Annotated in this window: 116 protein-coding genes, 2 tRNA genes and 8 pseudogenes (2 of these 126 running past the window's edge); 58 read left to right on the forward strand and 68 right to left on the reverse strand. The window is 43.7% G+C overall.

The window, feature by feature from the left end; genetic code table 11:
• The 4 genes from B5D77_RS14860 to B5D77_RS14875 all read left to right on the forward strand — a co-directional run.
• Positions 1–524, forward strand: partial view of a cell division protein FtsQ/DivIB gene (locus B5D77_RS14860; RefSeq protein ID WP_106909110.1) — the 3' portion only. The gene continues 298 nt to the left of window position 1, outside the view; 524 of the gene's 822 nt are visible here — the last part of the coding sequence; its start codon lies off the left edge, out of view; its stop codon occupies positions 522–524.
• Positions 525–716: 192 nt separating this feature from the next.
• Positions 717–1964, forward strand: coding sequence for a cell division protein FtsZ (gene ftsZ / locus B5D77_RS14865; protein WP_106909111.1), 1248 nt, complete (start codon positions 717–719; stop codon positions 1962–1964).
• A gap of 6 nt (positions 1965–1970) precedes the next feature.
• Positions 1971–2771, forward strand: coding sequence for a bifunctional hydroxymethylpyrimidine kinase/phosphomethylpyrimidine kinase (gene thiD / locus B5D77_RS14870; protein ID WP_106909112.1), 801 nt, complete (start codon positions 1971–1973; stop codon positions 2769–2771).
• 7 nt (positions 2772–2778) lie between these two features.
• Positions 2779–3264, forward strand: a complete 486-nt coding sequence (locus tag B5D77_RS14875; RefSeq protein WP_106909113.1) for a bZIP transcription factor — start codon at positions 2779–2781, stop codon at positions 3262–3264.
• A 271-nt stretch (positions 3265–3535) separates the two neighbouring features.
• On the opposite strand, the gene B5D77_RS14880 is transcribed toward B5D77_RS14875, so the two are convergent.
• Positions 3536–5047, reverse strand: a complete 1512-nt coding sequence (locus tag B5D77_RS14880) for an ABC transporter permease subunit (RefSeq protein ID WP_106909114.1) — start codon at positions 5045–5047, stop codon at positions 3536–3538.
• Between the two features lie 198 nt (positions 5048–5245).
• On the opposite strand from B5D77_RS14880, the gene B5D77_RS14885 reads away from it, so the two are divergent.
• The 5 genes from B5D77_RS14885 (at position 5246) to B5D77_RS14905 (ending at position 9530) form a co-directional block, all read left to right on the forward strand.
• Positions 5246–6001, forward strand: a complete 756-nt coding sequence (locus tag B5D77_RS14885) for an amino acid ABC transporter ATP-binding protein (protein WP_008206739.1) — start codon at positions 5246–5248, stop codon at positions 5999–6001.
• 296 nt (positions 6002–6297) lie between these two features.
• Positions 6298–6693 carry a hypothetical protein gene (locus B5D77_RS14890; protein WP_008206736.1) on the forward strand — a complete coding sequence of 132 codons (396 nt, stop codon included), beginning with the start codon at positions 6298–6300 and terminating at the stop codon, positions 6691–6693.
• 79 nt (positions 6694–6772) lie between these two features.
• Positions 6773–8284 carry an AAA family ATPase gene (locus B5D77_RS14895; protein ID WP_106909115.1) on the forward strand — a complete coding sequence of 504 codons (1512 nt, stop codon included), beginning with the start codon at positions 6773–6775 and terminating at the stop codon, positions 8282–8284.
• A 135-nt stretch (positions 8285–8419) separates the two neighbouring features.
• The gene (locus B5D77_RS14900; protein ID WP_002731874.1) at positions 8420–8773 is read left to right on the forward strand and encodes a DUF1257 domain-containing protein; all 354 of its coding nucleotides are present in this window, start codon (positions 8420–8422) and stop codon (positions 8771–8773) included.
• Positions 8774–8873: 100 nt separating this feature from the next.
• On the forward strand, positions 8874–9530 hold the full coding sequence (locus B5D77_RS14905; protein ID WP_002756909.1) for a class I SAM-dependent methyltransferase: 657 nt from the start codon (positions 8874–8876) through the stop codon (positions 9528–9530).
• Here B5D77_RS14905 and B5D77_RS28140 read toward each other — a convergent pair.
• The 4 genes from B5D77_RS28140 to B5D77_RS14925 form a co-directional block, all read right to left on the reverse strand.
• A complete protein-coding gene (locus B5D77_RS28140; RefSeq protein ID WP_061430124.1) occupies positions 9488–9742 on the reverse strand; it encodes a hypothetical protein in 255 nt (84 codons plus the stop codon). The genes B5D77_RS14905 and B5D77_RS28140 overlap by 43 nt on opposite strands.
• Positions 9739–9966 (reverse strand): hypothetical protein, encoded by a 228-nt coding sequence (locus tag B5D77_RS14915; RefSeq protein ID WP_002756907.1) that lies wholly within the window; start codon positions 9964–9966, stop codon positions 9739–9741. Before B5D77_RS14915 ends, B5D77_RS28140 begins: the two co-directional genes overlap by 4 nt.
• 567 nt (positions 9967–10533) lie before the next feature.
• Positions 10534–10773: a DUF4339 domain-containing protein gene (locus tag B5D77_RS14920; RefSeq protein ID WP_254052968.1), complete on the reverse strand. Its 240-nt coding sequence runs from the start codon at positions 10771–10773 to the stop codon at positions 10534–10536.
• Between the two features lie 784 nt (positions 10774–11557).
• Positions 11558–13039 carry a YdiU family protein gene (locus B5D77_RS14925; protein WP_254052969.1) on the reverse strand — a complete coding sequence of 494 codons (1482 nt, stop codon included), beginning with the start codon at positions 13037–13039 and terminating at the stop codon, positions 11558–11560.
• 31 nt (positions 13040–13070) lie between these two features.
• Here B5D77_RS14925 and B5D77_RS14930 point away from each other — a divergent pair, with 31 nt between their 5' ends.
• Complete coding sequence (locus B5D77_RS14930) at positions 13071–13328, forward strand: chlororespiratory reduction protein 7 (protein ID WP_045358403.1); 258 nt, start codon at positions 13071–13073, stop codon at positions 13326–13328.
• Between the two features lie 173 nt (positions 13329–13501).
• Positions 13502–13912, forward strand: coding sequence for a salt stress protein, Slr1339 family (locus tag B5D77_RS14935; protein ID WP_106909116.1), 411 nt, complete (start codon positions 13502–13504; stop codon positions 13910–13912).
• 6 nt (positions 13913–13918) lie between these two features.
• Here the strand turns inward: B5D77_RS14935 and B5D77_RS14940 are convergent, their stop codons facing one another.
• The 3 genes from B5D77_RS14940 to B5D77_RS14950 all read right to left on the reverse strand — a co-directional run bounded on the left by B5D77_RS14940 (position 13919) and on the right by B5D77_RS14950 (position 18222).
• The gene (locus tag B5D77_RS14940) at positions 13919–15148 is read right to left on the reverse strand and encodes a hypothetical protein (protein WP_106909117.1); all 1230 of its coding nucleotides are present in this window, start codon (positions 15146–15148) and stop codon (positions 13919–13921) included.
• A gap of 142 nt (positions 15149–15290) precedes the next feature.
• Positions 15291–17000: a 2-succinyl-5-enolpyruvyl-6-hydroxy-3-cyclohexene-1-carboxylic-acid synthase gene (gene menD / locus B5D77_RS14945; protein ID WP_106909118.1), complete on the reverse strand. Its 1710-nt coding sequence runs from the start codon at positions 16998–17000 to the stop codon at positions 15291–15293.
• 256 nt (positions 17001–17256) lie between these two features.
• The gene (locus B5D77_RS14950; protein WP_008206713.1) at positions 17257–18222 is read right to left on the reverse strand and encodes a hypothetical protein; all 966 of its coding nucleotides are present in this window, start codon (positions 18220–18222) and stop codon (positions 17257–17259) included.
• Positions 18223–18421: 199 nt separating this feature from the next.
• On the opposite strand from B5D77_RS14950, the gene B5D77_RS14955 reads away from it, so the two are divergent.
• From B5D77_RS14955 to B5D77_RS14970, 4 genes are all read left to right on the forward strand, one after another.
• Positions 18422–18832: a Mov34/MPN/PAD-1 family protein gene (locus B5D77_RS14955; protein WP_008206716.1), complete on the forward strand. Its 411-nt coding sequence runs from the start codon at positions 18422–18424 to the stop codon at positions 18830–18832.
• Between the two features lie 6 nt (positions 18833–18838).
• Positions 18839–19351, forward strand: a complete 513-nt coding sequence (locus B5D77_RS14960; protein WP_106909120.1) for a cobalamin biosynthesis protein — start codon at positions 18839–18841, stop codon at positions 19349–19351.
• 7 nt (positions 19352–19358) lie between these two features.
• Positions 19359–20534: a lipid-A-disaccharide synthase-related protein gene (locus B5D77_RS14965; protein WP_106909121.1), complete on the forward strand. Its 1176-nt coding sequence runs from the start codon at positions 19359–19361 to the stop codon at positions 20532–20534.
• 253 nt (positions 20535–20787) lie between these two features.
• Positions 20788–21129, forward strand: coding sequence for a DUF4164 family protein (locus tag B5D77_RS14970; RefSeq protein WP_106909122.1), 342 nt, complete (start codon positions 20788–20790; stop codon positions 21127–21129).
• Positions 21130–21232: 103 nt separating this feature from the next.
• On the opposite strand, the pseudogene B5D77_RS14975 reads toward B5D77_RS14970, so the two are convergent.
• Positions 21233–23416: pseudogene (locus tag B5D77_RS14975) on the reverse strand (tetratricopeptide repeat protein); the annotation flags it as partial.
• 63 nt (positions 23417–23479) lie between these two features.
• The gene (locus B5D77_RS14980) at positions 23480–23884 is read right to left on the reverse strand and encodes a hypothetical protein (protein WP_106909124.1); all 405 of its coding nucleotides are present in this window, start codon (positions 23882–23884) and stop codon (positions 23480–23482) included.
• A gap of 9 nt (positions 23885–23893) precedes the next feature.
• On the opposite strand from B5D77_RS14980, the gene B5D77_RS27755 reads away from it, so the two are divergent.
• From B5D77_RS27755 to B5D77_RS14990, 3 genes are all read left to right on the forward strand, one after another.
• Positions 23894–24016: a hypothetical protein gene (locus B5D77_RS27755; protein ID WP_256386878.1), complete on the forward strand. Its 123-nt coding sequence runs from the start codon at positions 23894–23896 to the stop codon at positions 24014–24016.
• A gap of 57 nt (positions 24017–24073) precedes the next feature.
• Positions 24074–25137, forward strand: a protein-coding gene (locus tag B5D77_RS14985) for an ISKra4 family transposase (RefSeq protein WP_106908108.1) whose coding sequence is annotated in 2 segments (ribosomal slippage) — positions 24074–24230 and positions 24230–25137 — 1065 coding nt in all. Because the reading frame shifts where the segments join, the coding sequence is not laid out codon by codon here.
• A 47-nt stretch (positions 25138–25184) separates the two neighbouring features.
• Complete coding sequence (locus B5D77_RS14990; protein ID WP_254052970.1) at positions 25185–25613, forward strand: hypothetical protein; 429 nt, start codon at positions 25185–25187, stop codon at positions 25611–25613.
• A gap of 251 nt (positions 25614–25864) precedes the next feature.
• Here the strand turns inward: B5D77_RS14990 and B5D77_RS14995 are convergent, their stop codons facing one another.
• Both B5D77_RS14995 and B5D77_RS15000 read right to left on the reverse strand, forming a co-directional pair.
• Positions 25865–26050 carry a hypothetical protein gene (locus tag B5D77_RS14995; protein ID WP_008206695.1) on the reverse strand — a complete coding sequence of 62 codons (186 nt, stop codon included), beginning with the start codon at positions 26048–26050 and terminating at the stop codon, positions 25865–25867.
• On the reverse strand, positions 26025–26309 hold the full coding sequence (locus B5D77_RS15000; protein ID WP_008206693.1) for a BrnT family toxin: 285 nt from the start codon (positions 26307–26309) through the stop codon (positions 26025–26027). The genes B5D77_RS14995 and B5D77_RS15000 overlap by 26 nt, the downstream gene beginning before the upstream one ends.
• 364 nt (positions 26310–26673) lie before the next feature.
• Between B5D77_RS15000 and B5D77_RS15005 the strand changes: the two genes are divergently transcribed.
• From B5D77_RS15005 to B5D77_RS15055, 9 genes are all read left to right on the forward strand, one after another.
• Positions 26674–26949 carry a hypothetical protein gene (locus tag B5D77_RS15005; protein WP_002737737.1) on the forward strand — a complete coding sequence of 92 codons (276 nt, stop codon included), beginning with the start codon at positions 26674–26676 and terminating at the stop codon, positions 26947–26949.
• Positions 26946–27314, forward strand: a complete 369-nt coding sequence (locus B5D77_RS15010) for a clan AA aspartic protease (RefSeq protein WP_106909125.1) — start codon at positions 26946–26948, stop codon at positions 27312–27314. Before B5D77_RS15005 ends, B5D77_RS15010 begins: the two co-directional genes overlap by 4 nt.
• A gap of 253 nt (positions 27315–27567) precedes the next feature.
• The gene (locus tag B5D77_RS15015; RefSeq protein ID WP_002758634.1) at positions 27568–27780 is read left to right on the forward strand and encodes a type II toxin-antitoxin system VapB family antitoxin; all 213 of its coding nucleotides are present in this window, start codon (positions 27568–27570) and stop codon (positions 27778–27780) included.
• Between the two features lie 13 nt (positions 27781–27793).
• On the forward strand, positions 27794–28183 hold the full coding sequence (locus B5D77_RS15020; RefSeq protein WP_255348765.1) for a PIN domain nuclease: 390 nt from the start codon (positions 27794–27796) through the stop codon (positions 28181–28183).
• A gap of 57 nt (positions 28184–28240) precedes the next feature.
• A complete protein-coding gene (locus B5D77_RS15025) occupies positions 28241–28543 on the forward strand; it encodes a hypothetical protein (RefSeq protein ID WP_002775120.1) in 303 nt (100 codons plus the stop codon).
• Positions 28524–28898 (forward strand): type II toxin-antitoxin system PemK/MazF family toxin, encoded by a 375-nt coding sequence (locus B5D77_RS15030; protein WP_008206686.1) that lies wholly within the window; start codon positions 28524–28526, stop codon positions 28896–28898. Before B5D77_RS15025 ends, B5D77_RS15030 begins: the two co-directional genes overlap by 20 nt.
• A gap of 711 nt (positions 28899–29609) precedes the next feature.
• Positions 29610–29828 (forward strand): hypothetical protein, encoded by a 219-nt coding sequence (locus tag B5D77_RS15040; RefSeq protein WP_039900617.1) that lies wholly within the window; start codon positions 29610–29612, stop codon positions 29826–29828.
• On the forward strand, positions 29825–30094 hold the full coding sequence (locus tag B5D77_RS15045) for a type II toxin-antitoxin system RelE/ParE family toxin (protein WP_008206682.1): 270 nt from the start codon (positions 29825–29827) through the stop codon (positions 30092–30094). Before B5D77_RS15040 ends, B5D77_RS15045 begins: the two co-directional genes overlap by 4 nt.
• A gap of 379 nt (positions 30095–30473) precedes the next feature.
• Complete coding sequence (locus B5D77_RS15055) at positions 30474–31280, forward strand: creatininase family protein (protein ID WP_008206679.1); 807 nt, start codon at positions 30474–30476, stop codon at positions 31278–31280.
• Positions 31281–31287: 7 nt separating this feature from the next.
• Here B5D77_RS15055 and B5D77_RS26275 read toward each other — a convergent pair whose 3' ends face one another.
• The 4 genes from B5D77_RS26275 to hflX all read right to left on the reverse strand — a co-directional run bounded on the left by B5D77_RS26275 (position 31288) and on the right by hflX (position 34005).
• The gene (locus B5D77_RS26275) at positions 31288–31455 is read right to left on the reverse strand and encodes a hypothetical protein (RefSeq protein ID WP_008206677.1); all 168 of its coding nucleotides are present in this window, start codon (positions 31453–31455) and stop codon (positions 31288–31290) included.
• A gap of 169 nt (positions 31456–31624) precedes the next feature.
• Positions 31625–31924, reverse strand: a complete 300-nt coding sequence (locus B5D77_RS27280) for a type II toxin-antitoxin system VapC family toxin (protein WP_008206674.1) — start codon at positions 31922–31924, stop codon at positions 31625–31627.
• A complete protein-coding gene (locus B5D77_RS15065; RefSeq protein ID WP_008206673.1) occupies positions 31921–32148 on the reverse strand; it encodes a DUF2281 domain-containing protein in 228 nt (75 codons plus the stop codon). Before B5D77_RS15065 ends, B5D77_RS27280 begins: the two co-directional genes overlap by 4 nt.
• A 153-nt stretch (positions 32149–32301) precedes the next feature.
• On the reverse strand, positions 32302–34005 hold the full coding sequence (gene hflX, locus B5D77_RS15070; RefSeq protein WP_106909126.1) for a GTPase HflX: 1704 nt from the start codon (positions 34003–34005) through the stop codon (positions 32302–32304).
• A gap of 208 nt (positions 34006–34213) precedes the next feature.
• Here hflX and B5D77_RS27285 point away from each other — a divergent pair, with 208 nt between their 5' ends.
• The 5 genes from B5D77_RS27285 (at position 34214) to brnA (ending at position 37663) form a co-directional block, all read left to right on the forward strand.
• Positions 34214–34381, forward strand: a complete 168-nt coding sequence (locus B5D77_RS27285) for a hypothetical protein (protein WP_157221773.1) — start codon at positions 34214–34216, stop codon at positions 34379–34381.
• Positions 34382–34898: 517 nt separating this feature from the next.
• Positions 34899–36719, forward strand: a complete 1821-nt coding sequence (locus tag B5D77_RS15075) for a peptidoglycan DD-metalloendopeptidase family protein (RefSeq protein ID WP_106909127.1) — start codon at positions 34899–34901, stop codon at positions 36717–36719.
• A gap of 91 nt (positions 36720–36810) precedes the next feature.
• A tRNA-Met gene (locus tag B5D77_RS15080) sits at positions 36811–36884 on the forward strand.
• A gap of 295 nt (positions 36885–37179) precedes the next feature.
• The gene (locus B5D77_RS15085) at positions 37180–37449 is read left to right on the forward strand and encodes a BrnT family toxin (protein ID WP_002759054.1); all 270 of its coding nucleotides are present in this window, start codon (positions 37180–37182) and stop codon (positions 37447–37449) included.
• A complete protein-coding gene (brnA, locus tag B5D77_RS15090; RefSeq protein ID WP_002759052.1) occupies positions 37439–37663 on the forward strand; it encodes a type II toxin-antitoxin system BrnA family antitoxin in 225 nt (74 codons plus the stop codon). Before B5D77_RS15085 ends, brnA begins: the two co-directional genes overlap by 11 nt.
• Before the next feature lie 197 nt (positions 37664–37860).
• On the opposite strand, the gene B5D77_RS15095 is transcribed toward brnA, so the two are convergent.
• Entirely contained in the window at positions 37861–38703 is an 843-nt protein-coding gene (locus B5D77_RS15095) for a methyltransferase domain-containing protein (RefSeq protein ID WP_106909128.1), read from the reverse strand.
• Positions 38704–38872: 169 nt separating this feature from the next.
• Between B5D77_RS15095 and B5D77_RS15100 the strand changes: the two genes are divergently transcribed.
• The 5 genes from B5D77_RS15100 (at position 38873) to B5D77_RS15125 (ending at position 44314) form a co-directional block, all read left to right on the forward strand.
• Complete coding sequence (locus B5D77_RS15100; RefSeq protein WP_008206660.1) at positions 38873–39946, forward strand: poly(3-hydroxybutyrate) depolymerase; 1074 nt, start codon at positions 38873–38875, stop codon at positions 39944–39946.
• A gap of 60 nt (positions 39947–40006) precedes the next feature.
• Positions 40007–40549, forward strand: coding sequence for a phasin family protein (locus tag B5D77_RS15105; protein WP_008206659.1), 543 nt, complete (start codon positions 40007–40009; stop codon positions 40547–40549).
• A gap of 339 nt (positions 40550–40888) precedes the next feature.
• The gene (locus tag B5D77_RS15115) at positions 40889–42094 is read left to right on the forward strand and encodes an FAD-dependent hydroxylase (protein ID WP_039900612.1); all 1206 of its coding nucleotides are present in this window, start codon (positions 40889–40891) and stop codon (positions 42092–42094) included.
• A gap of 92 nt (positions 42095–42186) precedes the next feature.
• Positions 42187–42260 (forward strand) — tRNA-Pro (locus B5D77_RS15120).
• 131 nt (positions 42261–42391) lie between these two features.
• On the forward strand, positions 42392–44314 hold the full coding sequence (locus tag B5D77_RS15125; protein WP_008206656.1) for a S9 family peptidase: 1923 nt from the start codon (positions 42392–42394) through the stop codon (positions 44312–44314).
• Positions 44315–44766: 452 nt separating this feature from the next.
• On the opposite strand, the gene B5D77_RS15130 is transcribed toward B5D77_RS15125, so the two are convergent.
• The 6 genes from B5D77_RS15130 to B5D77_RS15155 all read right to left on the reverse strand — a co-directional run bounded on the left by B5D77_RS15130 (position 44767) and on the right by B5D77_RS15155 (position 52385).
• Positions 44767–45537, reverse strand: a complete 771-nt coding sequence (locus B5D77_RS15130) for a class I SAM-dependent methyltransferase (RefSeq protein ID WP_008206654.1) — start codon at positions 45535–45537, stop codon at positions 44767–44769.
• A 280-nt stretch (positions 45538–45817) separates the two neighbouring features.
• Positions 45818–48217: a BsuBI/PstI family type II restriction endonuclease gene (locus B5D77_RS15135; protein WP_254052971.1), complete on the reverse strand. Its 2400-nt coding sequence runs from the start codon at positions 48215–48217 to the stop codon at positions 45818–45820.
• Between the two features lie 324 nt (positions 48218–48541).
• The gene (locus B5D77_RS15140; protein WP_008206651.1) at positions 48542–49828 is read right to left on the reverse strand and encodes a glutamyl-tRNA reductase; all 1287 of its coding nucleotides are present in this window, start codon (positions 49826–49828) and stop codon (positions 48542–48544) included.
• 184 nt (positions 49829–50012) lie between these two features.
• Entirely contained in the window at positions 50013–51050 is a 1038-nt protein-coding gene (glpX, locus tag B5D77_RS15145) for a class II fructose-bisphosphatase (RefSeq protein WP_008206649.1), read from the reverse strand.
• 130 nt (positions 51051–51180) lie between these two features.
• Complete coding sequence (locus B5D77_RS15150; RefSeq protein ID WP_039900611.1) at positions 51181–51678, reverse strand: VOC family protein; 498 nt, start codon at positions 51676–51678, stop codon at positions 51181–51183.
• A 191-nt stretch (positions 51679–51869) separates the two neighbouring features.
• On the reverse strand, positions 51870–52385 hold the full coding sequence (locus B5D77_RS15155; RefSeq protein WP_039900620.1) for a TIGR02652 family protein: 516 nt from the start codon (positions 52383–52385) through the stop codon (positions 51870–51872).
• A gap of 108 nt (positions 52386–52493) precedes the next feature.
• Between B5D77_RS15155 and B5D77_RS15160 the strand changes: the two genes are divergently transcribed.
• The 6 genes from B5D77_RS15160 to B5D77_RS15185 all read left to right on the forward strand — a co-directional run bounded on the left by B5D77_RS15160 (position 52494) and on the right by B5D77_RS15185 (position 57106).
• The gene (locus B5D77_RS15160) at positions 52494–53045 is read left to right on the forward strand and encodes a gamma carbonic anhydrase family protein (RefSeq protein WP_002757960.1); all 552 of its coding nucleotides are present in this window, start codon (positions 52494–52496) and stop codon (positions 53043–53045) included.
• Between the two features lie 65 nt (positions 53046–53110).
• Entirely contained in the window at positions 53111–53230 is a 120-nt protein-coding gene (locus B5D77_RS15165) for a photosystem II protein Y (RefSeq protein ID WP_039900610.1), read from the forward strand.
• Positions 53231–53443: 213 nt separating this feature from the next.
• Positions 53444–54778 (forward strand): FAD-binding oxidoreductase, encoded by a 1335-nt coding sequence (locus B5D77_RS15170; RefSeq protein ID WP_106909130.1) that lies wholly within the window; start codon positions 53444–53446, stop codon positions 54776–54778.
• 315 nt (positions 54779–55093) lie between these two features.
• Positions 55094–56389: an adenylosuccinate lyase gene (gene purB / locus B5D77_RS15175; protein ID WP_004268608.1), complete on the forward strand. Its 1296-nt coding sequence runs from the start codon at positions 55094–55096 to the stop codon at positions 56387–56389.
• A gap of 74 nt (positions 56390–56463) precedes the next feature.
• Positions 56464–56796: a nucleotidyltransferase family protein gene (locus tag B5D77_RS15180; protein WP_002781634.1), complete on the forward strand. Its 333-nt coding sequence runs from the start codon at positions 56464–56466 to the stop codon at positions 56794–56796.
• 1 nt (position 56797) lies between these two features.
• Complete coding sequence (locus B5D77_RS15185) at positions 56798–57106, forward strand: DUF86 domain-containing protein (protein WP_254062867.1); 309 nt, start codon at positions 56798–56800, stop codon at positions 57104–57106.
• Between the two features lie 217 nt (positions 57107–57323).
• On the opposite strand, the gene B5D77_RS15190 is transcribed toward B5D77_RS15185, so the two are convergent.
• Together B5D77_RS15190 and B5D77_RS15195 are read right to left on the reverse strand one after the other, a co-directional pair.
• Positions 57324–58025, reverse strand: a complete 702-nt coding sequence (locus B5D77_RS15190) for a DUF4276 family protein (protein ID WP_106909131.1) — start codon at positions 58023–58025, stop codon at positions 57324–57326.
• A 19-nt stretch (positions 58026–58044) separates the two neighbouring features.
• Complete coding sequence (locus B5D77_RS15195; RefSeq protein WP_106909132.1) at positions 58045–59463, reverse strand: AAA family ATPase; 1419 nt, start codon at positions 59461–59463, stop codon at positions 58045–58047.
• A 619-nt stretch (positions 59464–60082) separates the two neighbouring features.
• On the opposite strand from B5D77_RS15195, the gene B5D77_RS15200 reads away from it, so the two are divergent.
• The 3 genes from B5D77_RS15200 to B5D77_RS15210 all read left to right on the forward strand — a co-directional run bounded on the left by B5D77_RS15200 (position 60083) and on the right by B5D77_RS15210 (position 61616).
• A complete protein-coding gene (locus B5D77_RS15200) occupies positions 60083–60544 on the forward strand; it encodes a DUF2996 domain-containing protein (protein ID WP_008206630.1) in 462 nt (153 codons plus the stop codon).
• Positions 60545–60623: 79 nt separating this feature from the next.
• Positions 60624–61001: a DUF3110 domain-containing protein gene (locus tag B5D77_RS15205; protein WP_002795498.1), complete on the forward strand. Its 378-nt coding sequence runs from the start codon at positions 60624–60626 to the stop codon at positions 60999–61001.
• A gap of 195 nt (positions 61002–61196) precedes the next feature.
• Positions 61197–61616 carry a YraN family protein gene (locus tag B5D77_RS15210; RefSeq protein WP_008206626.1) on the forward strand — a complete coding sequence of 140 codons (420 nt, stop codon included), beginning with the start codon at positions 61197–61199 and terminating at the stop codon, positions 61614–61616.
• An 884-nt stretch (positions 61617–62500) separates the two neighbouring features.
• On the opposite strand, the gene B5D77_RS15215 is transcribed toward B5D77_RS15210, so the two are convergent.
• A complete protein-coding gene (locus B5D77_RS15215) occupies positions 62501–65965 on the reverse strand; it encodes a type ISP restriction/modification enzyme (protein ID WP_106909133.1) in 3465 nt (1154 codons plus the stop codon).
• 456 nt (positions 65966–66421) lie between these two features.
• Between B5D77_RS15215 and B5D77_RS15220 the strand changes: the two genes are divergently transcribed.
• Together B5D77_RS15220 and B5D77_RS15225 are read left to right on the forward strand one after the other, a co-directional pair.
• Positions 66422–66649, forward strand: a complete 228-nt coding sequence (locus B5D77_RS15220; RefSeq protein ID WP_002781597.1) for a type II toxin-antitoxin system RelE/ParE family toxin — start codon at positions 66422–66424, stop codon at positions 66647–66649.
• Between the two features lie 10 nt (positions 66650–66659).
• The gene (locus tag B5D77_RS15225; protein WP_002778483.1) at positions 66660–66860 is read left to right on the forward strand and encodes a hypothetical protein; all 201 of its coding nucleotides are present in this window, start codon (positions 66660–66662) and stop codon (positions 66858–66860) included.
• Here the strand turns inward: B5D77_RS15225 and B5D77_RS15230 are convergent.
• The 16 genes and pseudogenes from B5D77_RS15230 to B5D77_RS15315 all read right to left on the reverse strand — a co-directional run bounded on the left by B5D77_RS15230 (position 66818) and on the right by B5D77_RS15315 (position 80626).
• A complete protein-coding gene (locus B5D77_RS15230; protein ID WP_106909134.1) occupies positions 66818–67072 on the reverse strand; it encodes a DNA cytosine methyltransferase in 255 nt (84 codons plus the stop codon). The two genes, B5D77_RS15225 and B5D77_RS15230, sit on opposite strands and share 43 nt — an antisense overlap.
• Positions 67073–67343: 271 nt before the next feature.
• Positions 67344–67646 (reverse strand): Txe/YoeB family addiction module toxin, encoded by a 303-nt coding sequence (locus B5D77_RS15240; protein WP_106909135.1) that lies wholly within the window; start codon positions 67644–67646, stop codon positions 67344–67346.
• On the reverse strand, positions 67618–67950 hold the full coding sequence (locus B5D77_RS15245; RefSeq protein WP_002763237.1) for a type II toxin-antitoxin system Phd/YefM family antitoxin: 333 nt from the start codon (positions 67948–67950) through the stop codon (positions 67618–67620). Before B5D77_RS15245 ends, B5D77_RS15240 begins: the two co-directional genes overlap by 29 nt.
• A gap of 68 nt (positions 67951–68018) precedes the next feature.
• Positions 68019–72623 carry a glutamate synthase large subunit gene (gltB, locus tag B5D77_RS15250; RefSeq protein ID WP_106909136.1) on the reverse strand — a complete coding sequence of 1535 codons (4605 nt, stop codon included), beginning with the start codon at positions 72621–72623 and terminating at the stop codon, positions 68019–68021.
• Positions 72624–72929: 306 nt separating this feature from the next.
• Positions 72930–73817, reverse strand: a complete 888-nt coding sequence (locus B5D77_RS15255; protein ID WP_106909137.1) for a CoA-binding protein — start codon at positions 73815–73817, stop codon at positions 72930–72932.
• 729 nt (positions 73818–74546) lie between these two features.
• Positions 74547–74851, reverse strand: a pseudogene (locus B5D77_RS15260) (transposase); the annotation flags it as partial.
• A complete protein-coding gene (locus B5D77_RS15265) occupies positions 74842–75258 on the reverse strand; it encodes a YggT family protein (RefSeq protein ID WP_039900607.1) in 417 nt (138 codons plus the stop codon). The pseudogene B5D77_RS15260 and the gene B5D77_RS15265, both read right to left, overlap by 10 nt.
• Before the next feature lie 333 nt (positions 75259–75591).
• The gene (locus tag B5D77_RS15270; RefSeq protein ID WP_106909138.1) at positions 75592–76455 is read right to left on the reverse strand and encodes a cyanophycinase; all 864 of its coding nucleotides are present in this window, start codon (positions 76453–76455) and stop codon (positions 75592–75594) included.
• Between the two features lie 233 nt (positions 76456–76688).
• A pseudogene (locus B5D77_RS27290) lies at positions 76689–77103 on the reverse strand (zinc ribbon domain-containing protein); the annotation flags it as partial.
• A 416-nt stretch (positions 77104–77519) separates the two neighbouring features.
• Positions 77520–77648, reverse strand: a pseudogene (locus B5D77_RS15285) (transposase); the annotation flags it as partial.
• Between the two features lie 8 nt (positions 77649–77656).
• A complete protein-coding gene (locus B5D77_RS15290) occupies positions 77657–77806 on the reverse strand; it encodes a lmo0937 family membrane protein (protein WP_016515029.1) in 150 nt (49 codons plus the stop codon).
• A 50-nt stretch (positions 77807–77856) separates the two neighbouring features.
• Positions 77857–78333 (reverse strand): CsbD family protein, encoded by a 477-nt coding sequence (locus tag B5D77_RS15295; RefSeq protein ID WP_002803199.1) that lies wholly within the window; start codon positions 78331–78333, stop codon positions 77857–77859.
• A gap of 292 nt (positions 78334–78625) precedes the next feature.
• A complete protein-coding gene (locus B5D77_RS15300; protein WP_002763229.1) occupies positions 78626–78808 on the reverse strand; it encodes a CsbD family protein in 183 nt (60 codons plus the stop codon).
• Positions 78809–79053: 245 nt separating this feature from the next.
• Positions 79054–79383 (reverse strand): helix-turn-helix domain-containing protein, encoded by a 330-nt coding sequence (locus B5D77_RS15305; RefSeq protein WP_008206581.1) that lies wholly within the window; start codon positions 79381–79383, stop codon positions 79054–79056.
• Positions 79380–79760, reverse strand: a complete 381-nt coding sequence (locus tag B5D77_RS15310) for a type II toxin-antitoxin system RelE/ParE family toxin (protein WP_002763221.1) — start codon at positions 79758–79760, stop codon at positions 79380–79382. The genes B5D77_RS15305 and B5D77_RS15310 overlap by 4 nt, the downstream gene beginning before the upstream one ends.
• Before the next feature lie 164 nt (positions 79761–79924).
• A complete protein-coding gene (locus B5D77_RS15315) occupies positions 79925–80626 on the reverse strand; it encodes a hypothetical protein (RefSeq protein ID WP_106909139.1) in 702 nt (233 codons plus the stop codon).
• Positions 80627–81020: 394 nt separating this feature from the next.
• Here B5D77_RS15315 and B5D77_RS27295 point away from each other — a divergent pair.
• From B5D77_RS27295 to B5D77_RS15325, 3 genes and pseudogenes are all read left to right on the forward strand, one after another.
• Positions 81021–81246, forward strand: a pseudogene (locus B5D77_RS27295) (transposase); the annotation flags it as partial.
• A gap of 55 nt (positions 81247–81301) precedes the next feature.
• Positions 81302–81505 carry a type II toxin-antitoxin system Phd/YefM family antitoxin gene (locus B5D77_RS15320; RefSeq protein WP_004159269.1) on the forward strand — a complete coding sequence of 68 codons (204 nt, stop codon included), beginning with the start codon at positions 81302–81304 and terminating at the stop codon, positions 81503–81505.
• A complete protein-coding gene (locus tag B5D77_RS15325) occupies positions 81498–81752 on the forward strand; it encodes a type II toxin-antitoxin system RelE/ParE family toxin (protein ID WP_012265947.1) in 255 nt (84 codons plus the stop codon). The genes B5D77_RS15320 and B5D77_RS15325 overlap by 8 nt, the downstream gene beginning before the upstream one ends.
• Before the next feature lie 69 nt (positions 81753–81821).
• On the opposite strand, the gene B5D77_RS15330 is transcribed toward B5D77_RS15325, so the two are convergent.
• The 11 genes and pseudogenes from B5D77_RS15330 to B5D77_RS15390 form a co-directional block, all read right to left on the reverse strand.
• Positions 81822–82643 (reverse strand): LamG domain-containing protein, encoded by an 822-nt coding sequence (locus tag B5D77_RS15330; RefSeq protein WP_106910010.1) that lies wholly within the window; start codon positions 82641–82643, stop codon positions 81822–81824.
• 170 nt (positions 82644–82813) lie between these two features.
• Entirely contained in the window at positions 82814–83590 is a 777-nt protein-coding gene (locus B5D77_RS15335) for a sterol desaturase family protein (RefSeq protein WP_106909140.1), read from the reverse strand.
• A 1-nt stretch (position 83591) separates the two neighbouring features.
• Positions 83592–85901: an NACHT domain-containing NTPase gene (locus B5D77_RS15340; RefSeq protein ID WP_106909141.1), complete on the reverse strand. Its 2310-nt coding sequence runs from the start codon at positions 85899–85901 to the stop codon at positions 83592–83594.
• 23 nt (positions 85902–85924) lie between these two features.
• Positions 85925–87499 carry a B12-binding domain-containing radical SAM protein gene (locus B5D77_RS15345; RefSeq protein ID WP_106909142.1) on the reverse strand — a complete coding sequence of 525 codons (1575 nt, stop codon included), beginning with the start codon at positions 87497–87499 and terminating at the stop codon, positions 85925–85927.
• A 58-nt stretch (positions 87500–87557) separates the two neighbouring features.
• A pseudogene (locus B5D77_RS27300) lies at positions 87558–87770 on the reverse strand (hypothetical protein); the annotation flags it as partial.
• 270 nt (positions 87771–88040) lie between these two features.
• A pseudogene (locus B5D77_RS15360) lies at positions 88041–88769 on the reverse strand (RRXRR domain-containing protein); the annotation flags it as partial.
• Between the two features lie 217 nt (positions 88770–88986).
• A complete protein-coding gene (locus tag B5D77_RS15365; RefSeq protein ID WP_008206554.1) occupies positions 88987–89307 on the reverse strand; it encodes a P-II family nitrogen regulator in 321 nt (106 codons plus the stop codon).
• Positions 89308–89705: 398 nt separating this feature from the next.
• A complete protein-coding gene (locus B5D77_RS15375; RefSeq protein ID WP_106909144.1) occupies positions 89706–90554 on the reverse strand; it encodes a transglutaminase family protein in 849 nt (282 codons plus the stop codon).
• Positions 90548–91054, reverse strand: a complete 507-nt coding sequence (locus tag B5D77_RS15380) for a hypothetical protein (protein ID WP_002799014.1) — start codon at positions 91052–91054, stop codon at positions 90548–90550. Before B5D77_RS15380 ends, B5D77_RS15375 begins: the two co-directional genes overlap by 7 nt.
• Complete coding sequence (locus tag B5D77_RS15385; protein WP_008206545.1) at positions 91055–92149, reverse strand: glycosyltransferase family 2 protein; 1095 nt, start codon at positions 92147–92149, stop codon at positions 91055–91057.
• Positions 92150–92184: 35 nt separating this feature from the next.
• Complete coding sequence (locus tag B5D77_RS15390; protein WP_039900597.1) at positions 92185–92376, reverse strand: Thivi_2564 family membrane protein; 192 nt, start codon at positions 92374–92376, stop codon at positions 92185–92187.
• A gap of 236 nt (positions 92377–92612) precedes the next feature.
• Between B5D77_RS15390 and B5D77_RS27305 the strand changes: the two are divergent.
• Positions 92613–93265: pseudogene (locus B5D77_RS27305) on the forward strand (ISAs1 family transposase); the annotation flags it as partial.
• Between the two features lie 170 nt (positions 93266–93435).
• On the opposite strand, the gene B5D77_RS27310 reads toward B5D77_RS27305, so the two are convergent.
• The 3 genes from B5D77_RS27310 to B5D77_RS25920 form a co-directional block, all read right to left on the reverse strand.
• The gene (locus tag B5D77_RS27310; protein WP_039900603.1) at positions 93436–93618 is read right to left on the reverse strand and encodes a hypothetical protein; all 183 of its coding nucleotides are present in this window, start codon (positions 93616–93618) and stop codon (positions 93436–93438) included.
• 451 nt (positions 93619–94069) lie between these two features.
• Positions 94070–95254: an ATP-grasp domain-containing protein gene (locus tag B5D77_RS15400; protein ID WP_106909145.1), complete on the reverse strand. Its 1185-nt coding sequence runs from the start codon at positions 95252–95254 to the stop codon at positions 94070–94072.
• Between the two features lie 89 nt (positions 95255–95343).
• Complete coding sequence (locus B5D77_RS25920; protein ID WP_008206542.1) at positions 95344–95499, reverse strand: hypothetical protein; 156 nt, start codon at positions 95497–95499, stop codon at positions 95344–95346.
• A 540-nt stretch (positions 95500–96039) separates the two neighbouring features.
• Between B5D77_RS25920 and B5D77_RS15405 the strand changes: the two genes are divergently transcribed.
• A complete protein-coding gene (locus B5D77_RS15405) occupies positions 96040–96708 on the forward strand; it encodes a hypothetical protein (RefSeq protein WP_106909146.1) in 669 nt (222 codons plus the stop codon).
• Positions 96709–96761: 53 nt separating this feature from the next.
• Here B5D77_RS15405 and B5D77_RS15410 read toward each other — a convergent pair whose 3' ends face one another.
• The 5 genes from B5D77_RS15410 to B5D77_RS15430 form a co-directional block, all read right to left on the reverse strand.
• On the reverse strand, positions 96762–97700 hold the full coding sequence (locus tag B5D77_RS15410; RefSeq protein ID WP_106909147.1) for a GDP-L-fucose synthase: 939 nt from the start codon (positions 97698–97700) through the stop codon (positions 96762–96764).
• A gap of 12 nt (positions 97701–97712) precedes the next feature.
• On the reverse strand, positions 97713–98795 hold the full coding sequence (gene gmd / locus B5D77_RS15415) for a GDP-mannose 4,6-dehydratase (protein ID WP_106909148.1): 1083 nt from the start codon (positions 98793–98795) through the stop codon (positions 97713–97715).
• A 122-nt stretch (positions 98796–98917) separates the two neighbouring features.
• On the reverse strand, positions 98918–99262 hold the full coding sequence (locus B5D77_RS15420) for a TIGR03792 family protein (RefSeq protein ID WP_106909149.1): 345 nt from the start codon (positions 99260–99262) through the stop codon (positions 98918–98920).
• Between the two features lie 12 nt (positions 99263–99274).
• Entirely contained in the window at positions 99275–100162 is an 888-nt protein-coding gene (locus B5D77_RS15425) for a ParA family protein (RefSeq protein WP_008206532.1), read from the reverse strand.
• Positions 100163–100177: 15 nt separating this feature from the next.
• A complete protein-coding gene (locus B5D77_RS15430) occupies positions 100178–101233 on the reverse strand; it encodes a metallophosphoesterase (protein ID WP_008206530.1) in 1056 nt (351 codons plus the stop codon).
• A gap of 108 nt (positions 101234–101341) precedes the next feature.
• Here B5D77_RS15430 and B5D77_RS15435 point away from each other — a divergent pair, with 108 nt between their 5' ends.
• On the forward strand, positions 101342–101812 hold the full coding sequence (locus tag B5D77_RS15435; protein WP_008206527.1) for a pyroglutamyl-peptidase: 471 nt from the start codon (positions 101342–101344) through the stop codon (positions 101810–101812).
• Between the two features lie 89 nt (positions 101813–101901).
• Here the strand turns inward: B5D77_RS15435 and B5D77_RS15440 are convergent, their stop codons facing one another.
• The 3 genes from B5D77_RS15440 to B5D77_RS15450 form a co-directional block, all read right to left on the reverse strand.
• Positions 101902–102363, reverse strand: coding sequence for a hypothetical protein (locus B5D77_RS15440; protein WP_008206526.1), 462 nt, complete (start codon positions 102361–102363; stop codon positions 101902–101904).
• A gap of 509 nt (positions 102364–102872) precedes the next feature.
• Complete coding sequence (fni, locus tag B5D77_RS15445) at positions 102873–103925, reverse strand: type 2 isopentenyl-diphosphate Delta-isomerase (protein WP_008206525.1); 1053 nt, start codon at positions 103923–103925, stop codon at positions 102873–102875.
• Positions 103926–104153: 228 nt separating this feature from the next.
• Entirely contained in the window at positions 104154–104912 is a 759-nt protein-coding gene (locus B5D77_RS15450) for an FkbM family methyltransferase (RefSeq protein WP_008206524.1), read from the reverse strand.
• Positions 104913–105256: 344 nt separating this feature from the next.
• Between B5D77_RS15450 and cobS the strand changes: the two genes are divergently transcribed.
• On the forward strand, positions 105257–105997 hold the full coding sequence (cobS, locus tag B5D77_RS15455; RefSeq protein WP_039900593.1) for an adenosylcobinamide-GDP ribazoletransferase: 741 nt from the start codon (positions 105257–105259) through the stop codon (positions 105995–105997).
• On the opposite strand, the gene B5D77_RS15460 is transcribed toward cobS, so the two are convergent.
• The 3 genes from B5D77_RS15460 to B5D77_RS15470 all read right to left on the reverse strand — a co-directional run bounded on the left by B5D77_RS15460 (position 105994) and on the right by B5D77_RS15470 (position 108106).
• Positions 105994–106455 (reverse strand): PPC domain-containing protein, encoded by a 462-nt coding sequence (locus B5D77_RS15460; protein ID WP_002766150.1) that lies wholly within the window; start codon positions 106453–106455, stop codon positions 105994–105996. The two genes, cobS and B5D77_RS15460, sit on opposite strands and share 4 nt — an antisense overlap.
• A gap of 301 nt (positions 106456–106756) precedes the next feature.
• Positions 106757–106957: a DUF4278 domain-containing protein gene (locus B5D77_RS15465; RefSeq protein ID WP_008206522.1), complete on the reverse strand. Its 201-nt coding sequence runs from the start codon at positions 106955–106957 to the stop codon at positions 106757–106759.
• Positions 106958–107050: 93 nt separating this feature from the next.
• Entirely contained in the window at positions 107051–108106 is a 1056-nt protein-coding gene (locus B5D77_RS15470; RefSeq protein ID WP_008206521.1) for a TrkA family potassium uptake protein, read from the reverse strand.
• A 520-nt stretch (positions 108107–108626) separates the two neighbouring features.
• On the opposite strand from B5D77_RS15470, the gene B5D77_RS15475 reads away from it, so the two are divergent.
• Positions 108627–110834 carry a PhoX family phosphatase gene (locus tag B5D77_RS15475; protein WP_106909150.1) on the forward strand — a complete coding sequence of 736 codons (2208 nt, stop codon included), beginning with the start codon at positions 108627–108629 and terminating at the stop codon, positions 110832–110834.
• A gap of 85 nt (positions 110835–110919) precedes the next feature.
• On the opposite strand, the gene infC is transcribed toward B5D77_RS15475, so the two are convergent.
• Positions 110920–111450 carry a translation initiation factor IF-3 gene (gene infC / locus B5D77_RS15480; protein WP_002797889.1) on the reverse strand — a complete coding sequence of 177 codons (531 nt, stop codon included), beginning with the start codon at positions 111448–111450 and terminating at the stop codon, positions 110920–110922.
• A gap of 470 nt (positions 111451–111920) precedes the next feature.
• Here infC and B5D77_RS15485 point away from each other — a divergent pair, with 470 nt between their 5' ends.
• Positions 111921–113858 carry a phospholipase effector Tle1 domain-containing protein gene (locus tag B5D77_RS15485; RefSeq protein ID WP_106909151.1) on the forward strand — a complete coding sequence of 646 codons (1938 nt, stop codon included), beginning with the start codon at positions 111921–111923 and terminating at the stop codon, positions 113856–113858.
• A gap of 148 nt (positions 113859–114006) precedes the next feature.
• Positions 114007–115343 carry the 5' portion of a type I glutamate--ammonia ligase gene (gene glnA / locus B5D77_RS15490; protein WP_008206517.1) on the forward strand. 85 nt of this gene lie beyond the right edge of the window, so 1337 of the gene's 1422 nt are visible here — the first part of the coding sequence; its start codon is at positions 114007–114009; its stop codon lies beyond the right edge, outside the window.

A 115343-nucleotide genomic window follows, 5' to 3' on the forward strand; every position in this document is an offset into this window, starting at 1 on the left:
TTCCCGCTATTGCCGACGTTAAGATCGAGCGGCAATTATTACCCCCGAAAGTGATTGTTTCCATTCAAGAAAGAAAACCTGTTGCCCGTTGGCGTTCCCATCAACAGCAAGGCTTTTTAGATGCCTCGGGAACGATAATTCCTCAAAACTATTATGGTCGAACTCTACCCAAAAGCCAATTACCTAGCCTAGAAGTGCTTGGTTACGACCGACAATATCAACAACAGTGGCAGAAAATTTATCCTTTAATTGACAACTTATCGATTAAAGTTACCGCCATCGATTGGCGCAATCCTAGTAATCTTGTACTAAAAACTGAACTGGGGCAGGTCTATTTAGGTTTTTATAAGGATAGATTGCCCGAAAAGTTAACCGCTCTCGTACAATCGCGGCCATTGTCATCCAAGATACCCCTAGCGCGAATTCTCTACATTGACCTGAGCAATCCCGATGCTCCCACCGTACAATTAAAACCGCAGCCAGCCCCTCTCGTTGCCAAAGTAACGGCAACTGGTCGAGATTAACTGGAATTGATCAGCAAAAAACCGCAATTATTCCCTTTAGGTATTGGCAAAAACCACAAATTATGATTTTCTGAAAAAGAAACTGATACTGTAGATACTGGAACAGACATAATATTAGTGATAGTGTTAACGGTGCATCTCTGATTCATCAAACCAATAACAGAATCTTGTACTAAGAGTGTTCCAATTCCAATGACATCGATTAATGAAATTGTTTCCATCTATCCCAATCTGAACAGTAACGATTATGCCAGTTCAGCTATGAGCGAAGATAATCATTACTCTCAGAATAATGCTGGAGTATTATTTACTCGTCCCCATGAATCACAGATGACACCCCGAGAAGAAAGTCGTAGCAATCGCATCGTGCCAAGCAATGTCGCCAAGATCAAGGTGATCGGGGTCGGCGGTGGGGGCTGTAACGCCGTTAACCGCATGATCGCCAGTGGCGTGACCGGAATCGAATTTTGGGCAATTAACACCGACGCGCAAGCCCTAGCCCATTCCTCCGCCCCCCAGAGGTTACAAATCGGGACAAAATTAACCCGCGGCCTAGGGGCGGGCGGCAATCCGGCCATCGGACAGAAAGCGGCGGAAGAATCCCGGGATGAAATCGCCCAGGCATTGGAAGGAACCGATCTAGTCTTTATTACCGCCGGCATGGGCGGCGGCACGGGAACGGGGGCCGCTCCAATTGTGGCCGAAATTGCCAAAGAAATCGGCTGTTTGACCGTGGGAGTTGTCACTCGTCCCTTTACCTTCGAGGGTCGTCGTCGCACTAATCAGGCCGATGAAGGGGTGGGCGGTTTACAAAGTCGGGTCGATACCCTGATTATTATCCCCAATAACCAGTTATTACAGGTAATACCCGCCGAAACTCCCCTACAGGAGGCTTTTCGGGTCGCCGATGATGTGCTGCGCCAAGGGGTACAGGGCATCTCGGATATTATCACTATCCCCGGTCTGGTAAATGTGGATTTCGCCGATGTGCGGGCAGTGATGGCCGATGCAGGCTCGGCCCTAATGGGCATCGGCATCGGTTCCGGAAAATCTCGGGCTAAGGAAGGAGCGATCGCTGCTATTTCCTCGCCGTTACTGGAATCCTCGATCGAAGGGGCGAAAGGTGTAGTCTTTAACATCACCGGTGGTCAAGATCTAACCCTACATGAAGTCAATGCCGCCGCAGAAATTATCTATGAAGTGGTGGATCCCAACGCTAATATCATCTTTGGGGCAGTAATTGACGAGAAAATGCAGGGAGAAGTCAGAATTACCGTCATTGCCACCGGTTTTTCCGGCGAATCCCCCTCTCGTCCCACCACTAACAAGGTGGTGATCAATACCCCCGCACCAAGTCCTGTCCCGACTCCCGAACCACCAAAACCGGCGGGATTAGATATCCCCGAATTCTTGCAACGTCGTCGTCCTTTTGATCGCTAACCTCCTATGACTGCCATTGCTCTCACCATCGCCGGTTCCGATAGTGGTGGCGGCGCGGGAATTCAAGCGGATTTGAAAACCTTCGCCTTCCACCGAGTTCACGGCACCAGCGCCCTTACCTGCATTACCGCCCAAAATACCCTGGGAGTCGAGCGCGTCGAGTCCCTAAGTCCAGAAATGGTCAGGGCCCAAATCGATGCCGTGGTCGGGGATCTGGGTGTGCAAGCGGTGAAGACAGGAATGCTGTTCAGCAGCGAGATTATCGAAGTGGTGGCCGAGGCGATCGAGCGCTGGCGTTTAATCAGTTTAGTGGTGGATCCGGTTATGGTTTCGCGGGTAGGAGCCAAATTAATTGATGATCGGGCTATAGATAGTCTTTTTAATAGTTTAATTCCTCTGGCTTCGATTGTTACCCCCAATCGTTACGAAGCACAGCTTTTAAGTGGCATCGAGATCAATGATTTTGAGACGATGAAAGCGGCCGCCGAAATTATTTTCCAGAAGTCGGCCACACCGGTATTAGTGAAAGGGGGAGGCATGAAGGGCCGGCTGCGTGGGGTTGATATCTACTTTGATGGACAGGAATGGGAAACTTTTCAGACCAGAAGCGTCGAAACCAATAACACTCACGGGACTGGTTGTACCCTATCGGCAGCGATCGCAGCCAACCTCGCTTTGGGGGATGACCTGAAAATAGCGGTGAAAAAAGCCAAGGATTACGTTACTAACGCCCTTGAGCATTCCCTCGCCATCGGTAGCGGAACCGGTCCTGTGGGGCATTTTTACCGCTTAAAAGCCCTAAATTAGTCGATTCATGACCACTACGCCCCGTATTTACCCCCAAGTACCCCAGAGTTGCACCGGTCGCCCCTCGGTTCCCCTCTCGGTCTATCGGGAATTAGTCAAAGAATTGCAGGCCACCCAGGCACGGGTGGAATTTCTAGAAGCACAAAACCAGCAACTTGTCAAGAGTAATCGGCAATTACGTCAGGAAATCGAGACAGTAGTTGATCAGGGAAGACGATTAGAAAAAGTGGTAAAGAGTTTTGAGAGGAATCCCGTCGAGGAACCCTCCTTCGTCATCCCGGTTCCTCCCCGTTTGGTTACACCCCCCTCTTCTTCGCTGCGGGTTAAGGAAGAAATCCCGGTCACTCGTCCCATCACCGTTACTGCTTCAAAACAGCCATTTTCTAAAAATAGTTGGTTATTGGTCGGGTCAATTATTGTCGTGGTTCTTACCTCCGGTTTAGGGGCTTTTTGGCTTATTTCTGCCTCTAGAAACCCGGGTTCGACCGACTGATTGACTACCACCTCGGCATTTTAAGCTTAATTTCTTGCCCTTAGTCGGTTTTAACAGTCAGGGAAGTGGCTCTTCTAGGTTCTGTGTGATAAGTTTAACTTACAATATGATCGATCAATCTTTGTGTCCTTTGTGTCTTTGTGGTTCGTTCCACCCCCTCGCTAGAAGGAATGTATCTTAGAATACATTTTACCCACCAAATCCAAGAGAGCCTGGAAGTTACCCCCCTGACAATTCTCTTAAACTCGGTTTCAGTTCCCATCTCTTGCCCCTAGGCTTTCTGTTCCTGTTTAGATTTATGTAGGGGATCCATATAAATCTCTAAGCGCTTAAATACCACGGAGGAAAGGGTAGTTAAAACCAAATAAACCAAAGCAACAGCGATATAAATCTCGAAAGCTTTATAGGTAGTGGCTACCATTAACTGACCTTGCCGGAATAATTCTTCAAAACCGATTACTGCCGCTAAACTGGTATCTTTAATTAGGGTGATAAATTCATTCCCCAAGGGGGGCAACATCCGGCGAAAAGCTTGGGGAAAAATCACCTCGCGCATGGTTTGCACTGGGGACATTCCTAGACTAGAACAAGCTTCCCATTGACCATTATCGATCGATTGAATACCGCCGCGCATAATTTCAGCTAAATAGGCCGCTACATTTAAACTTAGGGCAAATAGGGCCGCCGGTAAACGATCTAAGTCGATATTTAAGCCAATTTCTCGGAACAACCCGGGCAAACCAAAATAGATCAAGAATAATTGCACCAGCATCGGTGTTCCCCGAAAGAAATCCACATAGATGCGGCAAATTGTTTTTAACCATTTGTAGGGAGAAATCAGGGCAATGGCCACTAAAGTTCCACCGATTAAACCGAAAAGAAAAGACAGAACCGTTAACAGAATTGTCCAGGGAACCCCTTTCACAATCAGGTTATAGAATAATTCTCCCCAGTTAAAACTTGATTCCTGTAAATTATTTAAAGCTGGGGCAACTAAGGGTAATTCTGGCGGTTTTTCTCCAAACCATTGCCGAAAAATAGCATCGTACCGACCACTTTCTATGACTCGACCGAGAGCATCATTAATTAACTGGAGATAGGGGGAATTTTTGGGTAAAGCAATCCCGTAGAATTCCTCTGTTAATAATTCTCCGACTACTTTTACTCTCCTTAAACCCGCTTGTTTAATTGCATACAAAGTCACGGGTTTATCGTTAACTACCGCCTCAACTCGACCATTAATTAATTCCTGCAAAGCTAAGGCCGCCGAGTCAAATTGACTAACTGTTGCCCCCGGTATTTTTGTCGCTTCTAAGGCTCCCGTTGTGCCAATTTGGACGGCAATTCTTTTGCCTTTTAAGTCTTCAAAATTTTTAATCGTCTTATTATCTTCCCGAACAGCGATCGCTAAACCAGCCCTAAAATAAGGTCGAGAAAAAGAAATCGCTTGGGCCCGTTCGGCGGTGATGGTCATGCCACTAATAGCGGCTTCCACTGTTCTCGCTTGTAGAGCCGGAATAATGCCATCAAAGGGTAAATTTCTAAAGTCAATATTGAGATCAGCTTCCTCTCCAATCGCTCGCATTAAATCGATATCAAATCCGGTTAATTGTCCCCCTTGTTGAAATTCAAAGGGTGGAAAAGTTGCTTCTGTGGCGACTCGAAAAGGATTAGGAGGAGTCTGGGAAAAAGCGGGAATAACACTTAATCCAAGCACCAAGACTAATCCTAACAAGGCAAAGATAACTCTCTGTACCGCCCGCCCTCGCCAAAATTTAATCATTTTTTAATTTTTTCTCCTTGATTTTTTTACTCAATTAAGTTATGGATTTCGTCCTACTTGCCACCTAAGACAGATGTAGAGAGACTATTTGAGTATTATGATTATTCCTCTTGATAAAATGTCGTCAAGGATACAATCTAGCAGAAACTAATCTGGATACTTTTATACAGAATGTAAAATTTTTTACGAGAGGACATCATGACCACTACCACCCCTGTGATTGTTAGTGAAGGTTTACGCAAAAGTTACGGCTCTTTAGAGGTACTCAAAGGAGTTACAGGCACTCTTTATCAAGGGGACGTGGTATCGGTAATCGGTCCCTCTGGCTGCGGCAAAAGTACCTTTTTACGCTGTCTCAATCGTTTGGAAACAATTAACGGCGGCCGCTTGGAGGTGATGGGAATTGACATCTCTTCCCCGAAGTTAAATCAATCAGTCCTCCGCAAGTTACGCAGCCGGGTAAGTATGGTGTTTCAACACTTTAATCTTTTTCCCCATCTCACCGTTTTGCAAAACTTGATGTTAGCGCCCAAGCAAGTGTTACACCATCCGGAAAATGAGGCTAAGGATACGGCTATTCATTATCTGGAAAAGGTGGGATTAGCACCAAAAGCCGATGTTTATCCCGACCAATTATCGGGAGGACAAAAACAACGGGTGGCGATCGCTCGCAGTCTCTGCATGAAACCAGAGGTGATTTTATTTGATGAACCCACTTCGGCCCTGGATCCGGAATTAGTCGGGGAAGTGTTAAACGTTATGCGTCAATTGGCCGATGAGGGGATGACTATGGTAGTCGTCACCCACGAAATGCAGTTCGCCAAGGAAGTCTCTAACAAGGTTTTGTTCTTTAATCAAGGTGTCATCGAAGAAGCAGGTGATCCCGACACTTTCTTTAATAATCCCCACAGCGAGCGCTTACAAGCCTTTTTAAGTCGCATCAATAGTAATTAGGGTTTGCTCAATTCAGGAGACAGGAGACAGGTTTTAGGTGTTGGGGGTTGGGGTTTTAGGGTTTTAGGGTTTTAGGGTTTTGGGGTTTTGGGGTTTTAGTTCAATTTCCCCACTTCCCCACCCCCCCACCTCCCCACTTCATAATTCATAATTCATAATTCATAATTCCCCCTCCCCACTTCATAATTCATAATTCATAATTCATAATTCCCCCTCCCCACTTCCCCAACAATTGTAAAGAAATATTACAATTATGCCGTTATAACAGCTTACCATCTTGACAGGAGGGAAAGACAGTGGTTATAGTAGGGACACATACCCGGGTAAACCAATTTAGTGATATGCAAGACAAGCAAAAAGTCACACTGTACCTTCCCCCTGGAGTCCATCGTCAACTAAAAATAAGGGCCGCAATCGATGAAGAATCGATGTCAGGGCTGGTGGAGAAAGCGATCGCTTTCTACCTAAAATACCCCGAAAAGGTAGAAGAAATCGAAGCCGCCGCCTATGGCAAAACCTATCAGGTTCATGTCTGTCCCGAGTGTGATGCCGCGTTAGTAATGAAAGAAGATCGGCTAAGGTCGATCAAACGCCAGCCCGCAATAGTGGGCGACGACTTCCCGCTCGAAGTTCCCGAACCCGTTGGCGCTCAAGGAACCGCCGAAGGAGAAGCGGCCTTAGTTCCCTGCTAAACTCTCAGTAGCCGAACAAGGCATCCACAGCCATCAGCCGCCCAAGGTCAAAACCGTTACCACAAATAGGGTCGATGTTATGAAAGAAGAGCTAGGAATTCTCGTCAAGGCTCAGTATCCCCTGATTTACCTCGTCACCTCCGAGGAGGAAAGGGCGGAAGAAGCCATCAGCAAAATAGCCCAACTAAATACACAACATCGACGGGTGTTTGTCTGGACTGTTACCCACGGCATGATCGAACTGGGTCAACCGCGCCAAACCAGTCAACATAATACCGTGTCGCCAGAAGCGGCGATCGAATGGGTAGTGCGTCAACGGGAAGCGGGCATCTACATCTTCAAAGACCTGCATCCGTTCATCACTTCCGCTCCGGTCAATCGCTGGTTAAGAGATGCGATCGCCAGCTTTAAAGGAACCGAAAAAATCATTATTTTAATGTCTCCCCTGCAAGAAGTCCCCATAGAACTAGAGAAAGACGTAGTAGTTATAGATTTTCCCCTGCCGGACATGGGAGAGTTAGATACAGTTCTCTCGCAACACCTAGGCAAAAATCAAAATCGTCGTACCACCACAGAGGTCCGGGAAAAACTCCTGAAAGCGGCCTTAGGCTTAACCAAAGATGAAGCCGAAAAAGTTTACCGCAAAGCCTATGTAAAAGCGAACAAACTCACGGAAGACGAGGTAGAAATCGTCCTTTCCGAGAAAAAACAACTGATTCGCCGCAACGGAATTTTAGAATACGTTGAAGAGGACGAGACCATCAACGCCGTCGGTGGTCTGGAAGAATTAAAAAAATGGTTAAAACAGCGATCGAACGCCTTTACAGAAAGAGCCAGAGGTTACGGACTCCCCCAACCGAAAGGAATGCTAATTTTAGGAGTACCAGGCTGTGGTAAGTCCTTAATCGCTAAAACCACCTCGCGCCTCTGGAGTTTACCGCTCCTGCGCTTAGATATGGGACGGGTTTACGATGGTTCCATGGTGGGACGGTCTGAGGCTAACCTGCGTAATGCCCTAAAAACTGCCGAATCCATCTCTCCGGCCATTCTTTTCATCGATGAATTAGATAAAGCTTTTGCCGGTGGCACGGGATCCGCCGATTCCGATGGGGGAACCTCTAGCCGCATCTTCGGCTCCTTCCTGACTTGGATGCAGGAAAAAACCTCGCCCGTCTTCGTCATGGCCACAGCTAACCGGATTGAACGGCTACCCGGGGAATTTCTCCGCAAGGGGCGCTTCGATGAAATCTTCTTTGTCGATTTACCCAATTCCGAAGAAAGACAAGATATCTTTAATATTCACCTGACTAAACGACGCTCCGACATTTCTCGCTTCGATTTGGAGCAGTTAGCCAAGGTATCCGATGGGTTTTCCGGTGCGGAAATAGAACAGGCGCTGATTGCCGCCATGTATGAGGCCTTCGCCCAAGATCGCGAATTCACGCAATTGGACATTATTGCGGCGATTAAGGCGACTCTGCCCCTATCTCGCACCATGACCGAACAGGTGACGGCCCTGCGTGATTGGGCCAGACAACGCGCCCGACCTGCTTCGGCCTCCGTCGCTGAGTACCAGCGATTGGAGTTCTAACAGACTTTCGCCCGCTCCCAACGGGATGAAAGGCTAGTTCTCAGGGACTAGCAATGCCTCGCAAAGCCGCTTGGCGGCACTCTTTAACTCTCAATCTGTTGTTGTTAATTCTTAATCTACAAAGAGGAAATTCCAATGTCTCATTTTAGCACTCTCCGGACCAAAATCACCGATGCCGAAATCCTCAAAGCTTCTCTCCGCGACCTCGGCATTAGCGTAAAAACCGAAGCTGATGTTCGTGGTTACAACGGTCAACGGGTTCGTTCTGACATCGTTGCTGTTCTCGATGGCGAATATGATCTCGGTTGGTCCCGCAATACCGACGGCAGTTTCGATTTAATCGCTGACCTCTGGGGTGTAGCCAAAAAACACAATCAAACCGAATTGATCAACTCGATCAACCAAAAATACGCTGTGAACAAAACCCTATCCGAAGTGAAACAGCGCGGTCTGCAAAACGCTAACGTTAAGCTAGTCGTTCAAAGCTAAGATTTACAGCGCGTTCCCAAGCCTAGGGGTTGACCAGTTCGGTTAACCCTTTTTTCTGTCTGTGGGGTATGTTAAGAATAGTAAAATTAACTTGACAAAAATGCTCCGACCCGAAGAAAGAACTAAACTCGATCCGACCAAAGACAGCGATTTTTATGCTTTTCCCCGCTTCGTCACCCACGTGGATGAGGGTTTTATCGATCGATTAACCGCTCTCTACCGAGAGATATTATCGCCGAATACACGCATTTTAGACCTGATGAGCAGCTGGGTGTCCCATTTACCGGAGGAGATGGAATTTGAGCATATCGAAGGTCACGGGATGAATGGGGAGGAGTTAGCCAAAAATCCCCGCTTGCATAGTTATTTTGTCCAGGACCTCAATGCACAGCCAAAATTGCCCCTAGGGGATAGTTCTTTTGATGCGGTGTTAATCACAGTATCGGTGCAGTATTTGCAGTATCCAGAGGCGATTTTTGCGGAACTGTATCGTATTTTAAAGCCTAATGGTCTGGTGGTGGTCAGTTTTTCCAATCGGATGTTTTACCAAAAAGCGATCGCTGCTTGGCGCGATAATAGCGATTTAGGCCGGGTAGCGTTAGTGAAATCCTATTTTAAATCGGTGGCGGGATTTAGGGAAGTACAGGCGATCGTTCGTCCTGCTACTACCCCCAGTTTCCTGCAAATGTTAGGAATTATGGTTGCTGATCCCTTCTATGCAGTGATAGGAAAAAAAGAATCCTCTCTAGGATTATAGTCATCGTTTGAATTCTTAATCCCTAATGCTCGCCATCCAATGCCGACTCTGACTGACCAGATTTTTTCTCTTGGTTTCACCTCTTTGAACTCTAGGCTGGGGTGAAATGGATTTTCTTTCCAAATCTGGTAATTTTTCTTGGCTGTTTCTTGTACCCTTTGCGGCAAACTTAGAAAAAGTTGACGAAACCTCTTGGTTCTGGATGACTTCATTCTTCCCCAAAGCCTTTATCTTCTGTTCTCCCCTCTTGTTCTTCTATCAGAGCTTCCTGTGCCATTGTTATTAAAGCTCCCAATTCCAGATCCTCGTTGGAAAGGCTTTTCTGCCATTTTAATTCACCTTCAATATCTTCCAGCAATTGTTGAGCAAGTTCATCTTGAAGATGCTCTGGCAGTTTCTGGATTTCTGTGAATGCTTTTTGCAATAGAGTAGTCATGTTTTGTTCATGTTTTACGGGTATTGAACTATTTTACTACTTTTTCTACTCTTGCAATCTAACGGTTTAAGTTTGTCTAAGTAGGTGGGTGGAATTAAATATAAAATGAACGTAGGTTGGGTTGAAGCATGAAACCCAACGCCCGCATGGGTTACGCTACCGCTAACCCATCCTACAAATAATTGTGCCTACCTACTTATAGCTTTATTGTCAACGACTTTAGGGAATAACGGGCTTCAATAAAAGGGCTTCTGAGGGCTGCTCAAGCATTAATAAGCTGTTCGTAATTTAAATTGCTTGTTGAGACGAGGCAAGAGGCAACAGTAAAGGAATTGGAGGAGATTCGGCTAATCTAAGAATAAGCAGTTTAAATAGGGTTTGCTGAATAAATGTGAAATGTAGGCAAGGTAGGGGTTTTGTGGCGGGAGCATCTCACTTACGCGATAAGTAATTATACTTAGCCTAAAAGCCACTCTTAATCGTGTCTTGGAACGAAATAGAGGCTTTTAAAGACTGCGTACATGGAGAATTAAAACAAGAATTACCCTCGAAAAGCCTATTTTTCCACTAAGTATTTATGCTCATTGCAAAGGTGAGATGCTCCCGAGGTAATTCGCGTGGAATGGGTGGAGGTGCATCCTCTGGTAGAATATCGTTTAATTCAGTTTGGCTCAGGGGTTGCCATTCTTTCATACCTTTTTTCCAAACTAAAGTATTTTCATTAATATCACCTTGATTGGCTAAAGATTCCATCTCTTCAAGACTGAAACTGCCTCTTTTTTGATTGTCTTCTATAAAGTACCACATAACTTTTGAACCTATCTACTAATAGTCTGTTTGGATGATAAAAAAAACAAAATTATTCACTGCATTTTAAAAATGATATTGGGCTTTGTTCTCCTAATAACAGTAAACTTATCGCCATTAATTGCGAAACCTTAATGGATATAGCCTCGTTAAGTTACTCCTGAATTTCTGTCTAACTACATATTATAGGTCAACTCTGTGTATAACACTCTTCAGAGTAACGATATGGGTCAACTTTCTGCATATCACTCCATTTAGGCGCAATCGCAAGAAGTTCTTCGTCTATCACGCCCAAAAGCGTGTTAACCAGATGAGCTTACTGCAAACAATCTCCTTTTAAGGAGACTTATCACAGAAGCCTTCTAGGGTTCTAGCAAAGATTCTTAGATATGGCTGCACTTTGTCACAAAATTTCACTATTATTTTGACACTCTTAATGGTTAGAAGGGAAACATTGATCGCCAAGTCTGGTCAATTTTTTTCCAACGCATTTCAGGACATGACCTGCATAAGTAGCTAGACATAATAGACCTCTTGTAAAAATCAAAAATTGTTGTTAGGGTGAGGAGTCAGTAGCCAGTGGTCAGTAGTCAGGAGAATTAAGAATGAATAATAATTAACTAAATGGTCTATTTACAGATTTTATGTCATTTAATCCTTATTATTGTCGTTTTTAAACCCTCAAAAATTAATTATACAAGAGGTTTAATTAATTACACATATTTAACTACCTCTTGCCTATTTTAACCAAGAAATTAACTTTGCACCACTACTTATTACTTAATTACTGTTTATTTTGTAATTTTATCACTAATTCTTGGAAAGGTTGCCAATCATCTTTATAGGTAATGGCTTCCCAAACCGATTCGATTAGCGGTCTAAGTAAAGCGGTTTTAGGATTATAATGCGTTAAGGTATCGCCAATTTGAGCTAAGGAATCTAGGGGTAATTGATTTAAGACCAAACTATATAACTCTCGCCAACGTTGCCAATCAGCTTTTGGTAAATCCGTATTTTCAAGAATTAGAGAACTATTTTCTCGCCAACCGTAATTAAATTGTTCACTTAATTGATAGAAAAAGTCGTGATAACCGAGGCCTGTTTCTTGGAGAACTTCCACAGTTTTGCTGACCAGTAAAGCGGATTCGGGAGTAAAAATATCCTCAAAACCTAACTTTTTGAGCATCATTTTTTGATAATAAAAATTGTAATGCTGGTCATAGTTAGCCAAAGCCATATCTAACTCTAACAAGGAGACGACCATCGACAGGGGAGATTGCAGTAACTCTAGATTTAAGCGACAGATAAAAGGCTGATTGCCATAACTATAACGGCCGCCGTAGTCGAAATAGGCCGCCGTAAATTGGGGGTTATAGGAAGGAATAAAAGCGTAGGGACCATAATCGAAACTTTCCCCAGTAATTGACATATTATCGGTATTGAGAACCCCATGACAAAAACCTGCGGCCATCCATTGGGCTGCTAATTTAGCGGTTCTTTCGATTAAAGCGGCGTAAAATTTTAAATAGCGATCGCTATCTTGGGGATTGACTTCGGGATAATAATAAATAATCACATGATCGAGGAGTCTTTTAATTAAATCGCTACGTTTAATATGAAATAAACGCTCAAAAGTCCCAAAACGAATATGAGAATTACTAACTCGAATCATCACCGAAGATCGCGTCGGGGAAGGTTCATCGCCGCGCCAGAGGGATTCCCCTGTTTCCACCAAACTCAAACAGCGAGAGGTATTCACCCCTAAACCGCGTAAAGCTTCCGCGGCTAAGACTTCTCTAACTCCACCCTTGAGAGTTAACCTACCGTCAGCATGACGGGAATAGGGGGTCCGTCCCGATCCTTTCGTACCAAAATCGTATAATTTGCCATCAATACCCCTAACTTGACCGTAGAGAAAACCGCGACCATCCCCCAAAAAAGGATTATACTCGCCAAATTGATAACCATGGTAACGCAGGGCCAAAAAGGGGGTCAGGGATTGAAATTTACCAAAAGCCTCGATAAAATGCTCATCTAAGGTTAATTCTGGCTGGATTCCCACCAAAGGTAATAAAGCATCATTGCGAAAACGAAGGATATGACTGGGAAAATCCGCAGCCGCAACTTGATCATAGTATTGGTCCCCCAAGTCCTGCATGGCGCTTTCGTAGGGGAGACTGAGAAAGGGATTGGTGAGATGGTCTTGGTCTGTCATAGTGGTGGTGTCGATCGAGCTTTGAGGCGATAAAGTGATAAAGATAGCCAAAAAATTTTCCTAGTGAGACTATCAAACAGCGATGCCCGATTCTATTATGTATCAAGGGGACTATTTTCTTGTCCTTGAGGCCGATCAACCTGAACAATTCCAGACTCCCGACCAGTTGCGGGATAAGTTAAAAGATTTAATCACCGCAAAACCGGAGATTTGTCCCCGACAATTGGCAAAATTCTCTAGTTTTGAGGAAAAAGCTCTCTATCTGCGCGATAATTACTGTGAGTTAGACCTGGGTGAGGAGGGTTATTTACAATGGTATGTGGTCCGTTTGGAAAAATAAGGAAACCCATTATTAAGTAGTTAGGTGTTAAAAACTGTCAGACACCCCCCTTATCAAGGGGGGATTAAGGGGGGATCCATCTTCAATTTAATTATAACCAGCTACTTAGTTATTAAGGCAGAGGGAATCAGAGCAATTATCTTTTTAACTTTTTACTTTCTAACTTGATCATTATGGGAGAAATAGAAGATTTACTGGCACAAATGAAGGCAGAATACCAGAAACGGGATCAGGAAAAACCGATGCCGTCCCCTTCTTCTCGCCAAGAAAAAGATCGTTCTCCGGCCGAATTTAAGGTTAATTATGCCGGCGATTCTTCTACCGATGCGCTTTTAAAAGCTTTAGCCTTAGAAAACCAAGAAAGGGAACAACAGGAGGCAGCGGAAAAAGAAAAAGCAGCGGCATTAAAACAGCAGCGTAAGCGAGAAGCTTTAACTAGAAAGGCGAAGCAATGGTTAGATAAGTTAGATGCCAAATCGGAGGAAGGACGCTGGTTTGAGGAGTTTTCCTATAGCTACGATTCTCCTTTAGAAGCGGCGATCACCTATCTAGAAGCTTTGGGAGAAGTGGATATTTCTAAATGATCAGGTCTAATTTAAAGTTGTGGGTAAATTGGCCGCATCAAAAACTTGATTATGCCACCAAATATTATCACCGGCTATAATATTTGTGCCGTAACGAGGGACGATGCCATAAACAGTGCCGGGGTCATAATCCAAAGCTTGACTGATGAGATTGTAGAGACGTTGTAGATCAAAACCCCGGGGGTCACAATGGGGATATTTTCCTTGATTAATCAGAAAACTATCCACGGCAAAATGGCTGACAATTTGCGGTAATTGTCCCGTTTGTAAGGCTGCGAGGAGATAATATTTCGCCGTTTGTTGGTATTGAAAATCGCTGTAACCGGGGAGGGGTTGCAAGCGTCCTTTGGTCAAACAGTGGGATCCCGGCGCTTGTACCAGTTCAATGTTAACGCTGGAGATAACCCGACGATTTCTTTCGGCAAAAATTGGTCGCAAGCGATCGCAATTAGGGTGAGATAGCTGCTGACAAATCGCTTCTGTTGCCCATAATGCGGTGCTTTTTGCCCCATCAAAGTAATTTGTGGGATATTCTTTGACTAAACGCCTAAAGACGGCTTCTGAAGGCGTATTTAACCATATTCTCGCTCTTTTTTCTAACTCAGGGGCCGATCGCGTACTCAAAGGAACACCCGCTAAAGCAAGTGCAAAACCCTTGACGCGGATAGTTTCTGGGGTAAGTTGCCACAGTTGACGCACTAATTGATCTCTGGTGTCTGCGGGCAGCATTTCGGCCGCTTGTTCGTAAAAAGTGGCCGTGGGACGGTGACGTTCAAAAAAAGGCCGGGCGATCGAGTCTAAAATATCTCTATCCCTGGAATTCGGTTTGCGGGGGATGTAAACATTCGGACCCAATTTCATCGGACCGCGAGCATATTTTTTCTGTTCTTCGATGTTACCCGCAGTCATACTCCAAGCTGTATCGTGGAGAATAAACAAAGGGGTGCGATCGAGGGTTAATTCGGTTTCTGACGGGGTAATTTGCAAAAATTCGGCGATTTTCTGCTTTTCTAACTCATCTAGACTCTTACCGGCTAAATTCTCCCCCACAGTGGAGGGATTAAAAATATTTATGGTGGCAGTGGAGAGACTAGAGGTATTCAGTTTTAAAATCAGTAGGGACAAGACCAAACTAATCACCAAAGAAGTCACTCCCGATCGCCATTGTTCCCAGGGAAAGATAGAATATCTAGGGAGAGAAAATTGTCTTGATTTTTGCCGTCTTTGTCGATTCATCGAACCTTTTTAACTCGCTTTCCACCCATTGTATTGACTTTCTCGAAAAAGGGAATTAATTCTTGCAATAGGCAGCTTTGTTCTCCCCACACCCCACTTCATAATTCATAATTCATAATTCATAATTCCCACACCCCACACCCTACACATAATTACTGAGGAACCATTGAGTATTAAAAGCTCGATCGCAGGATATTTCTAGTAATCTTAGGCCTGATTCCGGTAAAACTGCGATTTTTTCCTGAAAATCAGTCCAATCGCTGATTAAATGGTAATCGATACCGTAGGTGTGACAGAGTTGGCAAAAGTCGATATTTTGGGGAGTGGCAAAAAATTCTTCAAAGGGAGGGTCAAATTTGGCGATCGGCAACATCTGGAAAATGCCTCCCCCCTTGTTATTGATTAAAATTATGGTCAAGGAGCCAACAAAATATTTTTTGATTAAAAAACCATTTGTGTCGTGTAATAGGGCTAAATCTCCCGTTAATAGCAGACTAGGGACATTTTTATAAGCTATTCCCATCGCAGTGGAGAGGTTGCCGTCGATGCCATTGGCCCCGCGGTTAAAATAGGGACGAATTTGGCGATCGCTAGGCGGGTTAAAAAATTCCGCATAGCGAACAGGCATACTATTAGAGATAAATATCGGGGTGCGGGGGGGGAGGTATTGGGAGAGCAGCCAGGGGATTTTCCCTTCAATCAGTTTAGTTTCTGCTGCCAAAAGGCGATCGATGGTTAATCTGGCTTGCTGGTCGAATTTCTGCCATAATTGCCGATATTCTTGGTTATTCTCGGTTTGCTCTGGGAATAAATCCCCTAATTGCTCGATATTTACCCTGAGATGTCTGGTTTTTCCCTGTAGAGGATCGTAATTATCGGGATGGGGATCGATAATCCAGCGCGGACAGTCGATTTCTTCTAACCAGGTCCGTAATTCTTTGCTGGTGGGTAATTCGCCAATTTGTAGGACAACATCGGGGGTTAATTGGGTTCTAAGGGCAGGATTCCGCAATAATAAATCATAGGTGGTGATGAGATGGGGATTTAACCCTGCATAGTTTCGCAGAGGAGATAAAGCTTCTGCTAAGACGGGATATTGTTGCGATCGGGCTAAATTAGCGATCGCCTGACAGTAACTTTCGGGGTTTTGCGGGGAAGCTAATCCTGCGATGATAATTCCTTGGGGGGGTAAAGAAGGAATTTCGAGAATTGAGCGGTTAATGGGCATATTTTGCCGAGATATGTGGCTAAAAAAAGCCTCTTGGTCAAAATTAGCCTCTAAATTGTTAATTTCTAGATCGGGAGTTGGTGCGAGGGGCTCCCGAAATGGTAAGTTGAGATGCACCACTCCGGGGACAGGATCAAGACAGCGCCACCACGCGTGGATGATAGTTTGACGGAGATAGCGTAAACGCTCGATATTGGCACTAGGACAGCTAATTTCCGCTTGCCAGTTGGGATAATTACCGTAGAGTTTGACTTGATCGATAGTCTGACCGGCGTGAGCATGACGCAATTCTGGGGGGCGATCGGCGGTTAGAATTAATAAGGGGACATGACTTTCTTTTGCTTCAATGACTGCGGGATAAAAATTAGCCGTGGCGGTCCCGGAAGTGCAGACTAAAACCACCGGTTGATATAATTGTTTGGCTAATCCCAGGGCAAAAAAAGCGGCCGAGCGCTCGTCTAAGATGGGAATAGCTTCAATCTGGGGATGTCTTGCCAAGGCTATCGTTAAAGGAGTCGATCGCGATCCGGGAGAAACCACCCCTATCTTCAATCCCAAACGGGCCAATGTTTCGACTAAAATAGAACCCCAAAGTGTATTAAGATTGCGAAAATCGATCGACATTTATCAGTTCAGTCCAAAGGTTAGGGGACAATAAGATAAATTTAACATTGGCTGGAACCGGCCAAGAATAAGTTATTCCTGAGTCAGCGATGCGGGTTAAGTTTACTCTCAATTCCCAGGCCAATTTATCCCTTTTCGGGTTCCCTTCTCGCCAAGTTTTAAGGGGAAAATTTAGATACTGCTGCTCAACCTTCTCTTTAACGGTTTAGGAATCAAACCAAATAGCTGCACCTTAGCCATCATCCCCAATAAATAGCTAGTCTTTCCCAAAATCCACATAGGTTAATCCTGTTTTAGCGTCGGTTAGGGACTTACGATATTTATCATAAATTGCCTCCCCAGGAATATCTTCCGAGAATTGCTTCGGTAGTTTAAAAGAGGTGCGGGGATAGCGTTGGCGGATGTCAAGAATGGCGCGATAGGGAAGATACCATTTACGCATTACTTTCAACAATTCGGCAAATTGAGCGTAGGATTTGCTATGTCTGTAGGTCAGGGCAATGTATTGCAGCATTCGAGCATAGGTTTCCGGTTTGCTCTTATTATTAGGCACACCGATAATATTTTTCAGCTTCTCAAAAACTTCGTACTTACTAATTACCAAAACAACTAAACTAGGATAATCTAGTGTTTGTTTTTCGCGAGAAGTCTCCACGATATCAGAAACAGTTCTGAGGACAGAATAGTCCGCTAGTTGGTAGGCTTTAAATAGGGATAAAAGTTTTAATCCTAATTCGTACTCTGCCAGACGTTCCAATTCAGTTTGATAGGCTTTTAGGGCAACTTTTCCCTCCTCCGTTTTCACATCGGGCAGAGTTTCCAGCAACTTTTCTGCTACTCTAGCTTGAAAAGCCGCCTTATCTTCGTAGTCAGAGGCAAGCAGAGATTCCACATATTGATAAAAATCCTGTTGTTTAGAACTACGATAACGAAATTCTGTTTGATCAAGGCTTAAATAACTATTTTTTGCTTCGATCGCTCCTTGCAGTAGTTTAATACTTTCATCTAGTCCTGCGTATTCTCCAATTCCTCTAGCTAGACAGTATTTAATCTTCACAAACATGAGAAATTCTTGACCGCTAAACTTATCACTATCGATCGATTCTGCTGTCTTGGCAAATCCCCCCAGCGCTGACATTTCCCGGTTGTGGACAATCTGTACCAATTCAGGCACCTCTGGCTTGAAAAGTTTTCTTAAAATCAATTCTATGAATTTTCTCATCTTCAGGCACCTCCGGCTTTTTTTGAAACAATTTTGTTAGAATTAATTCTACGGCGTTGATCCTCAGCATAAAGTATAACCGAATTTGCCATCGACTGCTGAGGAACGACTCGCCAAAAAGAAGACTTTGTACCTCGGAGTCTGGGCAAATAACTGATTTTGAGGGATTGAGATAGATAGGTTTTGAAAATTTTCCCTTATGATCCTGATTACAGAACAAATTTACCAGCGCATTGTCACCCACGCCGAATCCACCTATCCCGAAGAATGTTGTGGGTTACTCGTGGGAAAAATTACCGAAACCGCAGCCCAAGTGATCACCGTGCAAACCACAGAAAATAACTGGTCAGGTAATAGGAAAAACCGCTTTAGTATTGCGCCAGAAGTGCTTTTACAAGCTCAAAAATCGGCGCGGGAAAACCAGCTAGAAATTATTGGTATCTATCATTCCCATCCCGATCATGCCGCCATTCCCTCGGAAATCGATCGCCAATTAGCCTGGTCAGGATATACTTATTTAATTGTCTCCGTAGTTTCAGGACGAGCGATCAATTTACAAGCTTGGCAACTGGACGAAGGCGAACAATTTCAACCGGTAAAAATATTATAGTCTTGTATGACTAGCGCTTCCCCTGCTTTCCACTCACCCGCAATCGATTTAATTGGGATAGGTCCCCTGTGGACAGGTTTTAGCCAACCTGGTTTTTACCCCGATCCTTCCGGGGCAAAAGTGCAGTACCATGGACGATTATTATGGCTAGGAATAGGTTGCATCCGTGGGACGGAGAAAGCGGTCATAGATAGGGCAATTAGGGATGTTTTTAAGCGTTATCACCTCTCTTTAGCCGCTATTGCTGGTATCGCCACCCTTGACATCAAAGCTGATGAACAGGGTTTAATTGCCTACTGTCAGGAGAAAGGATTGCCACTAAAAACCTTTACTGCTGAGGAGTTGAGAGATATTAATGTCCCCAATCCCTCAGCTATTGTCCACAAGAAAGAAGGAACCCCTAGCGTCGCTGAAGCTGCCGCTTTAAAAATGGGCGATACTTTGCTAGTCAGCAAGCAAATAGAAGCCAAATCGGTGACGGTGGCAGTTTCTTTGGCAGCAAGGGAATATAGAGGATAACAAATCGATGCTTAAACAGGTTTTATTTCTTAGTAATGGTCATGGTGAGGATTTAAATGCTAGTTTAATTCTGGGGGAATTACAAAAAATTCAGCCCCAATTATCTATAGCTGCTTTGCCTTTAGTGGGAGAGGGAAAAGCTTATCAAAAATTGTCAGTACCAATTATTGCCCCCACTGCCACTATGCCATCGGGGGGAATTATTTATACCAATCCTTTGAATTGGATTAAGGATATTGGTGCGGGATTAATTAGTCTAACTATTCAGCAAATTCAGGCAGCTTTTAAAGTTAGCAAGGATTGTGATTTATTGATAGCAGTGGGGGATATCGTGCCGATTGCGATCGCTCGTTTAACCGGTCGTCCCTTTGTGGCTTTTATTGTTTCTACTTCCAGTTATTACGAAGGCACAATTAAATTACCTTTACTCACGGAATTATGTTTAAGATCGAAGAATTGTTTAAGAGTTTTTACAAGGGATAAATATACAGCAACAGACCTACAAAATCGGGGTATTAAAAAAGCGATTTTTGCTGGTTATCCGATTATGGATGTCTTAACACCAACGGGTAAAGATTTAGAATTAGATCGTCAAATTCCCATGGTTGCTTTATTAGCGGGGAGTCGTTTACCCGAAGCTTTGAGTAATTTGGCTTTACAGTTACAAGTCTGTGAGGAAATAGTTAAAATTAAACCGATACAGTTTCGGGCTGCTATCATTCCTAGTATCAGAGAAACCGACTTAGAAAATTTAGCTAAACAAGAAGGATGGCATTATTTAGGAGCGGGAAAATTAGAGAAAAATGGGGCTTTATTGTGCTGTTATCGTGATGCTTTTGCCGATATTCTACACCATTGTGACGCTTGTTTAGCCATGGCGGGGACAGCAGTAGAACAAGCGGTGGGATTAGGAAAACCCGTCCTACAAATACCCGGATTTGGTCCCCAATTTACCTACCCTTTTGCCGAGGCACAAATGCGCTTATTAGGGGAATCGGTGATAACTATTGGACAGAAACCCACGGAGGTAAATTTATTTAAAAATGCCGCGGTTAAAATTATTGATATTTTGACAGATTCTCCTTATTTACACAGATGTTTAGAAAATGGCAAAATTAGAGTGGGAGAGTCTGGAGGTAGCAGAAATATTGCCGAGGAAATTTATAGCATTTTTCAAAAGTAATGGCAGAGATAGTTATACTAAATCCGTTGAGTATAGGCTACATATCAGGACAGGCAATAGATAATCAGAACGTAGGTTGGGTTGAAGCATGAAACCCAACACCTGCAAGGGTTACGCTACCGCTAACCCATCCTACAAATAATTGTGCCTCCCTACTTATCAGGACAGGCAATAAATAATCAGTCTTTAATAACCAGATTTAGGATTAAAATAAAATTATTATACTATCATTACTCCCAGGGATGTTACCAAAATGTCTAACGAAACCGTTACTTATAGTCTTGAATCTGTCCTCAAGGAAATCAAAGACAGCATCAAGGAAGTTAACCAAAAAATCGATACCTTCCAACAGGATGTTAACCAGAAATTTGATAGCCTACAGAAGGATTTTAACCAGAAATTTGATAAAATTGACGAACGGTTAACTAAGCTAGAGGTAGGACAGACAAAACTAACTGAGAAAGTCGATGGGATGGATAGAAGACTAGAAAAGGTGGAAGGAACCCAAAAAAATCAAGTTTGGACGTTAATTATCCTTTTAGGAGGAGCGATCGGAACAGCAGCATGGCGCTCTTTCTTTTCTGGTAATCCCTAGAAATATTACTATAATTTCTCACTTTAGGGTAGTTATGAGGGGAAATTAGCAGATGTGAAACTCAGGTTAAAAATAAGGGATATTTAACCCATCCTACCCCTAATTATGCTTTCCTCAACCATCTTTTTAACAATCGCCACAATGCCACTATTATCACCCCAATTAAAACTAAAGGAAACTTAACCACCCCCAGAAAGAAAGCAACGATTAAGGGATATTTTCGGGTTTCTAATTGCCGAATTGCCTGATCGCACTTTTGAACATATCCTGCTAACCCCAATGCTTGATATAATTCCCGCGCTTGAAGAATTGCTTCTTTCGCTTCCGATATACGTTTGAGTTTATAGTAGGTAAGTCCCAGATTAAACCAAGCTTTCGCTTCACCCCCCCGATCACCGATTTCCCGTGTGATTGCTAAGGACTGTTGATAAAACTCGCTCGCTTTTTCGTATTCTCCTAGGGATTGGTAAACATTGCCTAAATTATTGTAGGAATACGCTTCACCCCCCCGATCACCGATTTCGCGTGTGATTGCTAAGGACTGTTGATGAAACTCGATCGCTTTTTGGTATTCTCCTAGGGATTTGTAAACAATGCCTAAATTACCGTAGGAATTCGCTTCACCCCCCCGATCACCGATTTCCCGAAGGATTGCTAAAGACTGTTGATGAAACTCGATCGCTTTTTGGTATTCTCCTAGGGAACCGTAAACATTGCCTAAATTATTGTAGGATGCCGCTTCACCCCCCCGATCACCGATTTCGCGTTTGATTGCTAAGGACTGTTGATGAAACTCGATCGCTTTTTGGTATTCTCCTAGGGAATTGTAAACACTACCTAAATTATTGTAGGAATTCGCTTCACCCCCCCGATCACCGATTTCCCGAAAGATTGCTAAGGACTGTTGATGAAACTCGATCGCTTTTTGGTATTCTCCTAGGGAATAGTAAACATTGCCTAAACTGGTGAGGGATGCGGTATATTTCCAGTTGGTTTGCTCCTCCTGTTGTTGGTAAACAGTGACTAATTCAAGGTAATAATCGGCCCGGGTTTGATAATACCCCCGTCGGGTGAGAAAATCATCGATAGCATGGAGAATATCAAAAGCATTGTCGTACTCGGTTAACTGATAGCAATGATAGAAAATTTCTAGGTAAGGTTGCACATCGTTGAGGATTTCCCAGGAGTCGGGTTGAGCAATAGAAAGATAATAGGCGATCGCTTTTTGGTGTAATTCCCTTTGATCGCCGGCTTTGTATTGTGCATATTCCCAAACTAAAGGCTGAAAACTAAAAATTCGCTGGCGATTTTCCTCTTTTTCTTCTAATAATGATCGTCGCTGCAATTCTCGCAGATCTGCCGTGATCTCGGATAGTGCGATCTCTGGGTAATTATCCATCACCGCTTTGGCTGCCGGAGAATCAAATTCACGGCGATAAATGCTGGTTTTAGTGAATAATTCCTGCTGTCTTTGGCTAAGTCGCTGAAAACTAGCATCTAAAACTAAAGCAATTCCCACTGTCTCTTGACGATGACTCCCCACCACCTGCGAATCGCTCAAAAGTTGCGATAAATTTCCTAATCCTAAATCCGCTAACCTTTCTAAACTGGGGTTTTGCGGAAATTCTGCTAAGATTAAATCCGCCACCAATCGCAGGAGTAATGGATGACCATCCACCCGTCGAGAAAAGTTCTCTAGATCCCCTGTTATTTGCGATTCCGCTAACAATTGCGCCCCTTCAGGAGGTTTCAAACCTTTTAGCTCAATCCAATGGTTAAAACCCCTAGTTTTTGGCTTTTCTCTGGTGGTGACTATAATTTTGCTAGTGTCACCTTTTTCTATCCAAGCAGTGAAAAACTGCTGATAAAATTCATTATTCCAAGAACCATCTTCCCCTAATAAACTCTCTAGATTATCGATAATAATTAGGTGGCGATGGCGTTGCAGTTGTCTGATTAAAGCTTCCTGTAAATCTATTTCTTTTTCGGGGACAGGATAACCAAATTCCGTCAGGAGTTGGCGAGCTAAACCACTAAATCCGCCCAGATTTCCCGCTTCCCACCAAAAGCGTTTTGGGAATAAATCTTCATCGTCCCCTAGGGAAGGATCGAGGGGAATTTCCTCCTCAAAAATTTTACTGGCTAGGGTAGATTTTCCAATTCCTCCAACTCCTTTGATGCCAATCATCGCAACATTTTGATCATTAAACCACTGCTTAATTTGGGTGATTTCCTCCTTCCTTCCCTGCCAATGGACGAGACTTTTTCGAGCATCTCCTCCCTTGAAAGTACTCCTTTGACTACTGCGATTATTTTCTATTGCGTCTGCTTTTGCGTGCAGATCCGCCAGTCATTCAGGAGGGATTCCTAGATTTAAATTACCCTTAACTTCTTGAATGTTCAATTGTTGTTTAATATCTTTGTTAATTTGCATACCAATTTGAGTTTTCGTTTCTGTTTGATTCTGATTAATTGTCATAATTTGTTGTGCTAGGGTTTGGATTTCTTGGGCAAAATTGGGATCTTTGAGCATTTCTACCTGTAAAAAAGGAACCACTTGCTGTTCAATCATCGCCTCGGATTTGGTTTGTTCGGCTGCCGCTAAAACCTGAGCGGCGGTGGGTTCCTTTTGTAACTTTTGCTTAATTTTTTGCCACAATTCTACACCTTTATCCATTGCTCCTTCCGTTAATTTACCGATAACAGCTTCAAAGGCGATTTTAGCGATTTCGGCGGCGGCTAATTCGGCTAACATAATTATCAATTGCGAGAATTTTTCGCCATTCTAGCACAACGGCAACGGGAGCATCTCACTTATGCAATGAGTATTAATACTTATAGCAGTCAAAAACTAGAAAATCTTCAACTTGATCACAAAGAGAAATGAGATTATAATAGTTATAACTTACAATTCAGAATAGCTCTCGATGGGAGGAATAATTCAATGTTATCAGAAAATGAAAAAAGAATTAAAGAGTTATGTCAAGAGTTAGGGCAATGTCTCTATGAGCAATCCCAAATTAAGAAATTTAATAACTTGGGAGAGATAGAGGAGACAGTCAGAGATTTAATGATTCATTATGTTAACCCAGAAATCGGTATTTTTTTGTCAAAACAAGCACAGAAGAAACTGCCGGTCGGACGAGAAAAGTGAAAAGTATTTTGGGGGAATTACCAATTACAGAAAAACAAGCGAAAAAATTAGAAATAAAGTCTCGGACTCAGATGAGTCCAATGTTAGAGAAGAACTGTTTGCTATTAAGTGGCGATGAATCCTACGAAAAATCGGCGCAGAAAATCAAATCATTGACAGGGATTGCTGTTTCTCACAGTACCCAACAACGCCTCGTACATCGATATGCTTTTGAAGAATTACCGTCTAACCCAGAAGTGGAAGTGGAAGAAATGAGCCTAGATGGCGGTAAGGTACGACTAAGAACTGCCAAGGGAAAAGCCTTAATTTGGCGTGATTATAAAGCAGTGAGTTTTCATCAACTGGGGGTAGCGGCTTTTTTTCAAGATAACTCAGCTTTATTAGATTTGGTTAATTCTCAAGTTTTGGCCAAGCCTTTAATTTGTTTAGGAGATGGACATGATGGTATCTGGAATTTATTTCGTGAGATCGGAGAGAAACAGGAAAGAATTGAAATATTGGATTGGTATCATTTAATCGAAAACCTCTATAAAGTTGGCGGGTCATTCCAGCGAATTGAGGAGGTAAAATGTTTTCTATGGAAGGGGGACGTGGACGCCGCTATCTCTTGTTGTGAAGGATGGTCAGAGCCGCAAGTTGAGAATTTTATTACTTATTTAAACAAGCATAAACATCGAATTGTCAATTATGGTTATTTGCAGGCAGAGGGGATTTCCATTGGCTCTGGCTCCGTCGAATCAAAAATTAAACAAATTGCTCATCGTCTTAAAATTACTGGTGCAAGTTGGCAATCTTGTAATGTACCGCAAGTCCTTCGTCATCGCTGTGCTTATCTAAATGGTTGCCTTTTTTAACTTTTTTATTGATCTCATTAAGCATTTCTACTTATTGCAAAGGTGAGATGCTCCCATTACCTCCCCCGTTTCCGACTACTTATAGAAATGTTCAAAAAGAAAGAGTTGAAACAACAAGTCCTTATTCCCCAGCACCGGCCTCTCAAGAGGATGCTAGAATAAAGCTGCTCTATGCTGCGAAAGCTAGAATATGGGCGCACTGGCTATTTTGGCTTTTGATTCCCTTCATTGGAGGTATAATTAGTGTTACAAAAACTAAATTAGAAGGTGATGAACCTCGCAATCAAGCAATTAGTGTACTAATCTTGTCTATAATGAATACTATATTTCCAACCTGGTGGTGGTTCAGTTTAGCATTATTGGCAAATATGATTTTCGGTGCATACAAAACCCAAGAACTTATAGAAAAGGCAAGACATCAATTAAATATAAAAGATCCCTTACAAGCTGAAAAACAACTTTTTAACCATTTTTAGTTGCCGTAGGGTGCGTCCCCTAATCTGGATCCTACTGCTCCACCGATCGATTTTTGGGAACGCACCATGCACATTTATTGAAGCTGTGAGTTTAAGTGCGATGCCGATCTTGTAGGGTGCGAAAACGCGCGTGTAACGTACCTTTTTCAAGTTAGCTATAATGTCGGTTAGACAATACTCTTATGAAGCGTTTAACCATCAGATATACATTCATGAGCATATTGTTCCACCAGTAATTCGATTATTTTTTCCTAAGTAATTTGCTTTCGAGCTGCTTGAGATTTAAAGAAGGTTACACTTTCTTCTGTTGATTCTAATGTTACTTGAGTAGTTTTGGTTTTACCTTTAGGAACTAACTGGTCTGGAGGCGGTAAAAAATCTTTAACGACTTGTCCCAGTTCCATTGGTTCATCAGTATAAGTTATTTTGCTGTTCATATAGTTTACGTCCTTTTCGCCAATAACCAGCTCCAAAAATTCTAACTTTTCCTTCCCGGTAAGTAAAGCGTACCGTGATAATTCCTTCATCGACTTGCCCCATACAGTAAAATCGATTTTCTTCTTGACTGTGAGCCAGATCTTGTACGATAACTCTTTTGGGGTCAAAAAATGCGTATTGGGCTAATTCAAAGGAAACATCGTGTTTCTGTTGGTTTAAACGATTTTTATCTTCATCCCATTCAAAGCTTTCATCCATAGGCGGAGTTGATAAGCCCAACCACTATGATTTTAACATAGGCTTTAAAGAACATGAGTTGAATCAAATTGATAGGCTGGTGATAGAACATCAAACAACATTACTCGATACATGGCATGACTACTTTGACACTTGAGACAGAACCAACCTTAAATCAAGTGCGATCGCCGTTCTTGTAGGGTGCATTCCCTAATCTAACTTCTACCGCTCCACCGATCGATTTTTGGGAACGCACCATGCACATTGATTGAAGTTGTGAGTTTAAGTACGATGCCGCTCTGGTGGAACCAGTTGAGGAATGTTAGGGAAGATTCCCAATGTTTGGTTAAAATAGAGGGGCAAAAGTCGCCACAGGGTCGCTTCAATGACAGTTAGACAACCCCGCTACAGTAAAGAAGAATTTGCTCGACGTGGTAATGAGATTTATCAATCTCAGGTACGTCCCCAAGTCGAGGAGGGAAATCAGGGGAGAATTGTGGCAATTGACATTGAAACAGGGGCTTTTGAAGTAGCGGATGATTTGGTAAGCGCAGCGAAGCAACTTTCTGCACGAGTGCCTGATACTCAGACATGGTTTGTTCGCATTGGGCATTCAGCCGTCGATCACTTTGGCGCAAGGAGCCTGAGAACAAAGCCATGATGCAAGGTCGTGTAAATCAAGGGTGTGAGGCGACGTTGACGATCGCAGTCAGAAACAATGAAACAACGCAGATAGTAGATGCTGTAATTGATACAGGGTTTTCGGGTTTTCTCACCTTGCCGTCTGACATAATTGCTAGGTTAGGGTTTATTTGGGAGGGTCGAGATCTGGCGACATTAGGCGATGGGACTTTCTGCACGTTTGAAGTTTACATCGGGCTTGTGATCTGGGACGGGCAATACCGTGAGATTTACATCAACGAATCAGAGACGGTTCCGTTGATTGGGATGCAGCTCTTAAGAGGATACGATTTGCGAATTCAGGCAATTGAGGGTGGTTTAGTTACGATCGAAGCGTTGAAGTAGCGATCGCCGATCTGGTAGGGTGCGTTCTCTAATGTCAGTCTTACTGCTCCACCGATCGATTTTTGGGAACGCACCATGCACATTGATTGAAAATGTGAGTTTAAGTACGATGCCGAAGGCACTACGCCATTGCCGTATGTAGCTTAAGGCTTGAGGGCCAACTAACAAAGATATGCCCAGAGGTGGGTTAGTCATCTATCGGATTAAAATGTAAAGAGAATAATCACCCATACTTCAATCTAATATCCATCCTATGCAAATTACCCTCAACCTTGATGAATCCCTTCTCAAGGAAGCCTTTCAACTGACCAACCTCACCACCCAAGAGGAACTAATGAATCTTGCTCTACAAGAATTCGTAAGATCCCGCCGGAAGAAAAACCTTCTCGACCTTGCCGGACAAATTCAATTTGCCCCAGATTTTGATTATAAAGCCCTACGGGAAACCGGTCATGTTGCTGATTGACACATCTGTGTGAATCAGCGTCTTCCGCAGTCGTGGTGATCAAGTTCGCCAGCAACTGGAAACGTTAATTGCAAATCGTGAGGTTTTACTCACCCGCTTTACTCAGCTGGAACTGCTTCAAGGGAGCTTAAACGAGCAAGAGTGGACAATCCTCTCTACTTATCTCGAAGTGCAGGATTATGTTGAACTCACACCTTCTTCCTGGCCAGCAGCTGCACGTATTTACTATGATCTGCGTCGTCAAGGATTGACTGTTCGCAGCCCAATTGATTGCTGTATTGCTCAAGCGGCACTAGAAAATGATCTGCTTCTAATTCACAACGACCGTGATTTTGAAACCATTGCTCAAGTGCGATCTCTTCAAAATCTCCGTTTTCAGTGCGATGCCGAAGGCACTGCGTAGCAGTATGCCGATCTTAATAAGCTATATTAACAACAATACTTAAAGAGAAGGCTTAAAATGGTTAAATCAACTTTGTACACGACAGCAAAAGTCCTACCGGGAAATAGAATTGAAATTGAATCTCCAGATCTGACTGTAGGACAAACTGTTGAGGTAGTTATTTTGGTTGAAGAAGTTAGTTCTGATTCTTCTACCAGCGAATATATCTCTCCATCCTTAAAACAGCGTCTTGCTTTTCTGAAGTTACCAATGACTGAACGGAGGAATATTCTCAAAAGTCAAGCCGATATAATGCTCTCTCACTATCAACAAGATTCTGAATGGCAGGAGTTAATGGCAGGTGACATCATTGAGTATTAACCCTGAGCTGCCAAAACGTGGAGAAATTTGGTTAGTCAACTTCGATCCTACTGTTGGTGCAGAAATCAAAAAAGTGCGTCCTGCCGTCGTCATCAGTTCCGATTCAGTAGGAAAGCTTCCTATCAAGCTTATTACTCCTATTACAGACTGGAAAACATATTTTTCAGCAAATTTCTGGCACGTTAAAATTGAACCTAACAGTATCAATGGATTGAATAAAGCTTCTGCAATTGATACTCTTCAACTAAGGGGGGTGGATTTACAAAGGTTTATTCGTAAATTAGGAAGCGTTTCTGAAATTACAATGCTGGAAATTGTAGCCGCCATTGCTACTGTAATCGAATTTGAGGTCTAACAAATCATTGCACCCGACCGTGTGTTAGATAGCTCGTAATCATGTAAACGTAGTATAATATGAGCGATCGCTACCCAAAATTGTCCAGTTTAGCCTTTAACTATTTATTCAGGACATTACCATGAAAAAACTGCATAAATTACTGATGACCACCACCGCCATAGTTTCTACATTTGGGTGGAATATTCACAGCACTCCTGTTGCAGCCAAGCAAAATTATATAGGAAGATGGTAGAATGTGGGACTTAGCAATGAATACATTTCTAAATATAGGGTCTTTCAAAAAGATGGTAAAGTTCATGATTACCAAGATCTGAAAACTGGTTTGGTTGGGGCATCCTATAAATGGGATTATCAAGTCCTTTCCAATGGTTCAATTAGGGTTTTTAGTCTATTAAAAGAGACTTGTGTGCTAACTGAGATGAATAAAATGCAGTGCTACTCTGACGGGGATAGCCTTGGTGATTTGGGACTTTACATAAAAAGGTAGTGCGATGCCGAAGGCACTGCGTAGCAGTACGCTATCGCCCTAGGGTGCGTTCCCTAATCTGGCTCCTACTGCTCCACCGATCGATTTTGGGGAACGCACCATGCCCAGGGATTGAAGCTATGAGTTTAGGTGCGATGCTGAAGGCACTGGGTAACAGTACGCCATCGCTGTAGGAATGTGAAAGCTAGAATATATTAAGCCCTATACGTTAGATGTTGTCTATGACTGAACGACTTGAGCAGGCGATCGCCCAATTAAAAACCTTGTCAACCGATCAACAGGACGCAATCGCAACCATAATTTTGGCAGAACTCGAAGAAGAAAAGCGATGGCATGACTCCTTTACCCGCTCACCAAACTTGCTGGCTAAACTAGCAGCCGAAGCAATGGCAGAACATCGATCGGGCAAGACTCAAGAATTAGACCCAGAAACGTTGTGAAGTCTTGGACCACTGCTGGTTTTCGGGAGATGTTTGCTGATCTTCCAAAACCGATTCAAGATCAGACTCGTAAAGCGTATCGGCAATTCAAAGAAGACCCAAGCTATCCCAGCTTGCGATTCAAGAAAGTCCATCCACAGCTGCCCATCTATTCTGCACGCATCAATAGGGATTATCGTGCTGTCGGTCAATTAGAGGATGATACGGTGATTTGGTTCTGGGTTGGTTCCCATGCAGAGTACGATATGCTGCTTGACCAATTGTAGTGCGATGCCGAAGGCACTGCGTAGCAGTACGCCATCGCCGTGGAGTGTGTTCCCTCATGGGGGTCTTGCTGCTCCACCGATCGATTTTTGGGAACGCACCATGCACATTGATTGAAGCTGTAAGTCTAAGTCCGGTCGCTGATCTTAAAAAGAAAAGGCTTAAAGATGATCAGTAACAAGGGTAAAAAAACAAGTCACCCCTGGTGTTTTTCCCCGACGATATTGCAGATTATAATTCATGAAACCGGTTTTGTTGCTATAGGGATTCGGTTTGACCAGTCATGACCGATAAAGACGATTGGCAACCTTGCCAAGAATTAGTGATAAAATTAGCAAATAAACAGTAATTTTTCCCCTAACCCTAATCCCTAATAAAATTATGATGCACGGTTTTATTCCCCCTCATCGTTATTTTCCCTATCTTACTTGGACTGATATAGATTCAATGCCAGATAAGGAAAATGTGGTAATTATTCAACCTATCGGTGCGATCGAACAACACGGACCCCATCTCCCTATTGCCGTCGATGCTGCCATTAGTTTAGGGGTTTTAGGCAAAGCTTTCGAGAAATTAAATACAAATGTTCCCGCTTTCGCTTTACCCTGTCTCTACTACGGAAAATCTAACGAACATTGGTCTTTCCCCGGCACGATTACCCTCTCGGCAGCCACCTTATTAACTCTCATTCAAGAGATAGCGGAAAGTCTCTATCGTTCGGGTTTTCGCAAGTTAGTATTAATGAACTCCCACGGCGGACAACCGCAAGTTATGGAAATTGCCGCTAGGGATATTCATCAACAATATCCCGATTTTTTAGTATTTCCTTTTTTCACTTGGCGAGTTCCCCACAATGCGGCTGAATTATTCTCGGAATATGAATTAGAATACGGTATTCATGCAGGAGATGTGGAAACTAGCATGATGTTATCATTATTGCCAGAACAGGTCAAAATTGAGCGGGCTGTCCGAGAATATCCCCAAGGTTTGCCAGAAAATAGTTTATTAACTATGGAAGGAAAATTACCCTTTGCTTGGTTAACTAAGGAATTAACTAAAAGTGGAGTGATGGGAGATGCTACTAATGCAAGTAAAGAAAAAGGCGATCGATTATTAGAATCTGTTGCTAATGGTTGGGTACAGGCGATCACTGATGTTTATCAATTCCGTCAACCGAAGTTCTACTAATAGAAGATTAATCAGAATTGTTAATAAGCTGTACTGCCTTTAAACCGGCTGTTGGTAATTTTATTACCAAGGATAAAACTCCATCTCCTTTTTCCTTTAATTCGGGGATTTGATCACTATCTTCTATTAGCATTAGTAGAGAAAATTTTAACCAGATAGGGGTAATTTTTAGCATAATTATTAATCTCAATCAATAGTTTTATACTTGAGTGTTTAGAAATTTTGAACCAGTAACAAAAAGAAAAGAAACGACATTTTTACCATATTTTTTGTACGGGATAAGAATCGAAAACAGAATTAATCTCTAGGATAATTAGGTTTTCTGTAATTGCTTGAGAAATTAATCAACCATCAAAGGGCTCTTTGTGATAATAAGGTAAGGTGTCTAATCTCCAAATATGAGATAATTTCATGGGTAAAATCTGCACATCATTAATTTTAGTTTGATCCTTAACTATTTCCGAGAGAGAAATATCTAAATTTAATTTGCCTAACTGTACCTTGATCTGTATTTCCCAGACGCTGACCAAACTCAAGAAAAGAAGATTATTTCTATCTTCTAGTATCTTAATTGCTGATGAGGAAAGCTGAGGAGAATTCTGGGAAGACCAGATTAAAGTATGACTATCTAAGAGAATATTCATGAGTCAAAATTCCAGAAGTTATCGGGTAAGGGTTGATTGAAATCATCACTGATCCAAATTTTTCTCTGATGCAACCCAAAGACTCGTTTTTTGGGGGAAGATGACGGCTCCTTTTTCTCCGTGAGAGCTTCTAAATATTCTAAGATTTGTTTTTGTTTATCTAGAGGAATTTCCTGTAGCTTGTTAATAATGCTTTCTGTAATTTTATTGCCAGAAATAGTCATGGTTTTCTCAATACCTACTGAAATCTACGATGCAAGCTTCATGATAGCATTTTAAACATAAATAAAGTTAATTTTTGTAGAACCACTTCCCCAACTTGTTTAAGAAAGTTCCTCAGTAGAGTCTGCTGAAAAAGTTTTTGCTGCAAACCCTAATTAAGCGGTTAAATCGATTAACTTTTGTTTTAAAGTTTCCAATCCTAGCCGACGAATAGCCGAGATAAAAACAGCTTGGGGATATTTTTCCTTCGCTATTTCTAAATCATCGCTTTTTACCTGATCCAACTTATTAAACACCATTAACATCGGACCGGTTTGAATCGGCATCTCCGAGAGGATTTTTAATACCGAGGCGATCTGACTTTCCCAAGCTGGATGGGACAGATCTACCAGATGGAGTAATGCGTCTGCTTCCGTTACTTCCTCTAAAGTTGCCCGAAAAGCATCCACCAGCGAGGGGGGTAATTCATGGATAAAACCCACCGTATCGGTTAGTAAAAGGGGGTGAGATGCTTGGGTGAGGGGATCGGTAATAGTTAAACGTCGGGTGGTGGGATCGAGGGTAGCAAACAGTTGATCGGCGGTATAAACTTCGGCAGCGGTGAGCGCATTAATTAAAGTGGATTTTCCCGCATTGGTATAACCGACGATCGCCACACTGGCCACCTCTTGTTTTTGCCGTTGTTTGCGTAAACGGGAACGATGAGCTTGCAGTTGATCCACCTCATCCTGGAGACGGGATAAACGACGTTGAATAGTTCGGCGTTCTGTTTCTAATTTTGTCTCCCCCGGTCCACGAGTGCCAATTCCTCCCCCTAATCTCGACATGGCTAATCCGCGCCCAGTGAGACGGGGTAAAGTGTATTCTAATTGGGCTAATTCTACCTGTAGTTTACCCGCTTGGGATTGGGCCCGTTGGGCGAAAATGTCCAGGATCACCTCGGTGCGATCGACCACTCTCACCCCGATTTGGTTCTCTAGATTGCGAATTTGGGCGGGAGAAAGATCCCGATTGAATACAACTAAATTAGCCCCCGAAGTTTGCACCTGTAGGGCGATTTCTGCCACTTTTCCCGAACCGATCACTGTTTGAGGATGGGGATGATCCCGTTTTTGTCGGGTGACTTGCAAAACTTTGCCCCCGGCGGTATCAACTAAACGTTCTAATTCGCTTAAACCGTCCTCGAACTGGCGATCGCTCATATTGTCGGTCATTAAACCAACCAATAGCACCCGATCTTCGGCTGTATCAACGGTTAGAGCGGTAAATTCTCGCTGAAACTCCGCCTCTAGTCCTTCCACTAACTCTAAAAAGTCCTGTTTGCTTAAATCCTCTAGATTTAAGGGCGGGGAGACATACCAGTATATATTACTATTGACATTTGTTTGACTTTGTGGTATGAGATGCGCCAGATAGACCTGCTCCACATAACCGGTTGCCCCACCACCGCGACGGATCATGCCTGTGCCGGTTAGGGTTAAGACCACCAGTGCGTCTAATCTTTGCAACGCCATGGCGGTTAAACTGGATTCTTTTGGGGGTTCCTGCTTGAGTTCCGTGGCGATGCAACGAATTCCGCAAAGACGTTCGGAACCGTAGCGGGGTAGTTCCAAGAGAGAAAATTGGGTTTGTCGGGGGGTTCCCACTCCCACACGAATTACCTGGCCGCGACGGTTGATATAGGTGCAGAGGGGCTGATGGATATCGCTACTAATAGCCGCCAGTCTTTGGGCGAATTCTGGGGTGGTGAGAGTATCGATGGGCAAGCGTTCATGGTACAGCCTTTGTAGCTGTTTCATCTGACTGGCTTTCAGTCCCTGGGTATTGCCGAAGATGGTATCGATAGGCTTTCCTCGCAATTAGCATTTTATCTATTATTGTAGCGATTATGAGACTCGCTGCTCCTGGACAGCGTTTCTATTTCCTAGATAAAAACCCAATAACTTCTCTGGTACTTGTATCCATAGCCCATCAAATATATACCTTGACTTTTTGAGAGAATACGAAGGACTGGACTACATCTGATCAGCTTCCACCCCACTTGACTATCTTGAGACGGATGACTCATTGTACCAAATCCGTCCATACCCCACTTCCCCATCACCCCACTCTTCTATACTTTTTAAACAGGATTTAGTATTAGGGGTATTTCTAGACCATTTCCCTAGTGTGAGAAGACAACAGGCGATCGCCGCCCTGGAATTAGCCAAGGAAATGCTGACAGCCTTTTCCTGATCAAGATAAAGTTTAACCTCATTGGCTATGGGCGGCCGACACCCTGCCCCCAGAAAAAATTTTTTCGGCAAACCCTAATTATCCGGTATTGACCTTGAATGGCCCTCGTTGCTCCTTGTTTCCCGTCGCCGAACGAATCATTAATAATTTCTTTGTAAAGAGTAAAACAGATAAAAAATTTCTATCGAAAAACTGGACAAAATTGGCAAGACGAAAAATGCCGATCAGCTTGGAACAACTGAGATAGAGCATCGTCAATCTGGACATTCAAAATGTCACTAACTCGCCGTGATCCCGATGCTAATAGTCAGAGGGAGACTTGCATAATTTCAAAATCTGAGTTAGTCTCTCCTAAAAGTCACCTTTAGGTATTTTGACTAAAAAGAAAGTTGCCTAACTTCTACTCTAGCCTCAAGGCTAATGCTGAAAGCTAGAATCATCGGCTCAATCCACTGGCTCTAGCTAACTCTTTACACCACAGGAGGTCTGTTTGAAAGAGACTTTTATCCCCAACCCCATGACATCCGCTATCCCAGAACAGAATTGCACTGCTGAGTCTAACCGAGTCCGTTACTCAGTTGCCCTGCTGGGATTAGCACTCTCTCTGGGAGTACCTAGTATTATCAACTCCACCTCAGAATCAGCCCAGGCCGCCAATTCTGTACCCTTGGAATGGGAAGTGATCGACCTGTCCCCAAAAGCCAAGGATGCGGGTAAAGAACTGAAAGAACCGCAAATAATCCCATCCCAAGCACTTGCTACCGTCAAATTCATCGCCACATCAGTGGTTGAGCATCAGGTAAAACCAGGAGAATCCCTGTGGAGTTTAGCCGACACCTACGAAACTACCCCTACAGCGATCGCTAGTAGCAATAATCTCTCCCCCCAATCCGATTTGATTATCGGACAAACCTTAAAAATTCCCACTCCTGAGCAGTTGCCCCCGGCAGCCCCGGCAGCAACTCCTGAGCAGTTGGATAGTTCCTCTGCTAGTCTGCGTCAAACCCGTCAACGTCTCCAAGAAAGTTTGGCCGCCTTACGGACCGAGGAAACCCCCCATCAGTCCAATTCCGGGGAAACGGTCATCGTCACCGAAACTACCGCTCTCGTTCCCGATAATTCACCAACCGGTGTCGAGATTCCCGTGATTGCTCCCGAAGAATCGCCCCGACCAACCAGCCAGGTGATCCCGATTCCCGTTCCCACCCCTGAAAGCGATCGCCCGATAGCCACAATTCCCCTTAATCCTCCCTTAACCAGCAGACCGGAAATTCCCAGCCTCGCCCGACGAAATCCGGCTCCTTTGACTGAAATTCCCGCCATTCCCAATCCTCGGGTCATAGTTCCCCCAGAAAACCAAGTTTATCGGGTTCGGCCAGGGGATACCCTAAACACGATCGCTCGCGCTCTCGGCATCACCCCCGCCGAATTAGCTAGGGAAAACGGCATTGACAACCCCAACCGGATTAAAGTTAATCAAACCCTAGTGGTTCCCGACCGCTCTGCCAACGCTAGAGTTAATCAAAATCTTACCCCCTTGGTCGGCGATCGCCCTAGATTGTCCTTTAACCCCAGCAATCGGCCAAATTTGCCCGCCGCCACCACGGGGACGGCGGAATTCCCCGAAAATATCACCAGCAGCTATCGGGAAAGATTGCGCCAAGAGGTGGCTAATCTGCGGGAAACTAACCTTTCGGAAACCCAGAAAAGTATCGCTATTCCCGTCGATAATCCCGCAGAAACCAGCGATGATCGGCAAATAACCGCTAATCCCCAATGGACCGCCCTTCGTTCCCGTTCTAACCAAAGCACCCCCCCACAGATTATCGGTTCGGCTCCTACCAATGTGGAAGAATACAATGACCGCCTACGAATCCCCGTCGGCGAAACCGTAGAACCTTCCCTTCCTCCCCTCGCTAATCCCGATGAGCATTTACCCAATCCCACGCCAATTTTTACCGGCTTTATCTGGCCCACTAGGGGGGTGTTAACCTCCGGCTTCGGTTGGCGCTGGGGCAGACCTCATCGCGGCATCGATATCGCCGGTCCAGTGGGTACGCCGATCGTGGCGGCGGCTGCCGGTGAAGTAATCGCCTCCGGTTGGAATTCGGGCGGTTATGGCAATCTGGTCAAACTACGTCACCCCGATGGTAGCACCACTCTCTATGCCCATAACAGCCGTCTGTTAGTCCGTCGCGGCCAAACTGTTCAGCAAGGCGAGCCGATCGCCCAGATGGGCAGCACCGGTTTTAGCACTGGCCCTCACCTACATTTCGAGGTTCACCCCTCCGGCCGGGGAGCAGTCAATCCCATCGCTTTCCTGCCAGGCAGACGTTAAAGATGCCCAGAAAGGGAAGATTTTTTCTTCCCTTTTTTGCTCTTGTGCAATTGGGTGATTGTGTGTTATGATTGATAACTGTGTAAACAACGGCTTAGTAGCTCAGTTGGTCAGAGCAGGGGACTCATAAGCCCAAGGTCGGCAGTTCAAATCTGCCCTGAGCCATCGGACAAGATCCAAGAAAACCAGCAAGATTATGGTCAGGTGATATCTCTTTCCCTTTTACTTGGGGACGCTCCCTTCGGGTTCTACCTGATAACTTTTTACTGATAACAGCAGCAAGGGAATTCCAAAATTTATTAGCCCAATTGTACTATAAATTTTGCCGATACAGTCACTACCATAATATTCTGGTAGGAGTACCTAGTGGTCAGTGAGTTTATCGAACTGCGTGCGCCCAAAATGTCCTATAGATATTTCGACCAAATTGAGATGCAGTCACGGAAACGAAGCCAAGAGAATGAAAAAACCGGAATTTGAATTTGATCCTAATAAAAGCCAAGCTAACAAAAATAAACATGGTCTAGATTTTGTTGAAGCTCAAGTATTATGGTTAGATTCCCAAAAAGTCGAAATTCCAGCCCGAACAGAAAATGAACCACGATTTGTTGTTATTGGTATAATAGCAGGTAAGCATTGGTCAGCCGTAGTTACCTATCGTCAAACCAAAATCCGTATTATTTCAGTCCGACGCTCTAGACCTGAAGAGGTAGAAATTTATGAAAGCTGAAGATTTTGACCGCAAATTTGATGATGGAGAAAATATCATCGAATACTTGGATTTAACTAAAATTAAACGTTCTAATTCCGAGGAACAAACAATTGCGTTTGAGTTTCCCTCATGGATGGTAGAGGCTCTTGAGCAAGAAAGTCAGCGTCGTGATTTACCGTTACAAGCTATTGTCAAAGACTGGATTGGGGAAAAATTGGCGTTGTCAAATTGAAAGATGATCCGAATCAGCACCGGAACTCAAATTACTTTGACTTGCCCTGAGCCAACTTGCCCTGAGCCAACTTGCCCTGAGCCAAGTCGAAGGAGTTGAAGGGGTCGAAGGGTAGCAAGGATTGCATTGCATCTTTCCTATTCTGATCTGACAACGCCTAATTATCAATCGCTGCACTGTAATCATCGCCAAGCTGATTATTTTTTCCCTTGCAGTAAACCAAAACGAATTAAACCCGAATCGTAACCGCGCCGCATTAACCCTAAAGATAAAGCCCCTTGGATAGTAGTGTAACCGCTTGCTAACAAACCAGCGATCGCATCTGTGCTGAGGGCCGAATCAATCACCACATCCCAAAAAGCGGCCACCGATAGGGACCAATCATCGGTTTTTAGGTCTCGAAAGCCAATGTCACGGGCAATATCAGCGTATTCTGGCAAAGAAATCACATAGGGCAGACAATAAACCCGATAAATCTCGTTTAATAGTTTAATCTCCCCTTCCGTTAAATTACTAGCCAGGGAAGTGGTGGGACGATGACACCAAGTCGCCATCAAAAAAGTCCCCCCGGGCTGCAAAACCCGATAACATTCCCGCAGAAATTGCCTTTTATCGGGCATATGTTCGCCACTTTCCAAAGACCAGACCAGATCAAAATTATCGTCAGGAAAGGGGGTTTTTAGGGCATCAGCCACACAAAAACTGACTTGTTCTTCTAAATTGAACTCTTGCGCTCTTTGGCTGGCTCTAGCGGCTTGTACCGGGGAAAGGGTAATCCCCACCGCTTGGCTGTGAAATTTTTCGGCCAGATAAAGAGTACTGCCACCAATACCACAACCTAGATCAAGAATCTGATTAGCGCCAGTGACGCCACCCCAAGTTAATAATTCTTCTATTAAATCAATTTGTGCCTGACGGCGATCGAGTTTAATCTTGCCGCCGCGACCGTAGTAACCATGGTGCATATGTTCGCCCCAAATCCTTTCCCACAGTCCACTAGAGGAGTCATAAAAATCGGCTATTCGTTGATAAAGTTCCATGGTCATTTCCTAGTTAAGAGAGGCACTCTTGCCAGAGATTAGCTGGATATGTTACACCAAATCCTGTTTAAAAAGTACAGCAAAGTGGGAAGAGGGGAGCGGGTTTTTAAATTTCGATCTGTTTTACTTTATCTTAATATCATAGGTTGCGATTTTTGCAAGAGGTCTTATGATTAAGGCAGGATTAAAACTACTGGCTGTTTTGATTTTTAGTATTTTTATCTTCCATGGGGCGGTCTTGGCCGAGGAAGCAGCCAAGCTATCTGGTTATCAGGCAGATTTAAGCCAAACATCTGTTTCTGGCCTTTCATCAGGGGCCTTCATGACAGCCCAATTCCATGTGGCCTACTCAGATAGGCTGGTGGGAGCAGGTATCATTGCCGGCGGCCCTTTTTATTGTGTCGGTTCTTACGAGACGAACCCATATCAATTTCTCCGGCAAGCGACATCCACTTGCATGACTCCTCTGACTGAGTCAGTAGGACCGGATGGGAAAGGATTATTTAAAAAAGCGCAAGAACTGGCCAGTGACAACAAAATTGCCGATCTCAACAACTTAAAAGATGATCGGGTCTATCTATTCAGTGGTTCAAGTGATCGCGTAGTTAAAACTGTCGTCGTTGACAAGGTAAAAGATTTTTATCAAGCTGCCGGCTTGCCCTCAGAGAATATTAAATATGAAAAGAATATCAATGCCGGTCATGGCATAATTGTCGAGGAGGCCAAGGTGTCATGTTCAGATACTAAGTCACCCTTCATAAACGACTGCGATTTCATGCAATCCCATCGGATTTTAGAGCATATTTATGGCAAGTTGAATCCACCAGTTGAATCTAATAGATTAAGTGGCCAGATTATTCGGTTTGACCAGAGCGAGTTTATTGAGGGTAAAAACACGAGTATGAGTCAGGAGGCTTATGTTTATGTACCTGAAGCCTGTAAAAAAGAAAGCTGCAAAGTTCATGTAGCTATTCATGGTTGCAAACAGGGGGCCAAGCAAATTGATAATAATTACTACTCTAAAACCGGTTACAATGAAATAGCTGATAGCAACAGCATAATTGTCCTATATCCCCAGGTTGAACCGTCAGCATCAATCCCTTACAATCCCCGGGGATGCTGGGATTTTTGGGGATATTCTAGTGCAGAGCCAAATAATCCTGTCTTTTATACTAGAGAGTCTCCCCAGATGAGGGCAATTGTCGCTATGTTAGAACGGTTGGGCCAACCGCGCCCTCAATAATTTAATCTTTTTGCTGGCACAGACAGAGAAATACATTAAGCAGTTTACGAGGAAACTACCATGCAAAACGAGCTAGTTAAACAGTGGATTGACTCGAACAAGTTGGCAATAGAGTCCTTCAAGAATATTACGGCCACTAATGTGAACGCGATCGATGCCATGTTAACAGGTTTTGTTAACCCCAGTGCTTTCGCTGAACTAAGCAAGGGTTATCTAAGCTTGACCAAAGAATTGGGGGAAGTTTATACTGATAGTATTAATGAACTATTTAAAAGCCAACTGAAGCTGGTGAATTTGCAGGCAACCTCTGAGTCTTTTAAGGACTTGGGTGAAATTTATGTCAGTTCGATGACCAATATCGGACTAAAGCAAGCAGAATTGATGAGCCTCTATCTAGAAACTACAGCCAAGTATCTAGAGATATTAAAGGGTGCTCAAAAGGTAGATGATCTATTCAATATCCAAACCAGTATTTTTAGCGAACTTCAAGAAAAGTTGCAGGAGAATATGCTCGAAACAATGGGAGTTTTTAACTCTATCAATACTGCTCTGGACAATTGGACTCAAAAAAGCCTTGACGCATTCGCATCTGATCAGAGTTAAAAAAACTTGATCTTGCCAGTTATGTCTTTAGCCAAGTTCTCGGTTTGTTGCCCCAAACATATCCCCAACGGCGGGCAAGTGCCAGCGCCGCTGCCTTGGCCGTCGGGGTATCGGGGAAGACTGGCGCAGCAGGAGCATCAGCTAACAGGGCTTGTAGCAGCTTGTTATCGCCCTTCCGAAAGTCCAGGAAGAGCGATAACCCGAAACTCTCAGCGACGGACAAAACCCTTTAAAGTCTATGGTAGGTGGGGTGAAGACAATCAAACCCGACAGCAACCCCGAAAATCGTGTCAGAATAGATCAGTGTAGTCACTGATGATCTTCGAGAAAAATATTTATATGTTAAGACGGGACAGCTACGATTTAATCATTGTCGGGGGCGGTATAGTCGGAACCACCCTAGCGGTGGCTTTAAAAAATACAGGATTAAATATCGCTATGATCGAGGAACGTCCCCTAGAGGTGGCCGCCTCCCGTCGTCAAGCCTATGCCCTCTCGTTGATGTCCAGCCGGATTTTTACAGGCTTGGGTATCTGGGATAAAATCTCGCCCAGTATCGGTAAATTTCGTCATATTCGCCTTTCTGATGCCGATTACCCGATTTTTGTCCCCTTTGTGGTCGATGAGCTAAAAACCGATTATTTGGGCTATGTGGGCGAACATCAAGTGATTTTAACGGCCCTGCACAAGGCCAGCCAAGATTGCGATCGCATTGACTGGTTATCCCCTGCTAAAGTGTTAGAAGTGGAGTACGGAGCAGAAACAGCCACTGTCACCCTGGAAGAAGCTGGTCAAACCCGAAAAATCACCACAAAATTAGTCATCGGGGCCGATGGAGCCAGATCCGCTATCCGGCAAGGGGCGCAAATTAAAACCAAAGGTTGGAAATATTGGCAATCCTGTGTCGCTTTCACCATTAAACATCAACTCGATCGCAACGATACCGCCTTTGAAAGATTTTGGCCCACCGGTCCGATGGGCATTTTACCGCTCCAGGGTAATCGCTGTCAGATCGTTTGGACAAATCCCCATGGGGAAGCGAAAAAACTGCAAGAAATGCCCGAAGCGGAATTTATCAAGAAATTAGAGGCATATACGGGGGGATTACTGGGAAAACTCGAATTAGTTAGCCCCCGCGCTCTCTTTCCCGTACAGTTAATGCAGAGTGATACTTATGTTAAACCCCGACTGGCTTTAATTGGTGATGCCGCCCACTGTTGTCATCCCGTCGGTGGTCAAGGTTTAAATTTAGGCATTCGCGACGCGGCCGCTTTAGCGCAGGTATTAAAGGAAGCAGTGGAAAAGCAGGGGGATATCGGAGCGCTTTCTACCCTAAAATCCTACGAAAAATGGCGTAGATCGGAGAATTTAGCGATTTTAGGCTTCACAGATTTTCTTGATCGCCTGTTCTCCAATAACTGGCCGCCTATCGTTGTCATCCGTCGTCTCGGATTGGCAATTATGCGCGGTTTCCCCCCGTTGAAATTGTTTGCCCTGCAATTAATGACGGGATTAAAAGGACGTATTCCTCAATTAGCTAGATAGCTGGCCACTAATTCCGGGGATGGGGGAGAAAGGAAGAAAAAAAAAGCTTGCAAAATGCCGCGATTATCGCTATGATGGTTAAGGTTCAATATCGGGGCGTAGCGCAGCTTGGTAGCGCACTACTTTGGGGTAGTAGGGGTCGTGGGTTCGAATCCCGCCGCTCCGATTGCAGAAAAACAGAGAGTCAGGTAGGGATGCAGCCAATCTCTACCTTGTCCTGTTTACTCGGAATTTTCTTAATTTATCAGCCTTTCTGATCAAGTTAGTTCACCATTAGGATCACTGCTCTAGTCGAAAATGTCTCATCAAATATCAGCTTACGGTTCCTGGAAATCGCCGATTACTTCCGATCTAATTGTGGCAGAATCGATTAGTCTTGGCGGTGTAACTCTAGATGGAGAAGATATTTATTGGTTAGAAGGCAGACCACAGGAAAAGGGGCGAAATGTTTTAGTTAAATTAAACCCCGACGGCACAACCACAGAAATCACCCCAGCACCTTTTAATGTGCGAACTCGTGTCCATGAATACGGGGGAGGTTCCTATCTAATTGTTGCCGGAATTATCTATTTTTGTAATTTTGCTGACCAAAGAATTTATCACCAAACTGCTGATAGTTTGCCCCAACCTCTGACCCCAGAAAATTCCTGTCGTTATGCGGATTTAATTCTCGATGAATTTCGCAATCGTTTAATCTGTGTTTGTGAAGATCATAGCCAAAAAGATCGAGAACCAGTTAATAGTATTGTCAGCATCGATGTGGATACGGGAGAAATAAAAACTTTAGTATCTGGCAATGATTTTTATACCTCTCCTCGCTTAAGTGCCGACGGTTCTCGATTAGCTTGGATTAGTTGGAATCATCCTAATATGCCCTGGGATAGTTCTTTTCTTTGGGTGGCCGATATTAATAATCTTTATTTGAGTAATATTCGGGTCATTGCTGGTGGTGAAAATGAGTCGGTGTGTGAACCGCGCTGGTCTGCCGATGAACAGTTATATTTTACCAGCGATCGCAATAATTTCTGGAACTTTTATTGCTTTAACTACGATGAACAAATAGAACCAGTTCTCGAACCGATCGAGGCTGAATTTGCCTATCCTCATTGGGTTTTTGGTTTATCTAACTACGGATTCTCTGGGGAATCACAGATTATTTGTAGCTATACAAAAGATGGCCGTTGGTATTTAGGAAGTATCGATACTGTTAATCGAGAATTCCAAGAAATTATTACTGCTGATACTAACATTTCTTCCCTACAAGTTAGCGATAACAAAATAGTTTTTATTGGCGGTTCTTTTAGGGAAGTAACGGCGGTTATCTCAGTGGATTTAGCCACAGGAACTAGAGAAGTTCTCAAATCTTCCAGTAATTTAACTATTTCTAGCGATTATTTCTCGATTCCAGAAATGCTCGCTTTTCCCACCAGTCAGGGACTAACGGCATTTGCTTGGTATTATCCCCCCAAAAACCCCGATTATACCGCCCCCAATGGCGAATTACCGCCCCTTTTAGTCAAAAGTCACGGTGGACCGACGGCTGCGGCCACCTCTAGTTTAAGTCTGCGGGTGCAATACTGGACCAGTCGCGGTTTTGGCTATCTAGATGTCAATTATGGCGGTAGTACGGGTTATGGTCGTCAATATCGTCAGCGTTTGCAGGGAAATTGGGGAATTGTCGATGTGGAAGACTGCATCAACGGGGCAAAATATTTGGTTAATCAGGGATTAGTCGATGGGGAAAGATTGGCAATTTCTGGGGGCAGCGCCGGTGGTTATACAACTTTAGCAGCCCTAACTTTTCATGATACTTTTAAAGCAGGAGCTAGTTATTACGGAGTTAGTGATTTAGAGGTTTTAGCCACCGATACCCATAAATTCGAGTCGAGATATTTAGATAAATTGGTGGGACGTTATCCCGAAGAAAAGGAAATTTACTATCAGCGATCGCCTATTCATTTTACCGCTCAGTTATCCTGTCCGGTGATCTTTTTCCAAGGTTTAGAAGACCGAGTGGTTCCACCCAATCAAGCGGAAATGATGGTAGAAGCTTTAAAAGCGAAAGGTTTACCCGTTGCTTACGTTCCCTTTGCCGGAGAACAACACGGATTTCGTCAAGCTGAATCGATAAAACGAGCATTAGATGCAGAATTTTATTTTTATTCCTGTCTCTTTGGTTTTACTGCTGCCGATAATTTAGAACCCGTAGAAATTAAGTAGGGTTTGCGGCAAAAAGTTTATTGGTGGGGTTAGGAGTCAGTAGCCGGTCGTCAGTAGTCGGTCGTCAGGAGTTTCAGGCTTTGTTGTCCTCTCTTTTTATACTAATTTATGTACTACAAGAAGAATAATGCAAGGTTTTTGAGGGTTCCAATCCGATTTTCGCAGCATGAACATCGGATTTTAACAGGTCAAAAGCCTTATTTTAAAAGGGTTTTACCATTATTCAGCAAACCCTAAATATACCGCTGCCTGCGGTCTCGCACCCCCATGGGTCTAAAATACCCTAAATGAAACTTAATGGCAGACTGTGCGGTTTAATCACTATCGGTGCAGTGCTTAGGAGCCACATCAGGGAACGCGGCCCACAGCGATGGCCTAATACTAGGCAGTGCCTCCGGCATCGCAATCAACTTATGGAGTAGGATCAGACTGAAGGCGATGTTAGTCCAAAATTATTGATTTTGAATTACCATTGTTGCACAAGTAATTATATTTTCTAGATTGTTATACTCGGCTCTTTGTTTTTCAATATAATTATCAAATAAATATTTTTTCTCTGGATATTTTACCGCTAATTCTTGGCATCTTTGTTTAAGATAATTAAACTGCATTTCATACGCATCATTTTGATTTATTTCAGTTTCTGTATATTCTTTTATTAATTTCATGCCAGCTTTCTCGATTTGTTTTAACAGCATACTTTTTTTGATTATAAATTCATGCTTATAGGGTTGATCATCTTCAAAATATCCATCATCCAAGATAATTAGACCATCTTTTGTCAGATTTTTTTTTAAGATAGTCATAGTTTGAAAATAATTTCCAAATACAGGACCGATCGAGCCGAGAATAATCAGATTGAATTGGTTTAATGTCTTGATTATTTCTCGTGCGTCTCCTGAAATAAATTTACACCTTGAAGTAATTGCTTCTTCTCTAGCTTTTTTATTAGCGATTTCAATAAATTCTGGTATTGCATCGATTCCAAGACAGTAGCAATCCAGTTCAATTGACAATTTTATCGAGACTGCACCTTTGCCGCAGCCTAGATCTAGTACATTTAATTCAGAATAATTATTTGTATGTGCTTTGACAATTTTAAGAATAGAATTGGCAGAAGAGCCTATTTCCCAGAAGTCCTGTAAGATATATGGAAGAAAAGGTAAGATCGACTTATCTTGGCAATCCATAGCCTGTGCAATAGTTTCTTCTAAGGTCTTCATTCTCTCTAAAAATTTCTGGACTAACTATTAATCATATCGCTCCCTGCGGTTCCACACCCTCCTCTATCCTACTTCTAATTGACGTACTGTTAGGCCGTGGTTTCGACATCATACTAACTGTCATTGGCTAACTTATGATTGATTGTTATCAGCTTTGAAAAACAGGATTTATTATCAAAAATAACTTGGAAGCACTGTCCCCATAGAAAACCTAAGCCACCTAACGGTGAAGTTAGGTGTACTTTCACAACTGATATCTTTAAGAACGCTTTTCTGGGTTCTAATATGGACCTAGGAATCTCTCTCCATTGAAGTGAATCCTGTGATCGGGCTGATCAGCTACCCAAACTTCTGTTTCCCAGGAAATTTCAGCAAGATAACGAGTCATTTCCCTACGACTGGGAAAAGCAGTAACAAAGACAAGACCCTTACAGCTTAATTGAAAAAGTTGCTTTAGTTCATTGTGGCGTTTCAAATTCACTGGACCATGACTCGTCACCGCTTCTATAAGGACAAGCCAATCTTGGCATCTATGATAGATAACAAGATCAGGCATTTTCCCGTGAGGATCTAATTCAATCCCCATTTCTCGGAATTTTTGTGTTTCGTTGATTATAAATTTATCACCAGCATCGCCAATATATAGAACTACGCCCCCTGGCGTAAATCTTGGACAAAAGCTTTCTAAGATGTCTTTAATTAAAATATTTTGCCCACCTGATGAAAGCTGAATCGCCCGACCATCGGTTAAGGTTATAGGAATCATGGGCAGATTTCGATTCCTGGCTTGCAACCAATTAGTCACTGAAAGCGCATAATTTCTACGAGCTTCTTCCCACTGCTCAGAGCCATAAACTTGAAGCAGTGATAACGCTTGCCGATCAAGTTGGTAGCACCACCTAGGGCTATTAATTGGTCGGTCTGGTTTGTCTGGATTCTGAACCACCAGTCCCATCTGCACAAATTGATGCATTGTCTGTTTTCGAACAGTTTCCCGTGTGTTTGGTGCATATTGTTTTCCGTAATGATCACGGAACCAATCCATCATTTCTGTAATTCCGCGTTTTGGTGCAGTAGCTTGGCTCCAGGGTTTATCAGGTTGAATATCTGCTAACGCAAGTAAGCATAGTGCAGACCTTTCATTCTGTTGCTCTCTAGGAGCAGAGATAGCCTTGAGAATTGTAAGTGCTTCTTCGATTCGTTTGTTTGCTTGAACTGCGGTGCTTGCTTCATCCATAATTGATAGAACTTCATGTACAACTTGATCGATTTCTTCTTGGTTTAAGTCATTGTCCCCAACTTGAACTCCTATTTGGATTAAGTCATTTTTACATGGATACTTAACCCTACGAAGGTCGGTAGCATTGACTTGTGTATGTCCACTAAATTGACGAAAGTAGCTATCAAATAAAGTTGAATTAAGAAATGCGGCTAACCCTTTAGCTACATCAGGAGGCATTCCTCTGCCTTTAGCATGATAATAATTAAGATGATTTTCGACACCTAGAGATTTTGAACCAATAGGAGAACACACAGCAGCAACAACACGACGCTTTTCTTCTTTGGATGAAAAACGTTTTGTCAAAACATACCAGCCAGGCTCAATTAACCATTTTTCTGTTTCGTTATTTTTTTCTACCGCAATGGGCTTGCGGGGATTATCAGGAGGAAATACTACTTTCCTGACTTTTACAGATTCTGGATAAAGTAGGGGAACAGTTCTATCACTCAAATGGTTTCTTAAAGACGATTTCAGGCGAAAATCAACAACTGGACCTGTGGAAACTTCTAAGCCTATCTCATCTAATGTACAGGGCATTTTATTCATTTGAACTCTCAAGGAATTCTTGAGAGAATTTGTAACAATATGAATAAACTGTTCAGAATCATTCGGCTCAATCACTTCGTCATAGGGGGCATATCTAGATTCTGAAATCTCGTCTAATGCCATCTCAGAATTACTGGTTATTTTTACAGTGCTAGGTTTTTGTTTAGATCTTAGGGCGTGAAAAATAATATTTTCCTGTAATACCTCATCTTCTGAGAAGGTTGCTGATCTACTCTCAAATATATGGATTTTATCTAGTTTCATATATTCTAGGAAGGCTTTTCGGAAAGGGCGAAAATACTTGCCATTGCAAAAACTTCTCGGCGTAATCGCAACCACTTCGCCATCGTCTATAAGTTGTACGATGGCAAGCCAAACAAATGCGCTGTAGAGATTTACAGTATCAATCCCAATACTTGCAAGAACTTTCTTTTCTGCTGATTGGCTGTGAATCTTTTTATAAGGTGGATTCAGAATCGCATGAGTAAAGCCTGGAACTACCTTCTTAAAGAGTGGCAAGTTCATTTCACTACTAGCTTTGATGAAATTCTCCTCCCGCAAGCAATAATCTGCTTGAATTCCTTTTCCGTTCAAAGCGGCACAGCATTCTGTGAGGGTTTGATTTAGCGAGGGGAAGAAGACTGGTTCGACTTCATATGCTGTAATGCTGCAACTACTAACCTGATTGGGGTTTGCCAGTAACCGCTCTACTACAGCAGCAGTTAAAGTTCCAATTCCAGCTCCAGCATCTAGAAGGCGAATATTACCAGACAGGTTGTTGAATTGTCCTGCCATGAAACGCGCAACAGTTGCGGGGGTCAAGAACTGACCCAACTGACTACGCTGTTTCAAGTTCAATCTTGAAGAGTAGTAGACTCTGGCTATATCAGCAGAATCAGTAAGGAACGTTGACATCTGGTCATTTAGTAGCAGTTATGAATCAATACCACAGAACTCCTTCCCGGTACACCTAACTATCAATTATACCGCTCCCTGCTGTCAACTCCGGCACTCATGGACAGCCTTAACGAGTAATTTAGAGAGTCAACAGCTTAGTGGTCTGTCAATCTTGAAATTGTCGATAGGGGAATCGGGCCAAATTATCCGCCCCCAATCCCTCAAAATCATCTTAACAGACCCATAGAATCGCCCTTAATTTTTGTCAATTGTCGGCCCCTAACTATATTCTTCTCCGACACTGAGATTAAAGAGCATTTGCAGGGATTGTAAACAGCGCTTACGCGCTTCGATATCCTGTTGGGCGCGCAGTTGTACCATGGGTTCGTGAAGGATTTTATTAACGATACCGCGGGTCATCGCTTCGATAACTTCTTGGTGTTTTTCGGCGAATTCCGTCCCCAGACGGGAGAGGGCCTTTTCTAATTCCTGTTCGCGAATATCTTCAATTTTGCTTCTTAAACAGCTAATTGTCGGTACAGTGTCCAAAGAACGCCACCAAAGCTCGAAAGCTTCCACTTCCTGCTCTAGGAGTGCCTCTGCTTCCCTGGCCATCTGACGGCGACTTTCCTGATTGGCGGCAACCACCGCTTTGAGATCATCGACGTTAAAAGCTTGCACCTGTGCCAATTCCTTCACGTCGGTGTGGACGTTGCGGGGAACAGAAATATCGATTAACATCAGCGAGTTAGCAGTAATCGTCACTTCTGTCAATAAATTTTTAGTTAAAATTGGTTCCGTGGCTCCGGTACTGGTAAAGACGATATCCGATGCCGCTACGATGGCCATCATCTCTTCTAAGCCATATAGTTGGATTGGTACGTTAGGAAATTCACGGGCCAACTCCTCGGCCCGTCTTTGGGAGCGATTGACGATCGCAATTTGCTGAGAACCCTTAGCCAGAAGGTGAGTAACTAATAATCGGGACATTTTCCCTGCCCCGATAATAGCGATTTTCTGGCTGCTGAGGTCTGCCACCTTAGCATGGGCTAACTCCACCGCCGCCGAACTGATCGATACGGCCCCCGTGCCGATGCTGGTTTCCGTGCGGACGCGCTTACCGGCAGTCATCGCTTGTTTAAACAGGCGATCGAGTAATTGGCTAATACTATTGTACTTCTGGGCTAATTTATGGGTATTTTTAACTTGAGCGAGAATTTGCCCTTCCCCGAGGACAAGACTTTCTAAACCGGCCGACACCCGGAGCAGATGACGGACAGCATCCTGATGCAGTAGGGTAAACAGATAACGACGCAGGACATTAAGGGGAATATGCCCGATTTCAGCGAGAAACTGGGTAATTTCCACCACGCCCTTTTCCGTATCCGTAACCACGGCGTAGATCTCCAAACGGTTACAGGTGCTGATAATCGCCACCTCTTGGATATGGGGATAACCCTTGAGGTGGGTAAGGGCGGACTCGATTTTCGCTTCCGGGATACTCAATTTTTCGCGAATTTCCACAGGGGCTGTCTTGTGACTCAAGCCCACTACAGCAATATTCATTTATGTTCTCCTACAAATGTTGCTCAGGCTACAAAAATTATTGATAAAGATCAGTGCGTTATGTCTCTAATTGTTGCAATTTAGTCCCAATCGGGATGCAAATAAAAGATGTTTGAAAAAAAACTTTATATATTTTTACCAATGGGGGCGAGGTGAGCCATGGCCACCCCACCCGGTCAGAGAATTATCTCAGTTGAATGTATTTGGGTCGGTCGAACAGGTGAACGGTATCGACAAAGCGAGCGGTTTTCGATTGGGTGGAGATAACCAAGCTTTGGGTACGAGCGCCACCGTGGAAGAAGCGTACTCCTTCCATCAGGGTGCCGGGGGTGATCCCACAGGCGGCAAAGAGGACGGTTTCGCCACTGGCTAATTCTTCGCAACCGTAAACGCGATCGGGATCGGTGATGCCCATTTCTTGCAGACGAGCGAGATTACCCTCGCGGCTTTCGCCGATTAAACCGGTTTTGACCACTTCCGGATCATAGATCAATTGTCCCTGGAAGTGACCCCCCAGACAACGCATCGCCGCCGCCGAGATTACCCCTTCCGGAGCCGCACCGATACCCATGAGAGCATGAATATTAGTTCCCGAAAAAGCGCAGGAAATAGCGGCCGATACGTCACCATCGCTGATCAGACGAACTCTGGCCCCAGCGTTGCGGATTTCTTGGATTAATTCCTTGTGACGGGGACGATCCATCACCACTACCACCAGTTCTTCGATCGAACGATTGAGACAATCGGAAAGAACTTTCAGGTTTTCCGTCGCCGATTTATTAATATCCACATGACCTTTAGCTGCCGGGGGAGCCGCTAATTTTTTCATATAAAAGTCAGGAGCGGCGAATAATCCACCTTTTTCGGAGATCGCTAACACGGCCATAGAACCATTTTGACCGTAGGCGACCAAGTTAGTGCCTTCGCAGGGATCGACGGCGATATCGATTTCGACTAATTCGTCGGGATTACAATATTGTTTGGCATCAACTTGGGTACAGATACCCACTTCTTCGCCAATATAAAGCATAGGAGCCTCGTCTCTTTCCCCTTCTCCAATAACGATGCGACCGCGCATATGGATTTTATTCATCCGTTCGCGCATCGCTTCCACCGCCACCTGATCAGCGATATTTTTTTCGCCTTTACCCATCCACTTGGAGGAAGCAATGGCAGCCTGTTCGACTACTTCGATAATTTCTAACCCTAGCGTACTTTCCACTCGATGATCCTCCCTACAGCTGATCTATGATTTATCTAGTGAGTTTGTTTCCTTAACAGTCAAAAGTCTATCACCAGACGGGGATCATTCTTAAGTTTTTATGTAGATCATCTGGAAGAGACCGGTATGCCTAGGGAGTTTTTGCCGGCACTGTCGCCTCCATCTCGGTTATGGAGACCTGGATCGCTGATTTCGGCGTTAAACGACGGATAAATTCCAGGGGTAAACCGTCTGTGTCGGCAATAAAGGTGACTTCATAGACGTGATCGCCGATCATCTGTTGTTGGGGGGGCAAAAGAATTTTTAAAGGTTGATATAAATCGGCATCCTCTTGATGGGCTTGCTGAAAGTTATTTGTTAATTTTTCTAACCATTCTGGTAAATTGCTGACATTTTCTGTTAAGTCAAAAGACAAGTGATAATAACCGACATAATGCTGATCGCTAAAGGCATCGGGGGCGGGTTTCGGTTGAGGAATTTGGATTAATTCGATGCGTCCATTTAACCCCGTTAGCCAACAGGCTAAAGTATAACCCGTGGTGAATCTTTCCTCGAGGGTAAAACCGAGAAGCTGGTAAAAAGCGATCGCTCGATGGATATTAGCGGTACGAATAGAAGCATGGTGCATTTTCAGTGTTGCCAAAGGCACGGCGTAGCCGTCCAGTAATCAGTAATCAGTAATCAGTAATGAGTGAGAATTCGGGGTTGATAAGCAATCCTTCATCGATCTGCCTCCCGATTCAGTTTTGAGGTTATGAGTTTATTAAGTGAGATTATTCACTGATAACTGTTTACTGATAACTGATCACTGATAAATGATTAATCAAAAAGACGAAAATAGGGATAACGTTTGGGAACCCCCGGTTCTTTTTCCAGATCAAAATTAATTACATCCCAACAGGGTTCATCGGGGGCATCGGGACTAAATTCTACCGGTAAACCGTAAAGACGGGGAATAGTGGTCTCAGCCGGTCCATTACCGCGCCAAGTGGTGTTACGTTCTAGGTAGGAACTAACTAGATCGCGATAACGGTTGGCAATAATTACTTTAGTCGCTTTAAATCCTTGAGTATAGAGGCGATCGAGTGCTTCGTGAATCTCAAAACGAATACCATCCGGGTGAGTGTGTTGACGATACCACTCACCATTCCAGAGTCGCCAATGCCGTCCTGACTGCAAGTGAACCAACTCACCCGTTTTGGGATCGGCTTCAAAAGCTCCATGGCGCGGACACAAATAGGTATCCGTCAAAGTGAGGGCGGGGATTAGCTGCCGACAGTGAGGACAATGGATATCGGGGCCAAAAACAGGGTATTGTAAACTTGCATTGATCATGGGAGAACCTAAACTAAAAATTGCTATCTTTGTACCAATAATCCTACCCATATTATACCCAACCAAATTGGACGGGTATTCTCTTCCGACTTTAGTGCAGATCCTTCCATGTCTTTAGATAACTTAAGATCAACTTCTAATTTCTGGCCCCTTGTCGATGTCAGTCAAGCGGCTTTTATCGCCCCCAATGCCACGGTAATGGGCGATATTTCCCTAGCTGTGGGGGTAAGTGTTTGGTATGGGGCGGTATTGCGTGCCGACGTGGAACGCATCGAAATTGGGGCCTATACTAATATCCAAGATGGGGCGATCCTACACGGAGATCCGGGCAAAATTACTATCCTTGAAGATTACGTTACCATCGGACACCGGGCGGTAATTCACGCAGCCCATATTGAACGCGGTTGTTTAATCGGCATTGGGGCAGTGATTCTCGATGGTGTGCGCGTCGGGGCGGGTAGTATTGTCGGGGCGGGTAGTATTGTGACAAAAGATATACCACCGCGATCTTTAGTGGTGGGTATTCCCGCTAAACGCGTCCGGGAAGTTTCCCCACAGGAGGCTCAAGAGTTGATCGAACACGCCGAGCGCTATGCTAAACTTGCCCTCGTTCATGGGGGAAAAGGTACTGATACCGGATTCCCAAAACGGGCGGATTAGGGTATAAATATAAAATGAGAATCAAGTAACAATCTTTTAAGCACTGACCGAGGAGAAGGAAATCTATGGACTGGAGAGTGTTAATCGTTTTAACCCCTTTGTTTATTGCTGGTGGCTGGGCTGTCTTCAATATCGGCGCTGCCGCTATTAGACAAGCTCAACAGTTTCTCAGCAAACAAAGTTAATAAAAGTTTATAATTCTTAGTAAAACCGACCGCCTAGGCGATCGGTTTTTAATTTTTCCTTTTTGAATTATGAATTATGAATTGGGGTATGGGGAGAACAAATAAAAATAATCTCCTGTCTCCTGTCTCCTGTCTCCTGTCTCCTGTCTCCTGTCTCCTGACTCCTGACTCCTAACCCCACCAATACACTTTTTCAGCAATCTCTACCTAACCATGAAATCTAACTATCAAAATCTCATTGAAGAACTTGCCCATCTAGAAATTATCACCGATCCGGGACAAGTGGCGAAACTTTCCTTAGATTATTATCATTTTAGTCCCATTTTAGAGGCACAACTGCAAGATAAACGGGCTGATTTAGTCATTCGTCCCCACAATAGCCAAGAGGTTATTGACATCGCTAAAACCTGCGTTAAATACCAAATTCCTTTAACAGTCAGAGGTGCGGGGACAGGTAATTATGGTCAATGTGTTCCCTTGCAGGGGGGAGTAATTTTAGACACAACCAAACTAACAAAAATTATCTCGATCGAACCGGGTACAGCACGGGTAGAAGCGGGGGTAAAAATGGCCTTTTTTGATAAACAAGCTCGCGCAATTGGTTGGGAATTAAGAATGGCTCCCTCTACCTATCGGACGGCGACAATTGGCGGTTTTATCGGGGGTGGCAGTGTGGGCATGGGTTCAATTAATTATGGACAATTGAAGGATAGAGGCAATTTGCAAGCAGTGCAATTAGTCACCCTAGAAACAGAACCCAAAATTATCGAATTACGGGGGGATGAAGTAGAAAAAGTCAATCATGCCTACGGAACAAATGGCATTATTACCGAGTTAGAAATAGCCCTCGCTCCCTGTTATCCTTGGGCAGAATTTATCGTTACTTTTGCCGATTTTATCACCGCCGCTAAATTTGGTCAAGCTCTCAGTGATAGTGATGGCATTGTCAAGAAAATGGTTAGTGTTCACTCTTGGCCAATTCCCGCTTATTTTATCGCTCTTAAGGATTATTTACCCCCAGGAAAAGCGGCAGTTTTGTTAATAGTATCGGACAGCGATCAAGTGGCATTAGAGTCTTTAATTAAAGAATATAATGGTGAACTTACCTACTATAAAACGCCAGAAGAAACCCAAAAAGGCAACAGTATCTTAGAATTTACTTGGAATCACACCACTCTCCATGCGCGTAGTTGTAACCCCAAGATAACTTATCTACAGGCTTTTTATTTTAATCTAGCCACGGTGGAGAAACTCTATAATTATTTTGGGGAGGAAATAATGATGCACCTAGAATTTTTGAGATTTCAAGGTAAAGTTATTCCCGCCGGTCTTCCCTTGCTAGAATTTACCACAGAAACTCGATTAAATGAGATTATTGCTATCTATGAACAACAGGGGGCAGCCATTGCCAATCCTCACACTTATATCATGGAAGATGGCGGCAGCAGACAGATTAATCCGCTACAACTAGAATTTAAACAACTCGTCGATCCCTACGGATTAAACAATCCGGGTAAAATGCGAGCATGGGTTGAAGCAAGGGGGTAGGGGTTCGATTCAGGCTAAATTAAGCAAGATAGTTCACCGCGGCTCTCTTGGATTTGGTGGGTAAAATGTATTCTAAGATATAATCCTCCTAGAGAGGGGGTGGAACGAACCACAAAGACACAAAGGACACAAAGATCAATCAATCCTATGTAAGTTAAACTTATCACACACAACCTAGAAGAGCCTCACCGCTACTACCGAATTACTAACCGGAAAGAAGGGAGTGGGGAAAACAAAGCTCCCCGCTGCCCCTTGCCTATTCCCAGACTTGCCCCGATCCGATACAATTGAACGGTTGTCTTGGAAGAATTAATAGTGATCGAGCGTTATACTCTCCCTGCGATGGGGAATTTGTGGACGGATAGATATAAATATCAAACATGGCTAGAGGTAGAGATAGCCGTCTGTGAAGCGCAGGCAGAATTAGGCTATATTCCAGGGGATGCAGTAGAAGAAATTAAGGCAAAAGCTAATTTTGATCCCGATCGCATTTTAGAAATAGAAGCAGAAGTGCGCCACGATGTCATCGCCTTTTTAACAAATGTTAACGAATATGTGGGCGAGCCGGGGCGTTATATTCATTTGGGTTTAACCAGTTCTGATGTATTAGATACCGCCCTATCCTTACAATTAGTCGCCAGTTTAAACCTGATTCTAGAACAATTAGAAGATTTTATCCAAGCCCTGCGCTATCGCGCCCAAGAACACCGTTATACAGTCATGGTGGGACGTTCCCACGGCATTCACGCCGAACCGATCACCTTTGGCTTTAAACTAGCGGGATGGTTAGCGGAAGTGCTACGGGGACGCGATCGTTTAATTCGCTTGCGCCAAGACATCGCCATCGGTAAAATATCTGGTGCAGTGGGAACCTATGCCAATATTGACCCGAAAATTGAGGCGTTAACCTGTCAGAAGTTAGGATTAGAACCGGATACCGCTTCCACTCAAGTTATCTCCCGCGATCGACACGCCGATTATGTGCAACAATTAGCCTTATTAGCGGCTTCGATCGAACGTTTTGCCGTGGAGATTCGCAACCTGCAAAGAACCGATGTCCTAGAAGTGGAAGAATACTTTTCCAAAGGACAAAAAGGCTCCTCCGCTATGCCCCATAAACGTAATCCCATCCGTTCAGAACGCTTAACGGGAATGGCGAGAATTATCCGTAGTCATAGCGTTTCCGCTTTAGAAAATATCGCCCTCTGGCACGAAAGAGATATTTCCCATAGTTCCGTAGAACGGGTAATGCTGCCGGATGTTTGCATTTTGACCCACTTTATGCTGAAGGAAATCACCGATTTAGTCAAAAATCTGCTGGTGTATCCCGAAAACATGAAGCGAAATATGAATGTTTACGGTGGCGTGATTTTCAGTCAAAGAGTTCTTTTAACTTTAGTGAGTAAGGGAATTAGCCGGGAATCTGCCTATAAAATCGTCCAAGAAAACGCCCATCGCGCTTGGAACACCGATAACGGCAATTTTAAAGCTTTTATCAGCCAAGATGAGCGAGTTACCGGCATTTTATCCCCCGACGAGATCGAAAGTTGCTTTGATCCCCAGCAGCACTTAAATCATCTTAATAGCATCTACCAAAGGTTAGATATTTAAGGAGCTTTCAGTGATCAGCTATCGGCCACGTTTTCGATTGATCGGCAATTTGAAACCTTGGGAGTAATCATGCCATGACCATTACTGCGAGCGACCTACCGATGGAAAAAATTGCCCAGTTTTGCGATCGCTGGCAAGTGACCGAATTCGCTCTATTCGGCTCCGTCCTGCGCGAAGACTTCCGCCCCGACAGCGACATTGATGTTATGGTGGAATTTCATCCAGAGGCTCATCCCACATTCAGCACCCTAGACCAAATGGAAGCAGAGCTAAAAACCATTTTCCATCGAGATGTTGACCTGATTACCCGCCAAGGCATTGCCACCAGTCGCAACTACCTACGCCGTAATCAAATCCTTTCTTCGGCTCAAGTGATTTATGCAACGGGATCCCCAATTCCTGCTTGATATGCTGCAATCCGCAGAACTGGTCATGATCTACACGGCTCAATGCTCGAAAGCTGAGTTCGTCGCCAATGTGCAGCTTCAAGATTCAGTCATTCGACGGCTCTTGGTGATTGCCGAAGCCGCCGGACGAGTTTCCCAAACAACCCGACAAAACTTGCCCAACATTGCTTGGCAAGAAATCAAGGGAATGCGAAATCGGTTGGTACATGAGTATGATGATGTCAACCTCAACATCGTTTGGGATGTGGTTCAATCGCAGCTCCCATTACTAATTGAGGAGTTAAAGGGGCAAATTCCTCCTGAACGTTGAGGGTTGTTAGGCGGAAGTAGCGATCGCATAGGTAGAACTCAATGATTCTGTCGGGTGCGTTCCCTGCTGCAACGAGGGGGAACGCACCCTATGCCATTTTTCTTTATTCGTGGCAGACATCCTACTCCCCTCTACCTTTCTAGGAGAGGGTTTGAGGTTGGAGGCAATTAACCATCTCTGCCATTACTTTAGAAAAATGGTATTAGCAAGATCCTATTCACGTTTGATCAGGATTATCTTCTATATTGTTGACTTTCGTTAATTGTGGAAAAATATCTCGTACTGCCTCTTCAAATTTTTTGTAGGAAGACAAGGATTCTAATTTCGACAATTCGATTTTTGCACCAAGCGGTGAATATAAATCGTCAATTTTTAGTTTATTTCGATAGCGTTTAGTAATACCTTCTCTGGCTTTATTGATGGCATTTTTAATTGTTTCTTTCGGATTGCTGAAAGATTCGGGTTCTTTATCGATTGCTAACTCACTATCACTTTTATTTGTACACAATTCTTTTTTTAGTAATTCTTTGTCTGCTAATATCCAGGCTTCAGTCATTTGTATTGGAACGATAGCAACTAAATTTTTGCATAAGTCTCGCTCGTCTGATTTAATAGCATTAAAAGCCGGATTAATTCTTTCCTTAAATGCGTTTTCATCTGTTTTATCATCTGCGTCTGCATGGAAGCACAAAACCATTGCTCCCTTCTCCACCGCTTGAATTGCGTATTGTTTAGCTTTTTTTCGGATATTTTCGCCAGAGATTTGTGGAAGACAAATTGGGTCAAAAATTTCTATTTCTTGTTCATCGTCAAAAGCAACTCTCTCGAAAGTGCGCTGAATAATATTCGGTAAAAATCTATGATCGGAACTACCTTCTGTAGCTAAGGCAATAATTATTTGTTTGATTTTTTTTGCCATCTTAATTGATTTACATTAATTAGTTTTGTTGATTTTTAATATTTTTAATCGCACTTTCAGCATCAGCAGTTTTTAGATATTCGACAACTTCCGAGAGAGTTAGCTTGGCCTCATTTTCGGAGAAAAATAAGGTTAATTGTTTTTTATTCTCTTTGATAACAGGGTGAAAATTACTGCTTTTCATCTTAATTCGCTTCCCTTCAATAGTGGATATTATAGTGGTAAGTTGAGAAAGCCAAATGCTGACATTTTTATCATCTTGCCAATTAATTAATTGACTCACCAGAACCGGAGAATGAGTGTTCACTATTACTTGGCGTAAAGGCATTTCAGTATCTTCAAAATCGACAGTTAGCTCTTTTAATAATCTTGCCATTGCTTCAATACGAAAAGGATGAATGCCATTTTCTGGCTCTTCAAAACACAGTAATCCTGTGTGTTGTCGGTCGTATTGCAGGACACATAATGTTAATAAACGTAGGGTTCCTTCGGAAAGCACTCTCGAAGAAAACTCCCGATTATCATCACTTTTTACCTTGATAATAAATTGTCGATTTGCTTTGTCATCATAAACATTAACTTCTGTAAGATTTGGTAGCAGATTATTGAGATCACGGGAAATTGCTGTGAGGGTATATTCATCATCTTGTTTAATGCGAAATAAAGCAGCGGCTAAATTCTTTCCGCTTGCTGTTATTGTATCTCTGATGCCTATATCTTGACGAGTAGGTTCTCGCAAATCTTCGGGATTAAGCTGCATAAACTTCCAACTCAGCATTTCTTGTTTGGCGGCTAATATATGTTTAAAATCTATGGTATTAATGCTGCTTAAAACAGTTTGTGATGCGTTTTTTGCGGGAAATACTTTTTTATTCCCCGCTTGACCGTCTTGAGGTAGAACAATGGTAGCAATACCATTAATATCTTCAGTCTTAATATAAGGAATGGCTCTCCTACCCGTTACTACTTTTGGTCGCCAAGTTTCCAATACTGTCTTAGGAATATAATTTTTTACCCAATTATCTTCATTGTGCTTTAAATTTTCTAAACTTTCATCAACAATATACAAGTTTTCAAAGCCACTTATATTAGACTCTCGTTTAATTTTTAATTGATAGCGTAATCTTGTATATTTAAGATCGACTTCCCCACCCCAATTATCTTTTACCTTGCGATTGACTAACATTTCAACTATAAATTCCATTTCTGTGGCGTAGTCGTCCTCATCATACTGGGTAAAAAGTTCGCTAGGATGTCCTCGTTGCTCGCTAAAAGCCGTCTTCAGATCCACTTCTGCCAGCCGCGTCAACAATTGCAAAGCATCAAATAAATTACTCTTACCAGAAGCATTAACCCCAGCGACTACAGTAAGCGGCGTGAATACCATTTCAAAATTATGAAAGGATTTAAAGCCATGAATTTTAATATAAGTAATCATAGTTTTATGCGATAGGTAATATTAAAACATCAGCGCAATATTTAACCATACTGGAAAATCTTATCAACTTTCGCCCGATACTGTCCTACTATAATCTAGACATTGGCTGACAGAGGGAGAATAATTATGATCTTAACCAAGTCTCTCAGAGATTGATTTTATCAGACTCTGTAGGATTTGACCAAGAACAAGAGGTAACAATCCTCTTCTTTCAAGGGGATGAAAATTAAAATATCTCTTATTTCAGGCTCCCGACGACTGGGGGTAGGCAATGATAACTGATAACTCTCCAGAAACTAAAACCTATTGTTTCTCCTGATGACAAAGATGGAGTCATTTGGGGGGACAGTTGGGTTGACGTAACTTTCAATATTGCTCGCTCCTCTAGTGGGAACGACTGCTAACGAATCTAGTTCAATCTTTGGACTTCTTGACTTCACAGGACTCTGCCAATTCTCCCTACATCCTTCTCATTTTAACTCTCCCAGAGTGATGAAAGAGGGCTAACTAGAAAAATGGCTGATTAATCCCATAAAAGCTGATAGCTAAAAAAAACTGATAACCGATAACCCGGGAGAAAATATAATTGTAACTACCTACCCATTCCAGATTAATTCCTATGGCAGAAGAAACCACCACCCCCGCAACTCCGACAGCAGCAGCAGAAAAACCGGCTCAACCCGCGCCTGCTAAAAAACCCAAGGATCCTACCGTCGAGGAAAAACCCTTTGCTGAATTTATCGAGCAGCATTTTCAACCCGCACTGGCGGCAGCCTTGCAAAAGCTGGGTATAACTGATATGAAGCTGTCCTTTAAACAGGATAAAATTGCCGTGCAGGGCTTTTCTAGCTCTCCCTGTTGGCAGTTAACCGGCAATTGGCTCGGGGGAATGCGTCAATTTAGCATTTATTTTTTGGAAGAAAACATCAATGGCAAAAAAGCTTTTTCCCAGGCTGAGGGCGGCGCTCAACCTAGTACAATTGAATCATTTATGATCGATGAAAAGAAAGTAAGTCTTGATTTACTGTTGTTTTACACCCTGCAACGGCTTAACGGTCAAAAGTGGTTGACGAGAAACTAAAATTGCTGAGGATTAGCGATCGAGAAGGGGGGTAAAATGAGCATAGACGACCACTGCTTATCGATCGCTAATAGTAACTATGCGTGTATTTGTACTACTTTTTAACGCAGGCACAGAAAACGAAGGTATCCACACCATTCAAATGGGAGCTATCAATAAGGTTTTGATGTTTGAATCGGAAGATGATGCCACCCGTTATGCACTGCTGTTAGAGGCACAGGATTTTCCGACTCCCACGGTAGAGAAAATTGATTCGGAGGAAGTGGCAGAATTTTGTCGCGGCGCCGGCTATCAAGCGGAAATGATTGAAGCGGGTATGTTGGTAATTCCCCCCGAAAGCAATGCCTCCGAGTTGGATTGGCAAAAAGAGGAAGTCCCCCCCGCCGAAGAGGAGTTTTCCGAGATTCCCGATGCGGAGTTAGACAGCATCCGTCGTCGTCTAGAAGGACTTTTGTAATAGACCTCTGGTAAAAATCGAAAATTGTCCTGCTTGGTTAGGAGACAGGAGACAGTAGCCAGTAGTCAGGAGTTCGGAGTCAGAAGACAGGATAATAAATCAACGTTGTTCCCTGTTCACTGATAACTGACCACTGATAACTGACCACTGATAACTGACCACTGATAACTGACCACTGATAACTGATAACTGAACATGACAACCGTGGGGGAATTGGGCGAAAATTTGGTGGCGGATTGGTTGCAATTACAGCAATGGCATATCCTCCAGCGTCGTTGGCGTAGTGGCAGCGGTGAAATCGATTTAATCGTCTTGTCTAAGTCTCAGGCGATTCTCGCTTTTGTCGAGGTGAAAACCCGCAGCGCTGGCAATTGGGATTTAGGGGGCAAATTAGCAATCGATGACCGTAAACAGGGGAAAATTTACGAAGCCGCCCAGATATTTCTCTCCTTTTATCCCCAATGGTCCGATTTAACCTGTCGCTTCGATGTGGCTTTAGTTAGTTGTCAAAAAAGTTCTCTATTCGCTTTACCTGAGTTTTCCCTTGATTATCCCTGTCAGCTACGGGCAGGTTATCAATTGCAATTACAGGAATATCTCGTGGCGGTTTTCTAAAAACATAATATGCCCGCCTAGGGAGGCGGGCTTCATCCTGTACAAACGATATGGACTCCTAAAAATTTAACGGACTCAATACAATAGAGGTTTACGGAACTCACAACAGTCTATCTGTCAACTATCAAGATTTCTCAGTTTACCGACTCAGGTGCTGATTACAGCCCACTCCATCTGTCCTATCTTGAGCGACAGAGGCGAAACCATACTTTACTTTACAAACTTTGAGAATCTGCGTCCGATTTAGCTGTTGCGTTGAGCTAGAGCAGGTGGCACAGGCTCTAGGTCTTTTTGCCTGTAAGGAAGTTGAGTCGCTTCCCTTGTGCCTTATGTTTTTAATATAACACCTTTGTCAGGACTAGATCGAGCTTGTGATGAAAGTTTACACTTATTGATTTTTAGCAAAATTTGCCGTTACAAAACTATAGATAGGGTCTGCTGAACAAGTTTGTTGGTGGAGGCAGGGTGTGGCCCCCCCAACCCCCCCGACATCGGGGGGGCAGGTGGGGTGTGGGGTTTTACCGATTTTGAGGTGGCCAATTACCTAATTTTTAGGGAAAAAGTACCTGAATTTTCCCCCTGATCACTCCAATGGTCGGCACTTTTTGATTGACAAAAAGTCTAAAAGCCTTACCCAACAAGGTTTTTAGATTTATTCAGCAAACCCTATTTAGGAATTTTAGGCAATTTAATCCTTATTTTTGCCGTTTTTAAACCCTCAAAAATTAATTAAGTAGGTGGGTGGAATTAAATATAAAATGAACGTAGGTTGGGTTGAAGCATGAAACCCAACGCCCGATTATGTTACGCTACCGCTAACCCATCCTACAAATAATTGTGCCTACCTACTTATGCAAGAACTCTATTTAATCAGCCAACCCTAATTAAAAAGAATACACGGCTGTTTTGATATTTTGGTAGTTATCATCTAGATCTGATTCTAGGAGAATAATCGCAGTAATTCTCCTAGTCATCTCGCTGACTTCCTGCACTTCTGCGATAGTTAATCCCCGTCCTAATAATTTTTCCTCGCGATAACTTAGCCATTTTTTAATAACTTGATAACCCCCGATAGTATATTCCCAAACCCGGGCCGGTATATTTTGCCAATAGGCTCGATCGTTGAGATAAATATCATAGGTTTTGGTTCCTAATAATTTTCGCATTTCTGGACTAATTACGCTCATTTCTGCGGTTGTATATTGTCTGGCGATCGCTTTTCCTTTACCCGGCATTGTCACACCATTTTTACCCCCATGTCCCCAACCGACGTTAATAATTAAATCCCCCTTATCTGGGTTTAAATTTCCCCCATCAGTGCAGGAAATCAAGGCGATTTTTTGCAGTGCAGGGGTCGGTTTTTTGGTGACTCCTATAACGGGGTTTTCTGTGTCTAAAAGAGAGGCGATCGCTTGTCCTAGTTGGGCAGATTTAATTAATAATTCTTGGCTATTGGGAAGGGGAATCCTTGGGAAGTCTTGACGAATCCCGTCGGCATTTTCCCCAAGATACAAGGGAGAGTATCCAATCGCTAACGAGTGCAGCCAAATTAAGGAGGCATTCTCGATATTTTCATCGAGATTATTAATACCCAGTTGATTTAAGTATTGACGAGATTTTTCCGAGAGATTGGCTTTTATTGAAGGACTATTAAAGTTACTGGAATCGAATAATTTTCCTTGAGTATTATCTTCTGTATTCACCTTCTCTGAATTTTGACGTAATCGTATAGGAAAGTGATAAGCATGACCTCTAATAAAGTCAAAGTCTCCTAAACAGTTAGTAAAATAAAATGGTATTCCTTCGGGAGAGGCAACACCAGCAGGACGACTGACTAAAAAGGAATTACCTTGAAATTGATGAATAAATAGCGAAGGTCTAGACTCATTCCAAAGCGGTCTGATTTGAGTATAATAACACCACTTAATCTCATAGGGTCTGAGCAGATAAGGTAAGAGCATTTGAGGATTAAATTTTTCGCGTAACTTTAAGACTTTATCTCTTGCTTTTTTGGCATCAAATCGAGCTGCATCTTTAGTTAAACCTGTATTAAGTGATGCTAATTCTTCCCATGAAATATTTTGATCAAAGTATTTACTTATCCTTTCCGAAAGAATAGTTTTATCACTATCAATAAAACTATAGCCTCGATTCTCTTTATAACCTGTAATTGGAGCTTCATCAGATAAATCTGTTAACTTTGGCCATGCTAAATAGTGAGAGGAAACATCGGAGGGACGGAAAGAATAACGATTAGATTGTTCTGGGTTAGAGACTTGATAAAAAGCATCAAAATCTTGATTATTTAAACTATCTAATAACTGTTCTCGTTTAGCAACTCCCCAGAAATGGCGAAAATAGACATCAACATTTTTATTCCTTACTTCCTTTCTTACCATTAGTCCGATAGTTGTCCCGACTCGAATCCCTTCCTTATTGTATTGAGTAGAAAAAACACTAGGATCGGGATTACCTTCAGGGGTTAACTTTCCTGTTTCGCGACTATCACCATTGAGACAATCAAACCAAAGGCGATCAAATTCTTGTAAAAATCTTTGTCGCATCACCACAAAAGAAGGATCACCGAGATAGGAAAAATTAGAAATATAACAAACAACCCCTTTACCAGTATTTTCTGAAATACATCTTTCCGCTAAACGAAAAAAGCGCACATATAACTCATCCAAATTAAACTTTTTAATCCCCCAATCGGAGATTAAACCCTGTTTATACACTTCCACTAAACCTGCTTCTTCCGCGGGACTTGTTCCAGCAAAAGCATTGTAGGGAGGATTACCGAGAATAACTAAAATCGGTTTACCGCGCTTAACTTCATCGGCTGCCTCTCGTTCCTTATTTAACTCTGGAAAACTCAATTGTAGCTGTTGAATTTTCTGTTTACTTTCCTCATCGGGAGGTTGCCAACCAGTTAAAGCATTAGTCAGATAAATCCCGACTCGTTCACTATCTTCTATTAAAGGTACATCCAAACTTTGCAGGAATAAACCTAATTGTAGATGAGCGACGACAAAAGGAGCGGTTAAAATCTCGAAACCGAAAATTCTTTCTATGGCTGCCTTTTTCACCAAAGCCATGGCTAAAGCACCCGCGCCATTTTCCTGTAAAGTATCGGTAATATAGCGCAAAACCTCGACTAAATAAGCACCAGTTCCACAGCAAGGATCGAGAATATAAACATCGGGATTAGCTAAACCGTCCTCAATATTTAATTCTTCTCGTAAAACTCGATCGACTCGCGCTACCATATAGCGAACAATTTCCGGAGGAGTGTACCAAACTCCCAATTCTTTGCGTAAATCAGGATCAAAAGCTTGCAAAAATGGTTCATAGAAATACTGTACCGCTTGTCCCTCATCGAATTGACGAAAAAATTCCTCTCGTCGCACTCGATTTAAAGCTGCACCGGTCCAGTTCAAAACTTCTACTAATCCCAAAGATTTTAACTTACTCGGTGCGGCGATCTGCTCAAATAGGATCGCTAACATGGGAACATGGAGATGGTGGGCTGCGGATTTCCAATCGAACTTATCCTCTTTATCCTCGCGATTGAGGTTTTGCTTGTGCCATAATACCCAAGCAGAAAATAAACCATAAAAGAGGGTTTGCACGAGGGTAGAACGAAAAAATTTATTTCCCTGTTCCCGTTCAAATTTGATACCTAGGGCATTTTCTAAAGCTTGACGAATATTGGCCAGAGCGGGAAGATCGGAATGACGTTCTAAGCGTGCTTTTGCGTCCCGCGCATAGGAAGCAAGAAACCAAGCAACATCGGCCGGTGAGGTGATAGGAGCCGCCTGTAAAAGCACTCTCTTTAGGTATTCTAAGAGGCTATCACCGTGTTCGGCGGCAAATTTGGATGGATTTGAGGTTTTTAGCCAAAACTCGGCTTCTGACGGGGCTAAACTATAGGCTTCTAATTCTACCGGTTGACCTTGGCTATTGCGACCGATGAGCAGAAAATCGCGATAATTGCTGACTAATACTTGACCGTATTTTTGCCAGTATTTTTGTACTTGTTCGCTGGCGGCGATTTTTTTGACATCTTCTTTGGTTCCCTTAATCTCGATCGCGCCTCTTTCGGGAAAAATCGCCGTAAAAGGTTCTAATTCTTGATTTTTGGGGAATTGATCGACGTTAAAAAGTCCCCCGTCCGGCAATCCCGCACCCTGATTTCTGAGGTTGATAATGCAGCGTACTCGCGGTTTTAGGGTTTTACCGATTTCGTTGAGGAGAGTTTCGAGAGTGCCGTAGTAGGAGGTTTCTTTTACTGCTGCTTGGGATGAGTGGATTTCTTGCAGGTTGCGAAAATAATTAACGAGGGGATTCATGAGACCTCTTGTGAAAACTAAAAATTGTTGTTAGGGTTAGGAGTCGGTCGTCAGGATAATTAGGAATGAATAATAATTAACTAAGTAGTCTATTTACATATTTTATGCTATTTAATCCTTATTTGTGCCGTTTTTGAACCCTCAAAGGCTCTTGTCTGAGTGCATGGGTGTCTGTGCTAACCAAGAAGTTAATTTTGTCCTACTACTGCTTGTTCTAAGGCTCTGCCTTGGAACATAATATCTAAGTAGGGTTTGCCCATCACTAAGTAGGGAGGCACAATTATTTGTAGGATGGGTTAGCGGTAGCGTAACCGATGCAGCCGTTGGGTTTCATGCTTCAACCCAACCTACGTTCATCTGATTATTTATTCCCCTTTTTGCATGAGTGCATGAGTAGAAAACGGGTTTCTCGGAGAAACCCGTTTTCTGTGCGTTACTCAACGGATTTAGTATAATGTGAAATATCAAATTCAATTCAAGCCTAAAGCTATCAAAGACTTAGAAAAACTTTCTTCTCAAGATCGGACTAGAATTATGGCTAAAATTGAAGCAATGAAGGATAATTTACAAGGAGATGTCAAGCAATTAAAGAATTTTACGCCTAATTATCGCTTAAGGGTGGGTAACTATCGAATTCTATTTGAGGTTGAAGAAATCACTTTAAAATATCTACAATTAAATTAAGGAGAAAACAATGATTGAATTACATCCTGAATTCTTAATCAAAAATGGCAAAAAAGAATTTGCTGTTTTAACTTATGAGGAGTTTGTGAAAATTAAAGAAATCTTAGAAGACTTAGAGGATTTGGAAGATTTAATACAGGCAAAAGAAGAAGAAAAAGATAGTCAAACTTATTCTCTAGATGAGGTTAAGAAGATGCTAAATATTGATTGATTGCTTGTATCTTGCTTTAATTCTACTATTTCGCAGATGGGAAAAAATAGAGTTCCCCTTGTATCTCTAAATCCGGCTTGTTTTCCTACTTTTCGACAGTTTTCGTCTATTTCACAAGAATATACACAGTCATAACCAACCCTCTCGAAAGTTAATCTAAATCCTCCAATACCAGCAAAAAGATCGATAAATCTGAGTTTTTCGTTTGTCATTGCCAAATTATGACATCAAAGATAAGTAGGTGGGTGGAATTAAATATAAAATGAACGTAGGTTGGGTTGAAGCATGAAACCCAACGCCCGCATGGGTTACGCTACCGCTAACCCATCCTACAAATAATTGTGCCTACCTACTTAGCCAAAGTGAATATATCCTAAATTTTAGCAAATGTTCCGACTTATGCAGCGATAAAAACTGTAGTCTAGATAATTAAGGTTAATATGTCCCCATATAATCAATTTGGAGATACTAGATTAGGTATAATTATTCGTAATGATAGCGAGCTTGCAGAAATAAAATTCGATTATTCTCGACTTGATAAACTAAACGATGCTCTAAATTAATTCTTCTTGACCATAAATTAGAGCCAAGATGTTTAAGAGGTTCAGGTTTACCAATACCGGAAAAAGGTTCTGCAAGTATTGCTTCAATTAAGTCCCAAAGACGTTCCCAGATTTGGGGGTTATTGCGGGCCCACCACCGTAAATCTTCGCGAAATTGTGGGGCAAATTCAGGACAAACTCGCACAATTTCGGTTTCAGACTTCTGCGGCTTTTTCTTGCTCAATCTCGGTCTCCAATTCTTGACGTAATTCTTCTAGAGAAGTGGTGGCAGCTGTCTGAGATAATCTTTCTTGTGACCAATTTAAGGACTGAAAAAGTCGTTGAGCGTTAGCTGGAGAACGCAAAAGATAAACTTCTTCTAATAAAGCGGATAATTCGTCAGCAGCAATCAAGGCCACATCATGATGACCCTGACGTTGGACAATAACGATCGAGTTTCCCAGTTCTACTTGTTCTAAAACCTGAAGAAAATGTTCCTGTGCTTGGGTATAGCTAGTATAGGTGGTGGGGATGGGCAGCATGGCCATTAATCAACTCCGCAGTCAAAAAATTAATCAATGGGTGCGTTAACCAAGAGTAACGCACCCCGAGGAAATTACACCGAAGTTAAGGTTTTCTCCGCGCTAATTTGCGCTTCGGGACTATCCGCTTCCGAGGGAGGGACCACTTGCCAGAATTGACCGAGATAGCTATCCCAATTAGCTAAAATTAACTTACCTTTGGGGCTATTAGTGCGTTCTACATGGGCCTCAATTAAAGATTTTAACTGTTCCGCACCGGCAGCCGTGCCAACCCGTTGAATCTTGACAATTTCGGGGTTGAGTTTCTCCGGTAGGGACGGATCAAGGATATAAGCTAATCCTCCCGTCATCCCGGCGCCGACGTTGCGACCGACGGAACCAAGCACGACAATTACCCCCCCGGTCATGTATTCACAGAGGTGGTCCCCGGCCCCTTCGATAACCGCTTTTGCGGTGGAATTGCGAACAGCAAAGCGTTCACCAGCGCGACCATTCGCGTATAACACCCCACCGGTGGCCCCGTAGAGACAGGTATTACCGATAATAGCGTTATCTTCGGGCTGATAATTGGCGTTTTGGGGCGGTAAGATGACAATTTCGCCGCCGTAGATGCCTTTACCCACATAATCGTTAGCTTCTCCCTCTAAATGGAGATTGACACCGGGTAAATTAAATGCTCCGAAACTTTGACCGGCCGCACCCTGGAAATTGAGCTTAATTTCGCCTTCAAAGCCATCATTACCGTATTTTTGGGCAATTACCCCCGCAATTCTCGCCCCGACAGAGCGATCGGTATTGACAATCCTGTAGGTTTTGCTGACGGTTTCCTGTTGCTCGATCGCTTGTTTAATCTCGCTATCGGCTAGAATATCGTCATCGAGAACAGCACCGTTACTATGTACTTCCTCGTGCTGCAACCAAGAGCGATCGCCACGTCCATCGGGTAAATTCAATAAACAATCAAGATTGAGGGATTCTGTCTTAGTTAAACGAGCATCGGAGCGCACTTTTAACAGATCTGCTCGGCCAATCACCTCATTTAAACTGTGATAGCCTAATTTCGCCAATAATTGCCGCGTTTCCTCAGCCACTAAAGTAAAGAAATTGACCACATGAGCGGGAATTCCTGGAAAACGAGCGCGCAGACGTTCCTGCTGGGTAGCGACTCCCACAGGGCAATTATTCGTGTGACAGACGCGGGCCATGATGCACCCCTCAGCAATCATGGAAATGGAACCAAAACCGAATTCCTCCGCACCCATCAGAGCAGCCATGAGGATATCCCAACCGGTTTTCAGTCCCCCATCTGCACGCAAAATCACCCGATGACGCAGTTGATTTTCCATTAACATCCGATGCACTTCCGTCACTCCCAATTCCCAGGGACTACCCGCGTGTTTGATCGAACTTAGGGGTGATGCACCTGTACCACCATCGTGACCAGAAATCTGGATAATATCAGCGTTAGCTTTGGCAACTCCGGCCGCAATTGTACCGATACCGATCTCGGCCACTAATTTGACGGAAACTTTGGCCCGGGGGTTAATTTGGTGTAAATCGTAGATTAATTGTGCTAAATCTTCGATCGAGTAGATATCGTGGTGAGGAGGGGGAGAAATCAAGGTAACACCCGGTTTTGATCGCCGTAACATGGCAATATAGGGACTGACTTTTTTCCCCGGTAATTGACCTCCTTCTCCCGGTTTTGCTCCCTGGGCCATTTTAATCTCTAGCTGTTTTCCACTCATTAAGTATTCGGGAGTGACTCCAAAACGACCCGAAGCTATCTGTTTAATGGCAGAATTAGCCGTATCACCGTTTTTTAAGCCGTTTAGGTGAGGCATGGTCACGGAATGTCCCTCGGCATCCACATCGCTTAAGCTGGTGTAACGGATCGGATCTTCTCCCCCTTCTCCGGAATTGGACTTACCTCCGATGCGATTCATGGCGATCGCTAGGGTTTCGTGTGCTTCCCGGCCCAAGGCACCGAGGGACATTCCCCCTGTGCAGAAGCGTTGCAGGATACTTTCGATCGATTCTACTGCTTCGATGGCAATTGAGGCTCGATCGCTGTTAAATTCTAATAGATCGCGCAATGCAGTAGCGGGTCTTTGCTGCAAGATTTGACGATAGGTTTCGTAATGGTCATATCCTTGACCTTGGGAGTGAGCGGCCACGGCTTTATGGAGTGCTTTCGCCATTTCCGGAGAATTCATGTGGTATTCTCCCCCCGGACGGTAGTTGACAAAACCGTAGTTTTCTAGTTTTTTGGCGGTAAGATTGGGGAAAGCTTGACGGTGGAATGCGATCGCTTCTTGGGCCACTTCAGCAATGCTTAAACCCCCAACGCGACTGGTAGTACCGTTAAAAGCTAGTTTAACTAAATCTGCCGATAATCCGATCGCCTCGAAAATTTGCGCCCCATGGTAGGAAGATAGGAGAGAAATACCCATTTTCGAGAGGATTTTCAGTAATCCCGCTTCTACGGATTTGCGGTAGTTAATTAGGGCTTTTTCGAGGCTAATAGCTTCTAATTTGCCGTTTTCCATCAATTTCTGCGTTCTTGGCTCGATCCACCACTGGGCGATCGTTTCTAGGGCCAAATAGGGACAGACTGCGGAAGCTCCATAACCAATTAGACAAGCGAAGTGATGGGTACTCCAACATTGGGCCGTGTCGATCACGATCGAAGCTTTTAAACGCAAGTGTGAGCGAATCAGGTGATGATGGACAGCACCAACAGCTAATAAGGGGGGAATATAGCTAGTTTTTTCGTCAATAGGAGCAGTTCTGTCACTGAGAATTAAAATTTCTGCTCCCGATGCTACTTTCTTGGCGGCCTCAGCGCACAAATTAGCGATCGCATCTTCTAATCCCCCCGGTCCGGTGGTCAGATCATAAAGGGTAGAAAGTTCGGCTGTTTTGTAGCTAGAGGTTTTAACTTTGGCTAATTCCGCATTATTGAGCAGGGGAGAGTCTAATTTCAGTAAATGTGCGTCATCAACCCCTAATTTCAGGATATTACCCCGTCGTCCCAGATACATAGTCAAGGACATGACTAAACTTTCGCGTAAAGGATCGATGGGAGGGTTAGTAACTTGGGCAAAACGTTGTTTAAAGTAATCGTAGAGAAGATGGGGTTTACTGGAGAGGACTGCTAGGGGAGTGTCATCACCCATACAGAAAGTCGGTTCTTTTCCCTGTTCTGCCATGGGGACGATTATCAGATCCACATCTTCGGATGTATAACCGAAAGCGGTTTGCAGGGGAAGGAGATTACTAGGGGTGGGAATGTCTATCGCTGTTTCTTTGTCAATAAAGGTGCGTTGGGATTTCACCCATGCACCGTAGGGATTAGCGCGGGCAATTTCCTGTTTAATCGGCCAATTACGCTTAATTTCGCCTTTTTCTAGGTCAACTGCGATCATTTGACCGGGGCCGAGACGACCTTTTTCCATAATGGTGGTTTCATCGAGGGGAATAGTTCCCGCTTCCGAGGAGACGACGATATAACCGTTGTTAGTAATGCTATAACGGGCCGGTCGCAAACCGTTGCGATCCAAACAAGCGCCGACGATTCCCCCGTCACTGAAGACCAGTAAAGCTGGGCCGTCCCAGGGTTCCTGTAAACCGCTATAGTATTCGTAGAAGTCGATAATTTCGGGATAATTCTGTAAATCCGGCTGATTATTGTAGGCCTCCGGCACTAGGATCATAGCCGCTTCTAGGGGACTGCGACCGGTTCTCACCAATAATTCTAGGGCGCTATCGAGGTTATAGGAGTCGCTGTTAGCGGGGTTAACAATGGGGGTCAGGGATTGTAATTCTTCGTGGGTCCAACCTTGGGTTTCTAAAGCTGGTTCCCGGGCCGACATCCAGTTAATATTGCCCAAAAGGGTGTTAATTTCGCCGTTATGACCCAATAAGCGCATCGGTTGAGCGAGGGGCCATTTTGGTTGGGTATTGGTGCTAAAACGTCGGTGATAAATGGCAAATTGACTGCTATAGGCGGGATTTTGCAGGTCTAGATAGAACTCTCGCAGGATTTCGCCCCTTACCATGCCTTTATAGACTATGGTGCGACAGGAAAAGGAACAGAAATAGAAATCATCGGCCAGTTGCTTACCCACTTCAGAACGGGCAATATAGAGTAGGCGATCGAATTGAGAACCGGCTAAATCGGGGGAAGTCACCAGAATTTGCTCGACGTAGGGTTGATTTTCCCTTGCTTGTCTTCCGAGGACTTGGGGACGGACGGGAACAGCACGCCAACCTAAAATCTTAATATTATATTTATTGACAATTTCTTCGATGTGTGCTTTAGCGTCGGCTCGTTCTTGGGCCGCTTGGGGAAGAAAGACCATACCCACCCCTAGACGCTCAGATTCTGGCATATTTAAGCCATTTTCGGCGAACCAAGGAGCGAGGACATCTCTGGGGATAGCGGTCATCATACCGGAACCGTCCCCGGAATCCTGATCGGCGCTGCAGCCTCCCCGGTGTTCCAAACAACCTAAGGCTAAAAGGGCCTGTTCAATCAGTTGATGGCTGCCGGAACCGCGCACATCGGCAATAAAACCGACTCCGCAAGCGTCCCGTTCCTCTACGAGCCATCGGGGACCCCAATAGGGATCGATTTGGTGTATATTGTCGGTTTTTAGGTTATTTTGTTGCGCCATAGAAGTTATCCTTAGGGTCGTTGTCTAGAAGGGTGGGAGAGTTGGTCTGCTGATAAGGTCAATCTAGAATAGAATTTTTTTTGATCTTGCCGTTTCGATTGTCGCTGATTTTTCCTAATTTTTGCCTGTTGCCATCTTTATCTTGGCCGGTCTGAGGAATCACAGGTGATCTACCATGATATAGTAGCTCTCAGGAATTGTCATCGAAAATCCCCTAGGCAGGATGGGGGTGAAACATCCTGTTAGGTGCTTATTTTCGCAGAATATTGTCAGATTATAAATATTATTGAGGCAATGGGGTCAAATTCAGCACAAGACTTTAGCTAAAGAGGCGGGTAAATCGGCTAATTTTTCCACCACTGTCACCCCAGCTTCTTGAAAATGACGGAGGCTATCTTTTCTGGTATTCTTAGCGGCAACAGAGTAGGAAAGTTGGTTAGAAATAATTGTTTCTGTATCGCCGAAATTGGTTTCAATCGCTGTATTTAACCCGACAAGATAGGCAATCACTGGTTTTTCGATCGCCGAGGCAATATATTTGGCTGCCTCGATTTCGGCCTTTCCTCCCACCTGACTGACGAGGAGAATCGCCTCGGTATTGTCATCTTCCTCGAAAACCTGCAACCATTGGGACAAATTGGAGCCAATAATGCCGTCAGTACCCAAATTTACCGCCATAGATTCACCATACCCCGCTGCTGTTAGAGTTTTCGCTACTTCATCCCCTATGCGATCGCCGCGGGTGATTAGACCGATTGTCCCCGATTGATAAAAACTGGGTTCACAAATACCCAACCAAAGATAATTGGGAATAATTACACCCTGGCTGCCGGGTCCGAGAATTAATGTCCCGGTGGTAGTAGCTATCTTTAATAATTCCACCAGATCCAAGGGGGGAACTCCTGGGGTGACGATAATTAATTGGGGAATGGCTGATGCGATCGCTTCTAAGGCCGCATCTAGGACTTGATTGGGGGGGACTAAAATTAAACTGGTCCTGATTTCCCCGGCTTCAGCAACGGACTCGGCCACTAGATCAAACACTGGTATCTCTGCGATTATCTCACCACCGTGGCCACTAGCCACCCCCGCTACTAAACAGGTTCCCTGAGCTTTCAATCGTGCCGCATAATATTTGCCTAGGGGTCGATCGATCCCTTGCATAATTATCTGATCCTTATCTGTCCATTTCATATATTAAGTGTTGGGAGTTGTTTCAGTAAACAGTAAACAGTAATCAGTAAACAGTAAACAGTAATCAGTGAGACACTGTTGATGGGAGTTTTTTTCAGTGGTCAGTAAACAGTAAACAGTAATCAGGTTCTGAAGGCAAGAGTCACTCATGCAAGAGGCTTCGGCCGTTCGGCGAGCTTTTGTCGAACGCTCGCCGAACGGCAAAAGAAAGAATCTGGCAATTCTCTCACCTAAAAAGAAGGTTAGAAACTAAGCACATCAAAGCTTTTAGCTTAACCAATTAGGTTTTAAGTAGGTGTGTGGAATTAAATATAAAATAAACGTAGGTTGGGTTGAAGCATGAAACCCAACGCCCGCATGGGTTACGCTACCGCTAACCCATCCTACAAATAATTGTGCCTACCTACTTAGATTCGGCCCTTGTGAACTGAAAACTCACATCTGATTACTGATGACTGATAACTGATATACTTTAGACCCGACATTCCGCACATCTTCATATACCTTTATATATTTTTACATTCCCCAAGATGTTTTGACGAAAAAGCTTCATTGTAGAAACTACTATTGAGAACATTTTCAATAATTGATTTTTTCTGAGAAAACAAATTACAATTCTTCACCTTGATGAAAATCGATCATTGTAGCTACAATCTTTACTGGCAAAGGGTTGTAAGCAATGTATTAGTAAAAATTATCAATTGAATGTTAAGAAGTGCGGAAGGTGGGTTAGACGTTCATAATCTGAGATTTATTAAACTTCTGAAATCCTAGAGTGAACAAGGAATCCAGTTCTTTTTTATGTTTCAGATAGGCATCATTCAGACATTCATAAATAGCTGAAGAAAAGTCGGAAACGTTTTCATAATATTTACCATACAAACATTTCTTTTTGACAAATTTCCACAGGCTTTCAATTAAATTTAGATTAGGCAATAAGACGGCAGATAGAGTAATTCTATTGACAAAGAAAGAGCCAATTATTCAACAATTTTACATTTTTGATAGCGGGCATTATCTAATACTAGAGTGATTTGAGGAAAAAATGCAAGTTATAGCCGTGCAAAGTATAGCTCAAGAGAGCATAGGCTACGATCGCAATCACAATATTAACATCAAATATGTTTGCTCCACCAGATGAAGCAGGACTAATGAATAAGGTGGAAAATGGCGCAATGAAAGGTGCAGATAGATGATTAATCAACTGAGCAAATTGATTTTGTGGGTTCGCACCAAACAAACGCAGCAAGAACCTCATTACCAGTAGTATTTGCACTATTCCTGCCAGCCCGAAAATGCTATTAATTATCCAATTTAAGGTATTACTTCGTCTGGCAGATCGCAGGCGTTTCTCTTCTTGATCAAGTCGAAAAGCCTCTTCATCATGTAGCAGTTCTCGTCGCCGCTCAAGATTGGTTTCATCATCCCGATCGTGATTCATTCTTAGACCTCAGAGTCAATATTTTTCTGATTTAAATAGGGTTTGCGGCAAAAAGTTTTTCCTGGGGGCAGGGTGTGCCCCCCCAACCCCCCCGACATCGGGGGGGTGGGGTGTGGGGTGTAGGGTTTTACCGATTTTGAGGGGGTCAATTACCTAATTTTCAGGGAAAAAGTCCAGGAAATTTTCCCCCGATCACTCCCAGAACCATTACTTTTTGATGGCCAAAAGGTCTAAAAGTTTTACCCAACAAGGTTTTTAGATTTATTCAGCAAACCCTAAATAAATTCTCCAATCAGTGGCGGGTACAAGCCACCACTGATTGTTCCCTCCGACCTACTCCCTTTCAACTTCTGCCTCCTTTTTAGGATTGCTATCCTTTAACTCTATTGATCGAGAGAAAACGGGCTTGCGAGTTTTCAAGTTAAAGCGGAATCCTTGAGGTAAGATGTGCAACCTGACTCCACACACTGCCATCGCTTCATCTTTGAGCAGTTCGTCTAAATTATCATAAGTTGCTTCTGATTCATCGACAACTGTTATAGCCCCACGCCCCAGCACTTTAAATTCGTCACCGTCCACAACTACTGCTGTATCTTCGTCAATGCCAAAGCCTAAGTTAGCTGGCTGCTGTAAGAGAGCGGAAATCAGGCGACCTAGCCGTCCGCGCTGGGCAAAATGCTGATCGATCACCACTGAGTGCAGAAATCCCATTCCCGGACCCATCTCTATGGCATCCATGCGTGCGTTGGTTTCGGAGTCTCCTTCAATAATCATCAGATCGGGCATGATGGCAGCACCGGCACTTGTCCCACCGATCACCATTCCCTCCCGATTGCGTTGGTGAAGTAAGGTATCTAGCTGAGTTCCCTTGATGTGTTCAATGATTAGGGCTTGATCTCCCCCGGTAAAAAACGCTCCTGTGGCTTCCTCAATGATTTTCAGGTTTTCTGGATCGTCGGCATCTTCCCTGTGAATGGTATTGAGGACACATACATCCTCGACACCGAGTCGCTCAAACACTCGGGTATAGGCTTCTCCAGCCGAACGAGGCTCACTTGTTGCCGCCGTTAACACGGCAATTTTAGCTTTAGTCCCGCCAGCACAGCGAACAAACTCTCGCAAGATTTGACAATCTCCTTCTTTGTCTTCTGCTCCACCAATGATGATTAATTGCCCGCGCTCTTTTGTGGATTCCATACAAAAACTCCTTGAATAACTAAACAGCACAACAACATAAAATTAAATTATGATCGTTCACACCTCCCCTACCCAATACCGTTCGGTTGAGCAAACCAGCCCCCACCCCCCTCAGTCTCCACTCCTCTCTTATCTCCCCTTTCAGGGGAGACGATAGAATTACCCCTTAAGGGGGATTTAGGGGGTGGGATTGACATCCTCACCGCCCTAAAAGGGACGGTGATTCCTAGACCTCACGATCTAGGTTTCTGCTTCTTAGCAGTTGCCTTCACAGACTTACTCTGTTCGGGTCTGACACTCGCGACCCAGACTGATACCGCAAGCCCTGCGGCCAAAATGTTTTTACTGGCGTTAACATCCCTGTCATGGCAAGTTCCACATTCAGGACACTCCCATTCTCGGACACTTAACGGCATTTTCTCAACGATATGCCCACAATTATTGCACCGTTTTGAACTAGGAAACCATCTATAGCGTTTCTCGCATCTGTGCGGCACAGTTAAACCTTTGCTGATTAAGCTGTTCAGGATCGGGAATGTACCTCTTGTGAATCAGAAATGCTATATCTATTTCCCGATAGTTTCTCCCATACCAACGGCATTTATAGGCTCATTGTCGAGTGATTTCTCCCCAACTAACATCTGATATATAGCGTTTTTCAGTCTGCTGAGGTACAAAAGTGATGGGTTTTAGGCAAAAGGCAAGAGGCAGAAGGCAAAAGGGAAGAAAAATAGGTGTACCTCACTAGCTTAGGAAACGCTATAGCTTGAGCTAGTTTCGGGTTTTTTACAGGGTGAGAGCATCTCAAACGCTATTGACAATTGGCCAATTTTGTCATCCGCGTGGGCATTTCAAGTGATACCAGTCAATCAGAATAGTTACGAAATCGACCAAATAGGTCGATTTTTGCTTAACGATTGAGATGGCAAATTCTCCTCAAATATGCCTGAATCGTGGGCAAGCAACTCACATAAAGTTCATTTTGTCAAGGATTGTTAAGATGCGCTTACCTTGGGGTTTTTTACCAGGTCTTTTACCGCTAAATTTTCAACTACAATCGTTTAGTTTTCACGAACTAATTGAGTGGTTAGCTTATGTAAATGGTCTTTTCTGCTATCGGTGATTCGAGCCTGAATCTTAGCTACTTTGACTCTTGCTTTTTCCCGATTTTTTGACCCTTTCTGTGTTCGAGAATCAACAATTACCGTCGCCTCATAAACAAGTTGTAGACAACGCCAATCAGCACCAAAACCAAAAGCAGGTGGATTAAGCTGCCGCCAATGTTAATGGAGAATCCTAACAACCAGAGGATGAAAAGTATAACAACGGCAGTCCAAACGAGATCAAACATATTTCCCTCCTTGATTTAGAGAAAAGTAATGAAAATTCAGTCATCGATCCTTAATTGAGTATATCTTGAACCGTATCTTTTACGTCTTCTACTGCATTGCGAACTTGGCTTTCGACTTGTTTAGCTTTTCCAGCAACTTGATCTTGGCGGTTGCCAGTAGCTTTACCTATCGCTTCTTGAGCTTTGCCTTCAATGTTTTTTGTGACTGCTTTTGCCCTCCCTTTTAACTTCATCTGGTCTTTTATATCTTCTGCTGCGTTACGAGCCTGACTTTCGACTTGCTTGGCTTTTCCCATCATCTGATCTTTGGGATCGCCTGTCATGTTGCCAATCGCTTCTTGAGCTTTGCCTTCAATATTTTTCGTAACTGCCTTGGCTCGATTCATGCTTGCGATTTGAGTCTGCGATTGGGTGGGTAAAGTTGCAGCCCAACTATTTGTAGTTCCAAAATCAAAAGCTATAGTAATTGCCAGCATTATAGTTAAAATAATGGTGACAAAAAAGCGACGAATCTGTTGAAGTGACATCATTTTAACTCCAAAAAAGAATTTGATGAATCGATGATACATGGATGATGAACAACTACTGTCTAGACCCTTTCAAGAAAGATTTTTCTAGTCTTTGACGGCGTAAGTTTACCGAGGGAGAGATCTTCGACTTCTTTGAGAAGCTAGATATCTGGTAATATTGGGTTTATTTACGCCGCCTTGTCCTAGTGTTTCACCTGTCCCGAAAGAAGCCATTTTTTGAGGAAGAGTTCCGATGAAATCTGGGTTTCAATCATTTGTCTGAATGGCGGTTGCCGTGACAAACGACCTACTAATCAATAATTTTTTTGACTTCATCTTTCACATCTTCGATAGTGTGACGAACTTTTGCCTCTGCCTGTTTTTCCTTGCCCTCTGCTTGAGCTTTGGGATCGCCAGTCAGATCTCCTACTGCTTCTTGAACTTTACCTTCGATATTTTTGGCGGTTGCCTCGGCTCTATCTTTTAAGCTCATGATGCTCTCCTTATTGAATTTGTTGGATTTGAGAACTGCTTACCTAAGTTGAGCTAACAATTCTGCTTCTGGTATTACTGTAACGGGTGGTTGTTTGATTTACTGTATGAATTGATTGAGTCTGTATGAATTGCTTGAATACGACACAAAATGTAACGGGCGATGCACTAGAACTACCTTTTTTTATTAATAAATAGCGCCGCCCTTAACAGACGGTAAGGCCACTCTTTTTGTCTCTGCTGCTCTTATTGCACTGCTAGAACAGAAATATGTCCGACCTCTTTTGTATCGCTACGAGGCCGGATGACGATCTCGACGTCTTGATTCAATGCCGTGAGAAATTCCATCAATCGTTCAACTGAAAATTGATCGAGCCGATAGTTTTTTAGTGCTGAAACCTTGGGCTGCGGGATATTAAGCAGTATGGCAATCTCCCTCTGTTTCAGCTTGCGACTTTTCAGAAGTTCGTTAACGGCCAGGGCTAGGCGTGTTTTCGTTTGCCGTTCGGTTGCGTCTGGATAACCAAGGTCAGCGAAAACGTTTGTGGTGCCACGAGTAATTTCCAAATAGCTCATTTTGTCCCTCTACTTTCATAATCCGCTTGTGCCCGTTTCATCCGTTCAACAATAAGCTTTACATCCTCTTGAGGTGTCTTGATTCCAGACTTCGACTTTTTCTGGAATGCGTGCAGAACGTAAACAACTTCAGCGAAGCGCACAGTATAGACCGCTCGATAAGTGTCGCCTCGATGATCTTCGACGATCTCAAATACTCCTGCCCCTTCACCCTTCCAAGGTTTAGCCTTTGGATGTTTACCCCCCAACTGCGCTAGACCAAGGGCATAGCCCATATCGTCCTGCACCTCGGCAGGGAAAGTCAGGTAGTCCTTTTTCGCAGAGGCCACCCAATACAAGGGTTTTTCCCGCGACATACTTTTAGAAATTCGGATCATTCAACAATATACCAAAACTGGAATAATCAGTCAAGGAATTAACAGAGCGGCGGTATCGCTTGAAGTTGCATCGCATGGTCAATATCAACATTCGATTCAGGCTGAGGCAATAATAAACCCCTTCATTTTCTTATTGAAGGGGCGTTTGTGGGGTTTTCTGATTGTTAGGAATCTTTTTCTAGTTCTTTTCCAGTGGATTTAGATGGTTTAATTTTGCGCGTGAGAATTGCACCTGCTCCTAAAGTGCCGAAGGCGATAATCCCAAGAATAGAGGAGGGTTCAGGAATTGAACTGGAAACAGGGGCAGTCGGGAGTTGTATATTATCTAAAGCAAAAACGAGGCGAACAGATCCTGAAATTTTTATCGAATCGAATGTGATACCACTAAATCCGAAGAAGTCATTTGACAAAGAGTCGGCATTTGTTGCACCGGATGAATCAACAAGATTAGTGCCTAGAAAAGCTTCAAAATATGTTGTTGTACCACTTTGTGTTCCAACAGCAAATGCTGCTTCAGTTTGTGGCTGCGTAAAAGATATGACAACCGGAGCAACAGTACCATCATGGGGTATAAAGTTAGTGACGACAGCACCAACAAAAACAGGGGGGGTGGGTGGTACGATAGAACCACCATTGTTAGAAAAATAAAACATATTTGGGGAAAAGACAACACCTTGATTTTGGTATTGATTGGTGATAGTGGTGCCGTCAGGATAGTCCTGTGACCCAAATGTAATTGTTGAATGAGAGTCGCTCAATCCGAAAGTATTTTGAAAAAAAGCGGCATGAGCTGGAGCAAAAACACCACTTAAAGCAATTCCACTAACCGCTAAACCTGTCACTAAAATAATTTTGTTGAAGTTCATGAAGTCTCCTTATTGAATTTGTAGAATTTGAGAACTGCTTACCTGAGTCGAGTCAACAATTCTGCTTCTGCTATTACCCTGATAGATGGTTGTTTGATTTGATGTGTGAATTGATTAAAACTGTATGAATTGCTTGAATACGACACAAAATGTCACGGGCGATGTACTAGAACTACCTTTTTTTATTAATAAATAGCGCCGCCCCTTGATTCAATGCCGTGATAAATTCGATTTTTGGACTTAGGAAGACGAAAACAACCAAACGCCGATTCAAAAATGAAGTGCACCACTAGGGTAGTCTTCCAATGAGGAGGCTCATCAAGGTAACCTGACTTGTACCACCAAGAGAGGAAAACCAAGACGAAGCTCCTCACATCAATTAGGAGTTAAATGCTACTTTGCTAATCCTTACCATTCTTGGGAGCGAGGACTCAACGAGCATACTAACGGTCTCATGCGGCAGTTTTTCCCGAAAGGGACAAATTTCTCTCATCGTCAAACAAGCTGAGGTAGACCGAGTGACAGACTTAATCAACCATCGACCCCGAAAAGCCCTTGACTATCGCACTCCATCTGAGGTATTCTTCAGTCAGTCAGGTACTGGTGCACTTCAAACTTGAATTGGCCTTTGCTAAAATCTACAATAGAAATAAATACTAACTAAACAGCTAAATTATGACAACTCAGCCTAAAGACCCTGAAATAGTTTTACGCGATGGGAAACCAGTGTCGGTTATTCTCGATATTGAGGTTTATCAAGAGATGTTAGAGCAAATTGAAGCGATTGAAGATTTAAAGGCTTTAGCCGAAATGCGCCAGAAACCCCTTGAGTTTCGTTCTCTAGATGACTTTCTCAAAGATTATTCAACGGATGTATGAAGTTCTTCTAGAAAAACAGGCGGAACGGGATTTAAGAAAATTACCTGCTGATTTATTTGAGCGTATTATTCCGGTCATTAGAGCCTTAAACACTAATCCTAGACCATCTGGATGTCTTAAGTTGAAAAACTCCCTACAAGATTACCGTGTTCGAGTTGGAGAGTATCGAATTATTTACGAAATTGATGATAAAAACCAAGTTGTGAAAGTGATGCGAGTTCGACACAGAAGGGAAAGTTATCGTTAGAATTTGTTTAGATGATCTCTGTAAAAAAGCAAGGTGAGGCATTTATAGGAAATGCCTCTAGCACTATCTTCAAGATTTGCGCTTTAAAGCTGCACCTATTCCTAATACTCCTAAACTCAGTATTCCTAGAATTGATGAGGGTTCGGGGATGGATGAGGATTCTCCAATTGCTACTCCAGGGTTATGATAGAGAAACTGAATATCCGAAGCCGATAAAGCTCCACTATATACTTGTACGTCGTCAATCAACCCTGTATACAATCCTGTTGGTTGAGAGCCTACAGCAACTCCTCCAACTAGGAAAGGAGCCGAGGTTGCCCCAATTGGATCACTGGCAGTGATCGCATCCAAGATACCATCTACATATAATAAAGAATTTCCACCTTGCTCGTACACCACAGCTATTTGATGCCAGTCGCCATCTGTTACTGTAGTGTTGCCATGCAATACGTGCCTGTTAGGAAAAGGTGCGTAGAATCCTGCTTTCGTCAATTGCCGTTCCCCAGGGTTGATACCATTAACAAATACCATATATCCAGACACAATCCCTGCTGTATGCCTTGCCACGACAAAGTTATCGTTAAGTACCGTTGAGTTAATCCAAGCTGAAATGGAAAAGTTGCTATTGGTGAAACCATAGATGTTTCCCATGTTAACAAGGTCATTAGTGGCTTGACTCAAGCTAATTGCATTTCCAGAAATTCCTCCACCCACAAGTGTGGCGTTCCCCTGTAAAATACCGTTTTGTCCCCCTACACTATCGGCAGCGATAGTGCCCCCTGTTTCGTCAAATGTCCAATGGGAAAGAATTGTTGCTGCCTGAACAGGTGCTATAACGAAGGTACTAACAGCAATAGCACCTGTCACTAAAATAATTTTGTTGAAGTTCATGAAGTCTCCTTATTGAATTTGTTGGATTTGAGAACTGCTTACCTGAGTCGAGTCAACAATTCTGCTTCTGCTATTACCCTGATAGATGGTTGTTTGATTTACTGTATGAATTGATTGAGTCTGTATGAATTGCTTGAATACGAGACAAAATGTAACGGGCGATGCACGAGTTAAACTCCATCGACTTTACCCGTCAGACGCTCATCAAACTTCTGCTCATAATCGGGGTCTTGAGTTCCGAGGAGTTTGTCCCAGAACGTGAAATATAGACCGTAATGTACGGTGTACTTGCGATGATGAATGGAATGATGGGCAGGACCAATAAACCACCGACCCAACCAATGATGGGGAAATGAGGAGGGCAAGCGATCGATCCCAAGATGATTTAACACTGCCCAGATCGTCATCGTGGTGAGTGCCGCAATTAACGTGATGAAATGCAGGGGAAGGACAAAGACAATGCCGACCAGGAAGAGAGACTGAACGATCGCCTCTAGTGGGTCAAAGGCAAACGAAGTCCACGGGGTAGGATAGCGCGAGCGATGATGTCCCTGGTGTAACCACCGAAAGAGTGACGGGTGGTGAAACAAGCGATGGGTGAGATAGAAATAGGCATCCTGGAGAACCAACACAGCGCCATAACTAACCCCTAAATAACACAGCCCATACTGTTGAGGGTGGCTGTATAAGCGGGTAATGCCCCAACTGTATCCTGTCATGATGAAAGCCGCCGCCAGCGCAAACACCCCCGCCGAAAGAACCGAGAGCGTGATATCTTGTTGAATCGATCGCCAAGAGGGAGACCAATGCCGCAGGTTGTGATTGACAAAGGACTGACTCAAGGGCGAATAGAAGAACAAATAGGTTCCCCCAGCCACGAGAAAGTATCGCGCCAGGATGATCCCAAAGAAAGCGAACCCGTAAAATCCAAATGAGTGGTCTATCAATTTAATCTCCTTGCCATTCCCGATCTTCCAAGTCCTTTTGAGGTAACAGCAACGTGGCTTCAATTTCTTGCCGGATTGCGGCTGTTATTTCGCAGTTACTATTCAAACAATCGATCAGGAGTTGATTGGCATCATAGTAGCGTTGGAGCATCTGCTGTTGGTCAGTCGTAAACTGCCAGGGATGATGAATATTGCGATAATTGGCGATCGCACCCCGCAACTGTTCCACCCAGGCAGAATAGTTTTTCTGCCACCAGTGCTGAAGCCGTTCCAGGTTTTGACTCGGAGGTGGCAGTTGGTCTCTCAATTGTTGCAAAGACTTATAAAATCCAGCATCCAGAACCATCACCAGAATGTTGTTGAGTGCCTCGCTACAAGCATTGACGTATGCAAAATCCTGACTGTGGTCGATGGCAAACTCTACCAGCAAGTTCTCCAACGCCGCGTCTAACAACATCCCCTGATCGAGCGTGCTGGCTAAGGCAAAGCGATCTGCCGTATGTGGGCTTTGGGCAAGGGCAAGGTAAAATGCGCGTGCGGTCGCCACTTTGGGTTCGTCTGGGAGCTGCTGGGATTTTTGGCTGGCCCAACTCAAAAACTCTTGCAGATAGGAGTCTTGCGCGACTAAGGCATCAATTTGTTGCTTCATCAACTGCACCAGCGCATCTGCACTTCGCAACATGGCAGCCGTTAACAAGAAGACTTCGCGCCAGTGGGAATCGGTGATGTGACTCACCAACCCTCCCAGTGCTTGTTCTAATGCCTGCAAATTATGGCTGGCAACTATTTTTCGAGCCGTGAAGTATTCTTGAAATGCCAGATAAGAAAATGAAAAAATGCCTCGCGCCCGTTCTGTGAGGATTCCATGCTGTGCCTCGATCGCTTTCAGCATGGCTTCGCTTTCGAGTTGGAGTTCCTCTGCTTCTAGGGTTGCACCTGGCAAATTCCGCAAATAGTCGCCAATGTATTGCTCAATCGTGCGTTGCTCAAAAAAATACTGCCCCTGTTCAAAAGTCACTGCTGCAAGCTGGCTCAACAGCCTCAATTTTTGGGGCAATAAAAACCCCCGGTAAACCTGATCGCGTTCGACTCCTCGAGCTTCATCCCATTTACCCAGCAGCAAATCCAGCCCTTGTTTATAAAACTCAGCCCGCTTGCTCGGAAATTTCCCTTGACCCTGAAACACCCAGCAGGCGAGATGCAGAAACAGAGGTGTCACCACCAGTTGCCGAAATTGCCAGTTTTCCGGCAAGTCCAACTTCTGCATAAACTGAGCCGACTGCTCCTGCCCCGCTTGAGCAGTCGTTTTGCTCAGTGCCACAAACCACTTTTGCGCGAAGGTGCTGATTTGTGCCTGGGTAAAGGGGGCAATTTCTACATCAGTGAAACCTCGAATCTGGAGTTTTTGGGCAGCGGTGCGACAGGTTACTACAAATCGATTGCGATGATACTTTTCTGAGAATTGGCGAATTTCTCTCAGAACTGCTGTAATGTCCTGGTTGAGAACTTCATCCATGCCATCGAGCAACAGCAGGACTCTGCCCGCTTGCAGTAAGGTTTCCAGCACAGACGGGTTGGAAATTCCCGAGGTGAGCAATGCCTGACCGATGTAGTTGAACAGGCTAAATTCACCACTGGGCCTGGACTCCTCGGCAAATTCTCTCAATAAGATAAAAATCGGCACTTGATTCGCCGCAAACTCGCCTTGGTTGCACTGAATCGCCAGATGTTGCAAAAAGGTCGTTTTGCCAACCCCCGGTCTCCCCAAAACTCTGAGCTTTGAGTAAGTTTCAACAGCCTGCATTCCGGGTATTTGCTTCTGCTCAACCTCTCCCAAGCCGACGCGATCGAATTCAGCGGGACCCAAGTTTTGCCAATCGGCAATCTCCACCCACTGTTGACTGGCAATTTCCGCCAAAATATTGACATCCACATAGATGTCATCAAGGTTGACCGGATGGCTGATATCTAGTAACTGCAAGATGCCGCACTGGTTTTGGATGGTGTCCAGGCGTTGCGCTCGCACCTCTTGCACCAGAGCATCAATATTAGTTTTCGCCAGTTCTCCTGGTTCAGGAAATTCTGCGGGCGGAGCGAGGGCAATCTCCCGCCAATCCAAATCCAGAATCGAACAAATTTCCAGGAAAACCTGGCGATCAACGGGTTTCCCTGTGAAAAACCGCCAAATCGGCTGGCGGGTCTTTAAGTTCACTTCCCCTGCTAGATTTTCCTGAGTCCACCCCTTGAGCGCAAAGGCTCGTTTAGCCTGTTTAATTCCCGAAGGGGAAGCCTGGAGCGATCTCTTGACCATACAATCCAATCCTCCCTATCGAGTCAGAATGAGTTCTGGTTGGGACGACCAGAAACTTCTAAGGGATCGTAGCCTAGTTGTTGAGTAATCCGTTCTCTGGCTAAGGCCCGGTACTCCCAAAAATGTTCTCCCGCCGCGCACAGACCTAAATACAGATTGAGAACTTGGGGCTTTTTCCGCAAAATCGTCCATAATTGCCGCCAAAACTGTCCCCGAATGTCCGCTCGGCGGATACCCTGATGCCAGATTAACTGGGTAATCAGCTGTAACCCCTTCCCCACGGGAAATTGCATGGTTTGCTTGTGTTTTGACTGCAAACCCAGACCGAGACATTGTTGGAAACAGCGTCGGAGATAGTGGCTGGGTTCGTACAGCGTCCAGAAGCCTTCGACATACTCTCTGGCAATTTCGGCAATCGGGCGGGTGGGGATAAAATTCATCAAGCTATTCTGATCTCCCGTCGGATGGATGCTGTCACCCTCAACTAAACGCTGTTCTTGCTGGAGACGATTCCAGAGCGCCGTGTTGGGCGGAGCCTGGAGGATGCCTAACATGGGCTGAGGAATACTGGTTTCTTCCACAAAGGCTTGAATCCTTTCCCCCGCACCAGAGCGCTCTCCATCAAACCCCAAGATAAATCCAGCATAGATTAGCAAACCGGCTGCATTAATCTTACGACAGGCTTCCACCAGTGGATTGCGAGTATTTTGCAGTTTGCGCGTCACTTGCAGACTATCTTGGTCAGGAGTTTCAATCCCCAGAAAGACAGAATAAAACCCCGCCTCAGCCATCAGGCTTAACAATTCATCATCCTCTGCCAAATTGACCGAGGCTTCAGTAATAAAGGTGAAGGGATAGTCGTGCTGCTTCATCCAGGGAATCAAGTCTCTGAGAAAGCGTTTGACGTTGCGCTGATTGCCAATAAAGTTGTCATCGACGATGAACAGCGAACCCCGCCAGCCTAGGTCGTAGAGAGTCTGCAACTCGGCTAAAGTCTGACTCGGCTCTTTAGTACGAGATTTGCGCCCGTAGAGGGAAATAATGTCGCAAAATTCGCAGTTAAAAGGACAGCCGCGAGAGAATTGCACTGCCATCATTAAGTAATCGTCTCGCTGAAGCAGGTCGAAGCGGGGGATGGGGCTGAGGGTCACGTCTGGCTTGTCCCCAGAGCGGAAAATTCCCTGGCTTTGCCCTTGAGCGATCGCCTCTAAAAACAGGGGAACGGTTAACTCTCCCTCATCCAAAATGAGATAGTCCGCTCCAGAATCCAGGGCATCCTGGGGGACAGAGGTGGGGTAGGGACCGCCAACGGCGACTTTTTTGCCTAACTGCACGGCTTTTTGAATCAGAGCTTGAAAATCTGGCTTCTGGACCAACATGGCAGAGAGGATAACCAACTCACACCACTCCCAATCGGCTTCTGTTTCAGGATTGACGTTGCGATCATAAAATCGAATCTCCCAGTTTTGGGGGAGGAGGGCGGCGACAGTAATGATGCCGAGGGGTGGAATGGTGGCTTTCAGTCCTGCGATTTCCATAAAGCGATCGTAAGACCAGAAAGACTGGGGAAACTCAGGGTAGAGTAACAGGGCTTTCATCGAAAAACTGGGTCTGAAACCCGCCCTTTAGCGATAACGGAGGGCGGCTTTACATAAGTTAGTGAGAAACAATTAAACCGTTAGAACGACGAATTAACTGAATCTTACTAACAGTTATCTGTCCCAATCGTTGACCATTGGCATCGCTTACAGATAGCTGTTTTTCGGTATCTCCACTAACATAATCAATTCCTTTGGGAGAAGAAATTAAATCTCCTTGACGGAACCCATGTCTTGTGGTAGAGCCACCATATTTACGTCGTTTACCACCTTACAACTATGTCTGCTTCTTCATTGGAGGGGAATATACCGATGATCGAGTGAATATTTGTCATGAATTTCCTGTTTTTAGTATATAATTAGATTATATCCAACATTCCGCAGGTCAGATTCCACTTCATAAATATCCCTCTTTGGGAGTATCTGATTTATGCAAGTGAGTAATTATACTTGTCCCTAAAACTGGTTTCTAGCAAGGCTTTCAAAATAGCTTGACATAAAACCTGATTTAGGGGTTACAAAGGTGAGATGCTCCCTCCCTCTTAGCAATGCCATCGTTAGCATGACTTTCTGGTGATTGTTCTGCTTTATTTTTAGACTTTTCTAGTCGCAAATGTTTTCTAAGATTAGAGGTTTGCCAACCAAAGCGAGTATGGACTGTTGCCAATTGAGACAGTTGCTCAATCGCCCATTTTTGTCCAACCATAACTGGTGAGAAACCTTTTCTAGACTTAGCTCCTTTTCTACTGGAAGTTAGATCAATATCGGCTTTGATGTACTCAAAGTAAATATCGGTAATTGGATAGATTTTGGTTAGTTCGGAAACGACTCGAAGTTCAAGTTGACGATTAGCTTTGATTGAGGGAGCTAATTTTCCTTGTTTTCTATTTGAGAATCGTTTTTGTCGATGCGCTCTTAGATTAAAGGGAAGTTGGCGGTTAATCCGTCTTTTTCTACGTCCTTTTCGCATTAACCGTCTATTGTCCATGCACTCTCTTACTCGCTTAAAAGGAAGTTCTAAGTGAGCCTTCCAAAGAGTAAAAAGGGAGGATTGAACGCCAATTCCAGAGAATAATTTACCCCGGTCAATACCAATAGCAATCGGTTGGGTTTTGTTATCGGAAGGTTCATCGGTTAGCTGGACATAGAAAATATCTAAGTCGTTGAATTTACCGATAGCTTTTCCTTCTTTAATCCACCGCCTGGCCCGACTGGGTTTAGTGGGCATCAACGGTTTTCCGTCTTTTGAGATAACAGGAACTCTTGCTATGGAGATAATCCTTAAGAGTAAAGTTAAAGTCCCTTACCGCAACACAATCCAGATGTCTTGTCTAACAACGCTTTACCAATAGAGCTTAGAGGTAATCCGAACTAGGGAAGTATTCGGAAGTCTGGGCCAGATTGTGTCTCGATCGGTAGTCTCTACTTGCGTCGCCTAAATTGGTCTAGGCAAGCCCCGTCCCTTTTAGGGCGGGGTTAGTGACGAATCAAATTATCTCAAACCCAGTCAACGCTTCGACATTTTGTCGGAAAGCGATTAAGGCATGATTAGCTTGATACTCGACGAGACCAGAGAAGATCGCCTCCGAGACTTCCTGCGAGACAACGGTTTTGATCTCAATATTGGTGTTATAACCGACCATATCTCCCTGGCGGTTGCCGTGGCGACCTGCGCCCTGGGCTTGCGAGAGGGTATAGCCAGTTACGCCTAACTCTTGCAGCAGCTTGATCATGCGGTCTTGCAAGACGGTTTCACCAATGATGACAACCAGTACAGCCAGTTTAATGGGTAGGGATGAGGATGACATGGGCAACTCCTAAAATGGGTTTTTCAAAGACAATGTTATTGACATCCTCACCACGCCACTTTTTTTGGATGGTCGCGTCAATGGGGTTGACGCAGATAGCGAAAAACGCTTAATTGCTTAAGTCTGACACTTTCGACCCGTCCGTTTTGAGTGTCCGAATGCCGGACGGCCACTTTGAACAAGTCGAAAAAATCTCATGTTCAACCTTATTTCCTAGAAAGTTTTACTCGTTCAAGGCCGAATTTGAATTCTTTTCTGAACGAAACCCCCTACTATCTGTGGTCAGGGTTTAGTTTTTAGCTTGGTTATCGCTTTTTCCATTGTAGCTTAAAGCCGTCCTCAAAGGACGGGGTTTTCAACCCAAATTTTCGATAATAGAATACCTGACTGGGGTACGCTCAAGAGATGGCGATCGCCTCTGTTGTCGGTATCAAAATATTCTCGGAAATCGGCTTGGCATCGGGTAAGTAGTCCATAAAAAGCCTCATCTGATTCATTTGTACCGGACCAAAAATAGTGGCAAAAGAAACATCGGCGGCATCTCGTCCTGTGCCAACGCGAATTAGCCCGCTCTGAGGCACAAGGCGGGTAGGATCGAAAAGATACCAGCGATCCCCTAGATAAGCCTCAAACCAGGCATGAAAATCGGGGGGATTTAAACCATAGGCGTAGCCGGCAACAAAGCGTGCTGGAATATTCAAGGCCCGACAAAAAGCAATGCCTAAATGGGCAAAATCACGGCAAACGCCTACCCTTTCTATCGCTGTATCGCAAGCAGAAGTTAAAGAATCACTGCTACCAGAGAGATACAAAACATTGTCATAAATCCAGTTACAGATAGCTGTCACCCTGGAATAACCAGGGACTAAATGGCCAAATTCAGCCGCGACAAAGCGCAATAATCGATCTGACTGACAGTAACGACTCGGATAAAGATAGTACAAGATATCGAGGGGTAAATCGGCTGGCTTTACTTCAAAAATCGTACTGGGGTCTGAATAATAAGGAGATAAGCCAACGGTTGCTCGATAGGAAATTTGCAAATTGCCAGGAGGGGCATTGAGTCGAAAGTATCGATTTCCACTGACAGAAGTGATGTATTCCTCAATCGACCGTTGAGAGTTAGAATGGAGGTCTTCCTGAACAATAATCTGATGGTTGTTGCTGACAATAGCAACATTAAGAATTAGAGTGCTTGCTTGCTCAATGCTGTAGGTTAATTCACAGCCAAGTTCATACTTTAGCATATCGTTTTTCCCTGTCCTTTCAATACGAGCAGATGCTGGAGCCGAAGCCGATTGTAACGCTGCACCCATAAACAAGGCAGGTTGAAGGCTGTTCCTACGGCGAGGTTTACCAGCACACCCCAGCCAGGAGTCCAGAGCATCGTCACTAACCAAAACAGCCAGATGGCGATGTGAACGTATTCCGCGCGACGGGTTTCAGCCAAAAAACGGGACATTACGGCACAGTCCCCACCGCCAACGGATGTTTTGCGAAAACCTCCCGGGAAGAAATCCCCTGCTTCTGGCAACCGATCCTTCCATCGCTTGATCCGCAGTACCCGATTGTACCATTGTCTATCTTCCCCCCAGGGTCGTGGCCGGGTCAGGCAGGTGTCCGTTTCTAGGAATTTCAGGGGAAGTCGATGACCGACAAAACCGATCAAAAGTGACCAGGCTGTCCAACCGACCACACAAAGCCCGACGATTACCCCATCCGGTAACTGTAGTATAGATAATCTCATTCATTCACCTTGCCATCGGGTACTTATCCTTCGTCCTTTCCATTCGATTTGACCACGTTCGAGATTCAGAATTGCCAGCAGGAACACTGCAATGAAGAAGGCAACCGGAATGGGGAAGAAAAAGACGATTGCTCCGAATGAACCCACTGGCCATACAATTATGGCTAACTGTATGGCGAAGGCAAGATAAAGCAGTACGTTATATAGTAAGGATGAATTCCCGACAATCGGCCAGCCGAATAGGGATGCGGGCAGACACCAAGCCGCCCAGAACAACCCTGAAAGCCAGAACACAACCGCCAGCATCCGCAGCCAAGAGACTTCCCCTGCTGCCGTTGCAAAGTTTTTGTCGAAACCAACAACCAAGTCCCGCAGCCCGCCGGGGTACATCCGATAGTCCAGTTGGCCATGACCAATGTATGCACTCACTGGCAGTCCCGCACTCTCATAAATATGAGCCATGAACCAGTCTTCTACAACATATCCTGCCACAGCGTCGTGGCCGCCGACCCGCTCATAGTCATCCTTGCTGGTAGCCATAGCCGGTCCAAAAGCCACACCACCTCTTGCTCCCAGTTTGACGGCCATCAAGCCGACGAGATTGAACAGAACCGCTAACAGTTCGTAGGGGCGTTCAGTGCGGTGATAGGGCTGAACTGAGACCAGACCACCTAAGTGTTGAACAGTTGCCACCAGCCTGCGGAGCAGCTCCTCCCCTGGCTCAGTGTCGGCATCGAGAAAGACGAGAATATCGCCAGATGAGGCTGCATATCCGGTTTTGAGTGCCCAGTTTTTCCCTGTCCAACCTGTGGGCAAAGGGCTAGTCTGCACTACTTTCACCCCGGCCTGTTCGGCGATCTGTGGGGTAGCATCGGCGGACTGGTCATCGATGACAATGATTTCGTAGGGCTTGAATGTTTGCTGCTTTAAGGCTGTTAGCAAATTAGGGAGGGTACTCTCTTCATTCCTCGCCGGAATCAAGACCGAGACTTTAGGCGAACCGACGACTGAAAGGTCTGGAAGTCGCGGCAACCGCCACATCAATCCCCAGCCTATTAGCCAGCGCACCACCAGTGTGATGGACATCAGATCCATAATAATTCAACCTTTCCTTCCGTCTAGAACATCACTCACCTACCGATACGAATTCCCTTGAGAAAACTCAGCAATCCGAACACCTTAAGAATCCACAAAACTAGGGCGATGACAACCACAATGTTCAGGATTTGCTTGATCTTGCTGTCCATCGGAATGTAGTTGTTCACGAGCCCCAATAGAACCCCAACCACGATGATAACTACCATAAACTGGACCAGATCCATGACTGACCTCCTTTCTCCGATCTAATGAGTTTCGTCAAGTATTTTATTCTCTTCATTATTATATATGCTCGTTTATATATGCTCGTTAGGTGACCAGGGCAATCGCACACAATTCTTGAAGATACGCAATAAATCTACAAGATATCCTCATGGAATAGCAATTAGGAGATAAATATTAAATTTTTCAAGTTAGTATACAGAATATTAACTATCTGTTTACAGGTTCGCACAAAACAATGTTAACGGACAAATGTTCATCACCAACAGCCCTGATTGAAAAACACTTTGGCACTCTAAAAGACCCTAGAGCGTTACACAACATTGAGCATTTGTGATAGATATTATTGTGATTAAGATCTGTGCAACCATTTGTGGGGCGAACAACTGGGAAGCAGTTGCTGCCTATGGTATAACCAAATATGAATGGCTAAAAACTTTTCTAGCTCTGCCTAATGGGATTCCCTCTCATGATACATTGATCCGATTATTTGCCCGTTTAAAATCAGAAGAACTCCAGTCATGCTTTATTAGTTGGATGCAAGCAGTTCATCAGGTGACCAATGGAGAACTCTTAAATGTGGACGGGAAAACCTGACGAGGGGCAAAAGAACGAGGAAATAACCTCAGTTTAATTCCTATGGTAAGTGTCTGGTCAGCCACTAATCATTTGGTACTTGGTCAACGAAAAGTCGCTGAAAAATCCAATGAGATTACTGCTATTCCTGAATTATTGAAGATTTGAGAAATTCGAGGTTGTTTAGTAAGTATTGATGCCATGGGATGTCAAACTGAAATTGCCTCTACAATTATTGAGCAAGGCGCTGATTATGTATTAGCATTGAAAGCTAATCAAGGCAATCTTTATGAAGATGTCACCCAATTGTTTAATAGTACATCAGTGTCTCATGCTGACGAGGCTTTACTTCTGTCTTAAACTGTATTATTGTCGGCTCTTCTAGAGTAGTTATGATATATTAAGTAGTCGTGCAAAATTAATTTCCTAGTGAAGATAGGCAAAAGGCAAAAGGCAGGAGGCAAGAGGTGGTTAGATATGTATAATTAGGGTCTGCTGAATAAATCTAAAAACCTTGTTGGATAAGACTTTTGGACTTTTTTCCCCTCAAAAAGTGCCAGCCATTGCGGGGATCGGGGGGAAAATCCCTGGACTTTTTCCCTGAAAATTAGGTAGTTGACCACCTGAAAATCGATAAAACCCCACACCCCACACCCCACCCCCCCGATGTCGGGGGGGTTGGGGGGCACACCCTGCCACCACCGAAAAGCTTTTTGCCGCAAACCCTAATTAATTTTGCTTAGGTACTTAGCAGAAAATAATCCACGCAAGCCCTGCGGCTCTTCTAGGTTCTGTGTGATAAGTTTAATTGACATAGGATCGATCGATCTTTGTGTCCTTTGTGTCTTTGTGGTTCGTTCCACCCCCTCGCTCTTGAGAAATGTATCTTAGAATACATTTTACCCACCAAAGCTGGGAGAGCCGCCCTGCCAAAAGGCTCACCAGAATTCAAAAAAGCAATTTTCAAAAAAAAGCTTTTTGCTTTGTTGGATTCCAGGCTATTTAAGGGGTTAGGCTCATTTAAACTACTAATTTGCTATAACCAGTCTAGGAGAGCCTTATTGTCTTTGAGTAAAAAATGCAAGTTATAGCCGTGCAAATTATAACTGATCACTGATTCTAGGCTAATTTAATTGCTGCAGTGACTACCTCTTCTAAAGACTCTAACCAATGAAAGTTAACATCAGCTAAACTCTGACTGAGATCGATCGCTTTGCTGTCAGCTAGGACGCGAAAAATTATTTGTGGTAGGGTGGGATTGAGAAAAGAGCGGGGTTCCAAGGTTTGTCTTTCCTGTCGGGTGGCCCGGATCATCCGTTCGCCGCTGCCCCGGCTGGGTGATAATGGGCTATAACTGCGGTAGTAATTGCTAATACTCTCGATCGCTTTTTGGCCAAAGTCGGGATAACTGACAATATCAACGATAATCACTTTTAAATCGGCCAATAGTTGGAATTGTTGCAGACCGGCCTCTATTTGCTCGTTTAATTGCTCTAATTCTAGTCTTTCCTCCAGTATAAGCCAGGCTGCTAGTTTTGCCCCCTTGCTGGCTAAGGCATCCCAGACAGTGGACATCAAACCCTGGCCATTGCTGATCATCGCTATTCGGCCGGTTTGATCAATTATCGACCAAGGGGATTGTAATTGGGGTGGGGTCAAAGCGAGGAGATCGAGATGTCTAGCTAAAGCGGCATCATTAACAGTTATTTTGCCATCTAGGGCCATCACTTCCCCGGCTTCGTTGATACCCAGGGGATTAATCTCGATAATATCGAGATCTTTGCTGACAAAGAGACTATACATTTTTTCGAGAATTTGACTGATAGACTCGATCAAAGACCCTCTTAAACCCATAGATACGGCTAATTGCCGACAGAGATAGGGGGAAAATCTCGCTTCGATGACCACTTTTTGCATGGTTGCCAGTAAACTGTCCACATCCATTCCCCCTTGACTCGCACCCAGTAAAACCGGTCTTTGCAGATGATAATCGAGTAAAATCGCTAAAAATATCTCCTGTTGCGGATTATACCTGGCTTCTGCTAAGATTACCTCTGGATATTCTCCGGCGATCGGTAAATGAAAGATAGCATGGGCAGCAGCGATCGCATCGATGGTATTAGCGACAAATTTCACTCCTCCTGCTTTTCCCCGGCCTCCCGTGCGTACCTGGGACTTCAGCACGATAGGATAGGGAATGTTTAATCTTTTTAGTCCCCCCGGTTCGTGGATTGGTTGGGAAGGTAAAATGGGGATGCCGACTTGAGCAAATATTTCCTTGGCTTGGTATTCGAGTAAATCCATAATTGATTAATTGATAAAGTGGCGGTTCTCTCTTTGCTCGTTTCGGTAGCTTGGGGACTATGAAGATTATTTTAGCAACAGCATCCAGTTCACGGGTGATCGGGGAGAATATTCTTGGTTTCTAGGGATGGGGGACTGGTAGTGACGGCAATCTCGATCGCAAAAATTAAAGTTATACTAAATCCAGTTATTAAAGACTGATTATTTATTCCTCCTTTTGCCTCTTGCCTTTTGCCTGTCCTCATAAATAGCCTATACTCAGCGGATTTAGTATTAATTGTGTGATTATGGGGTTAAAGGCGAGACTTTTTGAGCTATCCACTCCCAGCAGTCTAGCAATCTTTGACTCTCTCTATTTCTATCTTTAGCTGGCTTGACTGCATTTAAACTGTGTATTAAATTAGTACGAGCGCACCACTCACCACTTCCCACTTCATAATTCATAATTCATAATTCCCCACTCCCTCAGTTTTTTGTCACAATTGTTACATTTTTTCAGAGATTTTAATTCGATCGGGTGATTTTTTTTGATAGGAGTGAACCTATAATTTGCTCAGAAATAGTTATTGTTCTCCATTGACCGTGTAAAACTAAGAACTGCGGACAAATCAAGAGTTTTGGCGTTTCAATAGACCAACTAAACTAACAACTGGCAATTAGTCGGAAATCTCAGTTATTTTTTGCTAAAATTCTCCTTTTTCCCGCATTTTCCTGCTTGGAAACAAACTTTTTCCCGCTTTCGTCTCTGTCTTTAATTCGCTCCCACTAGGAAACTCAAGGGTAAGATGCTATATTTTCAAAAGCAGGGTCGTCATCATCCTTTGACCCTATTAACAATGCTTTTAAGTGCTTCTTTCGTTGTGGTCTGCCTCTCCTTGACTCCCGCGATCGCACGTCAATTCGCCCCAATTAAACCGATTCTTTTGGGGAATAATCAATTAATTCCTGCCGGCACAGACATCCCTGTAAAATACGAGCAAGGGAAAAAAATTCTTTTAACCAAACAAGAAACTTTTTCTTTATCTCTGACCGTCACCGATAATATCAAAAATTCCCAAGGACAGACAATTATTCCCGATGGTAGTCAGATTATCGGAGAAATTAAACCGGATGGTCAAGGTTCGCGTTTTCTATCCCAAAAAATCTTTTTAAAAACCCGTCAACCCCAAGAAAAATCTATCGATGCTATTTCGGCAGTTTTCACTCGTCTAGAAAGACTAATTAAAGGAGTTAACCCCGATAAAATTATTCAGGGTGCGGTATTAGGAAAATCCGCCGCTTCTGTCCTCGCTTCCTTTACTTCTGACCAACCAGTTAGCGAGGGATTATTACGAGGAGGAGGATTAGAAGTATTAGCCGGCTGGTTATTACGAGGAGAATCTGTGGAATTATTGTCAATTAACCCCAAGGAAGATTTAAAATTAACCCTTCGTTCTGATTTTACAGGTCAGTAAGCTTAAAAAAATCTGGTGTGTTAGTTATTAATCTAACACACCAGCTATCGAGACTAGGCGGCGTTTTGCCGATACCATTCAATGGTTTTTTGCAAACCTTCTTTAAATTCCATTTGAGCAACAAAACCGAATTTTTCCTGAGCGCGGGTTGTATCTAAACAGCGTCGCGGTTGACCATTCGGTTTATCTATTTCCCAAACAATTTCGCCATCAAAACCCATTAAATCAGAGATTAATTCGACTAAATCTTTGATAGAAATCTCATAATTTGTACCAAGATTAACCGGCTCCGATTCATTATAGAATTGACTGGCCATGACAATGCCGCGTGCTGCATCGGTGGAGTAGAGAAACTCCCGGGTTGGACTACCATCTCCCCAGACAGGAAGTTGTTTATCCCCCCGTTGTTGTGCCTCATAAACCTTGCGAATTAAAGCAGGAATTACATGGGAACTACCCGGATCAAAATTATCCTCTGGCCCGTATAAATTCACCGGTAAAAGATAAATTCCGTTGAAACCATACTGCAAACGATAGGACTCTAATTGTACCAATAAAGCCTTTTTAGCGATACCATAAGGCGCATTGGTTTCTTCGGGATATCCTGACCATAAATCGTCTTCACGGAAAGGTACTGGAGTAAATTTTGGATAGGCACAAATTGTCCCCACACAGACAAATTTTTGCACTCCTGCTAGATAGGCAGCGTGAATTAATTGGGTTCCCATCATCAAATTATCATAGAATAATTCGGCGGGTTTTTCCCGATTGAGACCGATGCCTCCCACATGGGCCGCCAAATGGATAATTAAATCTTCTTGGTCGGCTAAACGTTGACAGTTTTCCCAAACTCTTAAATCACAATCTTTAGACCGAGGAATTGTAATTTTTTCGGGATTGGCCCCCGCTGCAATTAATTGATTAACTACTTGCCGACCTAAAAATCCGGCCCCTCCGGTGACAACGATTCTCTGTTCGCTTAAATTCAGCATATTTTCACCTCTTTAATCCACAGTTGTCATCGAACGATTGCGAAGATAGGCCAAATCTTTTAATAACTGTCCGCTATCACCACCGTTATTAAGATTAATCCCCAAAGCCGCTAAATCCGCATCTACCATTAATTTTACCAGTCCCTCGAATGTCACCGACGGCTGCCAGCCTAATTTCTCTCTGGCTTTTGTGGAATCCCCTATCAATAAATCCACTTCCGCCGGACGCAAATAACGTTGATCAAACTCCACATAATCCTGCCAATTTAGATTAACGTATTGAAAGGAAATATCGAGAAACTCCCGGATAGAATAGGTTTCATTTGTCGCCACCACATAATCATCTGGTTCTTGCTGTTGTAACATTAACCACATCGCCCGCACATAGTCCTTAGCATAACCCCAATCCCGTTTAGAATCGAGATTTCCTAGGTAGAGTTTTTTCTGTTGTCCGGCAATAATTCGGGCCAAAGCGCGGGTAATTTTGCGCGTGACAAAAGTTTCTCCACGACGGGGGGATTCATGGTTAAATAAAATGCCGTTACAGGCAAATAAGTCGTAGGATTCCCGATAGTTGACCGTTTGCCAGTGACCGTAAACTTTCGCACAAGCGTAGGGACTGCGGGGATAAAATGGCGTGGTTTCTTTTTGGGGAACTTCCATGACTTTCCCGAACATTTCCGAGGAACCTGCTTGATAGAAACGGACTTCGATGCCGGTTCTTTTTTGGTAATCCCGAATTGCTTCTAGTAATCTTAAGACCCCCACGCCCACAGCATCGACGGTGTATTCTGGGGCATCAAAACTAACTCGCACATGGGATTGGGCCCCTAAATTATACACCTCGACTGGTTGCACTTGTTCGAGAATACGCCGCAGGGTCGTGCCGTCGGTGAGGTCGCCATAGTGAAGAAATAATTTAGCATCGGGCTGGTGGGGGTCAATGTAGATATGATCAATGCGATCGGTGTTAAAAGTTGAAGTACGACGGATGATACCGTGGACTTCATAGCCTTTTTCTAGTAACAATTCGCTCAGATAGGAACCATCTTGACCGGTGATGCCGGTAATGAGGGCGCGTTTAGCTTCAGTCATCAGTAATTTACCTAATCGGAAAGAATAAAGACCAGGGCAGGGTCTGACTGCTTATAGCATACTTTAGCCCCTCATGACAAGTTTGGCTAGGTTGACAGGGGACAAAAAGATGAATTGATTTTTTATCCGGGCTGCATAGATACTAAATTGTTCTGACAATTTTCTCGGAATTTTCTGACTTGAAATTCCTTGACTTTGGTTAATTGATAATTATCTTTTCCCATGGACAAGGAAAATTTGGCTTCGGTCTCATTGAGTAAATTTTTGGAGATAGCTTTCCACTGTTCTTCTGTTTGCCAATGGACAACGATAATTAATTCCTCCTCAATGGCGGGATTAATCCAAAGTTCTTTACCTAAAAAACCCGCTTGTTTTGCTAAAAAATTTGTCCAAATTTCTTGATCTTTTTGGATAAATTTTTCCCTAGCTTCGGGTTTAACTTGAAATTCTAGCCACTCAATAACCATAGTAATTATCTCCTATTTTTTGGTTTTGATCAAGAATTCTTCTGTGAGTTTCATAAAAGCTTTGGACCCACTAGAAGAGGGCATGGCTGCCACCGCAGGCACGAACATATCCACAGCTTTAGCTACATTAACATCCATAGGAATCGCATTAGCAAAAATTTGATGGGCTTGAAAATCCTGTTGTACCCGGCGCATGACTTGATTATAGTAGCGACTGAGTAAACCACCACCAGAAAGAATAAAAACTATACCGAGTAACCCGGGGTTAATCGGTTCGGTTTCTTGATGACTAGCTTTCAGTTTCACTATTCTTCTTTCTAATAGCTGAATGCCGACAATTGATAAGGGTTCTGGACGGGCAGGTAGTAAATAAAAATGACTGCTACATAGACCACTACGAGTTAAAAGATTATAGCCCGGAGCGCAATCCATGATAATATAATCGTAACGGTCTTGAATGGGGTCAATGATTTTTTGAATTAGGATTCTTTCTAGGTTATTCCAAGCATGATCAAAGCCTAAATCTTCCTCTAGAATTGCTTGATGGTGCAGGGTTTCTGAGACGACATATTCATCATAAAGCTCGATGTCTCCCGGCAGTAAATCTAATCCTTGAATTTCACATACTGAAGGGACAATAATATCATCAATAGTTAATTTATTGTAGGGATTGGGTTTGATAATTGCTTCTAACAAATAGCTTAAAGTGCGTTTTTTGCGACGCAGTTGAGCAAATTCATGGGGGGACATTAAACTAAGAGTTGCACTGATTTGAGCGTCTAAATCGAGGACAAGCACTCGTTTTTGCTGAAATTTAGCTAAACAGGTGGCAAGGTTGACGGTAAGGGTAGTTTTTCCTACTCCTCCTTTCATATTAACGGTGCTGATGACAGTGGCCATTAGGGTAATTCCTTTCTAGTTAACCGATGGAATATCTCGACGCAAAACCTGCCCGTTGGGAGCCATAATCAAAGGGGGTAAACTGGTAATATCGATCGCCTCTTGGGTTTTCATGTCGTAGGTGGTGTAAACTGTTTCCTGTTGATTGGGATTAATATCGACAATTGTTAGGGTTTTTCTGGGTGCTTGTTCACTGTTCAATAACCGTCGCGGTCCACTGCCTAAAGCTCCTGCGTGTAATAATTGTAATTGCCCCCGTTTACCCGGATAGTAAGCGTGAGCGTGGCCACTAATATAAGTATGCACCTGATGGCTTTCTAAAAAGGCTCTTAATTGCTCGGCATCGGCTAAATAATCCCCCGGTCGATTTCTGCCCACGGCAATACCGTAGAGAGGTAAATGACCGATTACTAACCGCATTTTAGCATTTTTAGCGTCGCTACTACTCAAGTTTTTTGCCGCCCAATTTAGTTGTTCCCGAGAGATTAAATGAGTGGAGGCATCCCAAACTAGATAGAATATACCATTTTGAGTGAAAGTATAATAAAAAGGAAAGCCAGTTTTATCGATAAAATTTAAACTTGTATTATGTTGGGGATTTTGCCAATAATCCTGGGCTAATTTCCTCTCTTTAGCATAGATAAATTTTCCCGTCGATAAAGCTCCAGAAGCGTCATGATTACCGATGGTAAAAGCAAAAGGTATTTTAGCAGCTCGCAGGGGTGCAGCGATATGGTGATCAAAGGCTGACCACATGGCGTTAATTGCTGCCTCTGTCAAGCTGCTTTTTTGTCCTGCCACCATGTCGCCACCACAGAGAACCAGATCGGGTTTATGATTGATAATTAAGGGGATAGCTCGATCGATTTCGGGATCGTAAGTAGTGGAACCGTATTGACTATTAAGGTCACTAATGACGATTATCTTGACTTTTTTCGCCTTTTGTGCTTGTTTAACGGGAGACTCAGGGGGATTTTTGGAAGTAACGGGCTGTAAAATCTGATGAGCGCAAGCCACCAAGCTAAAACCGCCTAAACTGCCACTAATCAGCAAAAATTTACGGCGTTGCATAGGCTATCAATCTCGTCTTTAATTGAGGTCACGTCAGTTAGTGTAGCAATTTTTGTCCCTTCGATCGCTTTTTTTCTCCATCATCCCAATTAACCCTCAGGAGATAACTTGACAATTCTCTTAACTTCTTTTGCGCCTTGGTTATGCCATCACCGCAGTAATTCCTCCGATGATTTGTTAGTATCTATTCAAGATAATTATGCAAAAAAGCTTTTATTTTTGCGTCAACTTCCCGTTAATACCCATCGAGCCAGTGAACGAGTTATCAAAGCTATTCAAGACAAAAACCCCGATTTTGTTATTTGTTGTGGCATGGCAGAAAGTCGTTATCGTTTAAGTTTAGAATCTCAGGCTAGGAGTAGCACAAAAAAGTTATTGACACCAATTCCTCTTCAGGATTTGGTCAAAGAGCTTGCCTATACCTACATCAGCGATAATGCCGGTCAGTTTGTCTGCGAAGAATTATATTTTCAAGTCTTAAAACATCATCCGAGGGCTTTATTCGTTCATGTGCCGCTTTTAACTGACAAAAATTTCGCTATCATTCAAAGAGATTTTCAAAAAATTATCAGTAAGTAGTCGTTAGCTTATAGACTATCATCGGGGAGTCAGTTTCAAGGGAAAAAGGAAAAAGAAGATACTGGTATTTTGCCAAGCAACAAGCAAGGTTATTGCAAACGTGCAGTACATTGACCTATACTTGTATTTTGCCAAATCACATAGTAGGTATTATTTGGTATTACATTAATTAACCCTTCCCCATAGACTTGACAATTGCCAATAGTTTGACAACGAATTTGTCCAGTTATTTGATATCTTTGTTGTCCTAAGTCAATATTATTTATAGTAGAAAAATTTCCTTGCGGATAAAAATATTGACCACTAATGTTGATAGCTATGGGCAGAACACATCCAAAATTATCCCCCAGATAAGCTATATTAATTAAGGTTTTTTGTGGCGTATATGTAGGGGTTGGTATTGGTGTTAGTGACGGTTCCGGTGGTTTACGAGCAAAAAAAGATTTAATTTCTTGCCACCACCAGGGGGCTGTCGCTCCAGCAAGAAGGGCTATAATAACAGAACTAATAATCTGTACGATTAAACTATTGTTTTTATTATCACCGGACATTTTCCTATTCCTCACTTGTGGATACAGCGTTTACCAGATACATGAGGTTCTTTCTCGCATCTGAAACACCTAATTGGTAAGGATTAGTCTCCGCTTCACCTTGACGAGAAAGGCTGTAATTAATTAGCTATTGACATTTAAGAAAATCACTGGGAGTCTAAGTAGTGTAATATCCATTGCCAGACTAGCACATAATTGGGGATAGGTCATCTACTTGTTACATTAGTTAAAAATGATGCAAAAACCTTCTATTAGTTAAGAAGAGATTAATTACTTTAACAACAAAAGAGTCAGATAAAACTAAAAAGCTCCTCAATTATCCAAACTGGTAGTGACTTTACTAAAAAATGTTTACTGCTGAAACGCTCCCGCATAGTGAGATAAAATCTCGGATACAGCAGTTAAGTACCTAAGCAAAATTAATTACACATATCTAACCACCTCTTGCCTCTTGTCTCTTGCCTCTTGCCTATCTTCACTAGGAAATTAATTTTGCACGACTACTTATCTTAATGGTGAGTTATAGCACCGGAATTTTTTAAGGCCGATAAATTAGCATTACCCGTACAGAATAAAGCAATTTCTAATTCAGCAATTAAAAAAGTCACCAACTCATCTACCGCCGCCTCCGATGCCACGGCTGCGGTGAGAAAAGGCCGGGCTAAACCGCCTAAATCAGCCCCTAAAGCGATAGCTTTGGCAATATCGACCCCATTTTTCAGGCCTCCGGAAGCGATGAGAGGAATAGTAGAATTAATCGCCCGGATAGAGGTAATACAATCGGCTGTGGGTAAACCCCAATCGGCAAAAACTTGACCTAAATGACGCTGTTTTTTGTCTTTTGCCCTTTGACTTTCCACCTTGGCCCAAGAAGTACCGCCAGCCCCCGCCACATCAATCGCCGCCACCCCCGCCTCTATTAACTTTTCAGCCATTGCCCCGGAGATGCCGTTACCCACTTCCTTGGCCACCACAGGAACGGGCAATTTAGAGCAGACAAGGGCGATTTTGTCAAGGAGTCCTCGAAAATTTTTATCGCCTCCCGATTGTACCCATTCTTGCAGGGGATTAAGATGAAGAATCAGGGCATCAGCCTCTAATAAATCGACTAATTTGAGGCATTCTTCCACACCACAACCATAATTTAACTGTACTGCCCCTAAATTGGCCAAAAGTAGGATATCGGGGGCGAGATGGCGAACGGAAAAAGTGGCGGCTAATTCTGGCTGTTCGAGGGCGATACGTTGGGACCCAACCCCCATAGCTAAACGGTAACGTTGGGCGACGGTTGCCAGTCGAGTATTGACTAGATGGGCTAAGGTAGTTCCCCCGGTCATCGAAGAAATCAACAGAGGGGCGCCGAGGCTTTTGCCCAAAAAGCTAGTAGCGATATTAAGATCACTGCGGTCTAGTTCTGGCAAACAGCAGTGATTAAAGCGATATTTCTCTAATCCGCTGCTAATTTCGCTAAATTCTACGTCTTCTTCCAGACAAACTCGCAAATGTTCGGCTTTACGATTTTCTATGTCACTAGCGGCATTAACGGGGGGGAGAGTGGTCATAGGTGAAGGATGACAATCGCTACACAGTTAACTATACAGGATATCGCCTCACAGTTTTGATCAACAATTCCCCGCATCATAGAGTTATCGCCAACGACCTACACCAAAATGTGCAGGGTGCGTTCCCCAAAAATCGATCAGTGGAGCAGTAGGAGCCACTTTAGGGAACGCACCCTACGGCGATCGCACTCAATAGCCGGTGGGTGAAAACACTCAAAGTGATCTCATCTAAAACTGCTCCTTATCTCTAAAAAATGTCCCCATTACCTGAAGCAGTCTTCCTGTACGATAATCATAAAATCCAGGAGTCAAGTTATAAAGGGAAAACCCCATTTCATTAATATTGCTTAGCATCTCCTCAAACAGCACTTGGTCTTCATATAGAGGAACCAAAGACATTTCTAAAAACATTCCTTTAATTGAGGGTAGAATTCCTGATGCACCTTGCAGAACTCTATCTTCATACCCTTGTGTATCAATTTTGAGAAACGGCGCTTGGAAATTGGAAAAGCAGTGGCTCACTAGTTCATCTAACCGCCTCACCTTGACTACTTCAGAATCAATGTAAGCTGATCTACGAGCCGCGTCTACATGAGCAGGTAAGATACCCAGTATTGAACTACTTTCAGAATTACCAGAAATATTAATTGTGGCTTCACCAGTTGTATTGCCAACCGCGCAACGTTCTGCAACTTCCCAGTTAGGGTAGTTCTTACTTGCAATAACTAGCTTCTCATAAGCAGATGAGAGAGGCTCAAAGGAAACAATTTTACCTTGATACCCAATTTCAATAAGACCCTGAGCATATTGCCCAATGTTTGCTCCTACATCTAAAACCAAGTCAACTTCATAGAGGGTCAATAGCTTCAAAAATCGTGAGCCTTTACGTTGAGCATCAATCGCCTTAGCTCGATCAAATGCTGAGGGATAGTACTTAACGATGTCGAAACCTAGTTGTCGAATAAATTGTCGTATTTTCTTTTTCATATTTTAGCCACAGCTATGAACTCAACCTGCTGCCAATTGCAGCCCCAAGGCAGACAGAACCGCTACCACTAAAAGACTGCGGTCTAACTACATAATATACGGAAACTTTCCACATATCACGCCAAATACGCATTTTTTAAAAAATTTCCGCCTATTACTCTCCTATAGAGCGATCGCAAGAACTTTTCCTATAAAATGACAAGTAACCGTGTTATGCCGAATTATTATAGGCGTTCTCATGTTTTGAAAATCCCACAGGGTGGCCGATACAAAATTAGGTTATACTTCATCTTTATGAGAAACGATCCCATTACGGGAGCGAATTTGGGGAGGGATTTACTACCATATTTAACTTCATTTGTCAAGAAATTCGCTCATTTTTAGGCGCGATCGCTTTTTACACAATTATTCCGGTTCCGATTGCCTGGCCTGATTTTGGCAGAATTGCCCGATGGATTCCCTTAGTGGGCTTATTTTTGGGTTTAATTCTAGTTTTGCTCGATATAACTCTAGCTGGTCTGGGAATGCCACCCCTGACTCGTGCAGTTGTCCTTGTGGGGGTTTGGGTTTATCTGACGGGAGGACTACACCTTGATGGAGTTAGTGACACGGCCGATGGTTTAGCTGTCACCGACCCCCAGCGTCGTTTAGCGGTTATGGCCGATAGTGTTACTGGGGCCTTTGGAGTCATGGCCGTGACTATGGTTTTGCTGCTAAAAATCGCCGCTTTGACCGATTTAAGCGATAATCGAGCCTTAGCTCTAATTTTAGCACCAATTTGGGGACGTTGGGGGCAAGTAATGGCGATCGCTCTTTATCCCTACCTCAAACCCACCGGTAAGGGAGCCTTTCATAAAGTGGCTTTTTGTCTGCCTTGGGACTGTGGGGGAGTAATTTGGGGTTTAATCGCCCTATTTGGCGGTCTAAGGTGGGGAATAATCGCCATTAGTGCTGGAATCGCCCTCGCTCTGCTTACTGGTTACTGGTTATATCGTCGTCTTCGGGGTCACACCGGCGATACCTACGGTGCGGTGGTGGAGTGGACAGAGGCTCTTTTCTTGGTTTTTTTGAGAATAATTAGCTAATTTTTGCCCTCCACGGCCCGTAAACGGGTTAATTTCAGGGTAAATTTTCCTCCACCGGTTTCTCCGAAAGCTCTCACCCGAATAATATATTTACCCGACTCGGTAATGCGCGCAAAGAGGAGGGCATTAGTGCCACCATCGGGACCATCGTCATTTTCTGCTACAGTGGAACCATCGTCAGCCAGGAGAATTAACACCCCATCAAAATTTTCTGACTTGAGATCGATGGCCACCTGATCATCCTTGTCCAAATCTACGGTATAATCTCTGGCAAACCCCCCCTCACCCGTGGGAATATCCTTGTCGGTGAGAGTATCGTTAATTTCTTTGTTGAGGATGAGGGGGACGGGATTATAGATTTTTTCCGCTCGCACTGGTAAAGATTGACCGCTTAACCAGAATAAAGTGAGCAAGACGCATAAACCAGAGTAGCGACCAGTCAAAGGGAATCTTGTCATAATGGCAGATGTTCGTTTTCTCAATCTCCCTATTCTACAAAAAACTGATAACCATCAGCAGTTCGACAAAATTAAATTCAGAATCTGGAAAGGGGGAACACCAGGACTGGGGAACTGCCTGTAATTAATTTGCTTAACTATGAATATATATTCTTTGTTAGCAAAAACAAGTAAAAAAATCCCCCTTTGAGCAAGGGGGAAGATAAAATCCATTTAAGGTAATTGCTGTGATCATTAATTGACAATATTTAAAAGAGATTGATTGAAAAAGAACTAGAAGTTAAAAACTTAAAGAGGGTTCTTACATGGGCAAAGAAGCTAAAGACTGAGTGATATTATAGGCTTGACCGCGATAGGTAACGGCTACCAGTTTCTCAATGGTTTGAACGACACCACGGGTTTTTAAATAGGGAACACCACGATAGCCTAAAATCAGCGGACTGGATGCAACGGTGGCAGTGGGATTTTTCTTGTAAACAATGCCGCGATAGGTTAATTTCATAGCTGTCCCTGGAGATAATTAGTGAGTTAGTCTTATCTCCATCGGCAGCGAAATTAATTCCAGAAAAGCTCAACTTTTTTCTGGGTAACTATCCTACCAAGAAGACCCTCGATAGCGCATTTCTCGACGCAAGGCATAACGACGGGCAAAATTGGGAACATCGCCCCGATGACCTAATAAAATGACCGTATCGCCTTGCTGTAGAATGGTGGAATGGTCGGGATGGGTGATGACACCACCATCAAATTGACGGATAGCGACGATAATAAAAGCACCCTGTCCCCGCACTTCCATCTGACTGATAGGTTGTCCCAAAAAGGGCGAATCGCTTAAAATCGAGTATTCTTCAAATTGCATATCGATATCGGCTAATAATTCGTTGAGATTGCGCCTACCTTCATCTTCCTGTAAAAAATCGATTGCGGCCGGATGGGTGATTAAATGGGCCATTCTCTCCGCTCCAATGGTAGCAGGTAAGACCACTTGATCGGCTCCGGCTAGTTTTAATTTTTTCTCGGTGCTGGGATATTCTCCCCTGGCGATAATGTATAGTTGCGGACTGAGTTCTCTTGCGGTTAAAGTGATGAAGACATTTAAGGCATCATCGGGTAATACCGTCGCTAAAACTCGCGCTTTGTCGATGCCGGCTTTTTGGAGAATGCTTTCATCGGTAGCGTTACCATTAAGAGTTAAGTAGCCTTTTTCCTGAGCTAATCCAATGCGATCGGGGTTATTATCGACGATAATAAAGGATTGGGCTGTTTTTGCCAATTTAGTCGTTAGGATGCGTCCTATGCGCCCAAAACCGCAGATTATGACGTGATTTTCTAAGGATTCCATCTCTTTATTCATCCGGCGATCGCTAAAGGCTTTGTTAATTTCTCCCTCGGTCAGCATCTGAAAAAACCCCCCCACCACATAAACGGCCGAGGTGGTCCCACAGACGATAACTAACATGGTAAAAGCTCTCAGACTGGGTGTGTTAATCGGTTTAACTTCCCCGAAACCTACCCCAAATATGGTGATAATCACCATATAAACGGCATCGAGAAAACTCCAACCGTAGGCCATATAACCGATAGTTGCCCCGACTACCGTAGCGAGAAAAAAACTCGCCCCGATGATGATCCTTTTCAGTGAACTTTGCATCGATTTCTGTTAACTGACAATCTAGCTATCAGCTTACAACCGTTTACTGTTTACTGATCACTGTTTACTGTTTCACCGCGTTTTAATAAAGCTTGTCTTGCTTGTTTTTCATCTAACCAGTATTTCGGTAAAGCATACCGATGGGTGAAATGTAATATAGATATTTCTAGATAATCCTCTCAGATTTGCCTGAGAAAATAACATTTCTCCCAGTTGCTTGGTTCCGATGAGGGAATTTACCGAGATGATCTTAAAATCAATGTTCGGCAGCAACTAAAGCAAGAAATAAACTTTGATCTAATGTCCGAGGGAGGGATGGGATTTTCTTACCTCTTTTTTCTGCTCCTGTCTCCGAATCTCCTCACCTAACGGAAGATTTTTTATTTTTGCAGGAGAGCTTTTTAACTGGCTGTTAACTTAGTCATAACTTGGATACTGTATAATCCCTATGTCAAGGGTCTGTAATAAAATTTAACCTAATCAAAGTCCGAGTATCAGTTTTGACTTTATTAATGAAAATATGAGTATTTCTCGCCGTAATTTCCTCACCTTTTTAACTGCCACTGCTGGTGTCTCTTTTTTCAGTCTGCAAGAGAAAAAATATTCCTCTCTGATTAGCAGTCCTGCGATCGCTGCTAATAATTTCGGCTTCAACTTTGTCCCAGTCAAACTGCCAATTCCCTTAAAAATTGACGGGATGAGCGATGAAAGCCAAAAAAGTGCCTATCAAACCTATACAGTCCTAGATGATCTCGTTCTTCCGCAAGGATTCACCTATGATGTGCTGGCCCAGTGGGGGGATGCAGTGGGTGATTCCCGTTTCGGTTATAACAATGATTATCTATCTTTTATCGAAACCAGTGGGGGTCAAGGTTATCTAACCGTTAATTTTGAATATATCAGTGGTCGTACTTGGCTACAAACCTTTGAACAAGTGATTGGTAAAACCCTACCCGTCAAGGAAGTACGGGAAAAAACGAACGAAAAGGGTGAAATTGCCGCCTATAGCCTGCAAGATGCCAGCTTAAAGGCAAAAATTGCGGAAATATCCCTAGAAGGTTTAATTGATCAGGGAATTGGCGTAATTTCCCTGGCGAAAGATGCAACAGGAAAATGGCAACGTACCTATAGTAAAGCCGATCGCCGCATTACCGGTATCTCTGGACTAAAGGACGGCCGTTACCTAAAAGCGACCGGTCCTGCTGTAGCAATTTTTACCAAAACCGATAAACTTGGCTACGATGACGGATTAGGGGCAAAAATTATCGGAACGTTTCAAAATTGCGCCGGGGGAACAACTCCCTGGGGAACCGTATTTAGTGCCGAGGAGAACTTTCAAGACCAAGTGACGGAGGTAGTGTTAAAAGATGGTTCCTCCTTGCATCCCGATACTACTCCCTTTATTCTCAATAGTGGGGAAGTGGATGGCCGGGGTAACGTCTTTGGGTTAGCGGGAAATAAATACGGTTGGATGGTGGAGGTGGATCCGGCCAATCCCGACGATTACGGCACAAAACACACTTGGTTAGGGCGTTTTCGCCATGAAGCGGTCGCTTTTCTCGCTCGGACGGGGCAACCCTTGGCAGTTTATTCGGGATGCGATCGCAGAGGCGGTCATATCTATAAATTCGTTTCCGAGGGCAAAATTAGCGATATTAAGCAGAAAAATAACTCAAAACTCCTAGAAAAAGGAATGCTCTACGGGGCGAAATTCAACCCCGATAAAACTGGTTATTGGATACCATTAAATCCCGACACGGAGATAAATCCGGTCCTACCGAGTCAAATTGCCGCTAGTCGCGGGGATGGGGTGGTAGCTTTGCCAAATCCCGAAAGAACGGCCAATGAGACTAAATTACTGCTATTTAAGGACGATGAGGAGATTCTAGCCTACAAAGCTAAATATAAGACCCTCGCAGACCTGTATGAAGGTAATGGGACGGAAAAACAGGGAGCAATTCTCATCGATGCTCATTTTGCCGCTAACGCAGTTGGTATCACTTGTACTGGTCGGCCAGAAGATACGGAAGTGGACGAGAATGGCACTTTATATATAACCTTTACCTCTGGTAGTCCCAGTGAAGCGGAGGGAGGAGCCGATAGGGAGATATTTAAGGGACCAAATGGCGAAATCCCCTACGAATTTGGTTGGATTATCAGCTTAAGGGAAGATAACAACGATGCTGCTTCCTTAAGTTTTCGTTGGGATGTGGTCGCTTATGGAGGGGAACCGACAGAGAAAGGTGAGGGTTTTTCTAATCCCGATAACCTCGCTTTCGATAAACAGGGAAATCTCTGGATGGTTAGCGACATTTCCACGGGTGGGTTAAATCGAGAGATGAAAACTCGTTATCCCCAAGGAGTCCCGGTTAGTCAACGGGATTTATTGGGGATTTTTGGTAATAATAGCGCTTGGGTGTTTGCCAAGGGTCAAGAGCATCCCTATCCTTTTGCTATCGCTCCCATGGATGCGGAATTAACGGGATTGTACTTTACTCCCGACCAAGAGACGTTATTTTTGGCAGTACAACATCCGGGGGAAGCGGGGGGAATTCGTCGGGATTTGGCCTTTGAAAACCGAAAATTTGCCCTGAAAACCACTAATGGGCAGGAATTTGAACAAATACGACAAGTCCCCCTAGGGTCGAATTGGCCCAGTGGTCAAGTTAATCAACCTCCCCGGCCGGCAGTGGTGGCGATTCGGCGAATTGAGTCAAAATCTGGTTAATACATTTGTTTCAAATGATTGGGTTCCTTTGGGGATTTCTGAAAAACAAAAAAGGGGTTTTAGCCCCTTTTTCTGGATTATTTAGTTATTTTTTCGGCGATAACATCATCATCATGTTACGACCTTCTTTTTTTGGCGCTTGCTGTACCTCAGCCACATCCTGTAAGTCTTTGGCCATGCGCGCCAGTAATTCTTCCGCTAGGTTAGAGTGTTGAATTTCCCGGCCTCGGAAGGTAATCGTCGCTTTTACCTTATCTCCCGCTTTTAAAAAACGTTGCGCTTGGTTGACTCGCACGTTGTAGTCATGCTCATCGATTTTATAGCGCATTTTAACTTCTTTTATATCGGCTGTATGCTGTTTTTTCTTGGCTTCGCGGGCTTTTTTCTCCTGTTCAAACTTGTATTTGCCATAGTCCATAATCCGGCAAACGGGAGGACTTGCCGTTTCACTGACAAGGACTAGATCAAGTTCCTTTTCTTCGGCCACGCGCAAAGCTTCGGCAGGAGTAATAATTCCTAGTTGAGAGCCGTCGCTATCGATAACGCGGATTTCAGGAAAGCGGATTCTTTCGTTAATTTGGGGGAGATCGCGAGTAGTGCGTCTTTTATCTATCACAGGCGTTCTTGGTTATCTCTATTCTGGTTAGTTAATCGGGTGGAGTTTACAAAATGATTTACTTGCTATTCTACCTACTCGATCGAGTTTCTTGGCCAATTGTTAAGTTTTCTTGCAAGGTTAATTTTTAGCCGCCGGTCGTCAGCCAGATAAGCTGTTGTCTATGGGCTTTGTTAGACTAAATCCCGTTTAAAAGCTCTAGGATTGGCAAGTTGTGGAACAATACCTAACTGGGTTTTTCAAGTTGGATTGGCAGTTATACCATTTTTCTTGGTTCGTGTCCCTCACCCCCGCCTCCCCTTGCCTCCCGACCCCCCCGATGTCGGGGTAGGGCAGGGGGGGTGGGGAATTAACCATCTCTGCCACTACTTTAGAAAAATGGCATCACATTCTAGCCTATATCGTGTAAATGCGCTAGTATTCAAATTAAAAACGTTCTAAAAGGAGGGGGTTTCAGACCCAATTTTTCGATGAATAGCAGTCAACAATCTGAAGTTACAGGCCAATCTGTTCTGACATTTGATGGAATAGATGATTATATACAGTTGCCCGCTGCCAATACCGACTATTCCCAGGGGTTTACCGTAGAAGCTTGGGTACAGCACCAGAGTTGGCGCTTTTGGTCAAGAATTATTGATTTCGGGAATGGAGCCGGGAAAAATAACATTGTTTTGGGAAATGTGGGAACATCTAACGCCCTAGGACTACATCTGTATTGTAACAATGAACATCACATCTTAGAAGCCGCAAATGTCTTAGAAATTGGTAAGTGGACTCATATAGGAGCTACCATTGATCAGTCGGGGATGGCCAAATTGTATAAAAATGGTCAATTAATCCAAAGTAAACAATTAAGCCTTCCAGATAACCTAAACCGAACCCTAAACTATATAGGTAAGAGTAACTGGACTAATGATGGTTACTTTGAAGGTCAAATGACGGAAGTGAGGGTGTGGAATACCGCCCGACTGGAATCGGAGCTGCAAAGGGATATGTACCAGAGATTAAAAGGAAATGAAACCGGATTAGTAGCATATTGGCCTCTCAATGAAGGTTCAGAAAATATCGCTAAAGATCAAACAAGTAATGACAATAAAGGCACAATTAATGGTGCCACTTGGCAGCAAGAGCAACTGCCGATTCAAACTCAACTATCTCAACCGGTAGAATTAGGTCAGGTAGGTGGTTCAATCGCCACTCCAGCAAAACCCGAACTATCTGTAACTAGCGACAAAGGAGATCAAATCCAGTCAACCGACAAAGAGGACCGGAAAGATTCACAATTATCTGGGGCCGACAATAGCGAACCTACTAAACCATCCCATACAAGCAAGAAAAAACGTTTAGTTGTTTGCTGTGATGGGACTTGGAATCAACTGGCAAGTTCCTATCCTACGAATGTGGTCAAATTTGCCCGCTTAGTTAAACACAGCGCCGATGATCAAACGCCACAGATTGTCCATTATATATCAGGATCTGGCACGGCAGAAGATGATAATTTAATCGAACGTTTAGGCGGGGGTGCCTTTGGCTGGGGAATTGACAGAATTATTCAAGATGCCTATCGCTTTTTGTGTATGAATTATAATGTAGAGGCTGAAGACGAAATTTACCTAGTGGGCTTTAGTCGGGGGGCCTATATAGTTCGTTGTTTAGCAGGTATGATCTATAAATGTGGTTTATTGAGTCGTTCCAAGATCCGCGAATTGCCTAAAGCTTATCAGCTTTATCGAAATTTTAAAATTAGTCCAAATGCTCCAGAATATCAAAAATTCCGCCAAGATAACAGCAAAAAGATAGATACCGAACAAGATTATTTACAGTATCGTGTACCTATCAAAATGTTAGGGTGCTGGGATACGGTGGGAGCATTAGGTGTTCCTGATGTGGTGCCTTGGCTATCCTTGGATAAACTCTGGAATCGGAAGTATGAATTTTTCGATGCCAGACTAAGTCCGATTGTGGAAAATGCCTTTCATGCAGTTGCCATTGATGAGAAACGCAAAAGTTTTCCTTCCACTGCCATGGAGAAAAATGAAAAAAATCCCGAACAAGTAGTCCAACAAGTGTTCTTTGCCGGTGAACATGGCTGTATTGGTGGGGGAACCGAAAAATATCGGGGGCTATCGGATTGTACTTTAAAATGGATGATCGACGAGGCTAAAAAGTTAGGATTGGAGTTTGATTTAACTGAAAAGTATGGTGAGGAATTCCAGATTAAACCAGAGCCAACCACTAAATTTGATAATAGAGTGACCGGTTTGTATGCTTTAGGTGGCGAGGCATGGCGACCGATAAAATCGGCAAAAGTTGCCGTTCATGGTAGTGTGGTCGAACGACTTAAGGCTGATCCCAATTATCGTCCTCAAAATCTCCTTCCGCTGCTTCAGGATTTGCTGCCAAGTTAGCTTTTGCGGCAGACCAAGGAAATTACAGATTTTTTCAAGCTAGGATTCAAGATTTTGTATCGAAAAATACAAAACCGGCCAAAGTGACTGTTTAGGATGGATTTTTTGAGAAGCTTAAGAACTGATCCATACGTCAAAGGAGTTTTCCATGCCCGAAACGCCACAAGAAGTCTTGAAAATGATTCAGGACAACAATATTAAGATTATCGACCTGAAATTTATTGATATGCCAGGTATTTGGCAACATTGCTCGTTCTACTACGATCAAATCGATGAAAGCTCTTTCAGTGATGGTGTTGCCTTCGATGGTTCCAGTATTCGCGGTTGGAAAGCAATTAACGAATCCGATATGGCCATGGTTCCCGATCCTACCACTGCTTGGATCGATCCCTTCTACAAGGAACCTACCCTAAGTATGATCTGTAGCATCAAAGAACCGAGAACCGGTGAATGGTATAGCCGCGATCCTCGCTCTATTGCTCAGAAAGCGATCGATTATCTTAGCACTACCGGTTTAGGTGATACCGTATATTTTGGACCGGAAGCGGAATTTTTCCTCTTTGATAGCGCTCGTTTCGACCAAACCGCCAACTCGGGCTATTACTACATGGATAGTGTCGAAGGTCGTTGGAATAGCGGTAAAGACGAAAAAGAAGGAAATCTTGCCTATAAACCCGCCTACAAACAGGGTTATTTCCCCGTTAGTCCCACCGACACCTCTCAAGATATCCGCACGGAAATGCTCTTAACCATGGCCGACTGCGGAGTTCCCATCGAAAAACATCACCATGAAGTCGCCACTGGTGGTCAAAACGAGCTAGGGATTAAATTCTCTACCCTAGTACGGGCTGCCGACTACTTGATGACCTATAAATACTGCATTAAGAACGTGGCCAAGAAATACGGTAAAACCGTCACCTTTATGCCCAAACCCATCTTTGGTGATAATGGTTCCGGGATGCACGTTCACCAGTCTATCTGGAAAGATGGTCAACCCCTGTTCGCTGGGGATAAATACGCCGGACTTAGCCAAATGGCACTGTACTACATCGGTGGTTTGCTTAGACACGCTCCCGCTCTCTTAGCTTTAACTAACCCCACCACCAACTCTTACAAGCGTCTCGTCCCCGGTTTTGAGGCCCCTGTAAACCTGGCCTACTCCCAAGGTAATCGCTCCGCTTCGATTCGGATTCCTTTATCGGGAAGCAACCCAAAAGCCAAACGTTTAGAATTCCGTTGTCCTGATGCCACTTCTAACCCCTACCTCGCTTTTGCCGCCATGCTCTGTGCCGGTATCGATGGGATTAAAAATCAAATTGAACCAGGGGAACCCCTCGATGTGGATATCTACGAACTCAGCCCCGAAGAATTGTCAAAAATACCCTCTACCCCCGGTTCTCTAGAAGCAGCTCTGGAAAGTCTCGAAAAAGATCACGCTTTCTTGACCGATTCTGGTGTTTTTACCGAAGACTTTATCCAAAACTG

Origin of the sequence: Microcystis sp. MC19, from assembly GCF_003019735.1 — a bacterium.
Lineage (GTDB): Bacteria > Cyanobacteriota > Cyanobacteriia > Cyanobacteriales > Microcystaceae > Microcystis.

Bases quoted from the DNA above. Each gene is read 5' to 3' on its own strand.
- ftsZ (WP_106909111.1), top strand. From the start codon at position 717: ATGACATCGATTAATGAAATTGTTTCCATCTATCCCAATCTGAACAGT.
- thiD (WP_106909112.1), top strand. From the start codon at position 1,971: ATGACTGCCATTGCTCTCACCATCGCCGGTTCCGATAGTGGTGGCGGC.
- B5D77_RS14875 (WP_106909113.1), top strand. From the start codon at position 2,779: ATGACCACTACGCCCCGTATTTACCCCCAAGTACCCCAGAGTTGCACC.
- B5D77_RS14880 (WP_106909114.1), bottom strand. From the start codon at position 5,047: ATGATTAAATTTTGGCGAGGGCGGGCGGTACAGAGAGTTATCTTTGCC.
- B5D77_RS14885 (WP_008206739.1), top strand. From the start codon at position 5,246: ATGACCACTACCACCCCTGTGATTGTTAGTGAAGGTTTACGCAAAAGT.
- B5D77_RS14895 (WP_106909115.1), top strand. From the start codon at position 6,773: ATGAAAGAAGAGCTAGGAATTCTCGTCAAGGCTCAGTATCCCCTGATT.
- B5D77_RS14900 (WP_002731874.1), top strand. From the start codon at position 8,420: ATGTCTCATTTTAGCACTCTCCGGACCAAAATCACCGATGCCGAAATC.
- B5D77_RS14905 (WP_002756909.1), top strand. From the start codon at position 8,874: ATGCTCCGACCCGAAGAAAGAACTAAACTCGATCCGACCAAAGACAGC.
- B5D77_RS28140 (WP_061430124.1), bottom strand. From the start codon at position 9,742: ATGAAGTCATCCAGAACCAAGAGGTTTCGTCAACTTTTTCTAAGTTTG.
- B5D77_RS14915 (WP_002756907.1), bottom strand. From the start codon at position 9,966: ATGACTACTCTATTGCAAAAAGCATTCACAGAAATCCAGAAACTGCCA.
- B5D77_RS14920 (WP_254052968.1), bottom strand. From the start codon at position 10,773: ATGTGGTACTTTATAGAAGACAATCAAAAAAGAGGCAGTTTCAGTCTT.
- B5D77_RS14930 (WP_045358403.1), top strand. From the start codon at position 13,071: ATGCCCGATTCTATTATGTATCAAGGGGACTATTTTCTTGTCCTTGAG.
- B5D77_RS14935 (WP_106909116.1), top strand. From the start codon at position 13,502: ATGGGAGAAATAGAAGATTTACTGGCACAAATGAAGGCAGAATACCAG.
- B5D77_RS14940 (WP_106909117.1), bottom strand. From the start codon at position 15,148: ATGAATCGACAAAGACGGCAAAAATCAAGACAATTTTCTCTCCCTAGA.
- menD (WP_106909118.1), bottom strand. From the start codon at position 17,000: ATGTCGATCGATTTTCGCAATCTTAATACACTTTGGGGTTCTATTTTA.
- B5D77_RS14950 (WP_008206713.1), bottom strand. From the start codon at position 18,222: ATGAGAAAATTCATAGAATTGATTTTAAGAAAACTTTTCAAGCCAGAG.
- B5D77_RS14955 (WP_008206716.1), top strand. From the start codon at position 18,422: ATGATCCTGATTACAGAACAAATTTACCAGCGCATTGTCACCCACGCC.
- B5D77_RS14960 (WP_106909120.1), top strand. From the start codon at position 18,839: ATGACTAGCGCTTCCCCTGCTTTCCACTCACCCGCAATCGATTTAATT.
- B5D77_RS14965 (WP_106909121.1), top strand. From the start codon at position 19,359: ATGCTTAAACAGGTTTTATTTCTTAGTAATGGTCATGGTGAGGATTTA.
- B5D77_RS14970 (WP_106909122.1), top strand. From the start codon at position 20,788: ATGTCTAACGAAACCGTTACTTATAGTCTTGAATCTGTCCTCAAGGAA.
- B5D77_RS14980 (WP_106909124.1), bottom strand. From the start codon at position 23,884: ATGTTAGCCGAATTAGCCGCCGCCGAAATCGCTAAAATCGCCTTTGAA.
- B5D77_RS14990 (WP_254052970.1), top strand. From the start codon at position 25,185: ATGCTCCCATTACCTCCCCCGTTTCCGACTACTTATAGAAATGTTCAA.
- B5D77_RS14995 (WP_008206695.1), bottom strand. From the start codon at position 26,050: ATGAACAGCAAAATAACTTATACTGATGAACCAATGGAACTGGGACAA.
- B5D77_RS15000 (WP_008206693.1), bottom strand. From the start codon at position 26,309: ATGGATGAAAGCTTTGAATGGGATGAAGATAAAAATCGTTTAAACCAA.
- B5D77_RS15005 (WP_002737737.1), top strand. From the start codon at position 26,674: ATGACAGTTAGACAACCCCGCTACAGTAAAGAAGAATTTGCTCGACGT.
- B5D77_RS15010 (WP_106909125.1), top strand. From the start codon at position 26,946: ATGATGCAAGGTCGTGTAAATCAAGGGTGTGAGGCGACGTTGACGATC.
- B5D77_RS15015 (WP_002758634.1), top strand. From the start codon at position 27,568: ATGCAAATTACCCTCAACCTTGATGAATCCCTTCTCAAGGAAGCCTTT.
- B5D77_RS15025 (WP_002775120.1), top strand. From the start codon at position 28,241: ATGGTTAAATCAACTTTGTACACGACAGCAAAAGTCCTACCGGGAAAT.
- B5D77_RS15040 (WP_039900617.1), top strand. From the start codon at position 29,610: ATGACTGAACGACTTGAGCAGGCGATCGCCCAATTAAAAACCTTGTCA.
- B5D77_RS15055 (WP_008206679.1), top strand. From the start codon at position 30,474: ATGATGCACGGTTTTATTCCCCCTCATCGTTATTTTCCCTATCTTACT.
- B5D77_RS26275 (WP_008206677.1), bottom strand. From the start codon at position 31,455: ATGCTAAAAATTACCCCTATCTGGTTAAAATTTTCTCTACTAATGCTA.
- B5D77_RS27280 (WP_008206674.1), bottom strand. From the start codon at position 31,924: ATGAATATTCTCTTAGATAGTCATACTTTAATCTGGTCTTCCCAGAAT.
- B5D77_RS15065 (WP_008206673.1), bottom strand. From the start codon at position 32,148: ATGACTATTTCTGGCAATAAAATTACAGAAAGCATTATTAACAAGCTA.
- B5D77_RS15075 (WP_106909127.1), top strand. From the start codon at position 34,899: ATGACATCCGCTATCCCAGAACAGAATTGCACTGCTGAGTCTAACCGA.
- B5D77_RS15085 (WP_002759054.1), top strand. From the start codon at position 37,180: ATGAAAAAACCGGAATTTGAATTTGATCCTAATAAAAGCCAAGCTAAC.
- brnA (WP_002759052.1), top strand. From the start codon at position 37,439: ATGAAAGCTGAAGATTTTGACCGCAAATTTGATGATGGAGAAAATATC.
- B5D77_RS15095 (WP_106909128.1), bottom strand. From the start codon at position 38,703: ATGGAACTTTATCAACGAATAGCCGATTTTTATGACTCCTCTAGTGGA.
- B5D77_RS15100 (WP_008206660.1), top strand. From the start codon at position 38,873: ATGATTAAGGCAGGATTAAAACTACTGGCTGTTTTGATTTTTAGTATT.
- B5D77_RS15105 (WP_008206659.1), top strand. From the start codon at position 40,007: ATGCAAAACGAGCTAGTTAAACAGTGGATTGACTCGAACAAGTTGGCA.
- B5D77_RS15115 (WP_039900612.1), top strand. From the start codon at position 40,889: ATGTTAAGACGGGACAGCTACGATTTAATCATTGTCGGGGGCGGTATA.
- B5D77_RS15125 (WP_008206656.1), top strand. From the start codon at position 42,392: ATGTCTCATCAAATATCAGCTTACGGTTCCTGGAAATCGCCGATTACT.
- B5D77_RS15130 (WP_008206654.1), bottom strand. From the start codon at position 45,537: ATGAAGACCTTAGAAGAAACTATTGCACAGGCTATGGATTGCCAAGAT.
- B5D77_RS15140 (WP_008206651.1), bottom strand. From the start codon at position 49,828: ATGAATATTGCTGTAGTGGGCTTGAGTCACAAGACAGCCCCTGTGGAA.
- B5D77_RS15150 (WP_039900611.1), bottom strand. From the start codon at position 51,678: ATGCACCATGCTTCTATTCGTACCGCTAATATCCATCGAGCGATCGCT.
- B5D77_RS15155 (WP_039900620.1), bottom strand. From the start codon at position 52,385: ATGATCAATGCAAGTTTACAATACCCTGTTTTTGGCCCCGATATCCAT.
- B5D77_RS15160 (WP_002757960.1), top strand. From the start codon at position 52,494: ATGTCTTTAGATAACTTAAGATCAACTTCTAATTTCTGGCCCCTTGTC.
- B5D77_RS15165 (WP_039900610.1), top strand. From the start codon at position 53,111: ATGGACTGGAGAGTGTTAATCGTTTTAACCCCTTTGTTTATTGCTGGT.
- B5D77_RS15170 (WP_106909130.1), top strand. From the start codon at position 53,444: ATGAAATCTAACTATCAAAATCTCATTGAAGAACTTGCCCATCTAGAA.
- B5D77_RS15180 (WP_002781634.1), top strand. From the start codon at position 56,464: ATGACCATTACTGCGAGCGACCTACCGATGGAAAAAATTGCCCAGTTT.
- B5D77_RS15185 (WP_254062867.1), top strand. From the start codon at position 56,798: ATGCTGCAATCCGCAGAACTGGTCATGATCTACACGGCTCAATGCTCG.
- B5D77_RS15190 (WP_106909131.1), bottom strand. From the start codon at position 58,025: ATGGCAAAAAAAATCAAACAAATAATTATTGCCTTAGCTACAGAAGGT.
- B5D77_RS15195 (WP_106909132.1), bottom strand. From the start codon at position 59,463: ATGATTACTTATATTAAAATTCATGGCTTTAAATCCTTTCATAATTTT.
- B5D77_RS15200 (WP_008206630.1), top strand. From the start codon at position 60,083: ATGGCAGAAGAAACCACCACCCCCGCAACTCCGACAGCAGCAGCAGAA.
- B5D77_RS15205 (WP_002795498.1), top strand. From the start codon at position 60,624: ATGCGTGTATTTGTACTACTTTTTAACGCAGGCACAGAAAACGAAGGT.
- B5D77_RS15210 (WP_008206626.1), top strand. From the start codon at position 61,197: ATGACAACCGTGGGGGAATTGGGCGAAAATTTGGTGGCGGATTGGTTG.
- B5D77_RS15215 (WP_106909133.1), bottom strand. From the start codon at position 65,965: ATGAATCCCCTCGTTAATTATTTTCGCAACCTGCAAGAAATCCACTCA.
- B5D77_RS15225 (WP_002778483.1), top strand. From the start codon at position 66,660: ATGATTGAATTACATCCTGAATTCTTAATCAAAAATGGCAAAAAAGAA.
- B5D77_RS15230 (WP_106909134.1), bottom strand. From the start codon at position 67,072: ATGACAAACGAAAAACTCAGATTTATCGATCTTTTTGCTGGTATTGGA.
- B5D77_RS15245 (WP_002763237.1), bottom strand. From the start codon at position 67,950: ATGGCCATGCTGCCCATCCCCACCACCTATACTAGCTATACCCAAGCA.
- gltB (WP_106909136.1), bottom strand. From the start codon at position 72,623: ATGGCGCAACAAAATAACCTAAAAACCGACAATATACACCAAATCGAT.
- B5D77_RS15255 (WP_106909137.1), bottom strand. From the start codon at position 73,817: ATGAAATGGACAGATAAGGATCAGATAATTATGCAAGGGATCGATCGA.
- B5D77_RS15265 (WP_039900607.1), bottom strand. From the start codon at position 75,258: ATGAATCACGATCGGGATGATGAAACCAATCTTGAGCGGCGACGAGAA.
- B5D77_RS15270 (WP_106909138.1), bottom strand. From the start codon at position 76,455: ATGGAATCCACAAAAGAGCGCGGGCAATTAATCATCATTGGTGGAGCA.
- B5D77_RS15290 (WP_016515029.1), bottom strand. From the start codon at position 77,806: ATGTTTGATCTCGTTTGGACTGCCGTTGTTATACTTTTCATCCTCTGG.
- B5D77_RS15295 (WP_002803199.1), bottom strand. From the start codon at position 78,333: ATGTCACTTCAACAGATTCGTCGCTTTTTTGTCACCATTATTTTAACT.
- B5D77_RS15300 (WP_002763229.1), bottom strand. From the start codon at position 78,808: ATGAGCTTAAAAGATAGAGCCGAGGCAACCGCCAAAAATATCGAAGGT.
- B5D77_RS15305 (WP_008206581.1), bottom strand. From the start codon at position 79,383: ATGAGCTATTTGGAAATTACTCGTGGCACCACAAACGTTTTCGCTGAC.
- B5D77_RS15310 (WP_002763221.1), bottom strand. From the start codon at position 79,760: ATGATCCGAATTTCTAAAAGTATGTCGCGGGAAAAACCCTTGTATTGG.
- B5D77_RS15315 (WP_106909139.1), bottom strand. From the start codon at position 80,626: ATGAACTTCAACAAAATTATTTTAGTGACAGGTTTAGCGGTTAGTGGA.
- B5D77_RS15320 (WP_004159269.1), top strand. From the start codon at position 81,302: ATGACAACTCAGCCTAAAGACCCTGAAATAGTTTTACGCGATGGGAAA.
- B5D77_RS15325 (WP_012265947.1), top strand. From the start codon at position 81,498: ATGTATGAAGTTCTTCTAGAAAAACAGGCGGAACGGGATTTAAGAAAA.
- B5D77_RS15330 (WP_106910010.1), bottom strand. From the start codon at position 82,643: ATGAACTTCAACAAAATTATTTTAGTGACAGGTGCTATTGCTGTTAGT.
- B5D77_RS15340 (WP_106909141.1), bottom strand. From the start codon at position 85,901: ATGGTCAAGAGATCGCTCCAGGCTTCCCCTTCGGGAATTAAACAGGCT.
- B5D77_RS15345 (WP_106909142.1), bottom strand. From the start codon at position 87,499: ATGAAAGCCCTGTTACTCTACCCTGAGTTTCCCCAGTCTTTCTGGTCT.
- B5D77_RS15365 (WP_008206554.1), bottom strand. From the start codon at position 89,307: ATGTCATCCTCATCCCTACCCATTAAACTGGCTGTACTGGTTGTCATC.
- B5D77_RS15375 (WP_106909144.1), bottom strand. From the start codon at position 90,554: ATGCTAAAGTATGAACTTGGCTGTGAATTAACCTACAGCATTGAGCAA.
- B5D77_RS15380 (WP_002799014.1), bottom strand. From the start codon at position 91,054: ATGAGATTATCTATACTACAGTTACCGGATGGGGTAATCGTCGGGCTT.
- B5D77_RS15385 (WP_008206545.1), bottom strand. From the start codon at position 92,149: ATGGATCTGATGTCCATCACACTGGTGGTGCGCTGGCTAATAGGCTGG.
- B5D77_RS15390 (WP_039900597.1), bottom strand. From the start codon at position 92,376: ATGGATCTGGTCCAGTTTATGGTAGTTATCATCGTGGTTGGGGTTCTA.
- B5D77_RS15400 (WP_106909145.1), bottom strand. From the start codon at position 95,254: ATGGATTTACTCGAATACCAAGCCAAGGAAATATTTGCTCAAGTCGGC.
- B5D77_RS25920 (WP_008206542.1), bottom strand. From the start codon at position 95,499: ATGAGGACAGGCAAAAGGCAAGAGGCAAAAGGAGGAATAAATAATCAG.
- B5D77_RS15405 (WP_106909146.1), top strand. From the start codon at position 96,040: ATGCTATATTTTCAAAAGCAGGGTCGTCATCATCCTTTGACCCTATTA.
- B5D77_RS15410 (WP_106909147.1), bottom strand. From the start codon at position 97,700: ATGCTGAATTTAAGCGAACAGAGAATCGTTGTCACCGGAGGGGCCGGA.
- gmd (WP_106909148.1), bottom strand. From the start codon at position 98,795: ATGACTGAAGCTAAACGCGCCCTCATTACCGGCATCACCGGTCAAGAT.
- B5D77_RS15420 (WP_106909149.1), bottom strand. From the start codon at position 99,262: ATGGTTATTGAGTGGCTAGAATTTCAAGTTAAACCCGAAGCTAGGGAA.
- B5D77_RS15425 (WP_008206532.1), bottom strand. From the start codon at position 100,162: ATGGCCACTGTCATCAGCACCGTTAATATGAAAGGAGGAGTAGGAAAA.
- B5D77_RS15430 (WP_008206530.1), bottom strand. From the start codon at position 101,233: ATGCAACGCCGTAAATTTTTGCTGATTAGTGGCAGTTTAGGCGGTTTT.
- B5D77_RS15440 (WP_008206526.1), bottom strand. From the start codon at position 102,363: ATGTCCGGTGATAATAAAAACAATAGTTTAATCGTACAGATTATTAGT.
- fni (WP_008206525.1), bottom strand. From the start codon at position 103,925: ATGACCACTCTCCCCCCCGTTAATGCCGCTAGTGACATAGAAAATCGT.
- B5D77_RS15450 (WP_008206524.1), bottom strand. From the start codon at position 104,912: ATGAAAAAGAAAATACGACAATTTATTCGACAACTAGGTTTCGACATC.
- B5D77_RS15460 (WP_002766150.1), bottom strand. From the start codon at position 106,455: ATGACAAGATTCCCTTTGACTGGTCGCTACTCTGGTTTATGCGTCTTG.
- B5D77_RS15465 (WP_008206522.1), bottom strand. From the start codon at position 106,957: ATGAAATTAACCTATCGCGGCATTGTTTACAAGAAAAATCCCACTGCC.
- B5D77_RS15470 (WP_008206521.1), bottom strand. From the start codon at position 108,106: ATGCAAAGTTCACTGAAAAGGATCATCATCGGGGCGAGTTTTTTTCTC.
- B5D77_RS15475 (WP_106909150.1), top strand. From the start codon at position 108,627: ATGAGTATTTCTCGCCGTAATTTCCTCACCTTTTTAACTGCCACTGCT.
- B5D77_RS15485 (WP_106909151.1), top strand. From the start codon at position 111,921: ATGAATAGCAGTCAACAATCTGAAGTTACAGGCCAATCTGTTCTGACA.